The sequence below is a fragment of the Paenibacillus sp. FSL H7-0323 genome (genome assembly GCF_038002725.1).
GTDB classification, from domain to species: domain Bacteria; phylum Bacillota; class Bacilli; order Paenibacillales; family Paenibacillaceae; genus Paenibacillus_AQ; species Paenibacillus_AQ odorifer.
Map to the genome: position 1 here is coordinate 2,883,142 of NZ_JBBODB010000001.1, position 115,343 is coordinate 2,998,484.

Annotated in this window: 101 protein-coding genes, 1 riboswitch and 1 other annotated feature (2 of these 103 only partly in view); of the genes, 22 read left to right on the forward strand and 79 right to left on the reverse strand. The window is 43.4% G+C overall.

The features are described 5' to 3' along the window. On the forward strand, positions 1-276 hold the 3' portion of the coding sequence (locus MHH89_RS13200; RefSeq protein ID WP_076129641.1) for a hypothetical protein. 63 nt of this gene lie to the left of the window's left edge; the window shows 276 of its 339 coding nt (coding positions 64-339); its start codon lies off the left edge, out of view; the stop codon is at positions 274-276. 87 nt (positions 277-363) lie between these two features. Here the strand turns inward: MHH89_RS13200 and MHH89_RS13205 are convergent, their stop codons facing one another. The 3 genes from MHH89_RS13205 to mntR form a co-directional block, all read right to left on the reverse strand. Beyond that, positions 364-1,293 carry a patatin-like phospholipase family protein gene (locus tag MHH89_RS13205; RefSeq protein WP_076129640.1) on the reverse strand — a complete coding sequence of 310 codons (930 nt, stop codon included), beginning with the start codon at positions 1,291-1,293 and terminating at the stop codon, positions 364-366. A gap of 88 nt (positions 1,294-1,381) precedes the next feature. Continuing rightward, entirely contained in the window at positions 1,382-3,070 is a 1,689-nt protein-coding gene (locus MHH89_RS13210) for a family 10 glycosylhydrolase (RefSeq protein ID WP_076220441.1), read from the reverse strand. 262 nt (positions 3,071-3,332) lie between these two features. Then, on the reverse strand, positions 3,333-3,758 hold the full coding sequence (gene mntR, locus MHH89_RS13215) for a transcriptional regulator MntR (protein WP_036682880.1): 426 nt from the start codon (positions 3,756-3,758) through the stop codon (positions 3,333-3,335). 193 nt (positions 3,759-3,951) lie between these two features. Here mntR and splB point away from each other — a divergent pair, with 193 nt between their 5' ends. Then, positions 3,952-5,028, forward strand: a complete 1,077-nt coding sequence (gene splB, locus MHH89_RS13220; protein ID WP_076278404.1) for a spore photoproduct lyase — start codon at positions 3,952-3,954, stop codon at positions 5,026-5,028. Here the strand turns inward: splB and MHH89_RS13225 are convergent. From MHH89_RS13225 to MHH89_RS13260, 8 genes are all read right to left on the reverse strand, one after another. Continuing rightward, positions 5,025-5,738 (reverse strand): cytochrome c biogenesis CcdA family protein, encoded by a 714-nt coding sequence (locus tag MHH89_RS13225; RefSeq protein ID WP_341087267.1) that lies wholly within the window; start codon positions 5,736-5,738, stop codon positions 5,025-5,027. The genes splB and MHH89_RS13225 overlap by 4 nt on opposite strands. 136 nt (positions 5,739-5,874) lie before the next feature. Then, positions 5,875-6,678 (reverse strand): metal ABC transporter permease, encoded by an 804-nt coding sequence (locus MHH89_RS13230; protein ID WP_036682884.1) that lies wholly within the window; start codon positions 6,676-6,678, stop codon positions 5,875-5,877. A 360-nt stretch (positions 6,679-7,038) separates the two neighbouring features. Then, entirely contained in the window at positions 7,039-7,788 is a 750-nt protein-coding gene (locus MHH89_RS13235) for a metal ABC transporter ATP-binding protein (RefSeq protein WP_076281385.1), read from the reverse strand. Between the two features lie 34 nt (positions 7,789-7,822). Beyond that, on the reverse strand, positions 7,823-8,821 hold the full coding sequence (locus MHH89_RS13240; RefSeq protein ID WP_076281384.1) for a metal ABC transporter solute-binding protein, Zn/Mn family: 999 nt from the start codon (positions 8,819-8,821) through the stop codon (positions 7,823-7,825). A gap of 203 nt (positions 8,822-9,024) precedes the next feature. Continuing rightward, entirely contained in the window at positions 9,025-11,037 is a 2,013-nt protein-coding gene (gene metG, locus MHH89_RS13245; protein WP_076310099.1) for a methionine--tRNA ligase, read from the reverse strand. 47 nt (positions 11,038-11,084) lie between these two features. Next, positions 11,085-11,345, reverse strand: a binding site (T-box leader). 40 nt (positions 11,346-11,385) lie between these two features. Then, complete coding sequence (gene yidD / locus MHH89_RS13250) at positions 11,386-11,649, reverse strand: membrane protein insertion efficiency factor YidD (protein ID WP_036682893.1); 264 nt, start codon at positions 11,647-11,649, stop codon at positions 11,386-11,388. A gap of 2 nt (positions 11,650-11,651) precedes the next feature. Continuing rightward, a complete protein-coding gene (locus MHH89_RS13255) occupies positions 11,652-12,113 on the reverse strand; it encodes a Fur family transcriptional regulator (protein WP_036682896.1) in 462 nt (153 codons plus the stop codon). 219 nt (positions 12,114-12,332) lie between these two features. After that, complete coding sequence (locus tag MHH89_RS13260; protein WP_076306153.1) at positions 12,333-14,567, reverse strand: copper amine oxidase N-terminal domain-containing protein; 2,235 nt, start codon at positions 14,565-14,567, stop codon at positions 12,333-12,335. Positions 14,568-14,913: 346 nt separating this feature from the next. Between MHH89_RS13260 and MHH89_RS13265 the strand changes: the two genes are divergently transcribed. Genes MHH89_RS13265 through MHH89_RS13275 form a run of 3 tightly spaced genes read left to right on the forward strand, consistent with a single transcriptional unit; the run spans position 14,914 to position 19,242 of the window. Beyond that, the gene (locus MHH89_RS13265; protein ID WP_076134511.1) at positions 14,914-16,683 is read left to right on the forward strand and encodes a sensor histidine kinase; all 1,770 of its coding nucleotides are present in this window, start codon (positions 14,914-14,916) and stop codon (positions 16,681-16,683) included. Between the two features lie 12 nt (positions 16,684-16,695). Continuing rightward, positions 16,696-17,940: a response regulator gene (locus MHH89_RS13270; RefSeq protein ID WP_076129632.1), complete on the forward strand. Its 1,245-nt coding sequence runs from the start codon at positions 16,696-16,698 to the stop codon at positions 17,938-17,940. A gap of 18 nt (positions 17,941-17,958) precedes the next feature. Next, positions 17,959-19,242 carry an ABC transporter substrate-binding protein gene (locus MHH89_RS13275; RefSeq protein WP_076310102.1) on the forward strand — a complete coding sequence of 428 codons (1,284 nt, stop codon included), beginning with the start codon at positions 17,959-17,961 and terminating at the stop codon, positions 19,240-19,242. A gap of 73 nt (positions 19,243-19,315) precedes the next feature. On the opposite strand, the gene MHH89_RS13280 is transcribed toward MHH89_RS13275, so the two are convergent. The 20 genes from MHH89_RS13280 to MHH89_RS13375 all read right to left on the reverse strand — a co-directional run bounded on the left by MHH89_RS13280 (position 19,316) and on the right by MHH89_RS13375 (position 49,777). Continuing rightward, on the reverse strand, positions 19,316-20,914 hold the full coding sequence (locus MHH89_RS13280) for an ABC transporter substrate-binding protein (RefSeq protein ID WP_076193080.1): 1,599 nt from the start codon (positions 20,912-20,914) through the stop codon (positions 19,316-19,318). A gap of 94 nt (positions 20,915-21,008) precedes the next feature. Continuing rightward, on the reverse strand, positions 21,009-21,971 hold the full coding sequence (locus tag MHH89_RS13285; RefSeq protein WP_235219483.1) for a carbohydrate ABC transporter permease: 963 nt from the start codon (positions 21,969-21,971) through the stop codon (positions 21,009-21,011). A gap of 15 nt (positions 21,972-21,986) precedes the next feature. Further along, the gene (locus tag MHH89_RS13290) at positions 21,987-22,979 is read right to left on the reverse strand and encodes an ABC transporter permease (RefSeq protein WP_305953563.1); all 993 of its coding nucleotides are present in this window, start codon (positions 22,977-22,979) and stop codon (positions 21,987-21,989) included. 232 nt (positions 22,980-23,211) lie between these two features. Continuing rightward, positions 23,212-23,361: a hypothetical protein gene (locus tag MHH89_RS13295; RefSeq protein ID WP_179088326.1), complete on the reverse strand. Its 150-nt coding sequence runs from the start codon at positions 23,359-23,361 to the stop codon at positions 23,212-23,214. A gap of 445 nt (positions 23,362-23,806) precedes the next feature. Then, positions 23,807-24,598, reverse strand: coding sequence for a response regulator transcription factor (locus tag MHH89_RS13300; RefSeq protein ID WP_036682908.1), 792 nt, complete (start codon positions 24,596-24,598; stop codon positions 23,807-23,809). Beyond that, a complete protein-coding gene (locus MHH89_RS13305; RefSeq protein ID WP_076129629.1) occupies positions 24,576-26,429 on the reverse strand; it encodes a cache domain-containing sensor histidine kinase in 1,854 nt (617 codons plus the stop codon). Before MHH89_RS13305 ends, MHH89_RS13300 begins: the two co-directional genes overlap by 23 nt. Before the next feature lie 28 nt (positions 26,430-26,457). Beyond that, positions 26,458-27,288, reverse strand: coding sequence for a carbohydrate ABC transporter permease (locus MHH89_RS13310; RefSeq protein WP_036682912.1), 831 nt, complete (start codon positions 27,286-27,288; stop codon positions 26,458-26,460). Beyond that, entirely contained in the window at positions 27,288-28,172 is an 885-nt protein-coding gene (locus MHH89_RS13315) for a carbohydrate ABC transporter permease (protein WP_036682917.1), read from the reverse strand. Before MHH89_RS13315 ends, MHH89_RS13310 begins: the two co-directional genes overlap by 1 nt. A 128-nt stretch (positions 28,173-28,300) precedes the next feature. Continuing rightward, positions 28,301-29,707 carry an extracellular solute-binding protein gene (locus MHH89_RS13320; protein ID WP_076129628.1) on the reverse strand — a complete coding sequence of 469 codons (1,407 nt, stop codon included), beginning with the start codon at positions 29,705-29,707 and terminating at the stop codon, positions 28,301-28,303. A gap of 439 nt (positions 29,708-30,146) precedes the next feature. Beyond that, positions 30,147-30,884: a pyruvate formate-lyase-activating protein gene (gene pflA / locus MHH89_RS13325; protein WP_036682920.1), complete on the reverse strand. Its 738-nt coding sequence runs from the start codon at positions 30,882-30,884 to the stop codon at positions 30,147-30,149. Between the two features lie 217 nt (positions 30,885-31,101). Continuing rightward, positions 31,102-33,363, reverse strand: coding sequence for a formate C-acetyltransferase (gene pflB / locus MHH89_RS13330; RefSeq protein ID WP_076184179.1), 2,262 nt, complete (start codon positions 33,361-33,363; stop codon positions 31,102-31,104). Positions 33,364-33,617: 254 nt separating this feature from the next. Beyond that, positions 33,618-36,239: a bifunctional acetaldehyde-CoA/alcohol dehydrogenase gene (gene adhE / locus MHH89_RS13335; RefSeq protein ID WP_036682925.1), complete on the reverse strand. Its 2,622-nt coding sequence runs from the start codon at positions 36,237-36,239 to the stop codon at positions 33,618-33,620. Positions 36,240-36,646: 407 nt separating this feature from the next. Next, positions 36,647-38,113, reverse strand: a complete 1,467-nt coding sequence (locus MHH89_RS13340; protein ID WP_076129626.1) for an ABC transporter substrate-binding protein — start codon at positions 38,111-38,113, stop codon at positions 36,647-36,649. Positions 38,114-38,245: 132 nt separating this feature from the next. Continuing rightward, the gene (locus MHH89_RS13345; RefSeq protein ID WP_076278411.1) at positions 38,246-39,118 is read right to left on the reverse strand and encodes a carbohydrate ABC transporter permease; all 873 of its coding nucleotides are present in this window, start codon (positions 39,116-39,118) and stop codon (positions 38,246-38,248) included. 1 nt (position 39,119) lies between these two features. Further along, the gene (locus tag MHH89_RS13350) at positions 39,120-39,947 is read right to left on the reverse strand and encodes a carbohydrate ABC transporter permease (protein ID WP_370510708.1); all 828 of its coding nucleotides are present in this window, start codon (positions 39,945-39,947) and stop codon (positions 39,120-39,122) included. Positions 39,948-40,157: 210 nt separating this feature from the next. Next, positions 40,158-41,486 (reverse strand): response regulator, encoded by a 1,329-nt coding sequence (locus MHH89_RS13355; protein WP_341087275.1) that lies wholly within the window; start codon positions 41,484-41,486, stop codon positions 40,158-40,160. A 19-nt stretch (positions 41,487-41,505) separates the two neighbouring features. Then, positions 41,506-43,299 carry a cache domain-containing sensor histidine kinase gene (locus MHH89_RS13360; protein WP_076193077.1) on the reverse strand — a complete coding sequence of 598 codons (1,794 nt, stop codon included), beginning with the start codon at positions 43,297-43,299 and terminating at the stop codon, positions 41,506-41,508. Between the two features lie 1,221 nt (positions 43,300-44,520). After that, complete coding sequence (gene pgmB, locus MHH89_RS13365; RefSeq protein WP_341087277.1) at positions 44,521-45,159, reverse strand: beta-phosphoglucomutase; 639 nt, start codon at positions 45,157-45,159, stop codon at positions 44,521-44,523. A gap of 32 nt (positions 45,160-45,191) precedes the next feature. Continuing rightward, entirely contained in the window at positions 45,192-47,474 is a 2,283-nt protein-coding gene (locus MHH89_RS13370) for a glycosyl hydrolase family 65 protein (protein ID WP_076280500.1), read from the reverse strand. Further along, on the reverse strand, positions 47,471-49,777 hold the full coding sequence (locus MHH89_RS13375) for a glycoside hydrolase family 65 protein (RefSeq protein WP_076307449.1): 2,307 nt from the start codon (positions 49,775-49,777) through the stop codon (positions 47,471-47,473). The genes MHH89_RS13370 and MHH89_RS13375 overlap by 4 nt, the downstream gene beginning before the upstream one ends. Before the next feature lie 422 nt (positions 49,778-50,199). Here MHH89_RS13375 and MHH89_RS13380 point away from each other — a divergent pair, with 422 nt between their 5' ends. Beyond that, complete coding sequence (locus tag MHH89_RS13380) at positions 50,200-50,925, forward strand: Crp/Fnr family transcriptional regulator (RefSeq protein ID WP_036682945.1); 726 nt, start codon at positions 50,200-50,202, stop codon at positions 50,923-50,925. 179 nt (positions 50,926-51,104) lie between these two features. Here MHH89_RS13380 and MHH89_RS13385 read toward each other — a convergent pair whose 3' ends face one another. The 11 genes from MHH89_RS13385 to MHH89_RS13435 form a co-directional block, all read right to left on the reverse strand. Then, on the reverse strand, positions 51,105-51,896 hold the full coding sequence (locus MHH89_RS13385) for a formate/nitrite transporter family protein (protein ID WP_076130683.1): 792 nt from the start codon (positions 51,894-51,896) through the stop codon (positions 51,105-51,107). A 52-nt stretch (positions 51,897-51,948) separates the two neighbouring features. Beyond that, positions 51,949-52,269, reverse strand: a complete 321-nt coding sequence (nirD, locus tag MHH89_RS13390) for a nitrite reductase small subunit NirD (protein WP_076130684.1) — start codon at positions 52,267-52,269, stop codon at positions 51,949-51,951. A gap of 32 nt (positions 52,270-52,301) precedes the next feature. Then, positions 52,302-54,725, reverse strand: a complete 2,424-nt coding sequence (gene nirB / locus MHH89_RS13395; RefSeq protein ID WP_341087280.1) for a nitrite reductase large subunit NirB — start codon at positions 54,723-54,725, stop codon at positions 52,302-52,304. Positions 54,726-54,957: 232 nt separating this feature from the next. After that, complete coding sequence (locus MHH89_RS13400) at positions 54,958-55,668, reverse strand: hypothetical protein (RefSeq protein WP_076308946.1); 711 nt, start codon at positions 55,666-55,668, stop codon at positions 54,958-54,960. Between the two features lie 150 nt (positions 55,669-55,818). Next, on the reverse strand, positions 55,819-56,514 hold the full coding sequence (ric, locus tag MHH89_RS13405; RefSeq protein WP_341088810.1) for an iron-sulfur cluster repair di-iron protein: 696 nt from the start codon (positions 56,512-56,514) through the stop codon (positions 55,819-55,821). Between the two features lie 382 nt (positions 56,515-56,896). Next, positions 56,897-57,289: a hypothetical protein gene (locus MHH89_RS13410; protein ID WP_081387696.1), complete on the reverse strand. Its 393-nt coding sequence runs from the start codon at positions 57,287-57,289 to the stop codon at positions 56,897-56,899. Positions 57,290-57,316: 27 nt separating this feature from the next. After that, complete coding sequence (locus MHH89_RS13415; protein ID WP_340010854.1) at positions 57,317-59,083, reverse strand: hypothetical protein; 1,767 nt, start codon at positions 59,081-59,083, stop codon at positions 57,317-57,319. Positions 59,084-59,357: 274 nt separating this feature from the next. Beyond that, positions 59,358-60,083, reverse strand: coding sequence for a hypothetical protein (locus MHH89_RS13420; RefSeq protein WP_076130692.1), 726 nt, complete (start codon positions 60,081-60,083; stop codon positions 59,358-59,360). 211 nt (positions 60,084-60,294) lie between these two features. Next, positions 60,295-60,612 carry a winged helix-turn-helix transcriptional regulator gene (locus MHH89_RS13425; protein WP_036682958.1) on the reverse strand — a complete coding sequence of 106 codons (318 nt, stop codon included), beginning with the start codon at positions 60,610-60,612 and terminating at the stop codon, positions 60,295-60,297. Positions 60,613-60,736: 124 nt separating this feature from the next. Further along, positions 60,737-61,060 (reverse strand): hypothetical protein, encoded by a 324-nt coding sequence (locus MHH89_RS13430; protein WP_076184188.1) that lies wholly within the window; start codon positions 61,058-61,060, stop codon positions 60,737-60,739. A 23-nt stretch (positions 61,061-61,083) separates the two neighbouring features. After that, complete coding sequence (locus tag MHH89_RS13435) at positions 61,084-62,016, reverse strand: Gfo/Idh/MocA family protein (RefSeq protein ID WP_370511609.1); 933 nt, start codon at positions 62,014-62,016, stop codon at positions 61,084-61,086. Positions 62,017-62,182: 166 nt separating this feature from the next. On the opposite strand from MHH89_RS13435, the gene MHH89_RS13440 reads away from it, so the two are divergent. Together MHH89_RS13440 and msrA are read left to right on the forward strand one after the other, a co-directional pair. Further along, positions 62,183-62,803 (forward strand): TVP38/TMEM64 family protein, encoded by a 621-nt coding sequence (locus tag MHH89_RS13440; protein WP_341087284.1) that lies wholly within the window; start codon positions 62,183-62,185, stop codon positions 62,801-62,803. 98 nt (positions 62,804-62,901) lie between these two features. Continuing rightward, positions 62,902-63,888 (forward strand): peptide-methionine (S)-S-oxide reductase MsrA, encoded by a 987-nt coding sequence (gene msrA / locus MHH89_RS13445; RefSeq protein ID WP_038572566.1) that lies wholly within the window; start codon positions 62,902-62,904, stop codon positions 63,886-63,888. A gap of 97 nt (positions 63,889-63,985) precedes the next feature. Here the strand turns inward: msrA and MHH89_RS13450 are convergent, their stop codons facing one another. Beyond that, positions 63,986-65,101, reverse strand: coding sequence for a DUF4349 domain-containing protein (locus tag MHH89_RS13450; protein ID WP_341087286.1), 1,116 nt, complete (start codon positions 65,099-65,101; stop codon positions 63,986-63,988). Positions 65,102-65,530: 429 nt separating this feature from the next. On the opposite strand from MHH89_RS13450, the gene MHH89_RS13455 reads away from it, so the two are divergent. Further along, positions 65,531-65,683, forward strand: a complete 153-nt coding sequence (locus tag MHH89_RS13455) for a DUF1540 domain-containing protein (protein WP_076098619.1) — start codon at positions 65,531-65,533, stop codon at positions 65,681-65,683. A gap of 146 nt (positions 65,684-65,829) precedes the next feature. Here the strand turns inward: MHH89_RS13455 and metE are convergent, their stop codons facing one another. From metE to MHH89_RS13495, 8 genes are all read right to left on the reverse strand, one after another. Continuing rightward, positions 65,830-68,133: a 5-methyltetrahydropteroyltriglutamate--homocysteine S-methyltransferase gene (gene metE / locus MHH89_RS13460; RefSeq protein WP_341087287.1), complete on the reverse strand. Its 2,304-nt coding sequence runs from the start codon at positions 68,131-68,133 to the stop codon at positions 65,830-65,832. Positions 68,134-68,288: 155 nt separating this feature from the next. Then, a riboswitch (cobalamin riboswitch) is annotated at positions 68,289-68,494 on the reverse strand. A 99-nt stretch (positions 68,495-68,593) separates the two neighbouring features. Beyond that, positions 68,594-69,454, reverse strand: coding sequence for an undecaprenyl-diphosphate phosphatase (locus MHH89_RS13465; RefSeq protein ID WP_341087290.1), 861 nt, complete (start codon positions 69,452-69,454; stop codon positions 68,594-68,596). Between the two features lie 50 nt (positions 69,455-69,504). Continuing rightward, positions 69,505-70,128 carry a DedA family protein gene (locus MHH89_RS13470; protein WP_076218903.1) on the reverse strand — a complete coding sequence of 208 codons (624 nt, stop codon included), beginning with the start codon at positions 70,126-70,128 and terminating at the stop codon, positions 69,505-69,507. Between the two features lie 17 nt (positions 70,129-70,145). Further along, the gene (locus MHH89_RS13475) at positions 70,146-72,095 is read right to left on the reverse strand and encodes an FtsX-like permease family protein (RefSeq protein WP_341087292.1); all 1,950 of its coding nucleotides are present in this window, start codon (positions 72,093-72,095) and stop codon (positions 70,146-70,148) included. Then, positions 72,070-72,840: an ABC transporter ATP-binding protein gene (locus tag MHH89_RS13480; protein WP_076280509.1), complete on the reverse strand. Its 771-nt coding sequence runs from the start codon at positions 72,838-72,840 to the stop codon at positions 72,070-72,072. Before MHH89_RS13480 ends, MHH89_RS13475 begins: the two co-directional genes overlap by 26 nt. Positions 72,841-72,925: 85 nt before the next feature. Next, positions 72,926-73,933 (reverse strand): sensor histidine kinase, encoded by a 1,008-nt coding sequence (locus MHH89_RS13485; protein WP_076310109.1) that lies wholly within the window; start codon positions 73,931-73,933, stop codon positions 72,926-72,928. After that, the gene (locus tag MHH89_RS13490) at positions 73,930-74,631 is read right to left on the reverse strand and encodes a response regulator transcription factor (RefSeq protein ID WP_076310110.1); all 702 of its coding nucleotides are present in this window, start codon (positions 74,629-74,631) and stop codon (positions 73,930-73,932) included. The genes MHH89_RS13485 and MHH89_RS13490 overlap by 4 nt, the downstream gene beginning before the upstream one ends. Positions 74,632-74,793: 162 nt before the next feature. Next, positions 74,794-75,246: an NlpC/P60 family protein gene (locus MHH89_RS13495; RefSeq protein WP_218640933.1), complete on the reverse strand. Its 453-nt coding sequence runs from the start codon at positions 75,244-75,246 to the stop codon at positions 74,794-74,796. 236 nt (positions 75,247-75,482) lie between these two features. On the opposite strand from MHH89_RS13495, the gene MHH89_RS13500 reads away from it, so the two are divergent. Next, positions 75,483-76,052 (forward strand): hypothetical protein, encoded by a 570-nt coding sequence (locus MHH89_RS13500; protein ID WP_341087296.1) that lies wholly within the window; start codon positions 75,483-75,485, stop codon positions 76,050-76,052. 501 nt (positions 76,053-76,553) lie between these two features. Here the strand turns inward: MHH89_RS13500 and MHH89_RS13505 are convergent. Next, on the reverse strand, positions 76,554-77,348 hold the full coding sequence (locus tag MHH89_RS13505) for a TIGR00266 family protein (protein ID WP_038572584.1): 795 nt from the start codon (positions 77,346-77,348) through the stop codon (positions 76,554-76,556). Positions 77,349-77,648: 300 nt separating this feature from the next. Between MHH89_RS13505 and trhO the strand changes: the two genes are divergently transcribed. Beyond that, a complete protein-coding gene (gene trhO / locus MHH89_RS13510) occupies positions 77,649-78,545 on the forward strand; it encodes an oxygen-dependent tRNA uridine(34) hydroxylase TrhO (protein ID WP_076302702.1) in 897 nt (298 codons plus the stop codon). 255 nt (positions 78,546-78,800) lie between these two features. Here the strand turns inward: trhO and MHH89_RS13515 are convergent, their stop codons facing one another. The 5 genes from MHH89_RS13515 to MHH89_RS13535 all read right to left on the reverse strand — a co-directional run bounded on the left by MHH89_RS13515 (position 78,801) and on the right by MHH89_RS13535 (position 84,224). Then, a complete protein-coding gene (locus tag MHH89_RS13515) occupies positions 78,801-79,472 on the reverse strand; it encodes a YitT family protein (RefSeq protein WP_076130250.1) in 672 nt (223 codons plus the stop codon). A 315-nt stretch (positions 79,473-79,787) separates the two neighbouring features. Further along, the gene (locus MHH89_RS13520; protein ID WP_076134543.1) at positions 79,788-80,288 is read right to left on the reverse strand and encodes a Crp/Fnr family transcriptional regulator; all 501 of its coding nucleotides are present in this window, start codon (positions 80,286-80,288) and stop codon (positions 79,788-79,790) included. A gap of 175 nt (positions 80,289-80,463) precedes the next feature. Then, positions 80,464-82,392: a PTS fructose transporter subunit IIABC gene (locus tag MHH89_RS13525; protein ID WP_076130248.1), complete on the reverse strand. Its 1,929-nt coding sequence runs from the start codon at positions 82,390-82,392 to the stop codon at positions 80,464-80,466. A 38-nt stretch (positions 82,393-82,430) separates the two neighbouring features. Further along, complete coding sequence (gene pfkB / locus MHH89_RS13530; RefSeq protein WP_076279191.1) at positions 82,431-83,342, reverse strand: 1-phosphofructokinase; 912 nt, start codon at positions 83,340-83,342, stop codon at positions 82,431-82,433. Positions 83,343-83,459: 117 nt separating this feature from the next. Next, positions 83,460-84,224, reverse strand: a complete 765-nt coding sequence (locus MHH89_RS13535; protein WP_341087301.1) for a DeoR/GlpR family DNA-binding transcription regulator — start codon at positions 84,222-84,224, stop codon at positions 83,460-83,462. 251 nt (positions 84,225-84,475) lie between these two features. On the opposite strand from MHH89_RS13535, the gene MHH89_RS13540 reads away from it, so the two are divergent. Together MHH89_RS13540 and MHH89_RS13545 are read left to right on the forward strand one after the other, a co-directional pair. After that, positions 84,476-84,748 carry a hypothetical protein gene (locus MHH89_RS13540; protein WP_076130246.1) on the forward strand — a complete coding sequence of 91 codons (273 nt, stop codon included), beginning with the start codon at positions 84,476-84,478 and terminating at the stop codon, positions 84,746-84,748. A gap of 190 nt (positions 84,749-84,938) precedes the next feature. Next, complete coding sequence (locus MHH89_RS13545; RefSeq protein ID WP_076134547.1) at positions 84,939-86,048, forward strand: AI-2E family transporter; 1,110 nt, start codon at positions 84,939-84,941, stop codon at positions 86,046-86,048. A 110-nt stretch (positions 86,049-86,158) separates the two neighbouring features. On the opposite strand, the gene MHH89_RS13550 is transcribed toward MHH89_RS13545, so the two are convergent. From MHH89_RS13550 to rnhA, 3 genes are read right to left on the reverse strand one after another with little or no spacing between them, the layout of a single operon-like run. Continuing rightward, positions 86,159-86,563, reverse strand: coding sequence for a hypothetical protein (locus MHH89_RS13550; protein ID WP_036683006.1), 405 nt, complete (start codon positions 86,561-86,563; stop codon positions 86,159-86,161). A 30-nt stretch (positions 86,564-86,593) separates the two neighbouring features. Beyond that, a complete protein-coding gene (gene ung, locus MHH89_RS13555) occupies positions 86,594-87,262 on the reverse strand; it encodes a uracil-DNA glycosylase (protein ID WP_076130244.1) in 669 nt (222 codons plus the stop codon). A 44-nt stretch (positions 87,263-87,306) separates the two neighbouring features. Further along, on the reverse strand, positions 87,307-87,963 hold the full coding sequence (gene rnhA / locus MHH89_RS13560; RefSeq protein WP_076130243.1) for a ribonuclease H: 657 nt from the start codon (positions 87,961-87,963) through the stop codon (positions 87,307-87,309). A gap of 208 nt (positions 87,964-88,171) precedes the next feature. Between rnhA and MHH89_RS13565 the strand changes: the two genes are divergently transcribed. Further along, a complete protein-coding gene (locus tag MHH89_RS13565; protein WP_076130242.1) occupies positions 88,172-88,765 on the forward strand; it encodes a hypothetical protein in 594 nt (197 codons plus the stop codon). Between the two features lie 65 nt (positions 88,766-88,830). Here the strand turns inward: MHH89_RS13565 and MHH89_RS13570 are convergent, their stop codons facing one another. From MHH89_RS13570 to MHH89_RS13585, 4 genes are all read right to left on the reverse strand, one after another. Further along, positions 88,831-89,403 carry a type 1 glutamine amidotransferase family protein gene (locus tag MHH89_RS13570; protein ID WP_076184206.1) on the reverse strand — a complete coding sequence of 191 codons (573 nt, stop codon included), beginning with the start codon at positions 89,401-89,403 and terminating at the stop codon, positions 88,831-88,833. Then, positions 89,400-90,518, reverse strand: a complete 1,119-nt coding sequence (locus MHH89_RS13575) for a DNA alkylation repair protein (protein WP_076279193.1) — start codon at positions 90,516-90,518, stop codon at positions 89,400-89,402. The genes MHH89_RS13570 and MHH89_RS13575 overlap by 4 nt, the downstream gene beginning before the upstream one ends. A gap of 97 nt (positions 90,519-90,615) precedes the next feature. Next, a complete protein-coding gene (locus MHH89_RS13580; RefSeq protein WP_076281365.1) occupies positions 90,616-91,149 on the reverse strand; it encodes a hypothetical protein in 534 nt (177 codons plus the stop codon). Positions 91,150-91,267: 118 nt separating this feature from the next. Next, positions 91,268-91,582, reverse strand: a complete 315-nt coding sequence (locus tag MHH89_RS13585; RefSeq protein ID WP_076130239.1) for a hypothetical protein — start codon at positions 91,580-91,582, stop codon at positions 91,268-91,270. Positions 91,583-91,787: 205 nt separating this feature from the next. Here MHH89_RS13585 and MHH89_RS13590 point away from each other — a divergent pair, with 205 nt between their 5' ends. After that, positions 91,788-91,997 carry a hypothetical protein gene (locus MHH89_RS13590; protein WP_036683023.1) on the forward strand — a complete coding sequence of 70 codons (210 nt, stop codon included), beginning with the start codon at positions 91,788-91,790 and terminating at the stop codon, positions 91,995-91,997. 77 nt (positions 91,998-92,074) lie between these two features. Here MHH89_RS13590 and MHH89_RS13595 read toward each other — a convergent pair whose 3' ends face one another. The 3 genes from MHH89_RS13595 to MHH89_RS13605 are packed head-to-tail and all read right to left on the reverse strand — an operon-like array spanning position 92,075 to position 95,002. Further along, positions 92,075-93,088, reverse strand: coding sequence for a Gfo/Idh/MocA family protein (locus MHH89_RS13595; RefSeq protein ID WP_076281364.1), 1,014 nt, complete (start codon positions 93,086-93,088; stop codon positions 92,075-92,077). Between the two features lie 31 nt (positions 93,089-93,119). Then, positions 93,120-94,133 (reverse strand): Gfo/Idh/MocA family protein, encoded by a 1,014-nt coding sequence (locus MHH89_RS13600; RefSeq protein ID WP_341087305.1) that lies wholly within the window; start codon positions 94,131-94,133, stop codon positions 93,120-93,122. 20 nt (positions 94,134-94,153) lie between these two features. Beyond that, a complete protein-coding gene (locus MHH89_RS13605; protein WP_341087306.1) occupies positions 94,154-95,002 on the reverse strand; it encodes a sugar phosphate isomerase/epimerase family protein in 849 nt (282 codons plus the stop codon). A 182-nt stretch (positions 95,003-95,184) separates the two neighbouring features. On the opposite strand from MHH89_RS13605, the gene MHH89_RS13610 reads away from it, so the two are divergent. Then, on the forward strand, positions 95,185-96,090 hold the full coding sequence (locus MHH89_RS13610; RefSeq protein WP_341087308.1) for an AraC family transcriptional regulator: 906 nt from the start codon (positions 95,185-95,187) through the stop codon (positions 96,088-96,090). A gap of 468 nt (positions 96,091-96,558) precedes the next feature. Here the strand turns inward: MHH89_RS13610 and gnpA are convergent, their stop codons facing one another. From gnpA to MHH89_RS13630, 4 genes are all read right to left on the reverse strand, one after another. Then, positions 96,559-98,718 (reverse strand): 1,3-beta-galactosyl-N-acetylhexosamine phosphorylase, encoded by a 2,160-nt coding sequence (gene gnpA, locus MHH89_RS13615; RefSeq protein ID WP_341087310.1) that lies wholly within the window; start codon positions 98,716-98,718, stop codon positions 96,559-96,561. A gap of 26 nt (positions 98,719-98,744) precedes the next feature. After that, a complete protein-coding gene (locus tag MHH89_RS13620; RefSeq protein ID WP_076307294.1) occupies positions 98,745-99,599 on the reverse strand; it encodes a carbohydrate ABC transporter permease in 855 nt (284 codons plus the stop codon). Between the two features lie 9 nt (positions 99,600-99,608). Beyond that, positions 99,609-100,550, reverse strand: a complete 942-nt coding sequence (locus tag MHH89_RS13625) for a carbohydrate ABC transporter permease (RefSeq protein ID WP_341087311.1) — start codon at positions 100,548-100,550, stop codon at positions 99,609-99,611. A gap of 90 nt (positions 100,551-100,640) precedes the next feature. Next, positions 100,641-102,116, reverse strand: coding sequence for a carbohydrate ABC transporter substrate-binding protein (locus MHH89_RS13630; RefSeq protein WP_341087315.1), 1,476 nt, complete (start codon positions 102,114-102,116; stop codon positions 100,641-100,643). 347 nt (positions 102,117-102,463) lie between these two features. Between MHH89_RS13630 and MHH89_RS13635 the strand changes: the two genes are divergently transcribed. From MHH89_RS13635 to MHH89_RS13645, 3 genes are read left to right on the forward strand one after another with little or no spacing between them, the layout of a single operon-like run. Next, positions 102,464-104,203: a cache domain-containing sensor histidine kinase gene (locus tag MHH89_RS13635; RefSeq protein WP_076130231.1), complete on the forward strand. Its 1,740-nt coding sequence runs from the start codon at positions 102,464-102,466 to the stop codon at positions 104,201-104,203. Between the two features lie 4 nt (positions 104,204-104,207). Further along, positions 104,208-105,035, forward strand: a complete 828-nt coding sequence (locus MHH89_RS13640; protein WP_341087319.1) for a response regulator — start codon at positions 104,208-104,210, stop codon at positions 105,033-105,035. Between the two features lie 55 nt (positions 105,036-105,090). Next, entirely contained in the window at positions 105,091-105,825 is a 735-nt protein-coding gene (locus MHH89_RS13645; protein ID WP_341087320.1) for a helix-turn-helix transcriptional regulator, read from the forward strand. 17 nt (positions 105,826-105,842) lie between these two features. Here MHH89_RS13645 and MHH89_RS13650 read toward each other — a convergent pair whose 3' ends face one another. From MHH89_RS13650 to MHH89_RS13660, 3 genes are all read right to left on the reverse strand, one after another. Further along, positions 105,843-106,436 (reverse strand): DinB family protein, encoded by a 594-nt coding sequence (locus MHH89_RS13650; protein ID WP_076307303.1) that lies wholly within the window; start codon positions 106,434-106,436, stop codon positions 105,843-105,845. A 67-nt stretch (positions 106,437-106,503) separates the two neighbouring features. Further along, on the reverse strand, positions 106,504-107,451 hold the full coding sequence (locus MHH89_RS13655) for a helix-turn-helix transcriptional regulator (RefSeq protein ID WP_076130229.1): 948 nt from the start codon (positions 107,449-107,451) through the stop codon (positions 106,504-106,506). Further along, a complete protein-coding gene (locus MHH89_RS13660) occupies positions 107,448-108,644 on the reverse strand; it encodes a macrolide family glycosyltransferase (protein ID WP_341087323.1) in 1,197 nt (398 codons plus the stop codon). The genes MHH89_RS13655 and MHH89_RS13660 overlap by 4 nt, the downstream gene beginning before the upstream one ends. Positions 108,645-108,791: 147 nt before the next feature. Here MHH89_RS13660 and MHH89_RS13665 point away from each other — a divergent pair, with 147 nt between their 5' ends. The 3 genes from MHH89_RS13665 (at position 108,792) to MHH89_RS13675 (ending at position 111,993) form a co-directional block, all read left to right on the forward strand. Then, positions 108,792-109,982 carry a coenzyme F420-0:L-glutamate ligase gene (locus tag MHH89_RS13665; protein ID WP_340033398.1) on the forward strand — a complete coding sequence of 397 codons (1,191 nt, stop codon included), beginning with the start codon at positions 108,792-108,794 and terminating at the stop codon, positions 109,980-109,982. A gap of 91 nt (positions 109,983-110,073) precedes the next feature. Beyond that, positions 110,074-110,973 carry a LysR family transcriptional regulator gene (locus tag MHH89_RS13670; protein WP_340976602.1) on the forward strand — a complete coding sequence of 300 codons (900 nt, stop codon included), beginning with the start codon at positions 110,074-110,076 and terminating at the stop codon, positions 110,971-110,973. A gap of 78 nt (positions 110,974-111,051) precedes the next feature. Further along, positions 111,052-111,993 (forward strand): NAD(P)H-binding protein, encoded by a 942-nt coding sequence (locus MHH89_RS13675; protein ID WP_076217959.1) that lies wholly within the window; start codon positions 111,052-111,054, stop codon positions 111,991-111,993. Between the two features lie 445 nt (positions 111,994-112,438). Here MHH89_RS13675 and MHH89_RS13680 read toward each other — a convergent pair whose 3' ends face one another. From MHH89_RS13680 to MHH89_RS13700, 5 genes are all read right to left on the reverse strand, one after another. Further along, positions 112,439-113,578, reverse strand: a complete 1,140-nt coding sequence (locus MHH89_RS13680) for a 5-methyltetrahydropteroyltriglutamate--homocysteine S-methyltransferase (protein ID WP_341087325.1) — start codon at positions 113,576-113,578, stop codon at positions 112,439-112,441. A 172-nt stretch (positions 113,579-113,750) separates the two neighbouring features. Further along, entirely contained in the window at positions 113,751-114,131 is a 381-nt protein-coding gene (locus MHH89_RS13685) for a GNAT family N-acetyltransferase (RefSeq protein WP_341087327.1), read from the reverse strand. 371 nt (positions 114,132-114,502) lie between these two features. After that, positions 114,503-114,694 carry a hypothetical protein gene (locus tag MHH89_RS13690; protein ID WP_076104342.1) on the reverse strand — a complete coding sequence of 64 codons (192 nt, stop codon included), beginning with the start codon at positions 114,692-114,694 and terminating at the stop codon, positions 114,503-114,505. Positions 114,695-114,771: 77 nt separating this feature from the next. Further along, complete coding sequence (locus MHH89_RS13695; protein ID WP_076217962.1) at positions 114,772-115,122, reverse strand: MmcQ/YjbR family DNA-binding protein; 351 nt, start codon at positions 115,120-115,122, stop codon at positions 114,772-114,774. 23 nt (positions 115,123-115,145) lie between these two features. Beyond that, a protein-coding gene (locus MHH89_RS13700; RefSeq protein ID WP_341087329.1) for a hypothetical protein crosses the window boundary here: on the reverse strand, positions 115,146-115,343 show its 3' portion. 426 nt of this gene lie beyond the right edge of the window; the window shows 198 of its 624 coding nt (coding positions 427-624); its start codon lies beyond the right edge, outside the window; its stop codon occupies positions 115,146-115,148.

Below are 115,343 nucleotides of genomic sequence, written 5' to 3' on the forward strand. Positions count from 1 at the left end.
GGAGTCTTGACTGAGCCTTTCTATACGCTGTCGAAGCTGATTCTCCCCTTAGTACTGTTAGCGATTATCTATTATGCTTACAAAATGGGACCAGGGAAATACGCTCGCAGCAGTAATGGATCTAGAATCAAAGTCAAACCTTCGCAGAAAACCATGACCAAGGTTGCTGGGATTCGCAAGACTCAAGCAGTACCAGGCAAACGTAAAAGTTATCCCTTCCAAGTCATCGAAGGAAATAAAGGGAAAAACGATGATCAGCTTCCGAAGTACCATTAACTAAATAAAAACAAACACCAAAAAGCATCTCCACGTTTCAAAATAACGTGCGGGATGCTTTTTTTCTGATATTATAAAGCTTGCTTGTTATCTGGGGCGCCACTCCTTAAAGAAGTCTTCCCCTGCCTTCAGTCCGGCGGCATACAATTCGTCGCTTTGCATCTTCGTAATATTAAATTGGGTCGTGCCGATACCAAGCGTTGGGATGGTTACCGTGCGGACATATTTATCATCTTCAATATATTTCTCATCATGAGCAGACAGCATGGTGCTTACCATAGCTTGCAGCATACTGAACGGCCCCCTAATCCTGTGGGGCTGCGGGTCGGTTTTACCTACTGTTTGATACCCTACCGTAGGGATTCTTTTCCCCGTCACTTTACTATTCTCATTCATCCCGTCAAATAGCCATAAAGGAAAATTGCTTAATAACCCTCCGTCCACAACGTATACAAATTGCTCAATAAAAGACTTCCCTCTCGCGGACTGTCCATTTAACCTGAGCATCACTGGATCAAAAAAATAAGGAATACTGCAGCTCATTCGCACAGCCTTAGCCACCTCAAAATGTTCAGGAGAGATTCCATACTGTTCCAACCCATCTGGTAAGACCAATATCCGGCCATTGGTAATGTCAGAAGCAATTATAGATAGTTTGCCTGGAGGCAGATCACGAAAAGTGATAATTCCCTTTTTTAGCAAAAGCGATCTCATCCACGATTCCAAGGCTTCACCCGAATACAATCCCTTCTTCAATAACACTCGCAGTGCAGGACCTACCCAAGCCGTATTATAGATGGGAGCTCGCTTCATAAACGATGAAAAAGAAGTTCCTTGGATCATCCGACTCATTTCCTCGCCTTCATAACCCGCAGCCAGTAAAGTCGCTACAATTGCGCCTGAGGAGGTTCCAGCGACCTTTTTAAAGGTTCGCCCCGCCCTTTCCGTGGCTTCAACTGCTCCAGCGAGAGAAATCCCTTTTACTCCCCCTCCTTCAAACACAGCGTTAATCTCCATACACAAAAATCCCCCGTTTCCCATAGATTCTATTGCTTATCTATGAGCACGGGGGAGCATTCATGACTCCTTATCTAGAACAGTTATCTTATTTGGACTGAAAATAAAAGGTCAGCAAATTTGATAATCCAAACGGATTGCGGACTACAATGTCATTTGCTCTGAACATAATACTGCCTGCAACCTCTTTATATTTCTCATTATATTTAAGCTGGTTGATGATTTGGTCGCCACTTTGCCATTCTGCTTTCTGGTCACTTGCTCCAACCTTATAAGCAGCTTGCCCAATATAGAGCTTAACATTTGTATTCTCTACCTCTTTAACCCACCAATCTACTAGCTTATCATAACGGGCAGTGCTAAAGGACAGACTCCAATAAATTTGCGGTGCTACATAGTCAATCCAGCCTTGCTTGATCCATGTCCGAACATCGGCGTACATATCGTCATAAGCGGTAACTCCAGCTGTGGTATCCGAACCTGTGCTGTCTTTTTTGATATTACGCCATACACCAAACGGACTAATTCCATAAGAAACCTTCGGTTTCACCTTATGAATCTGTTCTCCCAATTGACGGACGAATTCATTAATATTATCGCGGCGCCAATCCGCCTTAGAGGACAGGTTCTTCGTGTTATAAGTCTTATAAGCAGTATCATCGGCAAAAGATACACCTGAAGGATAGAAATAATCATCCAAATGGACACCATCTACATCATAGCCTTTGACGACCTCCAACACTGTATCGATAATGTGCTGGCGGGCTGCTGGGATCCCTGGATTGATGTATTTTTTACCTCCGGCGTCTACAATCCATTCCGGATTTGACTTAGCCACATGATTACTTGCTAATGCGGATGTAGAAGCATCTGTTGTCGCGCGGAATGGGTTGAACCATGCATGGAACTGCATACCGCGTGAATGTGCAGCGCTGACCATATAGCTCAACGGGTCATAACCCGGATTTTTTCCTTGGGTGCCGGTCAGCACCTTAGACCAAGGAACAAGAACAGAAGGGTACAGGCTGTCTGCTGAGGTTCTAACCTGTACAAAAACAGCATTAAAACCAACAGCTTTTAGCTTGTCCAGCAGATTATCAAATTCTTGTTTTTGTTTCGCTTCGTTACCTGCAGAAGCTACTGAAGGCCAGTCCAGATTAAATACTGTAGAGATCCAGGCTCCCTTCATCTCCTTGTTAGCCGACGCACCAGGGATACTTGGAACTGTTGGTGAGGTCGGTTTTGGAGTCGCTGTAGGGGCTGGGGCCGGCGTTGGCGTAACGACTGGAGTCGCTGTAGGTACTGCTGGTGTTTCCGGATCAGCAGCCTGCGGCGGCTCTGTATTAGAGTACAAAGAAATATGTTTGGTTGCCTGATCCCAGATAACCTGTAACCCCAATTGCTCACTTACAAAACGAAGCGGCACCATAACCCGTCCCTGCTTAATCTGTACTGAGGTGTCAAGGGCTACAGAAGCATTATTAACTAATGCACTTTTCTGGCCACTGGTCAGCTTGATCTCTGTATCTCCTTGCGTGATTGTAACTGTCTTACTGCTTTGATTCCAAACTACTCCAGCACTCAACCCTTTACTAATGACGCTAATTGGCACCATCGTTACATTCGAAGCTGTGATATACGGCGGCACATCGCTTGCCAGCGCCTCGCCATCCAGTTCAATGGTAATCTGCACAGCTGCCGCACGTGCCCCAGGAGACCATAAAGGCAGAAACAATACTAATACTAGCAATCCCAACATCCATTTACGATAATTCATAATTCCTCCCCAAATCTAAATAATATGTATCCTATAAAAAAAGAAAAAACGGATCAATCCTCCAAGTGGATGTACCGATTCCACCCTTCAAAAGAGCGGTATCAGTCTCAGCCAGAAAAAGGACTTATCCGTTTTGACGCTAAAAACTGGGAAAGGTTGCACTAAACAAAATAGAAACGGCTATACCATCTAGTAGTTTATGCTCACCAAAGCCTTGCTGGGCATAACTTTAAGGACGATATCCGTTTCGGGAAAAAACATTTCAAGAATCGCTTGCCAGTTCATTGTGAATAGCATATAAAGTCTGCAGACGTTCTTCATCGCGGCGGAAATATTCCACCAACGTTTCGATACGTGTAATCGAATCCCAACTCAGGTGGTGCTCGATCCCTTCAACATCATTATAGATAAATTCCTGCTGTACTCCGATCAAACCGAGGAATTCTTCCAATAGTTGATGACGATCAACAAGACGTTTCCCTACTTTTTTCCCTTTGTTGGTTAGGACAAGCCCACGATATTTCTCATAGATGAGATATTCGTCCTTATCCAGTTTTTGGATCATCTTGGTCACAGAGGAGGGGTGTACTTCCAGTCCCTCGGCAATATCCGAGACCCGCGCATAACCTTTCTCATCAATGAGCTTATATATGCGCTCCAAATAATCCTCCATGCTGGGTGTTGGCATTAAAATTTACCTCTTTTCTATAATGAACCTGGCGCCGAGCCAAACCTTGCTCTAACAATGATACATGTTTCTAACGCCCCTTGGCAAGTCCTTCAAGAGAACATACTGCGGAGTTACCCATGATTGCCATGCTTCTAATGAGACTCAGTTAGGCATAATAAACTTACTCATCTTTCAGAAGGAGCGTGAATTCATGACTATAGTGACACCTGAGACCCCTCCCGTAAAGAGAACCAGAAAAGCTACAGCCCTTTTTGTCCCCGAGCTTGTTTTCTTCGAGCCGGATGCTTTAAATTACCCGAAAGGTGAACGAATTATGGAATGGGTGAAGGCTAACAATATTCCCTATCGCATGACTACATCGCATAACCGTATAATGAATTTCCCGGGTGACACAGAGGTCGAGCAATATAAAATTGCCAAAAGAACACTTGTAGTCGGCCTGCGCAAAACCTTAAAGTTTGACCAATCCAAACCCTCCGCAGATTATGCAATTCCGATCGCAACTGGCTGCATGGGTCACTGCCATTATTGTTATTTGCAGACTACTTTAGGGGCAAAGCCTTACATTCGTGTATATGTAAACACCGAAGACATCATTGACGCCGCCAAAAAATATATCGAGGAGCGCAGCCCTGAAATCACGACTTTTGAAGCAGCCTGTACCTCAGATCCGTTAGGACTGGAGCATATTACCGGGTCTCTGTCCGAACTCATCACATTCATGGCAGCGGAGCCCCTTGGCCGCCTGCGCTTTGTGACCAAATACCAACATGTTGAACCTTTACTCGATTTGCGGCATAACGGACATACCAGAATTCGTTTTAGCGTGAATGCTGACTATGTGATCAAAAATTTCGAGCCTGCTACCTCGCGGTTTGAAGAGCGAATTGAAGCGGCTGGAAAGGTTGCCCGCGCCGGCTATCCACTGGGCTTCATCATTGCCCCAATTATTTGGTATGACGGCTGGCAGGAAGGCTATGCGGAGCTGCTGGCCAAATTAGCCAAGACCCTTCCTCCGGAAATCGGAAAAGGTCTAACCTTTGAAATGATTCAGCACCGATTCACCAAAACAGCCAAGACTGTAATTGAGAAACGTTACCCGAAATCTAAACTAGAAATGGACATGGAGAAACGCAAAAAGAAATGGGGCCGCTGGGGACAGAACAAATATGTCTATCCGGATGAACAGCAAACCGCCCTGCGAGAATTTATCACAGAGCGGATTTTTGAGCATTTTCCGGAAGCAGGTATTGATTACTTCACCTAAAAAATCAGCCAATCCGGCGTTACTCCTTGTAGCCACACTGTGATCCGGAACATTTGATCCGTGAACAGCAAAACACCCATAAATACCATAAGTATGCCGCCAATCTTCATCAGCAGATTCGAATACTTGAGGATACGCTTCACTCCGCCTAGGAAAAAGGCTAAGAGAAAAAATGGCAGAGCAAATCCGATGCTATACGCGGTAATCAATGTAAACCAAGTGCCCGGGTCGCTTGCCGAAAGAGCAATAATTGCCGTCAAAATCGGCCCGATACAGGGTGACCAACCCGCAGAAAAACCAATCCCGAAAATAAAGGAGCCCACATAACCCGCCGGTTTCCATTTTAAATCAAGCTTACGTTCGCGAAGTAAAAACTGCGGCTGAAAAATCCCAAGCAAAAACAAACCCATTACAATAATTAGAATCGCCGACAATTGCCGGATCAGATCACGCTGGCCATTAAAGAATTGCCCGAATAACCCAGCCCCAAAACCAAGTGTGTAAAAAACTGCAGAAAAACCTAATATAAATGCCAATGTATGAGTCAGGGTGCGTACACGAACCTCTTTAGAGTTGCTGCCTGATTTTAATTGTTGAACGGATAACCCGGTAATGTACGATAAATAAGAGGGGTACAGCGGTAAACAGCATGGCGATATAAACGATGCCACCCCTGCGGCTAAAGCAATTCCTGCATTGATATTAGACAAAATAGCGGCTCTCCTTCCGGCATTCGAGTCACTTCATGGAGCTGCTTATGGCTCCTTTTTTTCGCTTATCGTCCTTACAAGGACACCGAAGGCGTTTATGCTTGCCTAATGCGATACCGATTACTTAATTCGCTGTTTATGCTGGCAATCCCTTTTTACCGATCAAGGTTAATACCAATAATGATATGAGCAAAAGCACAATAGTTGCACCGGGAGCCAAATTCCAGACTCCAGCTACCACTAGTCCACCTACAACGGCTATCTCCGAAATAATAACCGCCAGGATGACCGAGGATTTAAAGCTACGAGATAGCAATAAGCTGATTGCAACCGGAATAGTCAACAAAGCAGATACCAACAGGGAGCCTACGATCTTGATGGCTGTGCTAATCACAAGTGCTGTCAGAATGGTGATCAGCATGTTAAGCAGTTTCACCGGAAGCCCGCTTACACTTGCTGCATCCTCTTCAAAGCTAAGCAAAAAGAACTCTTTAAAGAACATCGAAACTACCACTACAACAGCTATAGTCACTATGCCTACAACGATCAAATCGGTATTATCGAGCGTATAAATGCTGCCGAACAAATAACTCATTACGTCCGCATTATACCCTTTTCCTAAGGTGAAAAAGAGTGAAGCCAACGCCACTCCGCCTGACATTATAATGGCAATCGACAGCTCCGCATAACTCTTATAAGCCTTACGAAGCTTTTCAATCGCGAAGGACGCTACCACTGCAAAGATAAGGCCTGCGCCCAGCGGATAAAATCCTGTTAGAAAACCGAGTGCCACCCCCGCTATAGTAACATGAGCCAGCGTATCACCAATCATGGATAATCGTCTAAGCACAAGAAAAACGCCTATAAGCGGCGCTGTTATACCAATCAGCAGTCCGCCCGCAAGCGCCCGCTGAAAAAAATCGCTAAATAGTATTTCCAACTTAAACTCTCCTTCATACAAAACTCAAACCATTTTAAAGCCTTTTTCAAACCTTTTTCGATCCCTCCCAAACCCTCCCTTCCAAGGGAGGGCCCCAAGGGCTCTGCCCTCTGGACACCCGTTAAGTGCAACTAGCGTAGGAGTTAGTGTTACTGAACATAGATAGGTCGGGGAAAGATCGCTTTCGTCCCTAAAGGGACACGCTTGCAGACTGGGCGGTGCTTAGATAAGAGAAAACAAGAAATAGGAACAAGGTCGAAATACTCCTAGTAAAAACCCTGTCTACTGACTAACTTCCACACGCAAGTTATGTATGCACTGAGAACAGAGGCAAACCTCTGCTCAGAGTTTAATTATGACTTAAGAGAGCGTGTGCTGCAGATTCTCTTCTGTGCAATTCTGGAGATCATGTGAGTGGCGGGAGTAAAAGTTGATTTTACCATTCGTCTGCACGGGCTCATGACCTAAATAATTTTTGATCATGTCGATATCATGTGACACCATCAGGAAGGTCATATGATGATGAGCATGCATATGGGTAATTAATTCAAAGAATCCCGCTTGTGATTCGGCATCAATACCCACCGTAGGTTCGTCCAAAATCAGCAGGTCAGGATGGTTAATCAGCGCCCGAGCCAGAAAAACACGCTGCTGCTGACCGCCTGACAACTGGCCTACTCTTTTCTCCGCGATATCTTGTATCCGCATGACTTCAAGTGCATCCTCACATTGACGATGCTGAGCCTTAGATACTCTGCGGATCAGATTCTTGTTATTATATAGACCTGACAGAACTACTTCACGCACCGTTGCTGGAAACAATGGGTTGAAGGCATTCTTTTGCGGAACATACCCGATACGTTCCCAGTCTTTAAACTTGCGGACAGACGTTCCGAATAATTTAATTTCACCACTGCTCGCTGGAAGCAAGCCGACGATCATTTTCATCAATGTTGTTTTACCAGCACCATTAGAACCAATGATACCAAGGAAATCTCGTTCTCTTACACTATAGTTAAGATTCGATATCACCTTCTGTTCCCCATATGAAAAAGAAAGATCCTGTATATCGATGATATGCTGATGGCAGTCCAAGGATACCGATTGCATGCTTAAGTACCGCCTTTCCCTTATACTTTCCTTATTATTGTAAGGCCATAATCAGATTTTGCAAATTTTTCTCCATCAGAGTGAAGTAATTATCGCCGTTCTTCTCTTGCTCCGCAGTAAGTCCCTCTACCGGATTAAGCACCATAGTGGAAACGCCCGCTTCGGCGGCCAGAGTCTTAGCCAGTTTATCGGAGACAAGCTCTTCAAAAAAGATATACTTAATCCCTTCATCTTTTACCATTTTCGCAAGCTTCACTAAATCCTGTCCGCGCGGCTCAGCGTCTGGCGAAAGTCCCATAATCGCATGTTGATCCAATCCATAATCACGGGCAAGGTAAGAAAAAGCCTGATGTGATACTACGATCTTATGGTTGGGCAGCTTAGCAAGCTCCTCTTTGAATTTACTGTCTAACGCCTGCAAACGTTCCGCAAGCTTATTGTAACGCTCTTCATAACCTTCTTTATGCTCAGGATCCACGGACTGAAGGCTTTCTTTAATATTCTGAGCCATGACAATGGCTGATTTTGGACTTACCCAAGTATGCGGGTCTGTATGCAGGCTGTCTCCTGAGGCATTACTGTTATGATCCGTGTCCTCATTTTGATGAGACTCTTCCTCACTTGCCCCATGATCATGCCCGTCATCTTCATCGGTCATGATATAATCAATACCTTGGCTTACTTCAACCGCCTTAACTTTACTGCTGCTATCAAGGCCTTTTAAAAAGTTAGGAACCCAGCCTTCTAAGCCTGCACCGTTATATAGAAATAGCTGTGCCTTAGAAGTGTTGATAATATCTTGACTGCGCGGTGTCCAATCATGTGGCTCCACACCCACTGGAAGCAGGTTAATAACATTGATATCTTCCCCGCCAATCTCCTTAGCAAACTCGTAAATAGGATAAAAGGTTGTAACTACATTTACTTTCCCTTCAACTATACTTCCACTGCTCTTAGGTCCGCATGCACTTAGTGTAAATACAAGTACCAGTGCAAGGACGAGCAAACTTATACGTGATTTCATTGCCGCCATTATATTGATCTACCCCTCAAATCGTAAATTTTACTATTAGTAGTATAATAGTAATCGTTACGATAAGTCAACAAAGAAACCTCACTCAGAAGAAAGACGGTATCGTCCTTTATAAAAAAGGAATGCTCCCACAACCAACCCGGCTGAAGGAGCATTCCCTTGTTCAAGCAACCTCATTAAAAAATTTCTACAACAGTATTGTCTTATTTCACTACTGCTCCGTTTGGCATACTGTCCGGCACGGTAGCGATCGTTAGCTGGTCATCTTTAGAAGCCGCCAAAATCATCCCTTGGGACAACTCCCCACGCAGCTTCACCGGTTTAAGGTTTACGATACAAATCACTTTACGTCCCACCAGCTCTTCCGGTGTATAGAATTTCGCGATACCAGAAACCACTTGGCGTTGTTCATAACCCAGATCCAGTTGCAGCTTCAGCAGCTTGTCAGCTTTTTTCACTGGCTCTGCAGCAATAACCTGAGCTACCCGCAGCTCTGCTTTAGCGAAATCGTCAATGCCGATTTCCTCTTTATGCTCTTCCACTGGCTCGGAGTCCGCAGCAGCAGGAGCAGCCGCTTCCGCCACTTCAGCCGCAGCTTTACCAGCGCCCATAGCCTCGGCAATATAAGCTACCTCTTGCTCCACATCTAGACGTGGGAAGATTGGATTGCCTTTCACCAGCTTTGTTCCTGCCGGAATCAGGCCAAAGGTCTTACCGCTATCCCAAGTCGTTAACTCACCAGGCTCAATACCCAGCTGTTCCCAGATTTTCGCTGGTGTTTGTGTCAAGAACGGCTGCAGCAGGATTGAAGCGGTACGCAGACCTTCCACCAGATGTCTCATCACAGAAGCCAGCTCGGCGGTTCTATTTTCATCTTTGGCAAGCACCCAAGGTTGTGTCTCATCGATATATTTGTTGGTGCGGCTAATGAATATTCCGATAGCTGTCAGCGCCACGGAAAACTCCATTTTTTCCATAGCTTCTTCTACTTTGGCATAAGTATTCTCAGCCGCAGCTTGAAGCTCACCATCAAATGCTGTTACATTTCCTTCATATGCCGGAATCTCGCCTGCAAAATACTTTTCAACCATAGCCCCTGTACGGTTCAACAGGTTCCCAAGGTCGTTGGCAAGATCATAGTTAACCCGGTCTACAAAGCTTTCCGGTGTGAACGTGCCATCCGAACCAAACGGTACTTCGCGCAGCAGGTAATAACGCAATGCATCCAAGCCATAACGATCAATCAGTGTCACAGGATCAACTACGTTACCTTTAGATTTCGACATTTTTCCATCTTTCATGAGCAACCAGCCATGGGCAAATACCTTTTTCGGAAGGGGTTCCCCAAGCGCCATCAGAATGATCGGCCAGTAAATCGTATGGAAACGAACGATTTCTTTACCAACGATGTGTACATCCGCAGGCCAGAACTTGTCATACAAGGTGCGATCCTCGGAACCATAACCCAGAGCAGTAATATAGTTAGTCAAAGCATCAATCCACACGTACACGACATGCTTCTCGTCGCCCTTAACTTTTACGCCCCAATCAAAGGTTGTACGGGAAACTGCAAGGTCTTCCAGTCCGGGTTTGATGAAATTGTTAATCATTTCGTTCTTACGGGATTCCGGCAAAATAAACTCTGGATTCTCCTCGTAAAATTGCAGCAAACGATCCGCATATTTACTCATCCGGAAGAAATAACTTGCTTCCTTCACCAGCTCAACCGGGTGGCCGCTATCTGGGCTTTTTGCACCAGTAATCACACCGTTGTCATCACGCACTATATCAACTAATTGCGTTTCTGTGTAAAAGGTTTCATCTGGGATACTATACCAGCCTTCATATTCACCTTTATAGATGTCTCCTTGCTGCAGCAACCGATCAAAAATATCCTGTACCACTTTTTTATGACGCTCTTCCGTAGTACGGATGAAGTCATCGTTCGAAATGTCCAGCTTACGCCATAGCTCCTTAATACCAACAACAATGTCGTCTACGAACTGCTGAGGGGTCTTTCCTGCTTCCTCTGCCTTCCGCTCGATCTTTTGTCCATGTTCGTCTGTACCGGTTAGATAACGCACTTCGTAGCCGCGCAGACGTTTGTAACGGGCCATTGCGTCTCCTGCCACGGTTGAATAAGCATGTCCGATATGTAGCTTGTCACTTGGATAATAAATTGGTGTCGTTAGGTAAAACGTTTTTTTCTCACTCATTCAGTAATCATCCTTTCTTATTAAAAAACAAAAAACTCCCGCCCCCATAATGGGGCGAGAGTATAACTCACGCGATACCACCCAAATTTCCTGTCTCTTCACAGAGCGCAGGCTTCGCCAGTTCCCTCGCGGGAACTGTCCATTAACGCTGGATCACGCTGTTATCTTACGTGAACCACAATTGCAGTTCCCGCTCGAACACAGTTCCTCCCGGACCATATTCAATCTAACGCTCCATACCGGATTTCAGCATATTCCGGCTCTCTGTAATGGACGTAACGATTTACTTATCCGTTCTTCGGAATTCATACTATTACTTGTGAATATACCCAATGGTAAGGCCCCATGTCAAGTCGCAGGGGCAGAATCCTTCTCAGCAGATTCATCTTGAAGAGGCGGCACAGGATCAAGTCCTCCAGGATGAAAGGGATGACATCTGGCAATCCGCTTAGCTGCAAGCCATGAGCCTTTCAATGGACCATGGACTTCAATGGCTTCCAGGGCATAGGCAGAGCAGGTTGGATAGAAGCGGCAGGTTGCAGGTTTAATAGGGGAAATGTACCTGCGATACACCCGAATAGGCGCCTGAATCGTTCTGCGTAGGGTCACCATTTCTAAAGTCCCTTTTGTTTATCTGATGCTGCAACTAATTCTTCTTCCCGGTTCTCTTCACATTCTTTGCAATAACCGAACACCTCAAATTTATGCTTGACTACCCGGAATTGATCGGGTGTATCCGTTAAATTCATCGGGCAGAAATTAATCGGGTAGGTCTTTTGGCATTGAAGGCAGATCATATGATGGTGATGATCCTGATGATTGCAGCTTCCCTTGAACTTCACTCCGTCTTCAAAGACAATCTGTTCAAGCACACCAAGCTCTTCCATTACACGAAGATTGCGGTACACCGTATCAAAGCTAAGTCCGCTATACTTACGGCCCATATGCTCATATACATCCTTCGCTGACAAATATCCCTTATTCTCGCCGAATAACTGGGCAAGCGTTTTGCGTTGGTCGGTGATTCGCAGTCCTTGCCCCGACATGACTTCTAATATTTGTTCTGTCGACAGCATACGCTCATCTCCCATAAGATCAGTTCATTTATATTTCACTCTCTTAATAATGCCCCAAAATAAATGCCCCGTCAATGAAGCACCATGAAGCGCCCCTACGCAACCTCTGAATTATTATATTTAAACAAAAGCCCGGCTGCGTATTCCTTTACGGAATATTCAGCCGGGCCTTTATTGTAGATAATTCCCCAATAGAGCTTATAGGGATATTCCTATTTGTTATTTCTTTGCTGGAAGTGGAGTGATGAGGAAATTGACCGGCAAGTTACTGCCTGAAGCTGCTGTGAACAAAATCTCCACAGAACCTCCATACTCACCACTACGATAAACCACACTGTTCATGTCAGCGTTCGAGAGACTTCCCACGCTTGGCATATGCACGATTTGGTTATTAACCATAACCGGCCCCATATAGTTACCGCCACGTGGATTAAACGTAATCAATGAGTTTGGTGCAACATTTTCGAATCTGATCTTGTATAATACCCCGAAATTACCGGCATTGGATGCTTCCGTACCTGCCATTGGGTCTACGCCAGCCAGGTTCTTATCACTGTAATTATCGCCTAGCAGAAGTTTTGCAGGAGTTTTTCCTACCTCATCGGTAACCGTGATAATACGAGTAGAATCTTCGTAAGTTCCCCGATTATGCACTCCGTCTCGATCCAGAACTGGAAGTGTTGGAAGTGTAGTCAGTGGATCTTTATTCGCATCAATCAACATGACATTATAATCGATTGGATAATCACTAAATAAGTCCGCTTGAAGTGAAACAATTTCACTTGGTTTCATAGCAATTTGGTTTAGATCGGTCAGAATTGAGACACTTTCCCCTGGTTGCAGAACAATCGTTTTATAATGCTCATTTGTAAGCATAGATTTCCAATAACGTTCTACAGACATTTTACCAGTACCTTCAGGATATGTGCTTGGGCCTGCAAAGCCCACATATTCGGTTGTAAGCGTCGTTGGGTACAAATTGTTATTCGTAGCAATCACATACACTTTAGCTTTAATATTCAGGTTATTCTTGTGGTGAATCAAGAAGCGGGTTTTACCCAAAGAAGTCTCACGGTAAGTAACACCTTCTGTATACACCGTTTCTGGGCTGTTGCTGCGAATTAGTTTATAAGGCTCGGAAGAAAGATTATAAGCTACTTGCTGCCAAGTAGGAACCATCGATCCATCGATGCTAAACACACTGCCCGGAGATGCAAATAATCTGTTGAAATCTTCTTTACTGTACAAGATTTCATCCGAAATATTAACGGTTTTCTCAAACGTGCTGATCGCGCCATGTGAATCTTTTACTTGGACAGCAATTGTCGCTGGACCCGGAGTAAAGAAAGCCTCGGCCTTGTTCGTCCAAGTTACGGTAATTTCATCACCATCAGGATCGCTACTTAGATCGGTATAAGTAATCATTTCACCCATCTTGTATGAATCCTTGTCTGTGGTGAAATTAGCAACTGGAGGTGTATTAGGTTTAAGCACTGTGATGGTCATGGTGTAAGGATCACTCCACTGTTGATTCGCATCCATTACGGAATAGGTTACTACATAATATCCTGGTTGATCATAGATATCCTGCTTGTTACCTCCCCAGCTTTCATCCACAATAGCTACACCATTTGGTGACGAGCTGGAGGTTACGAAGGTCACTGGTTCACCGGCGTAAATTTCAGTTGGCACTGTGAAGGAAGCTTTAGGCTTGTTGTTTAATGTAAGGATTACTCGTTTTTGCACATTATCAACGGTATATGGAATGCCCAGTGCTCCAGTTATGGATGTCAATGGAACCATGAAAGTCCCCTTGTATTGGTAAGCTGGACCTTTCATCGTCTTCTTCTCACCATTAACTGTATAGACCTTGCTGTCGGTCTTAAAGCGCATAACGTCGCTTCCCTTGGTAACAATGGTTTCTTTCGTTTTATAATCATAAACGTATTTCACGCCTACACGTTCTACCATAGCCCGGATCGAAACGTAGGATACGCCGTTTTTCACTGCCATAGGCTGATTAGCTAAATATTCCTGGCCGTTCTGATACATTTTGTTGCTGTTCATCATAAGAATAAGCTGACTGTTAGCCGCAGCACGAGCACCATCTGTTGTTGTAGGTTCTGTAGTAACTCCAGGTGTTGCAGTCGGAAGCGGTGTTGCAGTAGGTGCAATTGTTGCTGTAGGTTCAACAGTAGCCGTAGGATCAACTGTCTCTGCAGGAATTGGAGTTGGTGTTGGTGTCGGTGACACTACTCCTCCTGGCGTCTCCGTCGGCAACGGCGGCAATGGATCAGTAGATTCTGGCATTACCTCCGGCGCAGCTGAAACAACTGTCCCAACTACAGTAGTATTACTTGGGGTATTATTGACAGCTTCAGCAAAAGCCGGCACTGCCGCGGCGGCCTGAGATACGGCCAAAACAGCAACTAACGTTAACTTTTTCAAATCCATGATATAACTCCTCTGCTCCTATTTGTAAATATAAGTAGGTCTCTGTCTTTTTCATACTCCTCTTATATTCCCCGCAAAATGCTGCCACCCACGGTAGGGCGGCAAAAAGCTTTTGCCACGATCGTCATAACAAACATAGTATTAGACGCATGCCACCATAAAAAGTTTCATTATTAAGTAAAGAAAGATTAACGCTGTATTAAATATTGTTGGACAACCATGCTGTTTCCCCTGAAAAAAATGAGATTTTTTCTATAAATATGTTTATTTTTCGTCTGACTATATTCGCTTTCATTTGCTTTTGTTACAATGTATGGAAGAATATCTTTTACATGCGAGGGATAACATGTCCAAAAAAATCTCCATCCTCGTTCAATTAATCATGGGCTTCTCTCTAATCATCTTCACCATCGTAGGATTCACCATTTTTTTGTCCTACCGCTCTTCCTCTCAAGCTGTTCTAAACCGCTCCAACCAATATATCCTGGAATCCGTCAAGCAACTTCAAGGTAAAATGGACGCAATTCTTCAGGATAACGATAAGCTTTCTTCTACGATCATGTTCAGTCCCTTGATTCAAGAAACCTTGGGAGACTTAGCGTTGTCACGTTCACCTCGTACAGACGCCATGGAAATTACTCGTTACATAGATCAACAGACACGTTCCATAAACTCTGACATCCAGTTCAAGCTGCTCGGTCTGTCCGATGATCAGGTGTATACCAACAGCAGTTCCTTAAAGGTCATCTGGGACAGCGAAAAGGAAATCCGCGATGCTTATTGGTTTCCGGCTATAGCACAGAATAAAGGCCGAATGGTCTGGTTCGGTGTAGATGTATGGCAGAACGGTAATATCCCTGTGGTGATGGGAGCCAGACAAATTAATGATTGGAATGATCTAAACCGGTTAGGAACCCTGTTTCTTGTCCTCCCTGTCGAGGTTATCCATAACGCTGTCAGCCAATTTCACCTCGGCAAAAACGAGAAAATCCAAGTTGTTGATTCATTTAATACCATTGTCTATTCCACAGATCCAAAAGAAATTGGACTCTATATGAACGACGGGCTTCTAAAACAATTCAGCAATCATAAAGCCAGAATCGTTCCACAAAAAATAAACTCACGCAATCTGTTCGTATCCTATGCCTATTCCGACTATAGCGAGTGGAGCGTTTTTGCTTACATTGATTCTAAAGACGCTGTTAAAGATTTAAATACGATTCGCCGGAATATTATTTTAATTGGCCTGCTGGGGATGGGTGCTGCCCTACTATTCACTTTCTTTTTCTCTTGGACCCTATCCAAGCCCCTTCGTAATCTGGCAACCAAGCTGAGCAATGTCGAACGGGGAACTACTTTACCTTTTGTAAAAACAACCATGAACAAAGAAATGGCTATCCTTTATTCAAGCTATAATTCGATGCTCCAAAACCTGGATCATACTATAGCTGACCTATCCAGCAAACAAATTAGTGAAAAGCAAGCTCAGATCGTAGCACTCAAAGCGCAATTCCGCCCGCATTTTCTTTATAACACTTTGAATACAATCTATTGGTCGCTCGCCAACAAGCGCATGCAGGAAGAGTCCCAAATGGTACTCGCTCTAAGTGATCTGCTCCGCTATAGTATTGACCGCGGATCCGAATTCGTTACAGTTGAGGAGGATTTAAAGCAATTAGAACGATTCATTTTTCTCCAGAAGCTGCGCTACGAGGACAAATTGCAGATTGATCTTTTTGTAAATCCTGAGGTTATGAATGGCCAGCTTATGAAATTAACCCTTCAGCCACTTGTCGAAAATGCCATTACTCATGGACTTGAACCCACACTTCGGGAAGTATGGCTAATTCGCATACGCGCCTATAGTGAAGGAACATCTCTGGTGTTAACTGTAGAAGACAACGGGGACGGCATGAGCGAGGAAAGTATGGCAGACGCATTAGTCGGCGGTGAGGTTAATCCGGAGAAGCTGCTTCATACCGGAATTGGACTATCTAATCTAAATCATCGCATAGAGCTAATCTACGGACAGGAATTTGGTCTACAGCTATCAACAAGCGAGCTTGGTGGCTTATTTGTGAAGGTCACTGTTCCATTACAGTATGATCAAAGTTAAGGGGGCACAACGATGAATGTGTTAATCGTGGACGATGAAAGTTTTGTTCGCCGTTCTCTGTCAGAAATGCTGGGAAGTGCGAATCACAACTTTAGCATTATTGGCTCGGCAGAGAACGGTTTAGAGGCTGTGCAATTGTTAAAAGAGCATATGGTTGATCTGGTGATATCCGATATCCGAATGCCCGGCATGGATGGGCTGGAACTCGCAAAGCATATCCATGAATGTTATCCAGACACTGAAACCGTGCTGCTCACAGGTTATCAGGACTTCACCTATGCCAGTCAAGCCATCCGTTATGGTGTAAAGGAATATTTGGTTAAACCAAATTCAGTAGAACATATTCTTGAAGTCGCAACAGGCGTATATGAACGTCTTCAATTGAAGAAACAGCAGAGGCAATTAACGCAGCTAAGAGAAAAAAACCTTCGGGAGAAACGCTTATCTGATCTTCTTTACGGCATTCCTTTACCCTATTTTGAAGAACAACTCATTCCTCCTTTTCATTCCTTTGTAGTCGTAACCGTAAACCATCTTGGAGTGGGCATGCCACAGAACTGGTCGGAACAAGCCATGTATGCAGCGGTCGTTAATATATTAGAAGAATGTTTTGCGCTGTACGCCAATGTTGTTGGCATTCAAGAAGAGCAGGAAGCCATCATGCTATTATTCTATCCTCTTGAGCAGCCTAACGGCGTTGATGAGGTATTGACACAAGAGCTGCTGCATAAGCTGTCGGGCATTCTGAAATCGCCATTCTGTGCAGGGGTCTCCAACCCTCACTATCAATTGGGGGCGCTCGCAACCGCCTATCATGAGAGTCTGGAAGCTTGTCAGCAGGTCAAAAAAGAGAGTACGCCATCCGTTATCTTTTTCAGAGACCTCTCCATGCATTCGGCTTCTCCACAGCTCACTGAACAACTACAAGTAAAGGCAACGCGCAGGGTAATCTCTATGATGATTGAGGTTATGAATTCCCGGCTCCAAGAAAATCTCTCCCTCAAAATGATCGCAGACGAACTGTATATGAATCCAACGTATCTCGGCCGATTGTTTAAAGATGATGTAGGGGAGCCTTTCTCTAGCTTTCTTACCAAACTTCGTATTCAAAAAGCTACTGAATTATTAGAGAATGTTACTCTCAAGGTATATGAGGTTAGCGAATTAGTAGGCTTTAAGGATCCTGCGTATTTCAGTCTCATTTTCAAGAAATACATGGGGATGACTCCTCAGGAATTTCAGAAGCACAACAAATAAAGCAGAGGTGTGTTTCTCTTGAATGTAAATGGTAAGTTGATTACTGTCCTATTAACATTTGGCTTGTTACTTAATACAAGTGGTTGTCAGCTCTCCCCTTCCAAGGAAGATACCGCTTTACAAGACCCGATACAGCTGAACATCTGGCTCACTGCTGGATCAGGTCTTGAGTCGCTCATTGACCAATATCAATCCCAACATCCCGAGCTAGAGATTCATATTCAGACCTCCACCTCCACGCAGCTTCCAGCCAAGCTACAGACCTCGTTCGCAGCTGGATATAGTTCGCCGGATGTGGCTGCCATTGATATTAGCTATTTAGATCGCTTCAAACAATTTCCTGATTATTTTTATAATCTAAAAACCTTTGAAGCTGACAATCTGAAGGACCAATTTCTGAATTGGAAGTGGCAGGAGGTGCTGGGTAATGATTTTATTTTCGGATTACCAACGGAAATTGGACCCTATGCCATGTTATATCGAACGGATATATTCGCATTATCAAGCCTCCCTACTAAACCAGAGGAAGTGGCTAAAGAAATCCAAACTTGGGATCAATTCCTTGAAGCGGGCACCAAAGTACAGGAGAGAACAGGAAAAGCTTTTGTAAATGACTTGGAGAACCTCTATCTCACCCTTCTACGTCAGTCCAAGCTTCAATATTACAGTCCCACAACACAAGAATTGATCCTCGACAATAATCCGGCGGTCAAACGAGCCTGGGACTTCTCAATTCAAGCCCTTAAGCTAAATCTGTCCGCCAGTATTGCAGTGGATACCCAACGCTGGGGTGCAGGCCTGCTCAACGGAGATTTTGCAGTCATGCTCTGTCCGGCTTGGATGATTGGTCATATCAAGAGCAGTGCTCCAACTGCCAGCGGTTTATGGAATGTAACACAAATCCCAGAAAACAGTGCTAATCGCGGAGGCTCCGTTCTGACCTTACCAAAGACAGGTAATCATCCTGATGAATCCTTTGCTCTTATTAAATGGCTAACCGAACCAACGCAGCAATTGGTTTCTTTCAAGGTACAAGGGGCTTTCCCTTCCACCCCCGAAATCTATGATGACCCAGAGATCCACGATCTGCACGATCCCTATTTTCCTAATTCAGAGCTTGGTCTGACCCTTTCGTCAGCAGCAAAAGCAGTAATTCCGACCTACTACGGCCCTCATCACGCTGACGTGGAGACAAGCATGCTCGAATACTTGACCAAAGCTGAAAAAGGCGAGCTAACTCCTGAACTGGCTTGGACCCTTGCTGTTCAAGCCGCAAAGCAAATAGACAGCTCCTTCCGCTAAGTACTATCATAAAAAGGCTCTCCCCGGCTAAATTAACCTGCCGGGGAGAGCCTTTTTTGAATTCATTTTCGCTTTATTTTTGCGCAGCCAGGAAAGCATCCAGCTGTTTTTGTTTCTCTGCAATAATCTTATCGAGCCCTGCCTTTTTCAGCTTATCAGCATACTTAGTCAGTACGGTATCAGGATCAACAGAACCCGTATCCAAGCTGATGTCGTATTCATCCATTACAGCTTTACAAGCAGCCATTTCAGTCTTCATTGAGGAGGCATCGAAGTTGAAACCAAGCGCTACAGAGGCTTTACCTTTAGAGTTAAAGGCTTTGAATTGTTCCCATTTGTCTGGAGCTTCACTTTCCCACACGGGGTTCAGGAATTGACTTCCAAGCATCCAAGCTGCAGCCGTATTATAATCAGCTGTTTTATCTGTAGCTTTGATCGTATCACCACTTACGACTTCATAGTGCACACCTTTTATACCGAAAACAAGCAGATTGTTGATATCTTTATCTGTGTGCAGAATATCTAGCACCATCATGGCCCGAGCCGGATCACCAGAGGAAGCGGAGATCGCAAGCATCGATCCAGCAGCATCACTTGTAGAAATCGTTGGATCATTGAATGCAATTTGTTTCAGCTTGCCAACCAAGCCGGTAGCATTAGCCAGCTCACTATCTTTACCCGGTTTAAGCGATTGCACTGTCATAAAGACATTGCCAGCCTTCATTGCATCCTGAGTCGAATTCGTAGCAACAGCTGCGTCTTTGTTAATGTAACCTTTCTTCATATACTCACGAGTAAGTTTAATGATTTCTTTATAACGATCCATCTCAATCATCGATTGAATCTTAGTATCTGAGGAATCTTTAAGCAGTACACCAGGAATGGCAGCATCACCAAGGGTATCGTATTGTGCCATGTATTGTGAGTTAAAGGTCTCACCTTGTTTGAAATACAATGGAGTCAGGTCAGGTCTTTTCTCCTTCACTACTTTGAGAACTGCATCCAGATCTTGAATGGATTTCACATTCGACATATCGATGCCCAGTTCATCCGCAATATCGGAGCGATAGACAACCCCACCTTGTGCAGCCAGCTCCTTGTTTGTAGGAACAGCATAATTCACACCATTGATCGCTGAACCTTTTAAGAATTGTGGATCCAGATTTTTTAGAATCCCTTGGCCGTATTCATTTAGGAGATTACCATATTTGCCGCTATCGTCATTAATCGGGAGATAAGCGCCTTTAGCTGCATTCGTTACGTAGTTCTTCCATTGAGCTGTAAAGATGATATCGAATTTTTCCTGACTCGCAATTTTCAGATTGACATCATTGTCCCATGGACCCCAATCGATCGGTGCGATATCCAATTTGGCGTTGATTTTAGGTTCCAATAACTTATTGATTTCATCTTCTACAGCTTTTTCATCCTTTTGCACGGCACCGACATAAATTAACTTGACGGTATAAGGCTCCAATTCTTTTGCCGGTTCGGCAGTAGGATCCGCGGCTGGCTCATCCGTAGCAGCAGCATTGGTAGCGGTTGCATTTTCGCTTGGAGCAGGTGAAGCTGCTTCATTATTCCCGTTATTCCCACCGCAGCCTGCTAAACTAAGACTCAGTACCATCGTTAGCAATAGTGTCATTAGTGCGCTTTTTCTAACAGCTTTCATATACACCATAACCTCCCTCAAAATATTTATATATGCTGAATCGGCCGTTCACACCTTAGCATAAAGCGGCCGAATTAAGCCATTACAATCGTCCTTAACCTTTGACAGCACCCACGGTAAGCCCTTTAATAAAATACTTCTGGAAGAAGGAATATACAAACACGATAGGTCCGATACCAATAACAGCCATCGCCATTCTTACCGTTTCTGTTGGAATATTGATTTCTACACCCTGTGCAGCCAAGGCAGCCATCGCCTGAGGACTTGCTGTCAGGAATTGAACATTCAGCATCGTCTTATACATTAGGTATTGTAAATTGACATGACCTTCGGGTGAGATAAAGATCAAACTAAGGTACCAATCATTCCAATAGGCCAGGGTCTGAAACAAACCTACTGTAGCTAACACTGGCATAGACAAAGGCAAAATAATTTGAACGAAGATCCGGAATTCTGGTGCCCCATCGATCTTAGCAGATTCGATTAAAGCTGGCGGTATGGTATTGGCAAAAAAGGTCCGTAAGATGATAACAAAGAAAGCAGAAACCAGCAGCGGCATAATTAGAATCCATAACGTATCCTTCATATGCATCATTCGCGTGTAGACCAGATACCAAGGCACAAGGCCCCCATTAAACAACATTGTAAAAAACATAAAAAATGAGAAGAAATTACGATGTGGAAAATCTCCACGTGAGATAGGGTAAGCGTACATAGCCATAATGATAAGACTCAGAATCGTGCCCACCACAGTCACAAATAACGAAACGGAAGCTGCATCGATAATTTGCCAATAATCTTTTAACAGAAATTCATAAGAAGAAATATCCCACTTGTTAGGAAAAAAGCTGTAGCCGTTCTGAATAACGGAATTCTCGTCCGAAAACGATACAATAACTACGAGGATCAGCGGCACCACACAAATCGCTGTGTATATCCAAAAGAATATATTAATTAGCAAATTAGATATATTAGATATTTCATTGGGTTGTCTTTGCCGTTTTGTGCGCTTCCCTGTACGCCGTGACGACCCTATTGCTGTTTCTGTCTGGCTCAACACTCCCACCTCCCTTTAGAATAAAGCATCATCTTTACTGATTCGCCGCACTGCTAGATTCGCTAAGAAAATCAATAGAAATCCTACAACAGATTGAACGAGACCCGCGGCTGAAGACATTCCTATATCACCGATTGCGAGGAAGGTTTGATATACATATGTGTCGATAACCTGCGTCGTCGAGTATAACGCTCCTGCATTTCTCGTAACCTGAAAGAATAATCCGAAGTCTGCGTTAAAAATCCTACCTATCTGCAGCAGCGTCATTACTATAATAACTGGGCTGATTAGCGGCAGTGTGATTTTTCGAATCTGCTTCCATTTAGAAGCTCCATCAATTAGTGCAGCCTCATAATATTCATTATCTATTCCAATAATAGCGGCCATATAAATAACCGTTGTATACCCAATCTCTTTCCATATCTTCACGATTACTAGAATCCCAGGCCAATATTTGGACTGTGAATACCATTCGATAGGATCTACCCCAAAGAACGGGAGTAATGTCTTGTTCATGAACCCATGCTCTGCACTCAGAAAGCCGTATACTAAGTAACTTACGACGACCCAAGAGAGAAAATAAGGGAGAAACATAGCGCTTTGATGGAATTTCGATAGCCATCTGCTGCGCATTTCGTTAAACATAATTGCGAAAGCCAGCGAAAAAAATAGCGTCAGTATAATAAACGCTGTATTATACAATAACGTATTCCTCGTAATGATCCAGGCCGTCTCCGTCGAGATTAAATATTTGAAGTTCGCTAACCCGACCCAATCACTACCTAGAATCCCTTTTTGGTAATTGATATCCTTAAATGCAATTACCGTCCCTAACATCGGTATGTAATTATTGATGATTAGAATCACTATCGCAGGTAACATCATCAAATAGAACACCCAATATTTCTTCATTACTCTAAGAAAATTCGGCGTTCTTCCCCTGCCTGGTTTCTTTACTTCTGACAAGCTGACGGAAGGATTCGTCACACTCATTTTTGGTTCCCCCATTCTCCATCATCCCATTCTTAAGCCCCAATTACTCTTGCTTGCCTAACGTTTTGTGTATCCTCCTTACACTCTAATTAAAACATATGATAATTTATGGGAGTATAGGGAACATATTATATTTCTATAAAAAAAGAGACGATTATCCTCGAAAATCGAGGAAAACCATCTCTTCAGCCTCTAATAGAGGCAAAAAATTTAATTAATCATAGCTTATGTACCTTAATCGCATTTATCACAGCCAAGGGCTGGTTGATAATCTTTTCTCTTCATCACAGCCAAGGCTGGTTGATAATCTTTTCTCTTCATCACAGCTAAGGCTGGTTGATAATCTTTTCTCTTCATCACAGCCAAGGGCTGGTTGATAATCTTTTCTCTTCATCACAGCTAAGGGCTGGTTGATAATCTTTTTCTCTTCATCACAGCCAAGGGCTGGTTGATAATCTTTTTCTCTTCATCACAGCCAAGGGCTGGTTGATAATCTTTTTCTCTTCATCACAGCCAAGGGCTGGTTGATAATTTCTGCCTTAGATTAACTAGGCAATCAGTCCTTGTGTTCCCAGAGAGGCCCACATCCGCAGGTGTGGGACGGCCCCTATACTACTACGAAGAGGGGTGAGGGAGAAGGAACGGAAAGGAAGTTTGGAACTGTAGGAGCGTAGCGTTCGCCTTTATCCTCGGATTTCAACCGCTAATAGCGGTTTCTAATCAAGAAATCTGAGGATAACAGCGACCGGAAGTCCAAACATTCCTTGGAGCGACGCTAACCTCACCACTCAGCAACAAACATTCCTTGGAGCGACGCTAACCTCACCACTCAGCAGCTAACCTCACTGCACTTCGGTCCGGCATCGGTCGCGATACTCCTTAGGCGACATCCCTGTCTGCTTCTGAAATACCTTGGTAAAATAACGCCGCTCCTGATAGCCAACTCCCGAGCCAATCATCGTAATACTCTTATCGCTGTTAGTTAGCATAAACTTAGCAGCTTCAATTCGTTGTAGGGTCACGTATTCCACGAAAGTCATAGCAAAACGATTCTTAAACAAGAGACAGAAATAACTGCCACTAATCCCGATCTTATTCGCCACTTCCTCAATCCCAATATCAGAATGGAGATGTTCTGTGATGTACTTAGCTGCTTGGTTCATCAGCTGATCCGGTGTTTTTTTGCCAGAATCATCTTCACCTTCAGGGATTTCCTGAAAAATTGGAATGCTATTATACAGTTTATTCTTAAACTGCTTACTACGGATCTTAGCCCCAATCTCCCGTACCTTATTGCCAAGCTCTTCATAATGTATCGGCTTACAAATATACTCTTTAACACCTAGCCGAATCGCTTCCCGTGCATAATCAAACTCCTGATATCCGGTAAGAAGCAGCACCTCGCTATCCAATCCCATCTCCCGCAACTTACCGATAAAAGTTAACCCGTCCATCACTGGCATACGGATGTCACATAACACAAGATCAGGCTGTTTCTCCTCGGCAATACGCAAAGCATCCATTCCGCTTCGCGCCATACCGACAACCTCCATCCCCATCTCCTGCCAAGGCAACACCCTGTTCAGATTATTCAGAATTGGGGCTTCGTCATCAACCAATAATACTTTTAGCATAATGATCTTCCCCCTGCTCGTATTTAGGTATGACACATTGGATAATAGTACCATGACCTGGACTAGAACAGATAAATATTCCGTACCTGTCACCGTATTCAATGCGGATGCGATCTGCTACACTGCGAATACCAAGACCTCTGCGTTCAAGATTCATCCGGTTATCCCGTTCAGCCTTAACTTCTTGCTCCACAGGATCATTCACAATATATTGAAAAATAGCCAACTGAGAAGGTGTAATACCAATACCATTATCTTCAATACGTAAAATCAAATCCCCCTGCTTCTCCCAAACCTTCACAGAAACATGACCTTTGTAATCAATGCCCTCAAATCCATGTTGAATGCTGTTCTCTACAAGCGGTTGTAACGTGAGTTTAAGGATACCGCAACTCATCAATTCATTCGGAATATCGATCTCGTATTCGAACAAATCTTCAAAGCGGAATTTTTGTATATCCAAATAATTGCGTAAATGTTTAACTTCTTCATCCAGCGTAATCTCTTCCCGATCCTGAATGCTGATTCGCAAAATACTAGCCAGCCTGTAGACCATCTCACTAACTTTTTTGCCTTCATTCTGAATAGCGAGAACATTGATTGATTCTAATGTATTGAATAAAAAATGTGGTTTAATCTGTGCCTGCAGAACACGCATCTCAGCTTGATTCTTGCGACGCTGCTCCACATGAATTCTGTTAAACAATCCATTGATTTTATCCATAAGATCATTAAAACCCTTAGCAAGCAGCGTTAGCTCATCATTCCCTTTAACTTCTACCCTAGTGGTCAGATCTCCGTCTTCAACCCGGCGCATAAAACGAACAATGACAGCGATGCCGCCGGTAATCCGGTTCATAAAAAATAAATTGAAGATCACAGCTGCCAATAAGCAAAGGAAAATCACAGCGACGAACCAGCGAGCAAATACTGTAACTTCATGAGACAACGTATCCCAAGAAGTCACAGATACCAGACTCCATGGATAGTCCTTCAAATGATACATGGAAAGAATGCTTTTCTCCCCGTTGTACTCTGTTTTGAAACTCTGAAACCCTTTTTTAAAGGTAATCTCTTTATCCGCGAAAGACTGGAAGTCCTGTCCATCCAGCTTTTGATCTGGGTCAAAAAGAATCATTCCATCATCATTTACAAGCATAAAGGAAACATCCTGATTGCTATCCCCAATTTTTAAATTGCGAAATATGGATTCGAACTCCCAATTCTTGATCTGCACAACTAGGATACCTATGTTCTGAAAGAAGCTCAATTCCTTCACTAGCCGAATTTGTGTAAACACAGGTTCAGTACCCGTAAGCTCGGGATACTCGTGAGGAGCCAGCCATTTCGGCACACCATTTAAGTCCATAACTTCCTGGTACAGATCACTTTTTTTGAATGTATCATAGGGTAGCGTTCGGAAATTTTCCTTGTTAAAAAGCGACACGATTTCAGAGTTACCTCTACCGTTAAAATTGTACAAAAATGCATAACTGATCGATGGATGATTAAACAACAGACTACGGAAATTGCGCTGGCTCGCATTCAGATTCAGTTGCTCAGCATCAGTCAAATCCTGGTTGTTAGGATCATCTGCACTAAGAGCCATATGAAACACCGAGGTAGCAATTCCGTTGTCTGTAACGTTATCCATATCTTTTAATACATTAGAAATACTGTAACTAATCGCTTTAAGTGAGTATTCCGACTGCTGGCTGTACTTTTTCTCAATAGAATTATAAGTCACAAAAAACATAAGCATGCCTAGAATAAATAAAGGAATGATAATCAGGCCCAAAAATGCCGTAAATAATTTATAGCGCAAATTCATCGGCTAGTGCTCCTGACTGAGAATAAAGTTATCCTTTTACGCCGCCCGCTGTTACACCTTCAATAATCTTCTCCTGAAGAATTGCATAAATGATAATTACCGGCAGTACGCTGAAGACGATACCGGCTGACATTTGTGCATAGTTCATCTGGTATTGATCCCGGAATTGGACCATACCTACTGGAAGCGTTCGCAGCTCGTCATTCGACAGGAAGTAGTTAGCTAGCAAGAACTCGTTCCAATTTCCCAGGAAATTAACAATGAATACAGTAACCATAGCCGGAACCGTTAGAGGTACAATAATTCTAGCAAAGATACCCGGTGCCTTCAAGCCATCCATGACCGCAGCTTCTTCTATTTCTCTAGGTAAATTTCGCATAAATGCTGCTAAAATAATGATGGTAAATGGAATCGCATTGGCGATATAAGGAATGATCAACGCCCAGTGGGTGTTCAGTATTCCTAACTTACGTACAATCGTATAAATCGGCAGCATTAAAGCATTATTCGGGATGAGCATTCCTACTAAAACCAGTGAGAACAAAATAGTATTCCATTTCCCCTGACGCATCCGCGTAACCGCAAAAGCAAACATAGACGCAAGCAGAATGGACACTACAGAGGCAAGGATCGAAATGTACAAACTGTTGAAAAAGTAAGTACTAATCTTTGCATTTACCCAAGCCTCCACGTAGTTATTGAAGACGAATTCCTTGGGGATGCCAAAAGGATTAAGCGCAATCTCATTATTATCCTTTTTCACAGATGAGAATAATACGAATAGGAAAGGAAACAGGATCACTAACAAATAGAATAAAAGGGCAATATGTGGCAGACTCTTTTTCAGGGCGCGTGGCATCAGTATTCAATCCTTTCTGTACGACGTGCAATCAGCAGCTGATAAAGGACTGTAACCACCAGTGTAAATGCAAAGATCAGGACAGCGATGGCATTTCCGTATCCATACTTAAAGTTCGTGATCGCATATTTAATCATGTAAGTTGCCATTACATCGGTTGAACCTGCAGGTCCCCCCTTAGTCATAACGATGACGATATCCGCAGCTTTCATTGCTCCAGCAATGGATAGCATAATTACAACCGAGATGATCGGTACGATTAGTGGGAGCGTGATACGAGTAGCGCGTTGAAATCCAGTTGCGCCGTCAATGGCTGCAGCTTCATCCAATTCACCAGGAATAGCTAGAATCGCCGCTAGTACCATAACGATATAAAATCCAGTCCACTGCCAAGCATTCGTCAACAAAATAGAAAGCATTGCAAATCTTTCATCTGACAGCCAGTAAATAGGATTAATTCCTACTAGACTAAGGAGCTTATTAAAAAGTCCAATGTTGGGCTCATAGATAAACCCCCAGAGAATACCGATAACCGCTGTAGACATAATGGAAGGCATAAAGACTGCTGTCTTATATAAGCCCTTTAACTTCTTCACATTAGAAATCAATAACGAGAAGAATACGATCAACGGTACCTGTATACATACGGAGAAAAGAATAAACCAACCGTTGTTTTTAACGGATATCCAGAATCGTTCATCTCCTAGTGCTTTCTCATAATTACTTAATCCGGCTGATTTAACCGTCTCCGATACACCGTTCCAACTAGTAAAGCTGTAATAAATAGAACTAAAAATGGGGTAAATGAAAAACATCGTGAACAATATCAATGCTGGAAGAACGAAAAGGAAAAATACCACTGGATTTCTTAATGCTTTATTCATGACTACCTCCGGTTGCTTTGACATCTGGCGAATAGTGAATGCTTCAGATCAAGTGCAAACACATATTTTCTTTGATTTTAAAAATGTACCCTGGATTTAGCACCAGGGTACATTCAGTTTGCAGCTATTTATTCAACTGCTGCGTTTGCTTCTTCTTGTACCTTTTGCAAAGCTTCGCCCATTTTCTCAGGAGTCGTCTGATCGCCAATCAGTTTTTGAATTTGAATGTTACTGATTTCTGTAGTTACATCAGCTTGAACAAGAGAGTCAAATGCTGGGAACGAAGATTGTGAGTTGTTAAGTACACCTACGATTTCGCTCATCAGATCATCAGTAATATTCTCATTCAATACGTTTTGGTCAATCTTCATTGCTGGCAATACACCATCTTCAACAAGTCCGCGCAATTGCATTTCTTCATTAAATAAGTTTTTAATAAAAGATTTCACAGCAGCCAATTGACGTGGATCTTTCTCAGCAGATGCAGAGAAACCATAACCATTGTTCACATCGCGCATCAATGCAGTTTGGTCACCCGCTCCGCCTTCAACTGCTGGGATGTTGAAGAATCCAACTTTACCGATCAAACCTTCGCCAGATTGGCCCGTTTTAAATACGGAGGATTTCCAAGTACCATCATACAGCAGGATCGCTTCACCACTAGTGAATTGTGTTGTGTATTCAGCATATTCAAAGCCAAGTTCGCCTTTTTTGAAGTAGCCTTTATCAACCCATTCTTTGTATTTCGCAAATCCTTTTACTACATTTGGATCAGACCATTTAGCTTCGCCTGTTGCAAATTTAGCAGTTACATCCGGACCCGCATAACGTGACCACAGGTGGTTAGCTAACATAAGTGGTACCCAACCAGCTTTGGATGCACCAGCCAAAGGTACTTTTCCATCAGCCTTGATATCAGCCAATTGTTGTTCCAATTCAGCAAATGTTGTTGGAGCCTTCCAGCCCTTGCTTGTATAGTATTCTTTGTTATAGAAGAAACCTTCACCAGAACCACCGATTGGCAATCCATAGATTTTTCCTTCATAAGTGAAAGGATCAAGATTTGAGAATTTATCCTTAATTCCAAGTTCCTCAAGGATTGGAGTCAGGTCAAGTAATTTACCTTCTTTAGCATAGATCTTGGAGTCAGGGCTACCGAACAGATCGAAGATTTCCGGTGGATTACCCGCAGCCATTTCACCACGCAATTTTTCTTTACGGTTTACATCTGAATCTACCCCATCGAGTTTAAAGGTCAGACCCGGTACATCCTCTTGTACTTTGTTAACTACTTCTTCGAGAATAGCCAGACGTTTCTGCTTGTCTGCACCGATTTGAGTGTGACGAATCGTCATTTCAAATGGCTCGTTATTTACCGGTTCTTCTGTTGCTGGAGCATTTGTAGCGGCTGAGTTAGTCGCGGTAGCGTTTCCATCTCCTTTGTTAGAAGACGCATTGTTGTTGCCTCCGCAACCAGTCAGTAAAGCTGATGATACGAAAATCAGGGACAATAGCAAAGTCATACTTTTTTTCATTTCTTGTGACCCTCCCTATATATTGATGTGCTTTACACTTCTTATTATAGAAAACAGACTTCATTATCGTAAGGTTAAGATTCATCCACTATAGGGATAAAAATCTCTAATGTAAGCGGAATCAACTACACGATAAGTTATATTTTATAACATTAAAATGTTAAATCGCTTTATTCATTTGTTTTTCTCATCACAAAAGTTTGTTTTTCTTTAAAAACATTTAATTAAAATATCAAATTAGTCATATTACCTGACATATTCATTTATTATCTACCCCATAAACCACGTGTAACTATAGCATGTCTTTATTAGGAATAATATAAAATTCCCCCTCAGAGGAGATTTAACCCCTCCCTTTTTACTTCCTCATAACAAAAAACCGCACCTTCAGTGATGATCAACCACTGAGGGTACGGTCTCTCTAAAAAATAGATATCTATTATACCAATGCCGTTTGCTTACGACCTTCTTCGACCAAGCGATATGCCCGTTGCACTTCTTCTTCTGTTGGAGAAGGTACTCCATCCAGTTCATAAGCTTTGCCGAGCATTTCCCATTTATAGATACCCATCTGATGATAAGGTAAGATTTCGAATTTCTCGACGCCATTTAAGGTTCCAATATAACGACCTAAGTTAATGAGATCCTCTTCACGATCATGAATACCAGGAACATATACATGTCGGATCCACATCTTACGATTATGGTCTGAGAGCCAGCGTGCAAGCTTCAAAGTTCGATCATTGGATTTACCGGTTAATTTGATATGCGCTTCTTCATCAATATGCTTCAGATCAAGCATAACCAAATCTGTTACATCCAATAAGTCATTAATCTTGTCACCTTCGTTGTAACCATTACTGTCTAATGTGGTGTGCAAATTCCAACGCTTCTTCACTTCCGTGAATAACTGCTTTACAAATTGCGCCTGCAAGGTTGGTTCTCCACCGGATACAGTTAACCCGCCACCGGATGAACGATAATAGTTTATATATGGCTCGATTTCCGAAAGCACTTCTTCTAGAGTCATTTCTTTACCTTCATCTAAAGCCCAGGTATCAGGGTTATGGCAATACTGACATTTCAGCAAGCAGCCTTGCATAAATAAGACAAATCGAATACCAGGTCCATCAACGGTTCCAAAGGTTTCCAAAGAATGTATGCGACCTTTAATCATAGGATGTCATCCTTTCGCCACGCCAGACTAACAGTCCCTTTTTCAACGATGAAGATCCCTGTCCTTGAGACTGTCATATCCCTATATCGCGGCAATAAAATTTAAAATTTTAACAATTCTCAAACAAGATATTACCGCCCTTGAGACAAGGGCGGTATCTTCCTTGCAATTATTTCAATAGTAGTACTAATTCAAAGATCTTCATGACAGGAACAAATTACATCGAACCGTGGAATGTACGGTTGATTACATCCATTTGTTGTTCACGAGTCAGCTTGATGAAGTTAACTGCATAACCGGATACACGGATAGTCAATTGTGGATAGTTCTCTGGGTGCTCCATAGCGTCCATCAGCTGTTCACGGTTAAATACGTTAACATTCAAATGCTGAGCGTTGTTATGGAAGTATCCATCCATCATGTGTACCAGGTTAGACTTACGGGAATCCTCGTCTTTACCAAGTGCCTTAGGTACGATGGAGAACGTATTAGAGATACCATCTTGTGCATCGGAGTAAGGCAGTTTAGCTACAGAGTTCAGGGAAGCCAAGGCACCTTTCTTGTCACGTCCGTGCATTGGGTTAGCACCTGGTGCGAAAGGTTCACCTTTCTTACGTCCGTCAGGTGTAGTACCTGTCTTCTTACCGTACACTACATTCGAAGTAATGGTCAGTACCGATTGAGTCGGCACAGAATCACGATATGTTTTGTTTTTACGGATCATAGTCATGAAGGTTTCAACCAATTCTACTGCGATGCTGTCAACAGCATCGTCATTGTTACCGTAGCAAGGGAATTCGCCTTCGGTTTCGAAATCGATCGCAATACCTTGTTCGTTACGAATAGGTTTTACTTTGGCGTATTTAATTGCGCTTAGTGAGTCTGCTGCAACGGACAGCCCAGCAATACCACAAGCCATCGTACGCAGAATGTCACGGTCATGCAGCGCCATTTCGATACGTTCGTAAGAATATTTGTCATGCATATAGTGAATGATGTTCAAAGTGTTAACATAAGTCTTAGCCAACCACTCCATCATCGGTTTGAAACGTTTCATTACTTCGTCATAATCCAGATATTCAGAAGTGATCGCTGGGAATTCCGGTCCAACTTGTGCTCCGGATTTTTCATCCACACCACCATTGATAGCATACAGTAATGCTTTTGCCAGGTTGGCACGAGCACCGAAGAACTGCATTTGTTTACCGATACGCATTGGAGATACGCAGCAAGCAATCGCATAATCTTCACCCCAGTATGGACGCATTACATCGTCATTTTCATACTGAATTGCACTAGTTTCGATGGAAACCTTAGCACAATATTTTTTGAAGGCTTCAGGCAATTTTTCGGACCACAGTACAGTTAAGTTTGGTTCCGGAGCTGGACCCAAGTTGTACAGGGTGTTCAAGAAACGGAAGCTGTTCTTAGTAACACGAGTTGTTCCGTCTTCAGCCATACCACCGATGGATTCAGTTACCCATGTTGGGTCGCCGGAGAACAGATCATTATAGTCAGGTGTACGCAAGAATTTCACGATACGCAGTTTCATTACGAAATGATCGACGATTTCTTGTACTTGTTCTTCAGTCAAAGTACCTTCAGCAATATCGCGTTCTGCATAGATGTCCAGGAAAGAGGACACACGGCCCAGGGACATCGCCGCACCATTTTGCTCTTTAACTGCTGCCAGATAACCGAAGTATACCCATTGAGTAGCTTCTTTGAAGTTGGTCGCCGGTCTGGAAATATCCATACCATGAGCAGCTGCCATTTCTTTCAATTCGCCAAGTGCACGAATTTGTTCGGACAGCTCTTCACGCAAACGAATGATATCTTCAGTCATGGAATCTACTTCAAGCTCAGTTTGTTGTTGTTTTTTGTCTTTAATGAGGAAATCAATACCGTACAGAGCAATGCGGCGGTAGTCGCCGATGATGCGTCCGCGGCCGTAAGCATCAGGAAGACCTGTAATTACGCCGGATTTACGCACAGCTCTCATGTCTGGTGTATATGCATCAAATACGCCTTGGTTATGCGTTTTGCGAATGTTCGTAAACATGTCAACGATGTTTTGTGGAAGCTCGAAGCCATAAGCCTTCGTAGCATCAACCATCATCTTGATCCCGCCGAATGGCTGGATGGAACGTTTGAAAGGAGCATCAGTCTGTACGCCTACAATTTGTTCCTTGTCCTTGTCAATGTAGCCTGGAGCATGTGAAGTGATTGTGGAGACAGTATCTAGGGAAACATCCCATACGCCGCCTCTTTCTCTTTCTTCCTTGCTCAATTGGGAAATAATCTTCCACAGTTCAGTTGTGTTACTAGTAGGTCCTACGAGGAATTCTTCGTTTCCTTCATAAGGCTTAATGTTGCTTGCGATAAAGTTGTTAACGTCAACTTTTCTGGACCATTTACCTTTTGCAAAACTTCTCCAACCGGATTTCACTTCTTGTACATCTTTTTCAATCACCGACATGCTAAATCCCTCCATCTATATTTATATTATATTTGTAGAGATCGCGGGCTTGAAGGTTGATCCCGTGTCTCGTGATCCCAAGAAAAATATGGTTGTTCGAAAATTCACAATCATTGTTCCATATATGGGACCGTTGTTTATATAAACATTTTAGTTTATTTTCTATAAATAGACTGTGACAAATATCACCTTTCCGGTGATATTTGTCACTTATATCTAATCCACAACCATCCTATTATCTACTTAACCAAATATTAATTATCAAATCTTCCGTAGAAAGCATTACGATATACATCTGCGAGTTCAGATACCAGCGGCAGCTTAGGATTGGCAGTTGTACATTGATCTTCAAATGCACGGTCAGCCAAGTAATCTACATGGGATTCAAAATCCTTAGGATCAAAGCCCAATTGTTGGAAGGATTCTTCGATACCCAGTTTTTTGTTCATGTCGCGAATAGCATTGATCAGGCTAGTTACACCTTCTTCAGTTGTGCGAGCTGGCAATCCCAGAATACGGGCGATTTCTGCATAACGCTCGTCAGCTACGAAGTGTGAATATTTAGGGAACGAAGCGAACTTCGTAGGTTTCTTGGCATTGTAACGAATAACGTGTGGCATAAGGATCGCATTAGTACGACCGTGAGCAGTGTGATATTGACCGCCCCATTTATGCGCCAAGCTGTGGTTAATACCCAGGAAAGCATTAGCAAAGGCCATACCAGCAAGTGTTGATGCGTTATGCATTTTTTCACGGGCAACTCTGTCGCCTTCAAGAGCCGATTTTTCAAGGTATTGGAATACCAATTGGATTGCTTTAATTGCCAGACCATCCGTGTAGTCACTCGCCATAACAGATACATAAGCTTCGATGGCATGTGTCAATACGTCCATACCTGTATCAGCTACAGCAGTTTTTGGCAAGCTATATACGAACTCTGGATCAATGATAGCTACGTCTGGAGTTAGCTCGTAGTCAGCCAAAGGATATTTAGTGTGTTGTTCAGTTGTTTTATCGGTAATAACTGCGAAAGATGTTACTTCCGAACCTGTACCCGAAGTAGTTGGAATCGCTACAAACTTAGCTTTGTTTCCAAGTTTAGGGAATTTGTAAACCCGTTTACGGATATCCATGAATTTTTGTTTCAGACCATTAAAGTCTGCGTCTGGATGTTCATAGAATAACCACATTCCTTTTGCAGCATCCATTGGGGAACCACCGCCAAGTGCGATGATGCAGTCCGGTTGGAATCTGTTCATCATTGCAGTACCTTTTTCAACTGTAGTTGTTGATGGATCTGGTTCAACTTCCGAGAACACTTCGATTGCTACAGGAGTTTGGCGTTGACGCAGGTAATGTTCAACTCTCTCAACATATCCAAGCTTAACCATCATTGGGTCAGTGATAATTGCGACACGTGTGATATCAGGCATTTTGGTCAGGTACTGAGTAGCGCCTTTTTCGAAATAGATCTTGTCAGGTACTTTAAACCATTGCATATTCACGGTACGACGATTCACCCTTTTCACGTTGATCAAATTGATTGCTGTAACGTTTTGCGACACGGAGTTACGACCATAAGATCCGCAGCCCAGCGTCAACGAAGGGATGTTAGTGTTATAGATATCGCCGATCGCACCATGAGTGGAAGGCGAGTTAACGAGAATACGTCCTGTTTGCAGACGGTTAGAGAACTTCATGATTACTTCTTCATTGTTGGAGTGGATAGCCGAACTATGGCCCATACCACCAAATTCAACAACTTGTGCTGCGCGTTCAATACCTTGATCTGCGTTTTTAACTTTGTAGCAAGCAAGCACAGGACTCAATTTTTCAGCGGACAATGGATATTTAGTGCCTACACCTTCAAGTTCTGCTACCAGAATCTTAGTGCCGGCAGGAACTTGAATGCCGCACATTTCAGCAATTTTCACTGCGGATTGTCCAACGATTGCTGGATTAACCGCACATTTATCAACGTTCATAGCGCCGCTAGTAAGTTTGGCAGCTTCTTCTTTGTTAACAAAGTAGCAGCCATTAGCGATCATTTTCTTTTTCACTTGATCGAAGATTGGTTCTTCGATAATAACAGCTTGCTCGGAAGCGCAGATCATACCATTATCAAATGTTTTGGAAAGAATGATGTCCGTTACGGCTTGATCGATATCCGCGCTCTTTTCGATGAATGCAGGTACGTTACCAGGACCTACGCCAAGAGCTGGTTTACCACAGCTATAAGCTGCTTTTACCATTGCAGAACCGCCTGTTGCGAGAATAAGTGCAACGTCAGGGTTGTTCATCAAAGCGTTTGTTTTGTCCATCGTTGGCATTTCAATCCATTGGATACAATTCTCAGGTGCGCCAGCTTTTACAGCCGCATCATGAAGAATTCTAGCAGCTGCTGCACTACACTCTTGCGCAGATGGGTGGAAACCGAATATAATAGGGTTCCGTGTCTTAATCGAAATCAACGCTTTAAACATCGTGGTGGATGTAGGGTTGGTTACCGGTGTGATACCCATTACAATTCCGACGGGCTCAGCAATTTTTTGGAAGCTTTCATAAGCATTGTCTTCAATAACGCCTACTGTTTTATCGTATTTAATTCCGTGCCAGATATATTCTGTCGAGAAGATGTTTTTAGTAATTTTGTCTTCGTAAACCCCGCGGCCAGTTTCTTCTACAGCCAATTTAGCGAGGTACATATGTTTGTCGAGTCCAGCCAACGCCATTGCATGAACGATTGTGTCAACTTGCTCTTGATCCAGCGCCATGAATGCCTCATGTGCTTTTTTCGCTTTATCCACCAAAGTCTGAATATACTCTTCAGCGGTAGTTTGTTTAACTTGGGCGGCGACTTCGTTCTTAACTGCCATCTCCCTCGTCCTCCTGTCAATTTTTAGGTTGTTTTTCTCTACACATTTATCTTATCACATCATTTCCACCTTGTATAGTGAAATCTTTCACAAAGTATAAAGTTTTTTTGATTTGTTTTCAAAGCGCTTTCATTCGATCATATTATAGGTTTTTTACCATTATTTATGCTTTATTATTCCTTAAATCTAAAGTTTATGTTTAAAAAGACAAGAACCGATACCCATTTCCTACCTTTCCGCTCGCAAAAATATTTTAAAAATACAAATCTAATTTTGTTGACACTCTATTTTTCTCATGACCCTCTAAAAAAAAGTCGGAAGCCATCCGTCGTGTTGATTTATAAAAATATCAATAATATAAACATAAAAAACCGACTCCTAATGGAGCCGGTTCTGTCCTTCCTTGCCTATTCTACTTTAATTGTATCGAAGAATTTCTCCTGCACTGTTTTTGCAGCAGCTTCAAGCTGTGTCTTGGAATCTGTTCCTTTTTTGGAGAACAGTTCTTGAATTACATTGGACATGGTTGCGTAGTAGTCCTGTGTATTGTATTGCGCTTCCGGTTTACCGTCCAGCAAGCCTAAAATATCAGGGCTGTATTGATATACATTAGTATATTTATCATACACAGCTTTTGTTTTCTTGCCGAAGTCAGAATCTGCAGAATAGTAATCTAAGAGCGGCGGAATAAAGTATTTGCCATCCGTTGTACGTTGTTGCAGAACCGCATCCAGTGCTTCTAGACCTTTATCGGAGAAGTAATCAAATGTAATATAACGGAATGCCATTTCTTGCTCGTCTGGTGTTGCATTTGGATTGATTACAAGGTAGTCACCACCAAGTACCCCAGTGTGTTTTCCGCCTTTTTCCATCGCAGGCATTGGATACGTAAGTACATCTTCTGGTTTCAGACCGCCTTGATTCAACGCTTGCTCAATAACACCGTCAGATCCAGCCATTACCATTGCTGTACGACTTTGTTGGAATGCGCCTACAGCATCACCCCAGCCCAGTGCCCAGTCCTGAGGAATCGCGTTTGCTTCCCATCTAAGTTTCTTGTAGAAATCCAGCGCTTTAATCCCAGCCTCAGAATTAAAAGTAGCTACAACCTTACCGCCTTCAATCTTCTGAATTTCACCGCCAGCTTCGAACAGGAAGTTGGTCCAGTTCCAGCCTGCTTCATTCCCTTTACCCATTGGAGCAATACCGGAAATCCCTTTTTTGGTATCAGCTACACCTTTCGCGGTATTCAGCATATCATCCCAAGTCCAATCCATAGATGGAACAGCAACGCCTTTTTCATCCAACATTTTTTTGTTGATCATTGTGGTTGTTACATAACCCTTTTGAGTTACGCCGAATACTTTTCCGTCAATGATAAATTGATTTTGGAGAACCGGGTTAATTTGATCCTTAAATTCGTATTTATTCCACAGATCCGTAATGTCAGCTACCCAGCCTTTTTCAACTAGGAATTTTGCTTCTGTAGCGTAAGTGTTAAAGAAGGTTGGAGCTTCATTCGCTGCCATTTTGATGCCGATTTCACTTACATTGTACTGCCAATCGTCTTTGACGATTTCAACATTCGGATACTCCTCTTGGAAACGTTTGATCTTGTCATCTTCCTGTGCTCTAACTTCGGTTAGGTCAGGGGTTGGATAGTGAATTTTGATGGTCACTTTTCTTTGTGTGATATCATCAGTTGGCGCTGCTGTAGCACTGCCAGCATTATCTGTTGCAGCATTCGTTGGCGCAGTAGTCGCTTCCCCTTCCTTGTTTCCTGTTGTGTTTCCGTTATTGTTGTTACCGCCGCATGCGGTTAACAATGATCCGGCCACAAGGAGGCTTAGTAGCACGCTAGAGTACTTACGCATTGAAACTCCCCTTTTCAATTCATAGTTATCTTACATATCGATCATAAAAGAGAAATCGTTTACAAACGAGGTGCATTTATATTCCTTTCATGTGCATGTTTACGATCCGTGACTAAATTCGTCGATCCGCGCTTATCCCTTAACTGCTGATAATGCGACGCCACGCATAATGAACTTTTGGAAGATCAGGAAGACAAGGATCGGCGGCAACGATACGATAAATAGGATAGCGAATTTAATATTCGTATTAAGTGCCTTTACATTAATAACGTATTTATAGATTGCTGTCGCGAGCGTATATTTCTCTTCACTGTGCATAACCAGAGATGGCCAGAACCAGTCATTCCATGCAGTAGAAAAGATAAAGATCGCCAGCGTAGCAAATATCGGAACCGACAATGGCACTGCAATGGAGAAAAAGCTTCTCGGCTCAGAGGAGCCGTCAATCCGCGCGGCTTCAAAAATTTCAGGATGTATCCCATCAAAAAAGTTCTTTAAGAGTAGAAAATAGAATGTATTCGCACCAGCCGGCAGCCAAAAGGCAGCGTACTGATTCAGTAATCCAAGCTCTTTTAGATTGACAAAGTTGGGAATCATGTAGCTGGTCGCCGGAATAAACAATGTCATCAGGAAAAAGAAATAAATTGCCTTTCTGTAAGGAACATTCATACGAGAAATGCTGAAAGCAGACATTCCCAATACGACTAGTGTCACGACCATATTCCCCACAAAAATATAAATAGTGTTCTTAAGGAACATCAGCAGATCAATGTAGCTCATCGCTTCTTTAAGGTTGCTGAAGTGCCATTCCTGCGGGAAAAAATGCGGTGGGAATGAGTTCACCTCTTGATTCGATTTCAGTCCGTTAAATAACGTCATACAAATCGGATACAGCATGCTAAACACCATAATCAAAATAACCACGCACATCAAGCCATAAAAGATCTTATTGCTTGTTTTTTTCAAATCATGTTCTGAGAGAATCCCTCTATCTGCGCTCTTCATCTTAGTTGTCCTCCTTGTTAAGCTTGAACTGTAAAATGCCCAAACCACCTAGGACTATGAACATTAGCATGCCAAGCGCAGTCGCTGTTCCATAATCGAGTCGCGTAAAAGCATATTTTACGATCAGCAGCGCATAGGTAAGCGTAGTATTATTCGGCCCACCATCAAGCAGCGCCATTTGTGACTGATACCCTTGTGAAGTCCCGATAATCTGTAATATAAACATCAAAATGATCAAATTACGTAGCGAAGGCAATGTGATGTACTTTATACGTGCCCACACACCCGCCCCATCAATCTCAGCTGCTTCATACCAATCCCGCGGAATGCTGAGTACAGCAGCCAAGTATATTAACATCCCTGATCCAAACTGCTGCCACGTCTCCATAAAAACAAGGGAAATCATCGACCACCTTGTATCTGTCAGGAAGGCAACCTGGTCCACACCAAGCGAGCTTAATACCGCATTGATTGGGCCCACCGGATCATAAAGCCATCTCCAGAGTCCATATAGCACCACACCAGGCATTACAAAAGGTAGGTAAGCCGCTACCCGTACAAAGCCCCCAAACCTTCTCAGCTCCGAGATCATAATAGCAAAAGCAATCGGAACCCAGAACCCGATAATAAGACATAGAAGCATGTAATACCCTGTATTTTTTAACGCGGTCAAAACATCCGGATCACTAAGGGCTCTAGCATAGTTCTCAAAGCCAACAAAGCTATTCCCTTTTACAAAATCAACATGGTAGAAGCTGTACAACAAGCCTTTAAAAATTGGCACCCACAAGAACATTACAAAAATAATCACAGCAGGTACGAGGAACATATATCCCCAAAAGTTTTTCTTCCAGCGGTTTTGCTTGTAAGGTGTACCCTTCAGCGCCGGCGGATTTTCGGATACAACTGCGGTTTGATTCATCAGGCTCCCTCATTCCATTTTTCTTTCAGCATTTTTCGCAAAATGCTTCCTACCTTAAATTGTAGAAAATGAGGGTTGTACTGAACATGTCTAAATCTACCGAAGTAGTATGTGTTTTTACTTCTTCAATTCACTGGGGCTAATCCCATAATATTTTTTGAAAATTTTACTAAAATGCTCCGGTGATTCATAACCTACACGCTCGGCGATTTCGTATCTGCGAAGATCTGTGTTCAAAATCATCTCCCGGCTTTCTTCCATCCGCAGCTTAATTACATATTCCCACAGGTTGTAACCTGTATTTTTCTTAAACAGATAGCTCAAATAATTGGGGCTGACATGGTTTTTCTTAGCCACTTCATGGATGGTTAATCCTTTTTGCGCATAGTTCTCGTCAATATACTCTCTCGCTTTCTCTACAATCAGATTGCTGCGTGTATGAAGCTCTTCTACTGAAGGATCGGTTGTGTAGCTGTTCCAATTAAAATCCCCATAGTAAAACACATAATGATCATTGTGTTCATTATTCCAGAGAATGGCTTTGGAGGCTTGACGGTTCAATACAGCCATAAAAGAAAGACCCTTGAGAATCTGGCTGATGCCGATAACTGCATTTAAGTGCAGATATTTTTGAATATTAAAATGAAGACTACGGCCAAGGATATCTAGCCTATTAATTTGGCTGGCAGACGAATCTTCATAGCTTTTTTCATCCCACTGAATAATGATCGTAATCTCTTCATCCTCTGCGTAAAAGGCTGTCGAGTTCCACTCCTGATCCATCAGCTCTTTGGCGATATTCAGCGCGGCATAACAAAGAAGCCGTCTGTCCCGCAGGGTGTAGTGCTTCTCCTGATTCATTCCAGCCAGAGGTACCTTAATTTTTAAGACGGAAAAATACGGCCCTTGCAGCTTCAGGTTATCCAGCTTTTGCAAGCGTTCTGCATCACACAGTGCACCTTCAGGCTCAATGAGCAGCTCATTCAATAACTTGCTGTATTCCGGAAGCGGCTCTTCCAGCCGAAAGCTTTCGTTAATTCCTGACATGAAAATATCCAATTCTGGTGATGGTTTCCCCATCTTAAGCAGCACATTTCGCACCGAATCCAGAAATTGCTCACTGTTCAAAGGTTTGATCAAATAATCCTTCGCTCCAAGCCTAACGGCCATTTGCGCATATTGAAACGTCTCGTGTGCAGAAATCACGATGGTCTGTACCCAGGGTTTGGCCAATTTTGCATGCTGCATTAGATCAATCCCGCTCATTGCGCCCATCTGAATATCAGTAACGAGCAGGTCTATTTCCTCCATCCGAATGCAGTCCAGCGCTTCAAAACCACTGTTTGCTGTATAAATATGGTCTATGTTTAACCCCGAAGAAGCTAATAAATTGCTCAGCCCTTTACAAATCAAGGGTTCGTCATCCACAACTAATATATTGAACATATCTGTATGCTCCCCTTCCTTAGTCCTGATTCTCTGATTTCGGAAGCTTAACCGTCACCAATGTACCGCCCTCTTTACGAGGGGTATAGCTGATGCCATAATCAGAGCCGAAGTGTAAATGAATACGCTGGTTAATGTTGCGAATCCCGTAACCGCTGGCCGGATTTGGACTGTCGTCATTCAGCACAGCTTCGATGGCCTGATAATCAACAGTCTTATAGCCATTATCTTCAATAGTGATCTCGACGGTATCGTCCACACAAACTGCGCTAATGATGATTTCCCCATCCTCGCCCATATTTTTGACACCATGAATAATAGCATTCTCAATTAACGGCTGCAGGGTAATTTTAGGAATTAGATTTCTTTTCGTATCTGGATGAATCTCCATTACTACACGAAATATATAATCATACCGGTGCTGCTGCAGCTTGATGTAGGCCGTTGCATGCTCCAGCTCTTCTTCAAGGCTAATCAGCTCCCTTCCCCGACTGAGGCTAATCTTCATAAGCTTGGATAATTCCTTGATCATCTCGGCGGATTCAACGTTACCTTCCAGCGAGCTTTTCCAGTAAATACTCTCCAAAGTGTTGTAGAGCAAATGCGGATTGATCTGCTGATAGAGCAGTTGAAGCTGTGATTCCTTCTGTTTTAGCTCCATCTGGTATTTATAAGTAATTAGTCCATTTAGCCTGCGGGCCATGTCATAGGTAGATCCAATCAGCACACTGACCTCATCGTTACTCCCTCTTTTTGGCGTCTCAGGGACACGATTGCCTGGCTCAAACTTCCGGACGAAAAAAGCTAACTTTTGCAAAGGCGTCATTAATGAACGCCAGAAATAAGTAATCATGATTAATCCAAAAACAGCATAGGCCACAGTTATGTATTGAATCACACTTTTCATTTCGTTTTGTTGCTGCAGCAGCGCTTTTACGGCGATTTTGTAGACTAGCTTCTGTCCTAAGGCATGGTTATTATTGACCACATAAATAAAATCCGAGGTAATAACATCCACGGTTCCTTCCAAATCCTCAGCAACGACCGTCTCCGGCAGCGTAATGATCTCACCAGTATTATTCGTAGTAGAAGCGAGTACACGATTATCCAGATCTGTTAAGTAAATATCACCATCAGGCAACGATATGGATTTAAGGGATTCTCCGATTTTTGCGTCCATTTTGGTAATGACTAAAACCCCAATGGTCTCAGCTTTTCTGGAGATGTTATTGACAGCTCTCATATAGGTAAGAGTCTTCAAGTTTTCCGCTTGTGCACTTAGCTTCCCTGTAAATTTTAGAGATCCGCGGCCCTTTTTCTGGACAACCTCCTCGAACCAATAGGGCTCTTCCGCTTTGGAAAAGAAATATACCCCCGCCTTCTTAACCTGTGGGAAATTGGGTGCAAAAAAATAATAATCCTCGGGATCGTATATATAAAGGGAATAATAGATGCCGTCCCCACGCTCCGCTCCCTGCGAGTAACTGACCAACAGCTTCTCTATCGTCTCATAACGTTTAACCCGCTCCAGAATGGTATCCGAACCCGTCATATTAATCTGTTGAATCAGAGGATTTTGAATTACAGTGGTAGTAATTTTATTTACGGTATCGATATCTCGGTTAATGATGGTGAAGTTTTGCTTGTTCAGCTCTACATAAGCATTCGTCACATGGCGCTTCAGAATTTGCTCAGCCTTCATATTCCCGTAAATGTTCAAAAACAGAATCGGCGAGATCATAATCAGAAACAGCAGGATAAGCTGTTGTTTGACGTTTAGCTTCAAAATCGGCCTAATCAGCCTAGACAACATCGAGATACACCTCCGGGTTCAATAACTATATCAAAGTGATAAACGCTTACATATGTTTATTTTAAAGTTTTTTATGTTCATTTGTATGTAGTTTTTTATGTTGGGCGGATAAAAAGAGCATGATGATATGTTCGCCACTACGTAGAGCGTTTGGGCTTACGATCGCTGTTATCCTCAGATTTCCTGATTTTATACCGCTGAGTGGTAGAAATCCGAGGATAAAGGCGACCACTGGCGTTTCTCCAGCTCCAAACCTCCACTTCGCAACTCCATCAACGGAACTCTAAAAACCGCAAACAGAAAAAGTGGGAGGCGACGTAAAGGACACTGCGTGGGGCTAGGAGGAATGAACTCTAAATGGAAGAAGTGCGATGTATGTTCTTGAACACTTGAATACTCAAGTACTTCAATACATGAATGTGCTTTGTTGTTGGGCGTCTGGATTACTTGATGTGCGATGGTGGTGCTTATTGTGCGTTGGATTGCTTGATGTGCGATGGTGGCGTTGTAGGGCGTTGGGTTGCTTGATGTGCGACTTACTACTTATTCGGCATTTTACATTCCCACACACCCTCTTCACGATGAGCTATCGGACTCAGATGCAGCTATTTGAACAAATTCCTGCTTTTACGGGGAGGTTCGGACCCCAGAGGCGTTATTCGTTCCAAACGTGTGCGATACGAGGGCTTTTCGAGCCAATAGCGACTATGGGGTCCGATAGGATCGCAAATGAGCCGGATTATTACTTATAGAGACTATGAGGTCCGATACACTGTCCGAGCTTTTGACTAACTTTCTGAATTACTTAATGTACGGCTAATAGCGACTATGGGGTCCGATCACCGTCTGAGCTTAAGACTAACCTTCTGAATTACTTAATGTGCAGCTCAGCTACTTATTCGGCACTTTGCATTCCCATACACTCTCAGCACGATGAGCGATCGGACTCAGATGCAGCTATTTGAACAAATTCCTGCTTTTACGGGGAGTTACGGACCCCAGAGGCATTATTCGTTCCAAACATGCGCGAAACGAGGACTTTTCGAGCCAATAGCGACTATGGGGTCCGATAGGCTCGCAAATGAGCCGTATTATGGCTAATAGCGACTATGAGGTCCGATAGACAGTCTGAGCTAGCTAAATACAGAGACTTTGCACAAAAAAAGACCGCCCCCAAAGTCATCCGCTACTTTGGAGTCGGTCCCATGTTCATTTAGAGCCTTAGTCTGTCAGCAGCTCATACAATCCTTTTACGACCAGATCAGCTTCCTTCAGCACCTCAGGTTTGCCGATACCTACAACCTCCATCCCAGCAGCTTTACCTGCTTGAACGCCTGCCTCAGCATCTTCAAACACAACACATTCATCCGGCTGCAAGCCTATCTCCTGAGCCGCGATCAGGAACACCTCTGGGTCCGGTTTGGCTAGTGACACTTTGTTGCCGTCAACAACTGCATCAAATAAGTCTGTAATGTTCAGCTTATTCAAAATAAACTCAGCGTTCTTACTGGCTGAACCTAACGCAATCCCAATCCCACGTGATCTCAATCCTGTCAGGTATTCTTTCACTCCAGGCAGCAGCTCCGATTCCTCGAGTCGAGAAATGTATTCTACGTACAGGCGGTTTTTCTTCTCCGCCATTGCCAGCTTCTCTGCTTCCTTAAATTCCAGGCCACCCACTTCCAGCAGGATATCAAGTGATCTCATCCGGCTCACACCTTTAAGCCGTTCGTTATCCTCCTCCGTGAATTTAAAGCCAAGCTCATCTGCAAGACTCGCCCACGCCAAATAATGATATTTGGCTGTATCTACGATCACGCCATCCAGATCAAAGATGGCGCCTTTCATATTTTCCAACATTGATTTGCTTCCTCTCCGTTGTGTATTAATATTTATAATCCCGTTTCGTCAAAGGCCAGTCGAAGGATCTCACCTGCAGAGCAGGACTTGCCTTCTCCGCCTTGCACCGAGAATACCAAGTCTCCACTGTAATCAGCAGCTGTGATCACAGTGACTTCATCCTTACTGATCCGCAGTTGGATGGTGTCGCCGCGCAGGGTAACCGGAAGCTGAACGGACTGCCAATGTTGCGGCAGAGATGGATTGATGTGCACAACCCCTCCATCGTAGTCCAACCCAGCGAAGCCAAGAACCGCCGCCATCCAAGCACCACCATTCGCAGCCGGATGAGTCCCTCCGATGTAGAGATCCCCTACATATTGCTTAGATTCGCCGGTGAGATCGACGGTAGCCGTACGCATAAAATACGGATAGCCCCAATCCGGTGAACCAATATCAGCAGCTACCAAAGCGTAGATACAAGGGCTTAAGCTTGATCCGTGTTCCGTACGCGGTTCGTAAAATTCCCAGTTCGCTTGTTTCACTTCTTTGCTAAAGGAGTGCTTGAACAAATTCAGCATCAACACAACGTCTGCTTGTTTAAGTATGGTTGTGGTGGTAGCTAAGCCATTGCCGCCGCCAAAATACTCATTTTTATTAAGCACACGTGATTTCAGTTCTGTTAGTTCTACATCCTCCAAGGTGAGGTACCGGTCGAATTGTTCAATAACAAGACTTGCAGGATCAGGCTGTGGAACATAAAAGCTATCCAGCATCGTTTTGAACTCCTCTAGGAATGGCCCTGAGCTAAACTGAGCGGACAATTGACTGTAATCCTCAGGATACTTCTCTTGCAGCAAAGCTGCCGTACGCAAGGCAATCTCAAGCGTCTCTTTAACCAGTGCATTCGTAAAAGCATTATTGTTCACACGCTCATGATATTCATCCGGACCTGTAACATCCAGAATCTCAAACCGCTGTTTAACCGAATTATAGTAAGCGTAAGAGTAGAAAAAGCGAGCGCATTCCCAAATGACCTCTGCTCCTCCACTAGTAAGCAGACTTTCATCGCCTGTGAATTGAACATATTTCCAGATCCCATGCACAACGTCACCACTGATATGAACCTGCTTATCGCGGAAATAGGTGCGCATCGGCCGGCCTGTAAATACATCATTCACATTAAACAAAGTACAGGCATCGTCTCCCGTATCCTGACTTTCCCAAGCATAAAATGCGCCCAAAAATCCATATTCCGCTGCCTTACGGCGAGCACCATCCAATGTATGAATCCGGTACATCATCAAGTTCCGCGCTACCTTAGGATCACTGTGCAGGAAAAACGGCAACATAAACATTTCCGTATCCCAAAATACAGCTCCCTTATATACCTGACCCGATAATCCCCGGGCTGGAATAGACACCTTCTCCGAAACTGTAGGCGCAATGATTAACAGCTGATAGATACTATATCTCAAGGCAAATTGGGCAGCTTCATCACCTTCGATGATTACATCACTGTGTGACCATCTCTCATCCCATATCAGACGGTGAGACTTAAATAACGCCTCATAACCCAGCGCCTCAGCAGCATGGACAGATTTAACAGCTTCCGTCTCCGGCTGATCAGCATCAAGTCCAGTATAGACTGCTACATACTTAAACCATTCATACGTCTCACCCGCACGGGCATCAAAAGAAATCCGGCGAACAGCAGCACCATCTTCCAGTAGCTCCTCACCAAAACTGAATACCGCCCTCTCCGCCACAACCACCGGAATCTTCAATTCTCCGCTAACCGATGAAGAGATCAGCACCTCGTCCTTCAATTGCACCGTTTGTCCGTAGAGATGAGGTCCATTGATATCCCACACATCTACGTCAATTCCCGTCTCAATGGCTACTCGACAGTCTTGTGTGCTGCGAATAGAGTATTTACTAACGAGCAAGTGAAGATTATCCTGGCTTACGAAACGATCTGCGGTAAACGTCAACGTCCCTCCGTCAGATACAGCAAATTCAGTGCTCCGATGATGAATGGCATTTCGGATATTTAACTCCTGAGTATGAGCGACCGGTTCACGGTCAAGCACACTTAAGAGCTGATCATTACAGAAAATTTTGGTCAACAATCCATTAGGGGCATTAACGGGTTCTCTCCATTTGTCTCCTGCTCTGTCATATAGACCTGCGAGGGTGACAGCTGCTAGCTCGGTTTTACTGAATTCCTCCAGTGTGCCGCGATATCCCATGTAGCCGTTGCCTAACATATATTTGTTACCGTTCGTCGTCACAAGCTGTTTATCAAAACAACTATCCTTTACGATCCAGTTCATCCTGCCAGCATCCCTTCACCTAGTGGAAGCGTCTTTCCGGAAGCATCCACTGTAATCGACTGTCCGTACACTATAATTTCGGTACTTCCACCATTAACCGCAGTGATTGTTACGGAATTTTTGTCGACCACAATTCTCAGAAGCACTCCTTCATACAACACTTGGAAGCTATATTCATCCCAGCGTTCTGGCAGGGTTGGCTGAAAGGACAGACGCGCTCCATCCGATCGCATTCCGCCAAAGCCGTAAACAATATTCATCCAAGCAGCAGCAATTGAGGTAGTATGCAGCCCTTCACGGGTATTGCGGTTATAGTTGTCTAAATCCAGTCGAGTAGCAAATTCAAAAAACGAATATGCTTCCTCGGGTTTGCCGATTTCACTTGCCAAAATGGAGTGGATCGAAGGTGACAGCGAAGACTCATGAATACATCTAGGCTCGTAGTATTCGTAGTTCGCCAGCTTCGCTTCTTTAGAGAATTGTCCGCTGTACAAGAACATAAACATAAGTACATCCGGCTGCTTAATCATGTCATAGCGATACAAACGATCATATGACCAGTTCGAATATAATGGGAATTCTGTTACCGGAATCGAATGAATATCAATATGTGGCATATCGAAGAACCCATCATGCTCTTCATAAACTCCTGTCACTTCGTCAACCGGAATCCGCATATGCTGCGCCTTATTTTCCCAATCGGTGAGTTCCTCGTCATGAAGTTCTGTTTTCTCTACCACAGCTGCAAAAGCAGCAGGAGCCTGTTCTTTCATCTCCCGAAGAGTCTCTAGGGTGTATTCAAAAGATTGTTGAGCCATCAGATTAATGTAACAGTTGTTATTGACCATCAATTGGAACTCATCAGGACCCATTACGCCAAAATAACCATATTCCCCGCTGCGTTGCCCCCATTGACCACGTGTAGCATAGAATCTGCTGATCTGAATCAGCATCTCAGCCCCTTTACTATGCAGGAAGCTTTTATCACCGGTATTTTTGACATAATGCCAAATGCCATAAGAAACAGCAGTCCCTACATGAAGCTGAAGATTAGAGTGCTGCCAGAGATCACAGCTTTCTGTTCCATCTATAGTAGCAATAGGATAGCAAGCTCCCTCACAATCCACCTCTTTAGCGCGCTGCATAGCCTGTGGCAATGTTTTATATCTGAATTCCAATAAGCTCCGGGCAGCCTTTGGATTATTGAACATATAGAACGGTAAGCAATAGGATTCTGTATCCCAAAAAGCCAACCCACGATATACTTCCCCCGTCAGCCCTTTGGCACCAATATTAAAACCGGGATGATCGCCATGATAGGTCTGATAAAGCTGGAAGATACAGAAACGAATACCCTGTTGATTCTCAGGATCGCCCTCAATTCGGATATCACTTGTCTCCCAGATGCCCTTCCAATAAGCTGTCTGATCAGCGATTATTTGAGTATCCGTCAATTGGCTTGCGGTTTCAGCAAGAGACAGACCTTTGCTCCACAGCTCTTCAGCTGTATGGGCAGAATCACTATCCGAATAGTTCATAACCAGTTTGGTAAAATAGGAGACTTCTCCTTTCGTAAGGTCCAGGGTGAAATTTTGACCAACAAACTTATCACTCTCGACAGCAGTAAGCTGCAACGGCTGCGAGGATTGTAAGGTAAAGCTTGAGAACAGCTTGTTCCCAGTATTCACGGTACTCGCCATAATAGCAGAGGACGCTCCACTTACTCCGCTGCGGAGACTGTTCCACATACATTCGCCGCGTTCTTCATGAATAATGCCGAAATCAAGACCTGCACAAATGTCCACGCTCCCCGAGAAATTAAGGGGTTCAAATTCCACCCGCTGCAACCCCAAATGAGACATAGTCATGCTGACCAGACGTGTAAAGACTACTTTTAGCGACTTGCCATCGTTTAGATGCCAGACTAGCTCTCTCCGATACGTACCCTTACGAAGATCCAACCTACGCACATAATCCGTTACGTTACTTTTTGCTAAATCAAGCTGTTCACCATCTACAGATAGACGTGTATACAGCCAGTCCACCGCATTCACCATATATCTCAGCGAGCGAATAATCCCTTTGTAGTGATTGCCAATATCCAATTGTTCATTTAATCCATTAAAATAACTTCCTTGCAGGGTGTCACCTGAATACCCTTCCTCTGCATATCCCCTTACACCCATATATTCATTACCCAATGAAAAAATAGATTCCGAAGTCCGATTTCTTTCTGGATCAAAGCCCTCTTCAATAATTGCCCACGGATCAACCTTAAGATATTTGTCTGCTACTTTTGCCATATATGATTTCTCCTTCTCCTGATTTTTGCTCCAATTTCAGGATATCGCTGCATAGCAGTACAGCCAATGTCCGACCGTAATGAAGATGTGTGCATTTATACGGAGTTGAGATAAAACTAATTTCTTGAACATGAATTTCAACTGTGTTATATGTTACAATCTAACGGGGACGCAAAAAAACAGCGATTAACCCAGTATTTGAGAATAATGGATAGCCGCTGTTCATATATCATAAACGTGAGATCACTTACTCTTTTTTAGTTAAAAAGAATATTACATCGAACACTTTAGAAGTGAAATTTATCACAATGTTGAAAATTCGACACTTTTAAACGATTTTTTATAACCAATTCGAGGGATTTTCAAGGTATAATTAATTTAAAATTTACTGAAAAACTGAGGGAATAAAGGGGATGTCGATTATGCTAAAAGAACATTACAATGTTATCGAAGCCCACGGAAATACAAACTGTTTCTCCGAACAGAATTTCAACAGACTTCTAGTTACAATGAAAGAGCGCATAGTTCCAGAGGGTTCACATCTATTCTGGGAAGGCGACTACTCGGATAAATTGTTTTATATCAAACGTGGACGTGTGAAATTAACTAAATCTACTGATGAAGGTAAAGAACTCATTCTTTATATGTATCAAGCTGGTGATATGGTAGGTCAAGCAGATCCATTCTTCAGCACTAAGCATAGCTTTACAGCCGAAGTGATTGAAGAAAGTGAAGTTGGCGTCATCGAACAAAAAGATCTAGAAATTCTCATCTGCCAACATTGTGACTTTGCTATCGACTTTATGAAATGGATGGGTATTCATCACCGTCTCACCCAAACTAAATTCCGTGATCTAATGATGTACGGCAAACCAGGTGCACTCTGCTCCACGCTCATTCGTCTTGGCAACACCTACGGTGAGAAGAGCAGCGATGGTGAGAATATCCTTATCAACAAAAAAATTACGCATACAGATTTGTCCAACATGATCGGTGCCACTCGTGAAAGTGTTAACCGGATGCTGAGCGACCTGCGTAAAAAAGATGCTGTTGAGTATGAGAACGGTATGATTGTCATCAAGGACCTTGGCATGCTGCAAGAAATTTGCCACTGCGAATTGTGTCCGAACGAAATCTGCCGGATCTAATTCCGTTATAATATACCCTCTATTCACCTCAATGAAACATACATGACCCAATTATTCTGCATAATATAAAATAGAGTGGTCCAAGGCGCCTAATGCAGGTGTCTTTTTTTTATATTCAACAAAAAAAGAGCTAAACCCAAGATCGGTTCAGCTCTAATATAGTTAATTAAAAATGGATCTTAACGGTTGTTGCGAGCACCACGCACTGGTGAGATCACCCAATAGGCCATACCGACGAATACGCCTCCACCAATGATATTCCCCAAAGTTACAGGGATCATATTATGCAGCCATCCAGCTATCGTAATGGTTTCCGGATGATTTGGAAGCAACACAGCAACACTAAGCAGAGTCATATTAGCCACACTATGCTCATATCCGCTTGCGATAAAGGCAAACAGACACCACCAGATTAAGATTAGCTTAGCAGATTCACTTTTAGCGCGTGAGGACATCCATAGCGCTAAACAGACCAGCCAGTTACATAGGATCCCACGAAAAAACAGCTCAGAGAACGGGAGACTCATTTTTTTAGCAGCGGCTGTAAAAATCAAATGCTCCGGCGGCGCAGCACTGAACAACCCAGTCCCACGAATTAAAAGTGCTAAAATCACTGCACCTACCACATTCCCGATGAATACAAGAATCCAGTTCTTAACGGTATCCCAGATACTGGTTCTGCCTGCCAGTGTACTTACAGTAAAAAACATATTATTCCCGGTAAACAGCTCTGAGCCTGCAAATACTACAAGCGTCAGGGCGATGCCGAAGGATGTGCCCATAATAAGCGGTTGGAAAGGAGATTTGGCAGCCGCTAGCGGTGCTCCTAGGGAGAAAATAAGGATAATCCCAATGCCTACATAAGCACCTGCCAATAGGGCTGCTAGAAAATATCTTGGCAAGCTTTCATTCATTTTGTCCCGCTTACTGACTGCCGTCTCTACGATGCTCTCCACACTTTGCGTAAACATAATACTCCACCCCACCGTTTTCTATTAAATCTATTACTACAATCTTCGGTGTCTACACGCTCACTGTAACTTTCTCTCCGTCCAGTGTGACTGGATAAGTCACCACACTACCTTGGTCTGGTGCCTGCACCTCACCCGTGCGCAGATCGATTTTCCAATCGTACAGTGGATCGTACAGATAGTGACCTGACACGATCCCTTCAGCAAGCGGGCCCCCCTTAGGATGAGGACTGCGATTCTCTACTGCATAGATGGCTCCGTCAGAGGCACGGAACACAGCCAGTTCAACATTTCCAGCAATCACTACGCGGCCAATTTGCAGCAGGAAATCCTGTACTGATCCTATTGCATACGTTTGTGTGGTCTTATTCATTGGTCTCTCCCCTTCTGTGTGCGTTATATCCGCTAGACTCTTGTTTCTTCAAAAAGCGCAGTACGAGTGCTGCTGTCATTGAGCATTTTTTTCCAAGGATCCGTAACCTGAGTCAGAGCAAAGTCAATCCGTGCGGCCAGCTCTTTGCGGTTATCTTCATTATTCAAAATGACCATTTGAATCTGCTCAAGTCCCATACGCTCAACCCACTCGGAGGTTCTCTCCAAATAATTGCCGGTCTCACGGTAATATTGCATCACAGCGGAGCACACTTCGATCAACTCTTCATCGGTCTTTATTTTGCAGAAGGAGTCAGCGATCCGTGGCTTGATCCCACCGTTACCACCGATAAACACTTCCCAACCGCCATCATTACCGACGATGCCAATATCCTTCGTACAGGATTCCGCACAGTTACGCGGGCAGCCGTTGACAGCTATTTTAAACTTGGCAGGAAAATCAAGACGTTCATACTTACGTTCTATGAGCGCGCCCATTCCCAGCGAATCCTGTGTGCCGAAACGGCAGAACTGTGAACCCACACAAGTCTTAACGGTACGTAGCGACTTGGCATAACCATAACCTGATGGCATATCGAGCTCTTCCCATACTTTCGGCAGATCCTCTTTTTTCACCCCGATTAGATCCAGGCGTTGCCCACCCGTCACCTTCACAACTTTTACATCATATTTAAGGGAGACATCGGCGATTTTCTTCAAATCCTCCGGTGTCGTTACCCCGCCATACATGCGTGGAATAACGGTATAGGTTCCGTCTTTCTGAATATTGGCTCCCATACGTTCATTAACAAAGCGTGATTCCTTCTCGTCTTGATGTGTATCCGGATTTATCATCCCCAGATAATAGTTAATCGCCGGACGGCATTTAGAGCAGCCTTCCTCTTGTTTCCAACCCAGTACATGCATAACCTCTTTAGTAGTACTAAGACCTTTAGCTGTAATCTCAGCAACAATCTCATCCCGGCTAAGCGTTGTGCAGTTACAAATTCCTTGCTTGGCAGACTGCTCAAAACTATCACCCAGGACAAATTGTAAAATTTGTTCTACAACCGGTTTACAACCTCCGCAAGAGCGCGTCGCTCCTGTACATGCTTTTATTTCGTCCACAGTAGTAAAACCATTTTCTATGACCGCATCCACAATCGCTTTTTTCGTAACCCCGTTACAGCCACAAACGATTTCTTCGTCCGCCATCGCTTCTACGGATGTGCTCTTTTTGGCTCCATTTCCGCAGCAGCCCGTACCCATAACCTCTGTATAAATTTCATCGGTCATTACAGCGCCTTGTTTTACTAACTTTTGCAGGTTAGCCGACTCTGTCACATCCCCGAACAGGACTGCACCAACAATGACATTGTCTTTGAGCAGAATTTTCTTATAGGTTCGCTTCCATTCATCTTTGCTTGAGATTACAGCATGTTCAGGAGAATCCATAAACTCACCTGCAGAAAATACATCCACTCCGGAAATTTTTAATTTGGTGGAGACAACAGAACCTTCATATGGGTTTGTATCGCTTCCGCAGAGATGTTTAGCTAGAACCATCCCCTGCTCGAATAGCGGAGCTACTAATCCGTAACAAACTCCGCGATGTTCGGCACATTCGCCAATGGAATATACATTTTGCATAGAGGTCTGCAGATAATCGTCCACTACAATCCCACGATTAACAGCAATTCCGCTTTCTTTTGCCACAGTTATATTCGGTTTGATGCCTACAGCCATAACTACAAAATCAGCCGCAAGTGAAGTGCCATCACTAAATTGTAATCCACTTACTCTCTGTTCCCCGGTCAATTCTACTGTTTGTTTGCCCATGGCAAATTTCACGCCTTGACGCTCTAGCTCAGCCTGCAACATAGAGGAGGCATTACGATCCAGCTGGCGCTCCATTAGATCTTCCATCAGATGCACTACAGTAACGTCCATGCCAAGGTTCACAAGACCCTTTGCCGCTTCCAAGCCAAGTAAACCCCCGCCGATTACCGCCGCTTTGTTGTATTGTTTAGCCGCAGCCAGCATTGCATCACAATCTGCAATATCCCGGAAACCCACAACGCCTTCCTTATCACAACCAGGTACAGGTAAAATAAATGAATTCGAACCCGTTGCAATAATCACTTTATCGTAAGAAACAGCCATACCGTTATCCGCAATTACTTGCTTAGAATGCTCGTCAATTCGTGTAACTGTTGTTGCTGTATGCAAGGTAATGTTGTTATCTTCATACCAATTCCAGTCGTTTAGGATGATATCGTTGATGGTTTTGCTACCTTCGAGAACATAGGACAACATGATCCGATTATAATTGGGATGAGGTTCGCTTCCAAAGACCGTAATGTCATAAGCTCCACCTAGCTTCAATATCTGCTCTAGCGTACCTATGCCTGCCATACCGTTGCCTATTAATACTAATTTTTCTCTCTTCGCTGCCATGGTTAGGTGCCTCCTCAGTCTTATCCGTTCTTGTTGAACTTTGCTTCAACTTCTCTTCTACATAATGGAATTATACATTTCAAAATTTAAGAGAGATTGTGATTACAGTCACATTAAATGTGAATGTTTTCACATAAAAATAAGACAAGTTTATTAGGTTATAGCTTCCAATTAAAAAAGCCAGATCACGGGTTCTGAGCAACCGTTGATCTGGCATTTATGTACTTTTTTTTTAACGTATAGCCAATAAAATCTCCAATTCATCCTGCACTCTAAGCTTCATGTCCATTCCATTTTCAAGCAGCTGCTTCCCATTCACCTTCATCTTCCAAACTTCATTGCTAAGGGGAGTATAATCACCAATGGATAACACCTTTTTGTTGTCTTCGGTCAACTGCACCACACTGCTGTTCTTCAACAAACCTCTCACTGTTAAATCTTCAGTAAATCCCATAACATATGAATGATTCAAATTCACTTGCTCACTTCCACCATTCACGGTCAACAACACAATTTGAAGGGGTTCCTCTTGTTCCTTAGACATCGCCGTAATTACTAATTTTGATTCATGCCCGACTGTTCGACCCCAATCCTCAGGTCCAATGGTCTCCCCATCCATTTGCAGCTCCCAATTCATTCCTGGACCGAGTGAAATATTATTTACCGTTAGAATGCTTGTGTTATCCTCAGAAAAGGTGGCCCTCCCACTACCTTTCAGTAGGTCAAAGATCGTTATCCCTTTTCTGTAGCTCTCGCTAAGCTGCTTGTCCAAAGGGTTGGTAAGCAAGTCATTTCCCGCAACGATAAGCGAAAGCGTAGGTCCGTCTGATCCTGCTAAGCCATTATTCCCTTCATTATTAATGTCAGCAAGAGTGGAACACCCACCTATTATGAATACGATGACTAATCCTAGTAACAACCTCCACATATATTTCGTGGGCATAGTGACACCGCCTTGTCCCGCCTAATGACCACACAGCGTCTCAGGCTTGTAGTAAGTTATGCATACTGTCTATTTAAGAATAACGTAAATAAGCTTTGTTCTCAAATATAAAAAAAGTCCCCTAAGGGACTCTATGAAAACTCATTTTTTCTACTGGAATCTAGGGAACAATATATTATTCTCCAGATGAACATGTTCAAAAGTCATGCTCTCCAGCTCCTCTAGCCGGGCATAAGTCAAACGATAGGTTGTACAAGCATGAGCCGGTGGGGTGAAATCAGCTGTTATTTTGCGTATTTGTCTCAATATATCGCCTGCTGTGTCATGTTCACTCTCGAGTTCAATTAATGCCTCGCGAAGTATGGTCAGCCCTTCTTCACTTGGATTGGCATCATACGCTAATAATTTTGGAAACTCGTCTTCCTCTTCTTTAGCTGTATGCTGAAGCAGATCTTCCTTGAGTGCATTAAACAAACTATATAACTCTTCTAAATGAGGGGAATCTCCGCCATGAACCCGGTATACCTTAGTTACATTTTGGCTAATCAGGGGCAGCTCTTCCCGCAGGTAATGGTGATGTTTACTCACGATATGCTCGATTAACTCTGCAGAAGGTGCTATATTCCATGCGAGTTCTTCTTGAGGTACCGGATATTCCTCGAACAGCTTGTTGAGATCACTAATGATCATCTCTTGATCTAGTCCACGCTCTACCGCTGCTTCAGCAAGAGGTTTGGCGCCTCCACAGCAGAAATCAATCCGTTTGGACTTGAAATAATCCGCAGCTTTTGGGAATTGCAGCACTATATCTTTTACCAGGGCATCTGGAGTAAATCCAGGTTGCACCGATTGCTTATGCTGTAAATCCGAAATTCTATCATTAGGTTGTTTAGTTTCCATAATAGTTCCTCCTCAGGATATGTGATCAGGTTCTGAAAAAATCTTTTCCACCTGTTCACCTTAACCCTGAAAGGAGTTTTGACTTGTGATTGTACTCACGAAAATTGTATCTCTTTGTTGAACGAAAAAGGTCAATTATGGTGATCTCTGACCACAATCAACCTGTTTACATAACGCTTTAGCGTACTTTAGGTTAAAATTACCAAGCATTATTGTATGTACAAACGAAATGACGAAATTTTATACAGGTATTATATGTGTTATTGGCTGAATAATAGATTACTTAGGCACTGGGTAGCCCCACCAAAAGAAGAAGCTTGAGCAATACTTAAAAAGTTTCTTCTGTTACAGCCTTAAAAGGAGCGTGTCCAGTTTCTGCATTTCTTAATAAAGTCGGCTTTCTAAACCTTAAACTGCACCGCAACTTATAAATAGCCGTGTCTTCATTCATTTCAATGAAGATTACATCTATCCATATTGGTACTAATGGTTCTAGTCCACAAAGTATATTTATAGTTTTATCCAGCGTTAATTGCTTATTCCCAATGTTTTCTTCACTTAAAATGTTTAGCCTCATCATATCATCTGCACCGTTTAGCGGCTTGTCTTTTTCTTTCACAGGCTCTATAACAAATTTACAATCGGTAAAAATCAATCCTTTCTTTCTTGATATTTCCTCAATAGTTTTTAATAAATTCCCTTTAAAAATATCTTTATTCATCTGTTTTATCTCTTCCACGTTCATCACCTACTTTATCTGAATACTAGAAATCTTAACAAGTTCATTTGTATTAACGTAACCTGAAGGAGTTGTTTCTATGGTGTATATTTCAAGCCATGCATTTTTAGTTTTCACCCCTATTTGCTCAAGAACTTGTGAGAATAATTTTGCTTGCTCAATTGAAGGAGTATAGTGACCGGATAAGTTAGATATGCTTCGGACCTGTCCCTGATTATTAAGTTTTAGCTTTCCTGCCGCTTGAACAGACTCCCCATTTGCCAAAAAGGAATGCCCTCTCCCAATATGAAGTTTGCCATTCATGTCTACAACAAAATCAACCTCGGAAAGACCACTGTTATTTTTCAAGTATCCATTTTCGATATTGAAAGAAAACTCTTTTCCAGTTTGAATATCATTTGGAAACCTATTATTGATTTGTTGAACAGGTTTAACATTTCCAGTCCCCTCAACCGCCTTCACGTGTATGTCACTTGGTTGAACCTTAACTTCCGGTAGTTCTATCACGGGTGTTTTAACAGTTTGCTTAGGAATTTTCACCGAACCTTTAGGCAGCTTTAAGTTCTTATTCAGCCCCCCACGGCTAACGCTAATTCCTTGGAAATTATAGAGTATACCACTAATAATAATGGAATACGCCTGTAATTTCGATATCTTTTCTCCTGTGAAATAATTATAACCTTCTGTTGCCGCTATCGTCTGTTCCAGTATGATATCCACACCTGGTTCTTCTCGCTCTAGCTGGATATCTCCATTTCTAATAGCTTCCTGATAGGCGATGCTCGCTTGGGCTGCTTTTTGATCTGTCACACCGTTTTTACTGAGGACCCACGTATTCCCCATTAACTTTTTATCATATTCACTAAAATCAAAGGCTGATTTGCCCTTTAGTTGATTCTCTGCTTGTTCGATTTCCAGCCGCTTCCCTGCCAATTGACTCTTGGCCTGCTCCCCAACACCTTCCTTTTGCAACGCCATTCGCAGTAGTAAGAGGTATTCTTCATTTTGGAGTAGGGGCACATTAGACGTCGTGATCGATGGATCATAATCACACGCCTGTACCGCTGGCCTCTTAAAATTAGCGCTTAAATTCTTACCCAACTGGTACTGGACTTCGCCTATACCCAAGGATTCCAGCTTCTTACGTGCGTCATCCGCCAGCTTATGCATTGCATCCATTTGCGTCCGATTTCCAAACGCCTGATACACCTCATAGGCGGTCTGTGCCTTTGCGATTTGATTCCGTGCCTGGTAGATATCCTTCAGCTTGCTTTGTGCGGCAATGGAATCAATCGTTCCCAGTCCCGAATTCTTAACAGTTGTTTGAAGCTTCTTCACCATAGGATCGCTATCCAGCTCATCCTTTCCCATTAGAGCAGCAATCGAGGTGATCAGATTCGTGACCGCCTTCTGAGCTGCTGGTGGGATCGAAAACTGCCCAATTGCGCTGTCTCCTCCTAGCCTTCCGAACATACTTCCTAAAGCGCCAAACTGCTGAAAGAGTTGATTCATCTGGCGTTTATTCTGATCCTGAACACCTTGAACACCCTTTACAGCTGAACGAATAATATCTTCAAGCTTCTCAGCCTCTACCGTCAATTCGTTGATAAGCACTTGGGCTTTTATCTGGTTTGATCCCAGCGGGATACCATCCCAATTATTTATTTGACCTTTCAGTTGCAAGTACAACCGATTGGTGTCCTGGCTAACCTGTCTAATTTTTGTCTGCAGTCGTTCAACTTCGTCTTCTTTGAATACCATTTTGTTAGATGCCATTCATGACCTCCAGTTCTTACACTTAGACCATCCAATGTGCTACACTCTTCGACTCATCATTCCAGATCTTTATGTACTATTTTATCTTTAAATACTTAAGTAAAAGGAGCGCATATCTAACCTATATATCGGCTTAACTTCCCATTATTTTACTTTAAATCCTTTCTTTTAATTTTTTAATTCTAATTACTGCCCTGAAAATAGCAGATAACAAAAACAGGTCAATCATGGAGATAAATCTCCACAATCGACCTGACACTAAAATCTGTATCTTCTATTGAACATAAGCCTGCATATACGTTCGCTTACCCTTTGCGTCCTTCAAATAAGGTCCTAAGCCAGCAAAGCGGGAGTGATCCATATAAACACCAGTCATCCATCTGCCTTCTGTTAGGCCTCCGTTCCATTTGAGGACAAGGTCAGGGGCGGATATCCATTCCTGATAAATCTGTATATTCTGATCTTTGTACTCTTTACAAGGCTTAGACTGCTCCAGAAGACGTAGATCATTAAGGTAAGTTGGCACGAAATAAGAGGATATCGTATGCAAATCATCTTCATCAAAAAAGGGCTCATCCCCTAAAAAGGGTTTGAATAATACGGTATTCTCGTACATGGACCAAATTAGGGCTTGTAGCACCATGCTTTGGCGAATGCCATTATGGAACTTATATTGTCGTTGATTACTCGCCACATTCACTTCTTGAAGAGGTTCCGTCGACTCCAGGCAATGCCGTTCACAGCCGATACATTTCCAGCCAGAAGGACTTTGAATCCATTTTTGAAAAATAGTCCCGCTATCATTGTTGCCTTTGTAGAGTGAAGAGATAATGCTGTAAGGCACGCCAATCCACGCATCCCATAAGGAATCTGGAAGATGGCTATGCAGCATGAACAACGTCTTGTCATAGATGAGCTGTACTTTGATCGAAGCGTTCTCCAGCTCAGCAACATCCTTTTTTCCATACGTTATTTCCCGGGAAAACAGGGTGGTCTTCATCTCCCTCGCCTCCTAATAGTTTTGCTATGCCTGTACTCCAGCTGAGTAGATTTGAGCAAAAACCAATATTGCAAGCGTTTCCACGCAAGGAACATACAACGTTTTTTCTATTATATTACAGATTTTTTCGATCTGTGCAAGGTTTTTATTTAAAAATTGAAAAGCCCTCCTCCGTTCTTCAGGAAAAAGGGCCACAACACGACTTTGATTTCTACTCTACCCAGCTCTCAGCCCAAGACTGAATCTGCTGCATAACAGGCTCCAGCGCACGGCCTTTGTCTGTTAGTTCATATTCAATACGCACAGGTGTTTCCGGGTATACATGTCTAACCAGAATACCCTCACCTTCCAAATCCTTCATCCGCTCGGACAGCATCTTATCGCTCATTGAAGGAATGAGGCCGGAAATATCTTTAAACCGCTTCGGTCCACTCATCAATGTCTGAATAATAAGTCCATTCCAACGTTTGCCTAAGAAAGAGAAGGCTGTCTCAAATCTGGGACACATCGAAATTTGATGTTCTTCCATTGTTCTCACCTCTCACTAGCGAAACTTACTATTAGTTAGTATATATAATATTAACACATTTCATCCCTGATGAACATCGTTTACTAAAAAAAGTTCATCTGACATTATCATTATATCCTCGTTGTCAATCCCCTGTATGTGCTTTAGATTCCCTTTTAGAGATCGCTTCTGTCACGATTTGCGCCAAGTCATCATTTCCGAATAAGGAGAGTACGCCCAGAACTGTGTCATCAGAAATATCCCCTGCTTCCTCCGCAGAAACCGTTAGGGCAAGCGCTTTTCGCAAGGCTTCATTCCCTTCTTGCTGTGGATACGCCTGTAAATACAAACTGTGCGGGTCGAGTCCTTGATTCACGCACCACTGGGCGAATACAAGGATCATCATCTCTTCCTCACGCTTATAGCTTTCGATGATTTGTTCCTCCACTAATTTACGGTTGTCTTCCATATTTTACTCCTTTCTTAGAGACCTCATTCAGCAAGCTGAGCTGCCAATCTATGACTAGGCAGAACTGCTGAAGCAGCAATACTGCATAACTCTGGTGTATTTATATTGTTCAGGAAATGATCTACCACTCCACCAAAACCTCTTCTATCCAGCACCGTATCCCAGCTTCCAAAGCTCTGGGTCCGTGGCAAAGCATTTTTTTCATATAGGATGGCTTGGTCCAGATCTGCCACTTCCACCGAACGTCCATTACCGTGCAGCTCCAGCTTCTCCAAATCAACACCCGCCTCACGAACCATACTATACATCCCCACTGAGCCTTGCTTCCAACCCAGCATTCCAGATGCCTGCACAAGTCGTCCCTCTCCATTGGATTGAAGATTACTGCGAAGCAGCTCATACTGATCTCCACATAACCATAACAGCAGATCAAGCATATGAATCAAGTCGTCATGCACAGTCTCACGGCTGCTGCCTAACTGCAGCTTCGTGCGATGTTTAATCGCGTGGCAATGGCTAATGCCTCCGGCTTCCTCGAGCCAACTCTTGGCAGTGACATACATTGGGGCAAAACGCCGATTAAAGCCCACGCCTAGCAGCAGCCCTTTATTTTCTGCCAGCTCTGCCATCCTTCTGGATTCTTCCAGATCATAGGACAGCGGCTTATCTACATACACCGAAATCCCATGTTCGAGACATTTTGTTACTATATCATAATGGGTCGTCGTTGGGCTATGCACAAATACTGCATCCAGATCCCAAGACAACAGCTCGTCCAAATTTGTCGTACCTTTAGGAAAACGGTAGGCTTTAACAGCTTGCTCTACTGTTGTGGATGAGTGACTGAGAACCCCCACTACCTCAACTTGTCCATGCTGAGAGAGCAGTGGCAAATATACTTTGCGGGCGATATTGCCAATCCCGATGATGGCGACTCTTTTGCGTGCAGAAACGATCAATGATCTAACTCCCCTCTTTATAATTCAAGAATTTATCTCTCTCTTTGTTCTCTATAAATGCTATTATACCTGCTTGGCGTTCGCCGACAATGATCTTCACTTCAATATTTACTTTTTATCCCGTATGATGAGATGAATGATTGGAAGAAAGGGTATATTAGCTATGAGAAAATGGTTCTCGATTATTATTTATGTTTCGGGCACAATCCTTGCGTTTATCTACAGATATGACATCCTTAGCTGGATGAAAGAGGATCATAATCTTTTCAGCTCTATAGGGATCGCAACTTTACTGGCTCTCTTTCCAGTTGTACCGTACAAAGCGGTCATCGGATTTTTTGGTTATGCATACGGAAGTTTGGCAGGTGCTTTAATTTGCTGGGTAGCTACAACCCTTGCTGCCGCATTCCTTTTTGGCGTAGTGAAATTCTTATTTCAAGATCAAGCGAGAGCTTATCTGACTTCTATTCCCCTACTCGAAAAATTCACAAAAGGCATAGAACGGCGGCCCTTTGCTTCTATTGTCTTAGCACGTCTCTTGCCGATTATCCCGCAGACAGCAGTTAACATCTATGCCGGAGCAGCAGGACTGCCCTTCTGGGGTTATCTTGCTGCCTCAGCTATTGGAAAAATCCCAGGCATCGCCTTGTATGCCTTCCTTGGGGATCAACTGTTCCAGAACCCAGGTAATGCGATTATAGCCATTATTGTTTATGCCATTGTGCTTATTATAGCCGGACTAAGCTTTCGTTACAGTTCACAGGAAGTAAAAAACACTAGGTAACAGAGAGCTTATTTGGCGGAAGCTGGCAGGCTGTGGTTATTTGCTTTATAATTAGATTGTGATCTATTTAATTGCATTACATGAATGGAGGGATATTAATGAGTGAACATCAGACTAACCATATAAATTCCAAGGCGGAAAAAGCAACCTTTGCAGGTGGATGCTTCTGGTGCATGGTCTCGCCGTTCGAGGAATTGCCAGGCATTATTAGTGTCGTCTCCGGCTATACTGGCGGGCATACAGTGAATCCTACCTATGAAGAGGTATGCTCCGAAACTACAGGACATGTTGAAGCCGTACAAATTACGTTCAATCCAGAAATTTTCCCTTATAGCAAGCTGCTTGAGTTATTCTGGCAGCAAATTGACCCAACCGACGCGGGTGGACAATTCCATGATCGCGGCACCTCTTACGGAACGGCTATCTTCACCCATTCTGAAGAGCAGAAGCAACAAGCAGAGGCTTCCAAGGCAGCTTTGCAAGAAAGCGGCCGATTCGCTAGCCCGATTGTTACCCCGATCCTCCCGGCAGCAACCTTCTATCCTGCCGAAGAATATCATCAGGGCTACCATCGTAAGAACCCGGGCCACTACAAACGTTACCGTAAGGGTTCCGGACGAGAGGATTTTATCGAAACCCACTGGACACATAAAGAAGACAAACTAAGCTTGAAAGAACGTCTGACGCCACTTCAATATGAAGTCACTCAGAATAGCGCTACAGAGTCACCTTTCCGAAATGATTTTTGGGATCACCACGGAGAAGGCATTTATGTAGATATCGTATCTGGTGAAGCATTATTCAGTTCGCAGGATAAATACGATTCCGGTTGTGGCTGGCCCAGCTTTACACGTCCGATTCGCGATTACGCCGTGAAGGAAAAGACGGACCTCAGCCATTTGATGGTTCGCACAGAAGTGCGCAGCAAAGTAGCAGATTCCCATCTAGGTCATGTCTTCGACGATGGTCCAGGGGAAAACGGCCTGCGCTACTGCATTAATTCAGCGGCACTGCGCTTTATACCAAAAGAGGATCTGGAGAAAGAGGGCTATGGCGAGTATCGTGTACTCTTCCAGCCTGCCTAATCTTCGATAAAAGCGAAATACTGTACTGTCTTACAGAAAAGAAAAGCCTCCAATTCACGGTATACCATGAATTGGAGGCTTTTTAATTCATAGAAGCTTATTCTTTATTCTCGTCCTCGTTAGCTTTCTTATCCTTTATTGAGGTTGTCACCTTTGGCTCTGCTGGTCCAGGGAGTACCGCCTTGTTCAGTTCCCGATTTTCCTGCCGTATCCGCTGGGTCTGCTGCTCCCGTCGTGCACGGATATTTTTGCGGGCAAACCAAACGATGACTAAAATAATGCCCGCACCGATTAGAATCGGCAATGCACCTGCAAGAATTACAAAAATCCACTGAAACATAACAGATAGTGCGTTCAGGCTTCCTTTTAAAGCATCCGATGCCCGTTCTAGCAATGGACCTTGCTCTGCCTTTTCCTTCACGGCTAAGCTCTCATCCGTCTGGTACACTCTAAGCTCTACCGTTGAAAAGGATACGTTCTGATCTATATATCGCATTCTGCCTTTGATCTGCTCAATCGTTTCTTGAATCGAACCAAGCTCGTTTGCAAAGGCGACCAGATCACTTGATTTCGTTGCTTTTTTCATAAACTCTGTGTATTGAGCTTCCATTAACTGCTTTGCCTTTAGACGCGACTCCAGATCAACATACTCCTCCGAGACATCCTGACCTTGAATACTGCGCTGTAGCGATTCGTGTTTTACTTTTTCCAAATTATTCAGAAAAGGAGAGAACCCGGAGGCAGGCACCTTAAGGATAAACGTCCCTCCTTGCTCATATTGCGACATGTTTTCGTTAAACTCTATAATATATCCTTTAGCCATCGTTACCATGTTGCGGATTTCAGTCTGAGCTTTACCGTAATCTTCTACTTCCATAGTCAGATTGGCATGATAGATTAGCTTCTTGTTCAATCCTTCCACGACATCACTGCCCGTGAATCCCGCGTTCCCTTGATCCGTGTTCTCTGATGTCAAACCTTTTTCAACTGGGGCTTCGTTGCCTCCCGCTGCTGTCTCAGCTTCTGCTGAGGTGCTCTTATCCGCTAATGTAGCTTTCGAAGATTGCTCAGTGGTTGCTGCAGCAGAATTACTCGTATTTCCGCCGTCACCAGCTAATTTGTCTGCCGCCGAATTGTTATCACCCGAGCCACAACCTGCCAATACCACCGCAAAAATTAATAAACATAAGTAATGCAGACCCCATTTGCGCATTCTCATTCCTCCAAAAGTGTAGTGGTTATCCCTAGCATTGTAACGTTACGGAATGTCATGTTCTGTACAGATCTCTTCCGTCTCTCATTTCTATAACGCCCCAAAACTTGGAAGGTTGCACTGGAATATGGAATTTCGGTAAATTTCTTTTGGTTTTTCTTGTTGAATACACAAAAAGCCGCATTTCTGCGGCTCTTATTGGACATATTTTTGATGTGGGAAGGTGACCCGAAAGTTAAAGAACTCATTTGCTTACAAACTCATTATTTGGTACAATTACCACGTCTAACCTAGTAAAAAAAGCCAAATACCCTCTATTCATAATGAATGAGGGCGTGACACGGCTTTGTTGAGACAAGCTCCACCTTGCTGAACAGAGCCGTTCATTGAATGATACTATCAATTACTAATAAGGGGAGGTGAACCCTCATGGCAAAAGACGTAGTTTGTGAAGTTAACTCCTGCACCCACTGGGCAGAAGAGAACAAATGCAGCGCTGAATCGATCTTCGTAGCTTTCCACAGCTCCCAAGAACCAAAACGCGCAGAAGAAACAGATTGCAAAACTTTCGAAAGTAAATAAGTAAATGCCTGAAGGGACCCTCCACGGTTCCTTCTTTTTCTTTTTCATTCTAACAAGATTGAGAATTATTATCAAGTAGCTGATTATAAAAAAATAAGTGAACTAAAAAGCCAGGGTAAATTACCCTGGCTCTAATTTATTTATGTCTATTTTGATGCAATAACCCCTGACTTTTCCCTCGCAATAGCAGCAGCGCTTACCATGTTACGTAGTGCATCCTCTGTCTCCTGCCAGCCACGTGTTTTCAGACCGCAATCCGGATTAATCCAGAACTGTTCAGGGGCCAGCACCCGCAGCGCACGATCGATATTCGCCGTCATTTCTTCTACAGCCGGAACCCGCGGGCTATGGATGTCATACACTCCAAGACCGATTCCTTTATCATAGGCCTGCTCCTCAAAGCTGATAATCAGCTCCCCATGGCTACGTGAAGTCTCAATGGAGATTACATCAGCATCCATAGCCGATATGGAATCGATCATGTCATTGAATTCGCTATAGCACATATGCGTATGAATTTGTGTCGTAGCCTTCACATGGTTCGTAGCAACGCGGAACGACTTCACTGCCCAGTTCAGGTAATGCTCACGGTCTTCTGCCTTAAGCGGAAGTCCTTCACGTATAGCCGGCTCATCCACTTGAATCATTTCGATGCCTGCATCTTCTAGCGCTTTTACTTCATGGCGAAGGGCAAGAGCAATTTGATTGGCTACCTCTTCCCGGCTGAGATCATCACGTACAAATGACCAATTGAGGATAGTTACAGGACCCGTCAACATTCCTTTAACCGGAAGCTTCGTCAACGATTGTGCATAGACACTTTCTTTAACAGTCATAGGCTGTATAAATGCAACATCCGCGTAGATCACCGGTGGCTTAACGCAACGGGAACCGTAGGATTGAACCCAGCCATTACTAGTAAACAAGTATCCGTCCAGCTTTTCTCCGAAAAACTCCACCATATCTGTACGCTCGAACTCACCGTGGACCAGAACATCCAGACCTAGCTTTTCTTGGAAGGTAATTGCATCCGCGATCTGCTCACGAACAAATCCATCATAACGCTCCTGATTCCAGACCCCTTTACGCCATTTCAATCTCGCCTGACGCACTTCTACTGTCTGCGGGAAGCTACCAATTGTAGTGGTTGGCAGAAGTGGAAGCTGCCATTTCTCTTGCTGCACCTTTAAGCGTTCAGCAAAAGGCAAACTGCGTTGGTCAGGCAAAGCTGCAAGTGCAAGCACTTGCTCCGCCACATCCTTACGGCCACGCTCAGGTAGTGCGCGGAATGCTGCAATAGCTTCACGACTAGCGGCCAGCGCTGCTTTAGAAGCTTCTACTTTATCTGCGAGGGCTGCTCCGAGCAGACTAAGCTCTGCAAGCTTCTCATCGGCAAAAGCTAACGCATTCTTAACAGTCGCCTTCAGCTTCACCTCACCTTGAACGGTGACTGGGACATGCAGCAGACTGCAAGAAGGCTGAAGAATAAGACGATCAAGCGGCACATGAACGCTGAGCTTTTCTACCAGTTGCAGCTTAGCGTCTAAATCGGAACGCCAGATGTTCCGTCCATCAATAATTCCGGCACCCAGCCATTTGTCCTTCGGCCAGCCAAGACGTTCGATAGAAGCCAGATTCGCTCCACCATCGTGCACAAAGTCAAGACCCAAGCCTTGAACAGGCAACTCTAGCAGTGCTTCCAACGGTTCAGCAGCTTCGAAATACGTCTGTAAAATAATATTCAAGCCCGGCACGGAGCCGGCAATTTCTGTGTATATCGAGTTAAGCAGTGTTAATTCTTCTTTACTTATGCCTGTAACAATCGCTGGCTCATCGATTTGTACCCAGCTTACCCCTTCTTGCTTTAGTTCCTGTAGCAGTTGAACATAGACTGGAACAAAACGTGCAGCAATCTTGGCGATATCTGCCGCTGCGTAACCTTTGGACAGCTTAAGGAAGGTATACAGACCTAAAAGTACCGGTTTACCTTCAATCCCTGCCTGCGATTTAGCAAAACGATAAGCCGCTAGAGGTTTATTTTCAGTCAGGCGTGGTGTTTGTGTGCCGATCTCTGGAACGATATAGTGATAGTTCGTATTGAACCATTTGGTCATCTCACAGGCAGTAGCCTCAGCATTACCACGGGCCATTGCAAAATAAAGATCAAGCCCGATGTCGCCGCCATCATACGTGTACCGTGGAGGTACAATTCCAAACATAACAGCCGTATCCAACACATGGTCATAAAAAGTAAAATCATTCACCGGAATAAGCTCAATTCCTGCCTCTTGCTGGGTCTTCAAATGCTGCAGCTGAATTGCTGCCATTTCGGAGCGGAATTGCTCCTCATTTATTTTCCCCTGCCAGTAGGCTTCCAGTGTCTTTTTCCATTCGCGGTTCTTTCCGATTCTCGGATATCCAAGATTGCTTACTTTTACTTTATTCGTCATCTCGATACACTCCCTCTTCCATCTCTTATTTCAAACTCCAAAGCTACTTGCTTTCCTATAAAAAAGAGCGCCCTTCCCTAAAAAAGTCAAAGGGAAAGACGCCCATGATATACCCATGGTTAACGTCTAACACCTCCCTATCTTCCGTAGGTGAAGCAGTGCTGTTGAAACAGGCAGGTCTCCTGGCTAGCGGCGTCAACATCTTGAGCAGTCTTCCCAGCAGTAGTAAATTGCCAGTGACCTCTGTTGCTCGAGATTCTTCCGTTACAGTGGCGGGACCGCATCGGCTTCGAACCGAATTTCCCTATTAAGCCTACCGAATTACTATTTTCCGGTCAGCACCTGTCTCCGATATCATTCATCATTTGAGTGTCTTAATCTGATGTCATCATACGTGAAAGCCCCAGCAATCTGCAATAGATTACTGGGGCTTCTGTTATATCGATTCCTTATAACGGACTTAGAAAAATACGAAATATACTACAGCAGCAAGAATTATACGGTATATAGCAAACGGTAAGAGCTTGATACGATTGATCAGTTTTAAGAAGAAACGCATCGATAACAGCGCAAATAGGAAGGCACTAATAAAGCCTGCAATAAAAAACGGCAACGCGTCCATGGTGAAATATTGCCAGTTTTTCATCAGTGACAACAGACTGGCACCTGCCATGATGGGTACTGCCATAATAAACGTAAAATCAGCAGCGGCACGATGGCTCATCCCGAGGAGTACGCCACCAGAAATCGTCGAGCCCGAGCGTGAAAATCCAGGCCATAACGAAAAACACTGTACAAGACCTACACCAAGTGCCTGTTTGTATGTAATCTGATCTACACTCTCAGTTCTGATCTTCTTCGGCCCAAACAGATCGGCAATAATCATTAATATAGCCCCAATCACTAGACCAATTAACACTGTTGAGGTAGAGAATAAATGCTCATTAATATAATCATTAAACAGAACACCTAACACACCTGCAGGCACTAACCCTACCAGAACCTGAGTCAGCTTGAGATGCCCGCCCTGCTCCAACTGCGGTAGCTCCTCTGTTACAGGATCCAACTGCTTACGGCTGAAACGCTTTAAGCCTAACAAATCAATGAACCGATTTCTAAAGATCACAACAACCGCTAATATTGAACCCAGTTGAATAACTACTTTGAAGGTATTTGCCGTATATTGTCCAAATAACTCCTGTGATTTCAGCCACATATCATCAACAATAATCATATGACCCGTGGAGGATACTGGAGCAAATTCGGTTAAACCTTCAACAAGCCCCAAAATAATGGCTTTAATAATCGTTAATAGCTCCATGTGTTTCCCTCCTTTTTAATAGTCATTTCTATTATCAGTCCACTACCCGCTTAGCCCTCAGTGTTCATTCTCCGGCTGCGTTTGCGGAAGTACAGAAACCCAAGAATAACTAATCCGCCAGCAATTAGTACATAGACTACATTGGAGTACACGTCCATGTACATAGCAATGTCTTCCCAGGATTCTCCTAAAGCCGCGCCAATAAGCACAAGCAGCAAATTCCATCCCAATGTGCCAATCGTTGTGAAGATCATAAATACTCCAAATTTCATGCCCGACATTCCCGCCGGAATCGAAATCAGACTGCGGACCAGCGGAACCATCCGACAAAACAATACAGTCCAGTAGCCATATTTATCAAACCAGGCGTCAGCCTTGTGGATATCTTTTTTACTGACCCTAATTAGGCTACCCCAGCGTTCAACCAGTTTCTCTAACCGGCTCACATCCAATAATCGGCCAATATAATAGAGAATTACTGCACCCAGTAGTGAACCAGCCGTGGCAGCAATGATTACACCAGGGATCGTCAAGCTCGTCGTAGTCGTCATAAATCCTCCAAAGGGCAGGATCACTTCTGAAGGAATTGGTGGAAATATATTTTCAAAGGCCAGCATCAGAAAAATACCGAAGTAACCAAACTGCTCCATAAAATCTGTAATCCATGCTTGCATCTTGTTACCCCCATTTCTCATATCAAGTTCTTCTTCAGGTTGCGTAAATAGCGGCTGCGAATAAAAAAGAAGTATAGTCCTTGAACAGCCAAATATCCGAGTAACACCGCGCCTGTCTCCGTTGCGATAGATAAGTAGAACAACCGTTGAAGCGCAATAAAGGCAAACACACTGTGTAAAATAGCTATTCCGACCGGCACAAAAAACAACAAAAACAGCTGAATCGTAACTATTCGATTGAGTTCTTTATCCGTAAGTCCCATCTTGGACAAAGTGGAATATTGATTGCGATCATGATCAAGATCGGTATATAACCGGAAGTAAAGAAAGCTGCCTGCCGCGATAAAAAAGACAGTACCCACCAGCAAGGAAGCAAAAAGCATTGTGTTATACAATGTTTTCTGAAGCTCAAACAGCGTGCCGCTGATCACAATCGCATACGGAGAATCACTTTCATAGGACTGTTTGCCTTTATGGGCAAGATCAGCAGCGATACCTACCGTCTGTGGAAAATCCTCTACATAAAAACCTGTATAAAGATCCGTCTGCACGGGATCAATAGCGCTGTAGAGCTCATCACTGATCACGACACCACTAAAATCCCCGCCATCTCTACCATCCAGCTCCGGCAATAAATATTCGGCGATGGGAACTTGCTCGGTATAACCTATTTCTTTAATGGCAAGTCCTTGCTGCAAGGAATAGACCGCTTTTACTCTGCCTTCTGTTAAACTGCGATCACGCTGTGAACCAATCATCACCAGACCTTCGTTACCCACCAGAGCACGCTCATCTGTTGGGAACCCTGCACGTTGCAGGGCGAGATTATAATCACTGAAAGCAATCAAGGGAAGGCGTAAAGTGCGATCGGGTCCAGTCTGAGCTTCAACCTCAGCATATTTAATCGGGATACTAAGCGCCTCATAAGGGAGTTCGTGCGTCTTGAGCTCTTCCTTAATTTCGTTCAGATGCTGATCAAAGGGTACATCCGCCTGATTTCCTTTGGCTACATAACCCACTGCTGCGGGATAATCCAATTTCAGCTCTCTGGAAAGTGTATGTATCGATGCAAATACCCCTACGGAAGTGAAGGAGACTGCGGATACAATCGTCACCATAAAAAACATTCGGCCATTCTCTTTCCAGCGGTAGGACAAACCGGATAAAGTGATGATATTCGTACGATGCCAATACAAGTGCCGAATGTCCTTAAGCAGCTTAACCAAACAAATACTTAGCTGGGTATAAAAGAGATACGTCCCGATAACCGTAATCGCAACGACCGGAAACATGACTTTCTCTACGGAAGCAGCTTTTGCAGTAGCCGCCATATAATAACCACTGATCAGCAGTACAGCAGAAATAATAGATAATACAAAGGATACTTTGGGTTCTTCTTCTGCCTTACGCTCTCCCTGAAACAGACGCATCAGTGACTCATTGCCGATAAAAACAAAGGTGCAAAGCGATATCAGAAAAAACAATAACACGAAGCTGCAAATCGTAAGCACAAGTGCCTGCCATGGGAGATGAAAGGTTAACAGGGGAATTCCCAAAAAAGTAGATCCGATCATCAAAAATAATTTGCCCAGAAGTAACCCGAGAAGGGTACCTGTCAGGATGGCAGAGGTGCCGATCATCATATTTTCCAGAAAAACCATGGTGTTCAGCTGTCTCTTCGTCATTCCATGCATCAATAAAATTCCGAACTCCATCTTGCGCGACTGCAGGAAAGATCCAACGGATACGAGCACGAACAAAGAACAAAAGACATAAATAATTGCCTCTGCCACCATCATCGTATGAGCCGCCGTACTATAAATTAAGCTCTTTGAAATATCCGGATGGTAAATAAACAAAGCGCACACGAAAAAGATCATCACCGAAAAAGCACTGACGACAAAGTAAGCTGCATATTTGCGTTTATTACGTGTTACATTCCTATAAGCGAATTGCCGAAAGGTCATGGCTGGTTCCCCCAAGCAGAGACAGCATATCAATAATACTTTGGAAGAAAGCGCCTCTATTACTGCCCTTGTACATTTCACTATAGAAACGTCCGTCTTTAATAAAGATGACCCGGTTGCAAAAGCTTGCAGCCACTGCGTCATGTGTGACCATCAGCACCGTAGCTCCTTCTTCCTTATTCACCTCTGTCAACATATTCATGACTTCCCCTGAGGCTTTGGAGTCCAGATTGCCTGTGGGCTCATCCGCCAAAATTAACGATGGACGATGAATCATCGCCCGGGCGATAGCCGCCCGCTGCATTTGTCCGCCTGAGACCTCGTACGTGCGCTTCTTCAGCAAATATTCGATGCCAAGCAAGGTAGTGACCTCTTTCAGCCTGCTCTCCATCTCTGGGACACGAGCACCTGCAAGCGTCAAAGGTAATACGATGTTTTCCTCTACAGTGAGCGTATCCAGTAGATTAAAATGCTGAAAGACGAAGCCTAGCTCATGACGGCGAAAAAGCGCCTTTTCTTTTCTGCTAAGCAGATTAGGATCTCGGCCGTTGATCAGAATCTGACCGGAGGTCGGTTGGTCGATGGTGGCAATCGTGTTGAGCAGCGTTGTTTTCCCGCTCCCGGATGGACCCATTATGCCAACAAACTCCCCCTTTTCTACAGAAAAGCGGATATGATTCAGCGCCTGAGTGGACACTTTACCCTCATATATTTTTGATAAATTATGAACATCTAGAATGGGCAAGTGTTACCTCTCCTTCTTTCGACTGGATTGCCTTCATTATACAAAGTGTACACATAGGCTGCTATTTCTGAAACTTACAATGCCCTTACACATTTGTAAGGTTTGTTATATGCTGCTCCCTAAATACAATCCGCACGGTGGTCCCGCTTCCTTCTTCGGAACGGATACTCACCTCATGTCCAAGCTTGCCGCAGATCTGCTTCACGAGATATAAACCCATCCCCGTAGATTCCTGGAAGGTTCGTCCATTCACCCCGGTAAAATAAGCATCGAACACGCGCGGCAGATCTCCTGCTGGTATGCCTACTCCTTCATCCCGGATCTCAAGCACAGTCTGCTTATCTTCCGTGACCATCCCTTGGAAATAAACATGTTTGCCCTCTTCTGTCGTATAACGTACAGCGTTCGTAATCAGCTGCGTAAGGACAAAAGTGAGCCATTTTTCATCCGTGGTTACGGTAATCTGCTCATCTATTTGTATAGCTGGAAATACTCTTTTTCGAATAAAAAGACGCTTCTGCTCAGAGGTCACACCACGTACGATGGTCTCCAAATTCAGCCGTTCCACATAAAAATCGTGCTCGAAAGTATCCAGACGGGCCGTATAAAGCACGGTATCCAGTCCTTTTTTCAGACGATCCAGTTCATCACCAATTGCCGTAAAAGGAGGGCCATCCTTATCCTGAATGATCAGATGAATGACAGACAACGGCGTCTTCATGCCATGTACCCATTGATTAATAAAGTGAATATGCTCTTCTAATTTGTGGCGGTAGCTGTGCAAATCATTTTTGTAGAGGCGGAATTGCGACCCCAGTAAACCTCGCAAGCTTACGGCTAGCGGAGAATCCTGTGTAGGGCCACCTGCCTCATCGAGAGAGGAGGGCGTAGTCTCCAAACGTTCATAGAACGTGCGATTGGTGACGTAACGGTAAGCGAGGTAGCCAATCAGTAGACAAGTGCTGAGCAGCGCGGCATATAAACTTACATTCAGACTGCTGCCTCCATCCAGCCGATACACTAATGTGATCAGGACTAGCTGGGCTAGATAGACCACGATCAGGGGGAACTGTTCCCGTAATAACAACTTCATTCCTCATCCCCCCAATTCGGAATCAAACGATAGCCTTGACCGCGCACGGTTTGTAGTCCATCTGTGATAGCGAGAGCGGCAAGTTTTTTGCGTACACGTGTAACATATACATTTAAGGTATTTTCATCCACGAAGGCTTGATCATCCCAGATTTTTTCGAGCAGCCTGTCCCGGGTAACGATGGCACCTGATTTTTGCATTAGCTCATCTAGTATCTTGGCTTCCGTGTGGCTTAAGTCCACTTTAGCTTCGCCTCGGGTAAGGATTAGCCGCTCTACATCCAGCGTCATTCCGGCAACGTTTAGTGTGCGTTCATTATTCCCACCGGCATAGGTGCCGTAGGCGCGCCGCAGCTGACTTTTGATTTTGGCCATCGCGATTTCGTAATCAAAAGGCTTAGTGATATAATCGTCGGCTCCATTTTCCAGCGCCATTACTTGGTCCATTTTGCCATCGCGGGCAGATATAAAAAGAATAGGGCAGGTTGAAATTCCGCGAATCTGGCGGCACCAGTAATAACCATCGTATTTTGGCAAATTAACATCAAGGAGTGCCAGATGTGGCGTGAACGCCTCAAACTGAGTGCGGACCCGCTCAAAATCACTCACCGCCTGCGTTTCATATCCGAACTTATGTAAATAATCCTGCAGCAAAGCCACAAGTCCACGGTCATCTTCTATAATAAATATTTTGAACATATCATGCCTCCGGTCCAGCCTTAACAATATAAGGGGGTCTGCCAAATAATATATACACCGTGCATAGGGTTAGTCAAATCGGAAGGAAGAAAAAAGAACCCATGAAGCACCTGTTTACGGCACCTTCTAGGTTCTTGGATAAGTTAGGTTTAAGGATATCAACTAGTCCCATTGTTTCTTCTGAATCCCGGCAAGAACTCTCTCTACAGGTGCCCAGCCGATAAGTTCTGGTTGGCTCCAGCCCGGAGCAGCTTGCAGATGGCAAATTTCCATGTAGTGATCTATCCTAACTATATCCCAGGCATGAATGGCCTCGCCATTCCCAAGGGCCAAAGCTACATGCCCCCAATCCTTGAGCTCACCGTCCACCAACCCTGAGCAAGCATAAAAAACAAACGCGCCAGCTGGCGGAGCCCCGGTATTCTTGTGCGCATCGTACAGCCCTGCGGATTCGCGTGCATCGCTGCCTCCCCACATTTCGATTCCATTGCTTCTTTCATAGGCATCTTCAACAAAAGCAAGACAACGCAGCGGATACTCCTGCAACCCCAGCCGCTCCTTAGCCCAACTAATAGCACTCTCAATTTCCTTGCCAAATTCCACGTCCCTTACCAATATACATTCCTCCAAAGTACGATATAGTGTTGAACACATCATACCTGAACCTGCTACTCATGAGCTGGTATTATATAGTTATCAATTAAACTATCCCAATTGTACCTGAGTGGTCATCTACTTCGGCCAACCATTACTTAAAAAACATAAAAAACCGTAAATGAGCATAGCTCATTACGGCTCTAACAAACTATAAATTGGTTTAAAGATACAGGAGTGGTGGTGATAGTGTAGTAGTGGTGGTGGTAGCAGTAGTAGCGATAGCGGTAGTGGAGGACAATGTAAAGTTGATATTGCAGACGCCGAACGGTGATATCCCATCGAACATAAGTAACTTATTGCTTGTTGGAGTAGCTCATCTGCGGGATATATACCGTACATCTGACCGCAACTGCTCCACCAGCTTCATTCTACGGGATTTATACCGTACATTTGGCTATATATGCTCCATCGGCTCCATTCTACGGGATTTATACCGTACATCTGACCGTATACGCTCCATCGGCTCCATTCTACGGGATTTATACCGTACATCTGACCGTATACGCTCTATCGGCTCCATTCTGCGGGATTTATACCGTACATTTGGCTATATATGCTCCATCGGCTCCATTCTACGGGATTTATACCGTACATCTGACCGTATACGCTCTATCGGCTCCATTCTACGGGATTTATACCGTACATCTGACCGTATACGCTCCATCGGCTCCATTCTACGGGATTTATACCGTACATTTGGCTATATGTGCTCCATCGGCTCTATCTGCGGGATTTTATACCGTACATTTGACAGTGTCGAGTAAATCAAAGGCACTTTCGCTCTTCTTTCGCGCCACACTAGCTCATTCGAGCAAATCAAAGGCACTTTTGCCCTTCTTTCGCGCCACACTAGCTCATTCGAGTAAATCAAAGGCACTTTTGCCCTTCTTTCGCGCCAAACTAGCTCATTCGAGCAAATCAAAGGCACTTCTGCCCTTCTTTCGCACCACCCTAGCCAATCCGTGCAAATCAAAGGCAATTTCGCCCTACTTTCGCAACAAACTAGCTCATTCGAGTAAATTAAAGGCACTTTTGCCCTTCTTTCGCGCGATACTAAACCTTTACAGCAAAACAAGGGCATTTCTGCCCTTGTTTCACCACACCCTATAGCGCCACCGCTGAAACGACGCGTCCTCTTGTAATGTTGTATACCTCGTATGCTCCACATTTCGCACGCTCTCTGCCTCATCTACTCAGCACTTCGCACGCTCACTCAACATTCCATTGTCCTCTACTTCCACGCTGTGCAATGCGCTCACGCAGACTTATCTACCATCGAGCAAATTGCCTAGCCCGCCAAGCACGCTTCCTTCTTCTTTCCGACCGCTGTTGCCGGCAGCGGATAGGATGCGATCGGCCATTCGGCTGAATGGCAGCGACTGTACCCACACCTTGCCGGGTCCGCGCAACGTTGCGAAGAACAGGCCTTCGCCGCCGAACAGCGCGGTTTTGACCCCTTTTACAAACTCAATATTATAATCCACCGAAGACGTCATAGCGACTAGACAGCCAGTGTCCAGCTTAAGCGTCTCTCCCGGTTGAAGTGTGCGTTCCATAACATAACCGCCAGAGTGTACAAATGAAAGTCCGTCACCCTCCAGCTTTTGCATAATAAAACCTTCACCACCAAAAAAGCCGGTACCCAGCTTACGCTGAAATTCAATACCGATTGAAACGCCCTTTGCCGCGCAAAGGAATGAATCCTTTTGACAGATGATTTTTCCACCGTATTGCTGCAGGTCGAGCGGGATGATTTTGCCTGGGTACGGAGCAGCAAAGGTGACACTTTTACGTCCATAAGAACCACTGTGTGTAAAGACAGTCATAAACAAGCTTTCACCTGTCAACAGACGTTTGCCCGCGCCCATCAGCTTCCCCATCAAGCCACTTCCACGCGAGCCTCCGCTGCCGTCGCCAAATATCGTCTCCATTGTTATTTCCTGATCCATCATCATGAAGCTCCCGGCTTCGGCAATTACACTCTCTCCTGGGTCAAGCTGCACCTCTACACACTGTATTTCCTCACCCATAATGGCATAATCAATCTCATGAGCACTCATCCCGCAGTTCCTCCTTATAATTAAAGTCAACATGTGACTTATGAATGAAAATATATACGTGCGTGGCGATTCACGGTTTCGCTAATCCTAACTATCCATGAAAACCGCCTATATTCAGCAAAAAAATCAACCAGAGGTTCTGGCTGACCTTAATCCGGTATCCCTGAAAAATGTTATTTATTCCAGCTTTCTTCAGGTTACTGTACCACATCTCTTGTCAATACTTGATAATATGTTACAATACTTTTTATACTTAAATGTTTATTTAGTACTCCAATTCTAATGATAAAGGTGAAATGAATGAATCCACAATCGGAATATGCAATTCTGCTATACTATAAATTTGTAAAAGTGCCGGATGCAGAACAATTCGCCCAGGAGCATTTGGCTTACTGCAAAGAGCTTGATGTAAAGGGACGAATTCTCATCTCAGATGAAGGCATTAACGGAACACTATCAGGTACGGTTGCCCAAACCGAGCAATATATGAAGGATTTGCGCGCAAACCCTCTGTTTAGCGATATCGTCTTCAAGATCGATGAGGCTGAGGGTCATGCCTTCAAAAAGATCTTCGTTCGTTATAAAAAAGAACTCGTGACGTTCCGGGTCGAGGATGAACTGGACCCTAACGTGATTACCGGAAAGCATCTGGCGCCTAAAGATTTCTATGAAATGATGCAGCGCGACGATGTGGTGATTCTGGATGGTCGTACCGGTTACGAATTCGATCTTGGTCATTTCCGCGGCTCCATCCGCCCCGAAGTAGACAGCTTCAAAGAATTCCCGGACTGGATTCGCGAGAATATGAGCGACCTTAAGGATAAACCAATCCTGACCTACTGTACAGGCGGGATCCGCTGCGAGAAATTAAGCGGGTTTATGATGAAGGAAGGTTTTGGACAGGTGTACCAGCTGGATGGCGGCATTGTGACTTACGGTAAAGACCCTGAGGTACAGGGCCAACTGTTTGATGGAAAATGTTATGTCTTCGATGAGCGGATTTCCGTACAGATTAATCATACCGACGAGGATATCGTTGTCGGACGATGCCATCACTGCGGTCAGCCAGCTGACCAATTTATCAATTGTGCTAACGATGCTTGTCATCTTCAGCATATTTGCTGTGAGGACTGTGAAACACAGCACAGTGGTCATTGCTCGGACGAATGCGAAGCTATCACGAATGCTGTGGGCTAAATAAAAGGACAAGCTGGCCGCAAATGTTTCTGCACGATTCAATTACGAGCACTAGTGAGTCTTAAGTTAACTAAAAGGTGGCGTACAGGATTTTCTCTGTACGCCACCTTTTGTTATGAGCGAAACGTCCGAGCAACGCCCCTAAAGACTACACCCTTTAAATTACGTCATATCCAGCAAAAAAAAGTCAACCAGAAACTCTGGCTGACCTTAAATGTAGTATATCCCCGAATAAGCTGTTTATACCAGCCTTCTTCACATTACCGTACCATCATGCGGTTTACGCAGTGTAGATTGAATCTTTGGCGCCTTCACTAGCTTTGGTTTGCCTAAAGAGGTTGTAAAGGTGATCACATAGCCGGCTACGACTACTGCCATCACTGTATACATCGTTTCTTTAACAGGCATATAAAAGAGTGATAGTGCCAGAACGATTACATCCATCATGATGAATACCGTACCTACTTTGATTCCCTTCCATTCACTAACCAGCAGCGACAAAATATCGTCTCCACCGCTAGCCCCGCCACTCCGCAGGATAATTCCCGCTCCTAAACCTGTCAGTACGCCGGACAATAGAGCTGCTAATGCCAAATTGTCCTGCAAGTTGATGACCAAACCGGAATAACGTTCCATGAGACCATAGAAGATTGTAAAAGCTCCTACAGAAACAAAAGTGTTGCACACGAACGCTTTCCCTTTGAACATCCATGCTATCAAGAGTACTGGAACGTCTAGAAGCAGAGTTGAAATCGAAGGTGAAATTCCTAATACGTATTTGCCAAGCAGCGATAATCCTACGAATCCGCCCTCTGACAAATGATTCTGAAAATTGATGTGATAATAAGTAAATGCAAGCAAAAATGTTCCAAACAAAATGACTGTCAATCGGAGCAGTACATTCACTCCGTAATTGTGGTTCCTCATACAGGTCTCCCCTTATCGTATATGGCGGCTAGACGTCCCACCAACCTCTACGACGGGTAAAACCGGAGGTATTGCTCCTTCGCATATATATACTCCTTCCCCTCGCAGAGGCGGTTCGTCAAGTAACAACGGTTTACGCACCTTCTACAGGGAAGCTAAGTATAAGACAGATCATAACGTTTCCAAATCGTCCTTTGGGGAATCGTCCTTCGGGGACACATGGTATCCTGATCCTTTCTCTAATTTGATAAGTTCTGTTTACATTATACCACGGAGCCACCCTACTCTAAACAGTTTGCCAGAAAAAAGCAGGAATCACTCTGTACTCCGCAGCAAACGGTTGATTGTTTCACGTCTTACACCGATCAATTGTCCTATTTCTTCCTGGGTCAATAACTCTGTTAGCGCTGCGCCATGAGAGTAGTCATTAAACCAGCGGGTTAGCAATTCCATACGTTCTGCAGGTGTACCTACAGTCAGATGATCCAGCCGTGTCTGCATAAACCGTACCTTCTCCTGAAGCAGTCTGGCGATTTCCATCGCTTGACCAGAATCATCCCGCAGTTGTTGATACCATTCTGCTGATGGAACTGCCTCCACCTCGCTCTTCATCATCGCAACTGCCGTTCCATGCGCCTCCTTTGGCGAAATGAGTGAATGATGGGGAACCATCTCACCGGGATACAGGATGTTGAATAACACCATGTTCCCATTCTCATGAAGTCTTGTGACCTTGAACAGCCCGCTTTTTACCTTAAATAAAAAATCACAGCTGTCTCCTTGGCGGAACAAGACTTCCCCCTTATGTAATATCATCTCGCTCGCTCCTTTTCCTTCTGATTATATATATTTTCAATTATATAAAATTAAACCTCATTTATGGAGATAAATCTACCTATGGGCGAGGAGGTGGGTGATTAATGTCCATGCAAAAACTGCTGGGTGCCAGAATGAAAATTCTGGCACCCAGCAGTTCAATTTATTTATAAAGTTACTTTGCTTCAAGCGGTTTCTTCCATAATCCGAGCATCAATCCGGAGATGACCGAACCGATCAGAACAGCTAAGAGGAACAACAGCGCGTGGCTTGAAAGGGCAGCTACAAAGATCCCGCCATGCGGAGCCGGCACGTTGATATTCCAAAGCTGTGTAAGACCTCCAGCAACGGCCGAACCAAGAATACAAGAGGTTAGGACACGAAGCGGATCGGCTGCGGCGAATGGAATGGCCCCTTCCGTAATGAACGACAAGCCCAGCACATAGTTCGTTAAGCCTGATTTACGTTCTTCTTCCGTGAATTTATTCTTAAAGAAAGTAGAAGCCAGTGCTATTGCAAGTGGAGGCACCATCCCCCCCGCCATTACAGCAGCCATCATGAAGCCGTTGGTATTGCCACTGGTAGTGAATACACCGATGGCAAAAGTATAAGCAGCTTTATTGAAAGGTCCACCCATATCTATGGCCATCATGCCACCGAGAACCAGACCCAGAATAACAGCATTAACAGTTCCAAGATCATTAAGCCAATCAATCAGTCCTACATTGATCCAGCTAAAGACCGGATCGAACAGGTAATACATCAATCCACCGGTAATTAGAAGCCCGAATACCGGATATAACAGGATCGGCTTCAGTCCGTCAAGTGTTTTAGGCAGTCCTGCAAATACTTTACGTAATCCGATAATTACATACCCCGCCAAGAAACCAGCAGCCAGCCCGCCGAGGAACCCAGCGTTGGAATTCAAGGCCATGTAACCCCCAACCATACCTGGCATCAGAGCCGGACGATCACCAATGCTAAGCGCTATAAATCCAGCAAGGACTGGAATTAGGAAATGGAAGGCACCATCTCCACCACCAATTGTCTGCAGTAACTGGAACAGCGGATGATCTGCTCCACCTACTTGTTCAATCAGGAAGGAGATTGCTAGCAGAATACCGCCACCGACTACAAACGGGAGCATGTGGGAGATCCCATTCATTAAGTCCTTATATATTTTACTGCCGATACTGCCAGATTTCTCTTTAGACCCTTCGTCATTGCCACCGCGACCTTCATTGTGATAAATCGGCGCTTCCCCATTCATAGCTTTACGAATAAGCTCTTCCGGCTTACGGATGCCATCACTTACAGGTCTTTGCAGTACAGGCTTACCGTCAAAACGGGCCATTTCCACCTTTTTATCAGCTGCAACAATTACACCGCTTGCACGCCGAATCTCATCAGGGGTAAGTACGTTTTTGGCCCCTTCTGAACCATTCGTCTCTACACGGATATTAACTCCCATTTCCAGAGCTTTTTTCTTAAGGGCATCTTCAGCCATAAAAGTGTGTGCAATGCCTGTAGGGCAAGCAGTTACAGCTACGACAAAAGTTTGGGAATCCGGGTTGCCCACGATTACACGTTCAGGCTCTGACTTCGCGGCAGTTTCAGCAGCTTCGTTCTCTTTCTCCTTAGCTTCACCTTCCGCCTGCTTGGCATCAAACAAAGCTGATACCTCGTCAGGAGTCTGAGTATTCATAAGCTGTTCAATGAACTCGCTATCGATCAGTAGTCTGGACAATGAGGCCAGTGTACGAAGATGCATATTGCCTGCTCCTTCTGGAGCGGCAATCATAAAGAAGATACGTGCTGGCTCATCATCAAGGGATTCAAACTCCACTCCCTTTGCGCTCTTAGCAAATACAACCGTCGCTTCATTTACCGCTTTAGTCTTAGCGTGCGGCATTGCAATGCCGCCGCCAATCCCAGTGCTGGACTGCTCTTCGCGCTTCAGAATCATCTCTTTAAAAAGGATCGGATCATTAATTCGGCCACTTGCAGCAAGACTCGCAATCAATTCATCAATTGCAGCTTCCTTAGTTGTAGCTTTTAGATCCATGATCATCGTTTCTTTTATCATTAAATCCGTTATTCTCATCATGCTCAACTCCCTTAAGTACTTTGAATGCTGTCGGCTTACACTTCTGAGATTTGGATCAGCGGTCTCAGCTGTTCAATGAATTCTCTGTCCGCTAAGTCATCAGAGAATGCGGTTGCACTGCCCGAGGCAACGCCTGCACGGAACGCCTCCAACAAGTCTCCTGTCAAAGACAGTGTCCCTACAAAACCAGCGATCATGGAATCTCCTGCACCTACAGAATTTTTCACTTTACCTGATGGTGCGTTGGCGTGGTATACCCCTTGCTCCGTAATGAACAAAGCCCCTTCACCCGCCATGGAAACCAGTACATTTTTCGCTCCTGCATCCAGCAGCTTGCGTCCATAAGTAATAATCTCTTCCCTCGTATCTATGGTTACGCCGAACAGCTCTGCGAGCTCATGATGGTTCGGTTTAACCAGCAATGGCTGATACGCCAGTGCTTTTTGAAGTGCAGCACCAGTAGTGTCAATGACGAATTCCGCTCCGCTCTGTTTGCACACAGCTATAAGCTTGTCATAGAAATCTGCACCCAGTGATGGGGGAACGCTTCCCGACAAAATCACTACATCCTCCGCGTTCAGAGCAGCCAGCTTTTGCAATAGTGCGTCGGCTTCAGGATCATGAATGACGGGTCCAACACCGTTAATCTCCGTTTCCTCTCCATGCTTGAGCTTGATATTAATCCGCGTATCATCAGAAACAAACACGAAATCGCTTGAAATTGACTCTTCGTGTAACCAATCCTCAATATATCGGCCGGTGAAGCCTCCAAGGAATCCCATAGCCTTATTCTGAACCCCAAGCTGATTAAGCACTCGGGATACGTTAATTCCCTTCCCTCCCGGAAGCTTCAAATCACGTTTCATCCGGTTCAAGTCACCCAGTCTCAAATCCTCCACTTCCACGATATAATCAATGGAAGGATTAAGCGTTACAGTATAGATCATGATTATCCCTCAATTATGTTGGTTTTCTAAGCCATAGATTACCGATCACAAGTACGGCATCTGTAATTTCTCCAAACGATCACACGGTAATTCATAATTGCTTATCCTATATAAAATTTATACCAGCGTGAAATCCACACCCAATTGCGTGATCTCACGGATGAATTTGTCAGACGCTCCTGAATCTATAATGCAATGATCCATTTCCGTCACATCTGCAACCTTGCTAAAGGATATCTGCCCCAGCTTACTGTGATCTGCCAGTAGAATAACTTGCTTGGCGACTGCGATCATTTTGCGTTTTGTAGCTGCCTCTAACATGTTCGGAGTTGTGATGCCTTCCCGCAAATCCAGTCCATTAATGGCAAGAAAAGTTTTATCTACTCTCACCATATCTAAGGAACGTTCTGTCATCGGTCCAACAAAAGCCATCGTATCCGGGCGAAGCATACCGCCTGTAATTGAGACTTCGATATTGCGGCAATCCCGCAGCTCATTCAGCGCCATAATCGAGTTCGTAATGACTTTGATATTCGAAAAGTTCTTCAGCTCTCTGGCAATCTGCAGTGTTGTTGTTCCTGCATCAAGCAGTATTGCGTCCCCCTCCTGAATCATCTCCACGGCCTTACGGGCAATCCGTTGCTTCTCATCCAATAAATGGTCTTCCTTATCAGGATAAGCCGCTTCAAAATTGACGCTCTGCAGGGAAACCGCTCCGCCATGAGTACGCTTTAATAGCTTGGCTTCTTCCAGCTCCTTCAGATCACGGCGCACAGTAGACTCAGATACGCCCATTTCCTGACTTAGCTCCTGTACAGAAGCTCTGGAGTTCTTTTCCACAAAAAGCACGATTTTTTGTTTTCTCTCTTCCTCAAACATCATCGTGGCTCGCTCCTTTATGTGACAGCGCGACCTGTGCAATTCCTTGCGCTCATCTATGAATTTTATTGACCGTTAATCGATTATATATGACCGTTATTGATCGTTTGTGCTCGTTTATGATTTTAACAGCGTTTTCATCCTGTGTAAAGTGCTAAAAAGAGACAGTGCAAAATTACATCCGAATTGCCTATCTCATATGCGGCATTTATAACATATTAATAATACATACCGGGAAAAGCGGGTGATCAGAAATGGCCAATGGAAGAAACAGCGGGAGAAATAAAGGCAACAGCAATGCTAATAAGAATGGGACCACCAATAACAATAATCCAGTGGAATCCGCAGAACTTAGCGCTGAGGATTATGAGATCATCGCAGCTGGACTTGTAGCCTTAGGTGAGATTTTTTCCTTTTTATCTCTTGTTAAAGCAAGACAAGTTACCAAAGAAACCGGAGGCGAAGATGTAGTTCCTGAAATCTTCACTTTATCCACTAGAAAATCTCATAGACGAAAGTCAAGATAATCTGTGAAAAAGCAGAGAAATAGTTATATCCCCTTGTTAAATTGCGAACTTTTTACTTGGCGTAACCTTTGTAACTAGAACCTCTATATGGGTATGCCAAGAACTACCTAAAAGGAATTGCCCGCTTTTGAATCAATACTTGTAAATTAGGGTTATTAAACTACATAGACATAAATTTGAATTTTGGGGGATGTTTTTATTGCCACAACAGAAGTATTTTCGGACAAGCCTTGCTATTATCGCCTTTTTACTGATTTTGTACTTAGGCTCCAAAGTAATGTTTCTCTTCGCCCCACTGGGTGCCATTTTCAAATTATTACTTGTTCCCATGATGTTATCAGGGTTCATGTACTACCTGCTGCGTCCGTTAGTAAGAATCCTTGAGAAAAGAAAATTAAACCGGGCGTTCTCCATCCTGCTCATTTATTTTCTGATTGCCGGCTTGTTCGTTCTCTTCTGGATTCTAGTCTGGCCGACACTTCAAGAACAAATTCAGAACTTTATTGATAACACTCCTTACCTCGTGCAAGGTTTGCAGGATCAGTTCAATGCATTGAGGGAGAATCCGACACTTTCGCGTTTTTTCAAAGGGGATTCCGACGTCGCAGCCCGTTTATCAGAATTTCTTAGCGATACTATTACCTGGGTTACCAATTCCATGTCCAATTTGATTGGCGTTGTTTCCAGCATTGTAGTGTTAATCGCAACTTTGCCCATCATTCTGTACTACATGCTAAAAGATGACTATAAGCTATCGCCTAAACTTCAAGGCTTAATTCCGAGAAAATATCGTAAGGAAGGGCAAGAGATGTTTGGAGATATCGACAGCGCCTTAAGCAGCTTCATCGTCACACGCGTGGTGCTAAATGTCGTACTCGGCATTATGTTATATATAGGGTTCCTTATCATCGGACTGCCTTACTCCCTGTTGCTCGCCGTAATTTCAGTGCCCCTTAACTTCATTCCATATGTGGGATCATTCTTAGCAGCGATTCCGGTAATTATAGTGGGTTTCATTGAATCACCGACGATGGCCATATGGTCCCTGGTTGTAATCTTCATTGCCCAGCAGATCCAGGATAATGTACTCTCACCGATTATTTACGGAAAATCATTGGATGTTCATCCACTGACTACGGTCATCCTTGTCCTTATAGGTGGAGACTTCTACGGTATTATCGGAGTTCTTATTGCGCTCCCTGTTTATATGATTATAAAAATTGTTTTCCTGCGCGTGTATGAGATTATTATTGCAGACCGGATAGATGAAGCTGAGCCTATCAAAAAAGAGGAGCTATAACGGTTGCGAATTACTTCGCGAACGGGCGGAGCTTAACTATAAAATAAAAAAGGGTACGTCTCCAATCACTCGGAGTCGTACCCTTTTTTATTCTTTACAGGTGCCTGAAATCACCCTCGTAAAGAACGAACTACAAAGATGTGATTGCCCTTCATCAGGTTTTGGCCGTTCTGAAGAGTAACTGAACCTTTCGTATGTGAGGTAATAATCGTATTAAAGGCAATAAGCTGATCTTCTTTCCAGACGCTAACCGCCGATTTAAAATACACTGCATTGTCAAATTGCTGCCGATCCCTCATCACATAACCCACGGAATGGAGAACTGGAGGCAGCGCTCTTTCTTTTGGAGCCAGAGCCTTAATAACAACAATATCCCGAAACGGCACAGCAATTTCCTGATGGCCAATCACCGCCACCGATGCGGAAAGGTCCCATTTGCGCAGGATTCCCTTCATAATGGTATAAGGTTTCTCTCCGCAGTACATTATAACGGGTTTACCTACCCAATGCTTCATAGCTACCTCCCCTTCGCATCACTCCATAAATTATAAGTCCGGAATGAACCAATCTATTCCTGCCATTCCCTGCGACTCTAAAAATTGATTGGTCTTTGAGAACGGACGACTGCCAAAAAATCCACGATGCGATGAAAGTGGGCTTGGATGAGGCGATTGCAGCACCTTATGCCGGCTTTGGTCGATGAAGGCGCCTTTTTTCTGCGCATGACTTCCCCATAATATAAACACCATGGGCGTAGATCTTTCATTTAGCTTTTGCATAATAGTGTCTGTGAATGTCTCCCAGCCCAGACCTTTATGCGAACCAGCCTCACCCTCACGTACCGTCAGCACGGTGTTCAGCAACAACACTCCCTGCTCTGCTAAGTGCAGTAAAGAGCCGTGGTTCGGAACAGGCACACCGACGTCCTCTTTCAGCTCTGCATAAATATTGCGCAGTGACGGAGGGATACGTACCCCCGGATTGACAGAGAAGCTTAGTCCGTGCGCTTGTCCGGGACCATGATAAGGATCTTGACCTAAAATAACTACACGGGTCTCCTTATAAGGCGTTAATTTCAATGCTGTGAACAATAATTCTTTTGGCGGATAAACGGTATGTTCCTTATATTCTTGTGTTAGTGCGTCCATTAATTTTAGAAAATAGGGCTTTTGCATTTCATCCTGCAATACCTCATCCCAATCGTTGCCAAACATCCCCAAACTCCTCCTTTAACCGAAACCATAGCGATATAGCTTTTTTATTTCCGACCATAATCCGCTTTGATCTCGCCCCACTCTTTGGTCTGCCACTTGAGCACCTTATTGTCATATGTATTGGTTTGCAACCAACGCTCTGCCCGATCAATAAGCACCCAAATTTCCTCTGTTGAAGAATCGCGCGGCAAGGTTGTTGCCACCTTCTTCTGCTTCACCCATTTCATTGCATTTACAGAATCACTGTAGACCGTTTTATCGCTTCCCTCTCTCTTCAACAACGCCAAGGCATGAACAATCGCTAAAAATTCGCCTAAATTATTAGTGCCCTTTTTGATCGGACCACAGGAGAAAATGATATCTCCCGTTTGTGTATCTACACCCTTATATTCAACAGGCCCCGGATTACCACGAGTCCCCACATCTACTGAAATACTGTTGTAATCAATCTCCTCAGAGGTCTCTACTGTAGCACTGCGTTTAAAAGAACTAGTCCCCTTAGACTTTGCTGCTCCAGCTGCCCCTGTTCCCCAATTCCCCTTCCAGCCCGCTTTATATGCCGCATCAGCTGCTGCTTTAGATTCATAGGATTTATATTTTGCACCGGTATAATGATCTGTCTGTGCCTGGCATTCTGCCCAAGTGCTATAGACTCCCGGTTGTTTACCTTCCCAGACTACATAATATTTCTGTTTGGCCATGGATAATGCTCCTTTTCTACTGCCTGTACTTATTGTAATCCATATTGCTCGTGAATTCATCGGATAAATCACATTTTTCAGGTCATACTATACGCCAGAGATGTCCAGGCCTATATTACCATTTGTAGATTGATTGGTAAATTACTAACTAATCACTCTATAGTAAGCTCGAAGGATATCAGTACAATTACTTAGGGAGGTTATACAGATGAGAAAGATAGCAAGTGTTGCTGCGGTATTTGCTTTTGTGTTAATGGTCGGATGTGGAAATGCAACAAACAATGCCAATAATGCTACTGCAACAAGCACTCCTGAGAACACGAATAATGCGGGAACCACTAATAATACAGGCACGGCTAATAATCAAAATAACACCACAGATGCTGTAACCTCAGCTTCCGTAGTAGATAATGAAGAAGCCTTCAAACGCGCCATCAGTCCAGAAGGAACCTGGATTGCTGCTACACTTAAAGACTTAACCTTCACCGAAGATCTCGTGGTGGATGGAGAATTCATGAATAAAGAGGAACCCGCCAGAAAAATTGCTCTATACACACAAGATGCGGATCACAACATCACCAACTCCTTTAAACTGACTGCTCCAAAATTGACCATCAAGAGTAAAAACGCCCGCATCCAAGGCGGCACTTTTATTGGAGATGTATACGTAGAAGCGGATGGATTTACCCTGGTGAACGCAACCGTTGAAGGCAATGTCTACTTCGCAAACGATCAATATAAATCCACCTTTAATTCATCCGATCAAGGAAAAGTAACTGGTGTTACAGAAGTGAAAAAATAAACTTCAACCTCAAAAAGGTGATCTCAAGTCGTTAAGACTTGAGATCACCTTTTTTATATACACCCTTATTCTTGATAAAAACCATCTTTGAAAAAGTTGTACCATCCCTCGACGGTTTCGATTGGGAAACCCTCTAACTTCTTCATAACTTCCCTTGCAAATTCTAAAGAAGCTGTGCCATTAGCTGTAATAATATATTCACTCGAAACTGCCTGTTTTTCTATATAATTTGCTTCTCCTTTATAATTAGGAGCATTTTGTTTTAAATAATCCAATGAATTTCCGGTATGCGGTATGTTGTCTAAATAGCCATGTTCAGCCAAAAAAGTTGTAGCGTCACATATAGCGGCTATAGGCACACTCTCCTGCAGACATTTTTCAATCACTGGAGTAATAGCTGAATTATCTTTCCAGCCTGTGCCCCCGATTAAAATCAACATTTCATACTGAGCAGGTAAACTGTCTAAAGTATAGTCAGGTACAACAGTAAATCCACCCATAGATTTGACATTGTCGCTAGTTAGAGCAACTGTTCTTACTTTATATTCACTTTCCTGCTTATTTAGTTCGGCACTAATATATCCGCTTTCCCAATCAGCGTAGCCATTGGATAGAAACATCAAAACTTCTTTTTTCATATATTAGCACTCCCTTTAAGTTCTAACGCCACTTCCGCCACTTCTCGCCCATTTACCAGCAGCACAATCCGGTGCTCTCCTGGATAATGACGCCGAGTTGTTAAATCAGCCCAACGATGTGTCCGTTTACCTGATAGAATTGTACCTCCAGGTACGGTCTTATCCGATAACAAAAAAGATTTACGGGAGGTTCGACCTGCCGCTTTCACGAAATAGATTCCGTATTCAATCCGAATCCGTGCCGGAGCTCCCTCACGAACTTGAAGCTTATACTGTAATTCAGAGCTTTCGCCAATGGTCAGGATTGAAGGTTCCAATAGAATGAAGGCACTCGTTATAAGTGGAGCAGCTTCGTCTGTCTGCTCTGCGTATCCGAATAAAGCCATAATCTCTGGCTCAGCTTTACGAATCAAAGAACGGCAGCCGTGCCGCACAATCCAGTCTGTATCGGGATGTGTTCCCTTCCAGCGCCGAGCGGTATCGAGCACCACTTCCGGATGATCCTTCGCAATATCATTCAAATGATTAGCGACACTTTTACGCACATACAGGGATGTATCCGCCTTAAGCTGCTCAAGTACAGGTAATACCGGAGCTGGGTCAAGCTTGAACATGGGAAGCGCCTGTCCCCAAGGCAGACGAGGCCGACAGCCCTCACTAGCCAGCCTACGTACATGCTCATCAGGGTGCTTCGCCCATACCAGCATTTGAGCCATCATCCGCTCTGGTTCCCGTAAGAGAAACGGCCTAACTGCAAATTCAGCCGATGATTTCGCTGTGAATCTTTCCAGCGCCTGCATAGACAATTCCCAATGATCGTCTCCCTGACCATATACCTCAACAAAATCCGGAAAAATCAAATAAGGAAATCCCACGCAATCGTCAGCAATGGCGAATAGGATAGCCAGCGCTTCCTCATAAGGAAGCTTTAAGTGGCTGCCCAACGTCTCGGTGATCCGCCGCATTCTTGCCTTCAGCTCAAGCGTTTCCCACGGTTCAGTCATGGCTGAGCTTACAAATGCCTCAGTCTCGAAGACATTATGTACGCCACGAATCTTTTCGCCGAACTCACGCAGAAATTGTTCATTGTACATTGCTTTTAAAGGTTCAGCCATTCGATAATCCCTCATTTTCTTCTTTAGATCAGCAGACTTGATTCTGTCATGAAATCGTAGCACACCCAATTTGACAACAGTATGTCAACTTTGGCAGCTAAGAATTAATAAGTACCTTTACCTCTTCAATCCCTTGTTGGGCTCGACTGTTTAACGCGCGCTTATCTTTAAGGTTATGTTCTTTAAGTTCGTGTCCAGGATCAATGACCAGCGGCTGTGAGATTACATCCTCGAGAATTTGCACAGCAACCTTACAGCCTTGAAATAACAGTTCTTTTGTGATCACTTGGTTATGAGAACGAATGATTTCAAGCATTTTTTCCGCATAAATCAGTCTAACCAAACTATCAGCGCTCATAATATTCCGCGAAGCAAAAGAAGCCACTTTTTCCACAATCCAGCTATCCTGATAATTCCGCGAGATGGATTCCAGTATCGTAATCGCATCCCAGTCCCGTATCGACAACTGCTTGACGTGCTCCGTAGCCCATTCCTGCAGCCATTCCAGCTCCACTTCTCTTGGAATTTCAAAACTCTTGTACTCCTTAAGTACTCCTGCTTTATGCATATTTAAAAAATGACCCAAAAACTGAATGTACAGCTCCTTGGCTCTTTGTGTCGGTTCTGTCATCTGGCAATCATCCTTTCATTATCCAAATCATATCCATTCCCCGGTTTCTTTTCAAATTAAAAATAAAAAAGGACAGGTAGCGAAATCATCGCAATACCTGCCCTTTAATAACTTTGGGTTATGGTAAATAGTTTGCTTCAACCGGAGGGGTTTTCTCCACTATTTTCAGTTCTAGTCCTCCGAATCTCTTCGCCAGCTTGTTATATACCAGCGCTACCAGCATACCCACCAATCCATAAATGAGTATCAAAATAACCGGCATAATCAAATAAGGGATACCCATAACAACGATAAACGTCTCTTTAATGATAAGCCCGACCACCACCATCCCTAAACCTACTATAAACAATAGCAGTGTAGGAATGATCATAAAATAGATAGTTGTTTTAAAAAAACTCTTTTTGTTAATTTCCAGCACTTCATAGTCTTTCATTATGTAATCCCCTTAATTTATTTAGAGTGGTAAAATTACCCTCTTCGTTTCATTAAAGACGATCTTAAATACAATTTCAACCAAATTTCTCATATTTTCGACTTTTACCAAAGAATTCTTCCTAAAACTCAACGATAAATCATGGTAAAATAACTCCTATGGTTTAATATATCATCATGTACAAGATGTCACCGGAGGGAATAACATGCCACAAACATTAGTGAAAAATATTGATTTTTTTATAGCTGCCTTATCCCAAACCTATATTTCTGCGCTACAGCTTGATCCTGATGGAATGTATTCAGAGGTTGCTTCAGGAATTGTTGAATTGTTCTCTGACGAACAAGTACGGCTGAGAAGATATGACGGATCAGTATCCCATTATGCAAGAGACAACACCAAATTTCAGCGATGACAAAAGGACGTGAACTGGAAAAAGGTCATTGTGAATGATCCTCTTCCAGCTCACGTCCTTATTCACTCTACACACAACTAATCTAGCACAATCCATTCGCCTTCAGCATCCGCTGACTTCATTTCTGCTTCCACGATTCTTAAAGACTCCGCTGTACTCTCTGGCGTACAAATAATGATAGGCTTATCCTGGATAATAACATCCAGAAAATATACAAGCTCTCTATAGTAGCCAACATCCGGTGAAAGTTCCGCTAAATAGCCTGCCCCGTCATTCGGATTGAGCTTGACCTCGCTGCCATCAAACACTATATTTCCACGTTCAAAATTAACCCGGTACCCCATGTAAAAACCAAAATCACCTTCCAGCGTCCAATCCACCTGAGCATTAATTACTTTTGCATCCTTATAAAAATAGTGAGTCGATGCGATATCATATCCGCTTCCCGGAAGGACATTACGTCCTAAGGATGATACTTTATCCGGTCTGCCGAACAGATAGTTAATCATATCCGTATCGTGAATATGCATATCCATAATGCCTCCACCGCTTAGTGTCTCATCAAGAAACCAATCCTTAGGAGCACCAGATCCCCTGTAAAAATACCCTTCCGTGACCTGACCGAACTGCCCGCTCTCTATCACTTCTTTTAAATATTCATACCCCGGCCAAAAACGGAGACAATGTCCGATCATCAGTTTTTTCCCACAGCGGGCTGCCGTTTCCACCATTTCCAGCGCTTGTACGGAAGTTCTGGCCATCGGTTTCTCACAAAAAACATGATATCCACGCTCCAGCAACGAACAAGTCATTTCCGCATGCAGATAAGTAGGAACCGCAATGTCGATCATATCCAGTTCCTCACTGGCTATCATTTTCTCCAGATCATCGTATAGATTGTAAGCTGACAAATCATAGACTTCCTGGGCAGTGCTCATATTCCCGGCTGCTTTTCCATCCTTTAATTCCTCAATTCGCAAATCACAGATGGCTTTAAGGGCAATGGGCTGCCCCTCTTTCGTTAAGCGCACATAATTATCAAAATGCATCCGGCCCATAAATCCAAAGCCGATCAAGCCTATTTTCAACATCGTGAAGTCTCCTTTACTAAAAGTATGTTACTTAACGTATCCGTATCCAGGCCCCTTCCTGATCAGCCGATTGGATTTCAGCCTCAATGATTTCTATGGACTGGGCAGCACTTTCGGGCATACATAGGGTCACTGGCTCATCGTTCTGGATGATTTTCAAGAAATATACCAACTCTCTGTAATATCCGGTATGCGAAGAAAGCTTCGCAATGAACCCCGGTTGACGATTAGGATTTACCTTAACTTCCGCGCCATCAAAGACTACATTTCCCCGTTCAAAATTAATCCGATAGCCCATGTAAAAACCAAAGTCGCCTTCCAGTGTCCAGTCCGCTTGGGCATTGACCACTTTTCCATCCTGATAAAAATAATGAGTGGAGACGATATCATAGCCACTTCCCGGTAAAACCTTCCGCCCAAGCGTTGATACTTTATCTGGTTTCCCAAACAAGTGATGGATGATGTCCGTATCGTGTACATGCATATCCAGCATACAGCCGCCACTTAGCTCATCATTGACCAACCACCCTTTAGGAGCACCGGAACCCCGGTAAAAATAAGCCTCTGTCACTTCACCGAACTCACCGCTAGCTATAACCCCCTTCAAATATTCATATCCCGGCCAGAAGCGAAGACAATGACCAATCAGCAATTTTTTTCCGCTGCTTTGCGCCGCCGCTACCATCTTCCAAGCTTCTGCGGAATGTCTCGCCATCGGCTTTTCACAGAACACATGATACCCTCGTTCCAGCAGCGAACAAGTCATTTCAGCATGCAAGTACGTAGGTACTGCAAGGCTAATAGCATCTAGTTCTTCTTTTTCGAGCATATGCTCCAAATTCTCATAAAGGTTGTAAGGGGATAAATCATATACCTCGTGGGCTGTGTTCATATTCCCCGCGGATTTAGTATGTTTAAGGACTTTAATCTGCGGGTCACAAATGGCAACCAGAGAAATCGGATGGCCGTCTTCCTGCAATTGAACATACTGATCAAAGTTCATTCGGCCCATAAATCCAAAACCCACCAGCCCCACTCTGAGCACAGCCTTCACCTCTCTTAAACTTAGTAACTAGTGCGTCCTAAAATAGCATCAATCGCTGCAGAAGTATTAAAAATGATTTGCTCCGAATAATGCGTATATGGCGGTATCATTTCTCCAGTAACATAATTGCTGTAGCCGATCTCTTGCAGTGCTTCCATAACAGCAGGATAATCCACATCCCCAGCAAGTAGATCAACAAATCCATGAAGTCCTCCGGCTGCCCGGCGGTAATCTTTGAAATGCACCTTCTTGATTCTATGGCCTAGAATCCGTATCCACTGCTCTGGATAACCAGAATGAACGATATTCCCTACATCCAGATAGGAACCTACGTAATTGGAGCCTACAGCATCTATAAAAGAACGTAATTCGAGCGGAGACAGCAGGAATTTATTCCACACATTTTCAATCCCAATAGAAACACCCGCCATTTTTGCATCTTGAGCTAGATCACTGATCGCCTTCAAGGCTCGATCATAAGCTTTTTCATAATCGACTATTTCACAGCCCTCAATAAAATCCACACCAACCGCACCAGGAATGACAAGAATCGTATCTACGCCAAGTGTTGCTGCCAGCTCCAATTGTTTTTTACATACATCGATAGCCTTCGTCCGGTTCGCCGCGGATTCACTTGTCATGGCATATGACCAATATAGTCCTGTCGCCAGTCCTGCAATTTCTAACCCCATCTCCTGAATGGAATTTTTGATCTTAATAGCTTCTTTCTCAGTGGTTTGCAGGCCAAGTTCACCCGATTCATTTAAAGATAACTCAATTCCGTCGAAACCTGCCGCTTTAGCCAGACGTGCACATTCTTCGATCTCAGTACCTTCGCGAAACGACCAAATGTTTATTCCCTTTTTCATCTGAATCCTCCTCAAATTTGTTATTTTCCGTTTTTTAATATTTTTCCCTAAGTGCGCTTATATCCTTGATTTATTTATATTATAATAGATTGTAAGTTGAATTTATTTAGGTGAACAAGAGATTTGTTGCACGATTCCGGTCTATTTAAAAATTCATTTTATACTGTATGGGAGGTTTATTCGTGGCTGAAAAAGAAACCCGTTATCCCCTAAGAAAACAGGTCCCTTCCCGGGAGTGGTCGCCTGGCATTCACTACGCACAATTCCAAACCCTCTCACCTTGCCTCTTTCCAAGAAGAAGATTGTATGATTTCGAGCTGCTTTACGTTCGCCAGGGGAAATTATCAACAAAGATGGATACGGAGGAATATATCCTGAATTCAGGACAACTGATATTTCTTTCTTCCGGGGTATATCATCAGAATGCGATTGTCTCAGATTCGGAAACCAAACTCATTGGGATCCATTTTGATTTTTTTGGGGAATCGATTATCACAAGCGATGAAGACATGCTGGTCAATGAGGAGGAGGTTATGGACGAGAAGTTTGCCTTGGAAGCTGTGACCGCTCCTTTCATGCCATTGTCACAGGAGCCCATTTATACCCCGCCACCCGAATGTATCCATGCGATGGAACAGCTCGTGTATGAATTTACGATGCGGCCTGCCGGTTATGAATGGGTCTGTCGGGGGTTACTGCTCGGCATTCTAACCTCGCTGCTCCGAACACAAAGCTCCCGGAATACAGCCAAATCTTCCGTTCATACCGGGCGGATCAGAGCTTTAATCGATGAGATGGATTCAAAGCTAGCAGACCGCTGGAGCAATAAATCCATGGCTGGTGCCATGAATATGCATGAAGACCATTTCTCCAAGTTATTTCGTGAGGTGGCTGGCATGCCTCCTGGTGAATATCTCCGTTCCATCCGGCATCGAGAAGCACGCAAGCTGCTGCGCGAAACGGATTGGCCGATTGAACAGGTCGGGGATAAGGTTGGTTATCCTGATATCCATTATTTCAGCAGGGTATTTACCGCAAATGAGGGGATTTCTCCGCGGGCTTATCGCAAAATGTCCCGGATACTCTAGATACGGAAAACTCAAGATATCTCAGTCCAAGTAAGAAAAACTCCCAAAAACATTGAGGGTGATGGGTCATCTGCTTTGTGTGATACCTGTGGGGGCCGATAAACAATATACATTGTACGGTGAGATGTGCAATATGCGGGGCGGCGAACGTTCGTGTTTTCTGCGTTAATGCAGTATGCGGGGACGGCTCTAAAACTAATTAGGGAAAAACTCCCTGAAAACAGCCAATATTCGCTCTAAATGAACGAAATCAGGGAATTCCTCCCTAATAATAAGAGGAATAACTATAATTGCTAACGAATCAGCTAAACTTTGGGGAGGTTTTCCCTGATTATTAGTCTGATGACCAGTTATCCCGGAATTTCAGGGAGAAATTCCCCAATCACTCTATCGAAGCAGTACAATTCAGGAAAGTTGGAGATAACAGCAGCCGGAAGTCTAATTATTCGCCGTAGTTACGGCTGACTCTTAATGTGTGATCTTAAATTGAAACCACACACTTTCCATCCCACCCAACTCTATTTCTTGGATCACGGCGTTATCCATCAGGATCGTCGTCTTTTGGATCTCGGAAGTGTTATTTACGGCACAATATCGATCCGTCTCAGGATACGCGTGACATTCAACATTCGGATTCACTGAGAACCATGAATACAATTGCTCCTCTTGATGTGCGGCCCAAAAGATCGCTCGGCTGAGTAGTCTGGTATTCTGAATACTATAGGGAAGCCCCGCGATATAAACGCCCCGCCCCTGACCAAATGAGTTCACGGCAAGATTGCAGCTGCCTTGGTGCACGTCCAATATTTCTGCTCCGGCCTCCGCTTGATAAATCATGGTCATCCCTTCACCATAATTAATCTCACCTTCCAGATCTTCCGTTATGAAATGACCCTGCACAGGCGTTACCTTGGGCTTATTGATGCTTGCTGTAAATCCAATTTCCTTCTGAACACCTAGAATATCCGCTAGTTGAAAAAGAACCCCTTGATGTTCATAAGCTGATGGATCACCAATCCCAATAAAACCGCCCCCTTGCTCCACCCACTCACGAAGTGTTGCCACAACTTGCGGATCGCTCCATTGATCTCCACCGCTCCAAGAGGTGTGTACATCACCCGCGTTAATAATCACACCGATACTAGGATCAATCCCACTTAACCTGATGTCATCAAAGCTTATAAACTCAATGTCGAACGGCAAGCCCGCCAATGACTCTAATGCCCCTATGTAGGAGTAACATCTTTGATTCCATAATGAATGAGCCACTTGATGTGTCTGCCAGCTTCGAAGGGAGCCCCAAGTATTCAGAACCGCCACTTTAAAAGGAGCTTTAAAAGGCTGTGTCCCTTCTGCATTGGCATGAATCCCTTTGAACTGCGTCGCAATCTCTGTCACATGATCTATAAAATCCGGAAATTGATGCGCTAGACTTAAATATCCGCCATACCCCATCCTGCCAACTGGTTTGCGCATGAGCGCACGCCGGCATTTGATCCAGATTGGCATGGACTCTCCGACAGGGTCTCCCCCTTCAAAAAAGACATCAGGAAAGAAATAAGGATAGAAACGTGCCTCGGTATCCTTAATAGGTATATCCGCAATCATACGGGTTGTAACGCCATCTCCTGCTGCCCCTACCACTGCGTCGAGCCCGATCTCCGGAAAATATTTTCCATAAGGCTCTGTACCAGCCCAGTGATCCCCAAAAAACATAATCGCTTTCTTCCCGAAATCATGCACCATTTCTACACATTGTTTAGCATAACCTGCGATGAATTTCTGATTGAAGTCCATCCAGTCCATATATCTTTGGGTCGGGTTCTTAAATGGTGTGTTATATCGCCCCTCATCCACAAAATCTTCTGCAGTCAATCGGTACCCATAAGCTTGTTCGAATTGCTCTAACGCAAGTGGACTTACACAACTCAGATAGCCAAACCAATTCACCTGTTTCTCCTTACCTTCCTTGTTAAAAATCAAATCAAAATTATAAAAGAAGGTCGTAAAACGTACGATATCAGTCTTGGGATGTTTCTTCAGCCAATCCTCCAGCACCTTCAAAACATGCTCTTGAGCCTCGGGATAACGAATATCCAACGGTAAACGATGCTCCTCATCCCAATCATTCGTGATGTGGTTGTACATGGAGACCGGCTCCCATTTCTGGTAGGCCAAGAAACTGACCGTATACTTGTGAAATTGTACCGCCTGTTCAAGTGTGACAATTCCCTCTGCGTAACTCCAACATTCAGAAGGTAATACTTCTCCTGTAGTCCGGTTTACAACCTGCCAATATTTTTTTATATCCACATCTGTGTTAGGAATAAATTGCTCGGCAAAATAATCAGCCATAATATCGATGGTCTTCACCTTTGAAGTTACTATTACTGGAGCAGACATCAGATAAATCTGCTGTCTATATTGCGGATGCTGCTTCGCCCACTCATTGTCCTCACGGACAAGACAAAGCGTTGAATAAATTTGCAGACCCATATCGAGAATGTCCTGCGATAGATTCGTGCCATCACTGTCACGTACGGCATCTACACCCCATTTTTCGACGAGATCGGCTATGACCTCTTCCATCCCTGTTTCACCAGGCAGTGTAAATCTTCCTTTGTCCACGTAACTTCCCTCCATGTCTTTGTTGTTCAGCCCTTAATTCCGCCTGCGCTTATTCCTTGGAGCAATTGCTTTTGTCCTATCACATATAAAAGAATCGTTGGAATCAGCACTAGGATCAGCGCGGCAAAAAGTGCACTCCAATCAGTAGCATAACGTTGAACCTCAAAAAGATTGGCTAAACCTACTGGCAATGTTTTTTTGCTATCACTTTGAATTAAGACCAATGCCAGCGGATACTCATTCCAAAAGCCCATCGCTGCCAGCATACAGACCGTCACAATGCCCGGTTTAGCAAGCGGCGCAACAATTCTGACGAGCACTCCCGTGTTGCCACAACCGTCAATCTTAGCGGCCTCTTCATAATCTCTAGGGACGGACTTCAGAAATCCACTTAATACAAAGATGGCAAAGGGAAACTGCAGAACAGCATAGATTAAACTGAGCATCCCGCGATTGTCTAACATCCCGAACGAATTCACCTGCAGAAATAAAGGAACCATAATGTAGGAGGCTTGCAGAAAAATACAGGCCATATAAAGGTTAAGGATTAGTTTAGAGCCCCAAAACTTAAATCTCGTTAAGACATAAGCCATAGGAACCACAAAAATAACTAAAATCGCCGTGGATAACACCACAAGAAAGATAGAGTTCAGGAAATAACTCCCCATCTTGGATTTCTGAAAAGCACGTACATAGTTATCGAAGTGTAGGGCTTGTGGAAAGGAGAAGGGGTCGGTCAGAAATTCCGTATTGCTTTTAAATGAGGCTAAGAGATTCCATACAAACGGATATAACAAAACAATGGTGGCTACAATCAGAAACAGCCGCGTAATCCAGTTGGCAATGTTCATTTTTAGAAGACTCTGTTGATTGCTCGTCATCCTTCTCCCCTACCCTTCTGCTCGATTTGTAAGTAGTCTGGACAGAAAAGAAAGCACAAAGGCGAACACCAGCGTAAATATAGCTACAGCCATGGCATAACCAAAGTTCGCATTCTGGAAGGCCTGCGTGTACATGTAGTGGAGTAAAACAGTAGTTCCACCTGCCGGACCACCACCAGTCATTACAGTTACAACTATAAAACTTAAATTGATCGTACCTGCCAGAGACAACACAAACGTAATGCCAATAATATCTTTTAGCAGAGGGATCGTAATACTGGTAAGCTTCCGGAAATATCCCGCACCATCAATAATCGCCGATTCAAACACATCCGCAGAAATCCCATCAATCGCAGCGATGTACATGACCATATAATAACCAACCGCTTGCCAGATCAGTGTAACGGCTACACACCACAATGCTGTTCGGCTATCTCCAAGCCAGGGTCTGCTCAGTTGATCTAATCCGATGCTCCCCAGAATATTATTCAAAATGCCCATGTTGGGATGAAACACAAAGGACCAGATAATTCCGACTACCGTCAATGAGATGATACTAGGAAAGAAAAATACGGTTCGGTAAAATCCTCTTTCCTTCAGCTTCGTCTGCGTTAATAGAAAAGCAAGCACCAGCCCAAAAATCAACGTAATCACTGGCACGACCAGCATCAGTTTAAATGTATTGCTCAGAGCTTTGAGGAACATCTCATCCTGAAACATATATTTATAGTTATCCAAAAAGATAAACTTGTTCTCATCACTCATCCCGGTAGCATCCGTAAAAGACATAAAAAATGCCCGAAAGGTTGGAATAATCATAAATACGAGGGTTAACAGGAGCGTTGGAATCGTGCATACCGCTATGAATAGCTTAGGATTTCTGGTTTTCGCTGTCCTAATCTTTGATTTCCTCTGTCTAGGAGCTACTTCTGCCAGCTGCATTTCAGACATCTTTCTCACTCCCCTTCATACAAAATGCATCCCGTTCATAGATAACCTTATCCATTCCTAACAGGATGCATTTGCATGAGATACTATAGATTATTTACTAGCCGCTTTCTCTTTACGAATCTGTGCAAAAGCTTTTTCCACATTATCCATCCATTGATCTGTGGTCATTTGGCCTGTCATCACTGGTGTGACCGTATTCTTGAACATTTCAGTGACTACACTAACCTTGGAACCCTTCGGTAACGATTGCCAGCCCTGTAAAATAGAAATGGAACCATTATAAGCCTCAAACATGTCATAGACACCTTTAGTCAAAAATGGCTTAGACAGCTCCTTCGCATCGTTAAGCGCATACGCCCCATTCGCTTTTTCCGCAAATAGTTTTACAGATTCATCGGTATACAGGAACTTTAAGAATTCCTTAGCGAGCTCAGGATTTTTGGCCTTAGCAGGGATGGAGAATTGCTCGTAGCTGGAAAGCACATACTTCTGTTCGCCTTTATTGAACACAGGTACTGTTGTCATCCCAAATTCAAATCCATTTTCTCTAGGTGAATCCTTCATTTCATTTTCCATCCAGTTCCCGTTTACGATAAACAAAGCTTTACCCATCATCATATCGGTCTGCGACTGTGTATGGTTCAAGGCAACCGTGCCGTCCATCAGATAACCGTCTTTAGAGATTTTATAGAAAATATCCAGTACTTTTTTGATCGTGTCGTTCTTAAATGAACCTTCCTCATAAGCAAAGACTTTATCCAGCGTTTCTTTTCCCCCCGCACTCGCAATGGCCGGGTAGAGAATTTCCTCCAAATAATCCGGATAGATGCCTTGGTAAGTGAATAAAGCCCGCTTCGTTTTGGTTCCATCTGCATTAACTAGGTAGTTCTCCTCTTTGTTCAGCTCATCCCCTAAAGCAAAGAACTCCTCCCAAGTCTCAGGAACACTCCAGCCTTTTTCTGTGAACAGTGTTTTATTGTAAATCAAGCCCATCGGTCCAGCATTAAAAGGTGCGAGGTACGTCTTTCCATCTTGATAGGGCTGAAATCTTGTACTGTCCAGCATCCCCGGTAGAATCATATCCTTAAGCGTCTCCTCTTTATCAAGCGCTTTGCTTTCAAATACATCGCTGATATCTAGCAGTCCTTTTTCTTTAATCAGTGAAAGCACGATGCCACTTTGCTCTGTATCTGTAACGGATAGGAAGTCGGGAGGATTACCCGCAACAATCTGCGGCCGGATTACTTCACCAACTTTAGGATTAATCGTCATGTTCACTTTCACACCTGGATAAGCACTTTCGAATTTGCTGACAATTTCATTCCAATAATCCGCACCATATCCCCCTTGGAATACAGCAATGCTAAGTTCCTTGTTATCAAAATCTTTAGCAGGTTCTTCTTTAGTCTTCTCGGTGTTCGTTGTACTTGTAGCTTGCGCGGTGCTCGTAGCTTTCGTTGAATCAGATTCATTCGAGGCAGCAGGTTTATTATTGCTGTTCCCACAGCCGAGCAACCCCACACCTAGCAGCATTACTGCTAATAATGTACTCATAGTCTTTTTCATAAACGCCCTCCTTAAGATATTCTTGTAAACGCTTTTTTAATAATCTAAGTATAGAAGGATTTACGCTATATTTACATTTACAATACAAACCTACCTATGTATTATCTTATCCATCTTCCAATGCGAGCTCGTACAAGCTTATTCATCAGGGTCACATAACCTGTAAACTTAGCCGTTAACGGAATGGATAATATTATCCATTCCATAGATTATTCTCACTTTTCGCCGCTGCATATATATTCCATAGTTCTTTTTATGTTAACTTGTAAGTAAAAGATAGTGAATGGGAGGTCATCCACCTGAGTCGACGCAAAGGGAAGCTGCATTTTCCTAATCCTCCGCAAATCATGCGCAAGGTTAAAATTCAAAATCGCTTAACCGTCATTTTCTTAATCGTATCCGTGATCCCAATCATCTTTATAGGTTTCTACTCCTACACCATTTACTCCAAATCTATTAACAATAAATTAAGTAAATCCACATTTCAGGCTTTAACGCTGCTTAATCGAACGATGTTAAGTGAACTTAACAACTATCAATATCTTGCAGGCTCTGTTTCTACCAATAGTATTATTCAGGAGCGTTTATCGGCAGCACCAAATGAACCCGCTCCTAGCAATGCTGCCATTAATCATGCCATGGACAATTTATATAGAACCATCTACCCCGGATATGTCCAGAACGTTCGGGTCATCGACGCCAAGAACCAACCTATTTATGAATTAGGCTACGATGGCATCCCCAATCCTAAGTATGAAGAAATTATGAAACAAGTAGAGCTCAATGCCCCTTATGACAGTCTTAACTACGCAAAAAGCTATCGCGCTTACAATACCATTGTCCTGGGCCGGAAAATTTTTGATCAAGATGACATTGGCGTTCCCTTAGGTCATGTGTTTGTTTTTATTGGTGGGGAGTTATTTTCAAAAGTCATTCTTTCCAGTGTGGATTTAGGTACAGGTTCCAGTCTCCTTATTATGAATAGGGAGGGAAAAGTAATGTCCTCGAATCAAAAGGATACTCCGCTAGGAGAACCCTATTATAAAGATGAGCTTTTTAAGCAAATCAAGACACAAGAGGCAAAGAAAAACCATTCCTTCCAAGGCATGGTCAATGGCAAAATGCAGCAAATCTCCTATATTAACAATAATCAATTAGGCTGGTACATGATTTCTACCGTGCCCTTCTCTTATATCAATTCAGAGACAAGTAAAATCACCACTGGACTACTTATTGTTGTCAGCATCATTGTAGTCGTGTGTATTCTAATTATTATCGTATTGTATAAAAGCATCCTGAAACCAATCAAACAAATCATCGTCTTCTGCAATCAAATTTTTTATGGTGATCTATCGAGCCGGATCGAAGATCACAGCAACGATGAAATGGGCGTGTTGGCCAATAGAATTAACAGCATGGTCAGTAGAATGGAACAGCTGATGAAGGATCAAAAGAAAGATCTGAAAAGAAGACGTTCGCTCGAATTGCAAATGCTGCAATCGCAGATTAATCCTCACTTTCTTTTTAATACACTTAACTCCTTACGATGGCTGGCGATGATTAACCAGGTTCCCGTCCTTAGCGACGGCATCTCCTCACTAGCTGAATTGCTGCGTAGTACCATTATCGATCAAGATGAGCAAATCACCATCAAGCAGGAGCTGAACAATCTGGATCATTATTTTGCCATTCAAAAAATACGTTATGCCGACAGGTTTGACATTGAATATGACTTGGATGAGTCTTTATTACAGAGCATGATCCCCAAGCTCATCCTGCAGCCGATCGCAGAGAACGCGATTCTTCATGGAGTTACAGATATAGGAGGAAAAGTTCTAATCCAAATTAAGGTATACGCAAAAAATGAATACACCCTTATTATTGAGATCATCGATAACGGAAAAGGGTTTGACACCACCAAATCTGAAAAAGCTGACAATCTGTCGGGTATCGGAATTTCAAATGTGGCCGATCGCATTAAACTTCAATACGGTGAGAGTTACGGGCTGTTCATCACAAGCTCAATGGGTCATGGAACCTGCTGCCGCCTAATTATCCCTAAACAAACATACGAACTTAAGGGGTGATACTATGTATCCTATGTATAATGTAATGCTAGTGGATGACGAACCTATTGTTAAAGTCGCGCTCAGAACCATGATTCCATGGGAAGAGCTTGGATACATGATCTGTGCTACTGCCTCTGACGGAGTGGAAGCCTTAACACTTGTAGACAAGTTTAATCCCCATATCATCATTACAGATCTCAAAATGCCTAATATGGATGGTCTGCAGCTGATAAAAGAACTGAATAACAGAGGGTTTGCAGGAAAAATTCTGGTGGCGAGCAACCACGGGGAGTATGAGTTAGTTCGTGAAGCCTTAGTGCTTGGGGCTATAGATTATATGCTGAAGATTAGTATGAAAACGGAGGATTTGATCCATTTGCTGGAGAAATCTACGAAGCTAATTCAAGAGCAGCTTCAATCTAGGCAGCAGCAGGAGACCCAAACACAGTTATTGCAGCACAATTTAAAAAGCGTGAAAAATGCGCTGCTAAAAGATTATTTCACCGATCCTTATTACGATGTGCAGCAGCTTGATCAGCATGATGCTATAAGTTTCGCTTTCAGCGAAAGCAGCTGTTATTTATTCTACATTACTTTTGAGCAGAATAACGCCACCCAAAACGAAAGACAAAATCACATCTCCGTATCCTTTATTGAAAACATTATCTTGGATATCTTGGAGACCGTAGATCAGTTAGAAATTATTCAGCTAGAATCTAATGGGCTGCTGCTTCTAATCTCCTGTGATACCTTAGACGATCATCAAATTATCCGCACAGACTTTATCCAGAGGGTCATTCGGTTAATCAAAATGTATATTTCTATCACCCCTACTATTGTTTTTTTTTGATCCTGTACGGGGATATGCTGAAGCAAAACGAACCCTAGAGCGATGTAAAGAATCCTTGCAAATCCAATTTTACAACGAAATAACGATTATAGATCCAAAGGATGTCCATTTAAAGGATACGCTGGACTTCGAGGATGTACATGATTTCTCGACGCAATTAATTCAGAACTGGAAGCTTTCAGGGGTTGAAGCCGTTAATCAAGTAACTCAGCAAATTCTCGTCACCTGTAAATCCAAGCAAATTAATCCTGCTGAAACCAAAAAGTTCATCGTAAATTGTCTGCATTATCTTCCCTTATGCGATGCTCATCTCATTGTCGAGGATCCGAAGCTTTTGAAGACCTATATAGAAAATATCGCCAGCAGTAAACGTACCACTGACGTTCTATCTATAATGGAGCTTGTGTTCCAACTATTCTCCCATCAAAAGCAACAGATCGTAACTACACACAATAGAGATGTTAAACAAGCGATTGACTATATCAACACACATTATCAGAAGAAGCTCACCTTATCTCTGATTGCCAAGCATGTCAACTTAAGTGAGAACTATCTGTCCAGAATCTTCAAAGAAGAAGTGGGGCAAAGCATCATTCACTACATTAATACTGTGAAAATGGAAAAAGCTGCAGAATTAATACTTAAAGGGAATCCATACATTAAAGAAATTTCCACGCAAATCGGTATACACGATCAATTTTATTTCACCCGGTTATTCAAAAAACACTTTGGTGTTAATCCTAGTGAGTATAAGAATCACGTTCAGGCCACGCTTGGTTCAGAAAATTAAGACCATTCAAACTCTTTTTATGATCCTTTCACAACCTGAATGTTATTGATGAACCCTTCTTTAGGTGCAAATATGGAATTAAACAACAACTCTTTGTTTAACCGCTCCAGCTGCAGAAGATGATGACGATAGTGCATTTCAATAAGTAGGAACCATTCCTCCGCGCATAGTCCACCAAATCGCGGGTGAGATACGGTATTTTGTTTGGACGCTTTTTCAAGAGAGGGTTCGATCTCTCTCATTCTTTGAATGACTGTACGTAACCCTTGAATTAATTGTTCTTTGCTCTCCGGCTGCTCCGGCGTATATTGGGCGGAAGGCGGAACCTGAATACGAATGGGCGGAAAGCTTCCTTGCGCAAATATAGCCGCACCATCCTCAGTTTTCCCCACATGAGCTACTAAGGGATCTTGGTCTAGCAAAAGGCATTGATCAATATTACGAAGCTGCATATATAGCGCCGAGTTAATGAGATGCTGAAACATCTGTCCGATGGACCAGGCGTTTTCACTCGGCTTTTGCTTCAACTGCTCCAGATTGAATCGCTCTAATTCTTGAATATAGTATGTCGCAGTTTCTTCAAATCGTTGTAAGACTTCTTTTGTTGTAATCATCATATATCAGCTCCTGTAGTCATTGATGGTCCAAGTATACAAAAACGCTACTGACAGCGTTATGTCAGTAGCGTTTTAACATTATTTCTATTTCATTTCTAACCTGATCACGGAAAGATTCGGGCTCCAGCACAACCATACCGCCTCCCCAGCCAAGCACCCATTGCAGCAATTCCCCTGGCTCGCGAACGCGAAAAGTAACAAGTACCCCCTCCGCATGCTCCTCAATAGTTTCCATATAGAAATTATTTGATTCCCTTACCTTATCGGCTATGTCAGCTTGGACTAAGATAAGCACATGAACGTTGCGATCATCAGGAGGTTGGTATACCTCCAGATGAAAATCTGCTGGCAGTATAAATTCATCTTCCAGATTAATAAGCTCCCTCATTCGGGATAACCGGAAATGACGGATGTCTTGACGCAATTCACACCAGGCGATGAGTACCCATGACCCGTGATGAAGCACAAGTCCATAAGGAGCAACCGTACGAATACTTTGACGGTTCCCATCGGCTTCGGCGATTCTTTTGGAATAACGAAATCTTATTTTCCTTCCCTCCAATATCGCTCCACGAATGGCTTCCAAACATGCCTTCTCTTGTATGGGTGCTATATCTTCTGCGGATGCAAATAAACGAAAACTTTTGCGAATCTGTGATGCTTCACTGCGGATAGCTTCCGGCAGGATGGCTTCTATCTTTGCTTTAGAACTTCTAGCCTTATTACCATAGTGTGCATCAAACCGCTGCTCGATAAAATCAGTTCCTATAAGCAATGTCACTGCTTCGTCCAGCGTGAAACTAACGGGTGGCAGGAAATACCCCTCGATTAAGGAGTAACCCTGCCCTGGCGCTCCTATTATGGAAACGCCCGCTTCACTCAGTGCCTGAATATCCCGATAGATCGTTCTTACGCTCGTTTCAAACGTAGCAGCCAAATCCTCCGCCCGCAACATTTTGTTACGCTGCAGTTCAAGCACTATAGCTAACAACCGGTCCATTTTGTTCATACGACTCCCCCTCCCCGAACAATCTCATCAACAGCTCGTCGATACTCACCCGAGTTCCGAAACGATTCACTGATATTGGAGACAGCTTTTTTATAAGATAAATCGCTTAATATATGATCTACGGCTTCTCGTAGTTGAGTTGCAGTTAAACTTTGCATTTGTAACTTAATGCCTGCTCCGACATGGACGACTTGATCCGCAATTATTGGCTGATCCGCACTTTGTGGAATTACAATTAGCGGAACCCCGTAATAAAGCCCTTCATTGATACTGTTCATTCCACCATGTGTAATAAATAACTTTGTGTATTGCAGGATATCCGTTTGTGGAACATAATTTTTCACGAAAAAGTTTTGCGGAATTTCCCCTAAATCCGTGATTTGGACTTTATCTCCAATTGACATCACAATAGTGTGCTCCGTGTTCCCCAATGCTTCAATACAAAGTTTATAGAATTCAATGGCTTGGTTAAAAACTGTGCCGAGTGAAATGTAAATTGGACTTTTCCCCTTAATTGCCATGAGGTCGAAGTTTTCTGGAGCTAATCGTGAAGAGATGGAGGGTCCTACAAAGATATAAGACGGGTCGAAAGCTTCTCCCTCAGGTTGAAACTCCCTAGTTGTATAAACGATAGTAAGTGGGGCAGGATTACAAAACACTTCATAAGGGGATTCGATGTCCACATCATATTTGCCCTTCACCATTTGCGTCAAGCTTTGGAATTTATCCTTTATAGGATTAGTTACTTCTGCAGGAACTGTAGTATAAAATTGTTCTAACATTTCATCGAATGCTGCTTTTGTCTGCGCAAAAGAAGTACAGGAGCTAATGGCCGGAAGCCTAAGAATTTGAGCTAACAAACGTCCACAACCAAACATAGAATCATGGATGATGTAATCAAAATGCTCCCCTTTGATCTGTTCAAGAACGCTTGGAATAACTATATCTGTCGTAAGTAAAAGACCGTTGATTCTTTCGAGTACATAATTTCTTCCACCTGAGATAAAAGCTTGTATAAATTTCTGATCGTCAAATGTTCGTACTGTAGCCCCCGTCATCTCCATACGTTCTCTATAAGCTTCTATACAAAAGTACACTACCTCTTCGCCACGAGAAATAAGCTCTTCCACAACGCCAATCGTGGGATTAATATGTCCCTCTGATCCACCATTAATAAATAACACACGCGCCAATTGTAATCCTCCTTAACTATAAATCATTTTTATATTAGATATTATAAACATTAATTTTACTTATATCGCTCTAAAAGGGTATAGTAATATTGGCTTTAAAACCATTTTAATAATATAGAGTATACCCTTATTAGAGGAGAGATCATATTGGAAAGAGTAGTTGGAACAGTTGTACGTGGACTTCGCGGACCTATCATTAACAATGGGGATAACATTGAAGAAATCGTAGTTCAGACGGTATTGAAAGCAGCAACAGTCGAGGGTTTTTCGATCGAAGATCGTGACATTGTGACCGTAACTGAATCCATTGTTGCTCGGGCACAAGGAAACTATGCAACGATTGACAATATTGCTGCTGATATAAAGGGGAAATTCGGCGAAGAAACTGTAGGGGTCATTTTTCCAATCCTTAGCCGTAACCGGTTTGCTAACTGCTTACGCGGTATTGCCAAAGGGGCACAAAAAGTAGTCCTAATGTTAAGCTATCCAGCTGATGAAGTAGGCAACCACCTTGTAGACATCGACGAACTAGATGCTAAAGGTATCAATCCATGGACAGATGTATTAACAGAAGCTCAGTTCCGTGAGTTTTTCGGCTATATTAAGCACCCATTCACAGGGGTTGACTATATTGAATATTATAAAGGTTTAATTGAAGCTGAAGGTGTGGCTTGTGAAGTCATCTTCTCTAACAACCCAAAAACCATTTTAAACTATACAAAAAATGTATTAACTTGCGATATTCACACTCGCTTCAGAACCAAACGCATTCTCACAAACAACGGTGCTGAAAAAGTATTTGGTTTGGATGATATTCTTACACAATCAATCGATGGCAGCGGCTTTAACGAAGCTTATGGTCTGCTAGGATCAAACAAAGCTACAGAAGAAAGTGTAAAGCTATTTCCAAACAACTGCCAGCCTATCGTGGATGGTATCCAAGCAAAAATCAAAGAAATTACAGGTAAAACTGTAGAAGTTATGGTTTATGGCGATGGAGCATTCAAAGATCCAGTCGGAAAAATCTGGGAGCTCGCAGATCCAGTTGTCTCCCCTGCTTACACTGCCGGACTTGATGGAACACCAAATGAAGTAAAATTGAAATACTTGGCCGATAACAACTTCTCTCATCTTCGTGGTGAAGAGTTAAAACAAGCCATTTCTAAATACATCCAGAATAAAAATGATGATCTAGTTGGTGCGATGGAAGCCCAAGGGACTACACCTCGTAGATTAACTGACCTGATTGGATCATTATCTGATTTGACTTCTGGTAGTGGCGATAAAGGAACACCAATGATTTATATCCAAGGTTATTTCGATAACTATACAAAATAAGAGTAGTACAACAAAGGGAGTCTCTAACCGAGGCTCTCTTTTTTACTTTCTGGGTTATAATAAAAGCAAACAGCGGCAGGCGGAGGATACTATGAACATAAGAAGGATTAAATATTTTATCGATCTCGTGGAATGCAGAAATTTTACGGAAACAGCTAAAAAGAACTATGTTTCGCAGACCACCATTAGTCAACAAATCGCCGCGCTTGAAGAGGAATTCAACATTCAATTGATTGACAGAAAGCAGATCCCTATTGAGCCAACCAAAGCCGGATGGCTTTTCTATGGCGAAGCCCTCATCCTCTGGAAGCAATATAATCATATGAAGCTGAGCATGGAAAACTTTCAAAAGTATAATACGCAATCCCTGAGTATCGAATATGCGGCGATGACGGATATCCAAAGTTTGTTGAAATTGATTCCCTCGTTTCAGGATCATCATCCGAATATTAAGCTGGAACTGAATAAAGTATTGCTAAAAGATATTGCAGAATACTTGCTAAAAGGGATTTACGACATGGCTATTGCCTTTGATTCCGAGTTTCAGGGAAAAGAGGACATTGTAACCTATCCCTTATATAAGGGACGTTATTGTGCAGCTGTGAGTCATCACCATCCTCTCTTTCATCATAAATCGATCGCCAAAGAGGAGTTATATGAACATCCGCTAGTCATGCTGAATCCAACAGCTATTGGAAACTCTTATCATCTAATGATCCAGCATGCAATTGAAGACGGCTATCAGCCGAACATTCTTCGAACCGCAGACGATGTGGAGACAGAATTGTTTTATATCATCACAGAGAATTTGATTGGCTTTTTCCCGGATAACTATCAGCTCGCTTATCTTCAAGATGAAGTCCGGCTAATTCCTTTAGATGATTCACACCATACCTTTGCAATCGAAGCAGGTTATCTCAAAAATAATACAAACCCGGCCTTGCCCTCCTTCCTGCAACAAATCCAAATTGGATTTAGCAATCGACCATAAGTTTTATGTGTTAGACTATGTTCTTTTTTTCACATACCATAAGGGTATAAATCATATCCACAAGGAGTGACAACGATCATGGGTAAATTATTGTTGACTGGTGTCGATGGAAATCTAGGGAAGCAAGCTGCGGAATACTTGTTGGAGCTGGTAGATAAAGACCAAATCATTTTTTGCGCTTACGATCCGGCATGTTTGAAAGAATATGCGGAACAAGGGATTGAAACACATGTGACCAACTTTAATAACAAGGAAGGCCTTGCCGAAGCTTTTGCTCATGCCGATAAACTCGCTCTAATCTCCATGCCTTTTGTTGGAGAGAAACGTCAAAATGCACAAAAAAATGTGGTCGATGCTGCCAAAGAAGCTGGAGTCAAACAGATCATTTATACTTCTTTGGTCAACGCAGCCGATGAAAGCAATCCAAGCGTAGAAAAAATTGACCATGTGTATACCGAACGTTATATTCAAAGCGTTGGGCTAGATTATATCTTCCTTCGGAATTCCCAATATGCGGAAGCCATGATAACCAATTACTTTACGTATGTGAAGGGTGACGGGGTATTAACAAACAATCAAGGTGACGGTAAAATGGCTTATATCTCGCGGAAGGATTGCGCAAAAGCCGTTGCGTATGCCCTAGCCTCCAATAACTATCAGGAAGCGATTCTAAATATCAACGGGCTTGAATTGATGACAATTACCGACTTCATTAAGATTGGTAATGAAGTAACGGGCAATCATATCACCTACAAAGAAAACACGGACGAAGAAAATTATGCCGTATTCGAAGCAATGGGCGTGCCTAGAACCACCGATGGTGCATTTAAAGAAGGCTCCGAAGCCCCCTTTTCTTCAGAAGGTATGGTTACTTTCGGACAAGCTATTCGTGAAGGAAAAATGGATGTTTATACGGACGACTTCAAACAACTTACTGGTCAAGACCCTTTGACCGTGAAATATATGTTTGAACATGCCGATGAATTCCAGGTTGGCGAAAGACACTCTAAAGACAATTAAAAGCTGCCACTCTTACTTCTTAGGCTAAATCACCCCCGTTTATTAAACGGGGGTGATTTCTTTTATACTGAGCGTGGCACAAAAACTCCGTAAAGCTCAATCATATGCTCGCCCTGGAGATAATTAGGCAAAACCTCCCTAATATTCTGAGGATTCTGGTCATCAGACTAATAATCAGGGAATTCTTCCCTGAAATTTAAGTGATTTGGCTGTAAATCTTGATATTGCTCTGTTTTTAGGGAGTTAATCCTTAATTTCATTCATTTAGAGCAATTATCGACTTTTATTAGGGAGGTTTTCCCTAATCCTCCGTCACGGTATAGATAGAACTAGCCAAGTATATCGGTAAAATCGCTGTAGAACAAAATACACCTTTAACTGTACGGATAAACATCCGAATGGCTAAAGGTGCATTATCTTTATCTCTATCTATTTTTAATTAAAGTTAGTTCCAGATCTCTTCAGCAATTTCTTTAATATAAGCAAGCTTACGCCATTGCTGCTCTTCAGTCAGGTGGTTGCCTTCTTCCGTGGAAGCAAAGCCACATTGCGGGCTAAGGCAAATCCGGTTTAGATCAACGTATTGCTTCGCTTCCTCAATACGCTTCAGAATATCCTCCTTCCTTTCAAGCTCACCAAATTTGGATGAGAACAGACCTAACACAACCTGCTGATTGTCTTTCAAAAAGCGCAATGGCTTGAAATCGCCTGCACGTTCGGTATCAAACTCCAGATAATAACCCGAGTAGTTATTGATATTAAGAAGCGTTTGCGCGATAGGCTCGTAGCCTCCACCTACTCCAGCATAAGTCGAAACATAATTGCCCCGGCATACATGGGTCGTTACAACAAGATCTTCCGGCAGACCGGTTACAACTTCCTCATTCAATTTTGCAAGTTCGCTTGCATATTCAGCTACGTTCACGCCAATCTGATTCATAAACGCTATAAACTGTTCGTCGCAAAGCGCTCCCCACGTACAATCGTCGATTTGAATACTGCGGCAGCCCGCTGCATAGAAGGCAAGAATCGATGCTTTGTATGCTTTGGCAATATCCGAGATAAGCTCTTCGCGATTCGGGTATAATTCATTTGTGCTTTCTTTGTTTTCCGCCCGATCTAGCTCGAACAGGAATTGTGCAGCCGCAGGAATCGATTGACGGGCAACAACGTCCTCACCAGCAGCACCTTTTAAAAATTCATAATGCGAAACAAAAGGATGGCTGCTGTAGCTTATTTTCCCGGTCAGTCGGGCTGTTTCTGGTCTGGACTCTGCACCGTTAAATTGGTAACCTTGATCAATAATTGTCCGTTCTACACCGTCAAGTCCCCAGAAGAAGTCGAGGTGCCACCAAGAGCGGCGGAATTCACCATCAGTCACCGCTTGAAGCCCCACCTCTTTTTGTTTCTGCACGAGCTTAACGATCTCGTCGTTCTCTACTTCCTTCAACTGCTCGGCAGTAATTTCACCGTTCTTGAATTTTAATCTAGCCTCTTTCAACGCTTGGGGGCGCAGGAAGCTGCCCACGATATCATATCGAAATGGAGTAACGGTTCGTTTTTGGGGTTTGGTCTGAATGCTCATATATTAATCTCCTCGTAAACAAATTATTAGAATTAATATAGCATAACCGACTGACTATACCGATCTACCAATGCGCTATGGCAGGTTATAAGTATTAACTATAGCTAGATTCAGCGTGATAATTAGAAGGGCATGCCAAAAAAGAAAGAGGCGCATGAGTAGCGCCTCTTCTTTAACAAATCATATCGACGGATATTACATAGTAATTAAACTCCGCAGTAACCTCGAACCCAACCGACTGATAGAGGGATAATGCATTTCTATTTTGAGTGACCACGCTAAGACGAATCTGAGTATTCTTCTGATCTCGCAAGATTTTAACTACCTCTGAAAGAATTTCACGACCGTATCCTCTGCCTTGACACGAAGGAAGCACACAAAAATCATGTATAACCGCAGTATTTGTATCTAAATCATTGACTCTGATCATCCCAACCGGAATCATGTTGTCCACAGCAATGTAAGTAATCCGTGCCGGTTCTCTGGTACGAGTTAAATAATTCCTAGTCCAGGACTCTGAATCACCAAAGGCTTGTGATGAACATTTAACCATGAACTCTAAATCCTGATCTTCTTCCAATCGCACAACTAAACCGGAGTGGCTTGATCCAGCGATTTGTGCCCGATTAAAAACCATGAGGAATTCAGACGGTGCTCTCCTTAAGGCTTTCTATACCCACCCTCAAACTTGACCTGTCGGACGTCTTGCAAAGTTGTTCTAATATCCGGATTTGGTCAATGTAATGCTTTGAAAAGTCTTTCATTATACTAATGTTATATTCTTGCATCTAGTACCCTCATTCAGAAGGAAATACGCAGTTTATGGACGAGTAGGCGTTATCCTTCTAAATTCTGTCCACCTAATGATAGTTACCAATGGAACCGCCTCCTAAAAGTCAATATCTTCACTCTAAACCAGGGTAATCATAAAACAAACCTTATAACTAAAAAAATGACGGCAATTATAGCCACAACGATCAACAGATTAGTTACCTCGCTCCAAAATCCAGGAACGCCTTCAGTATGATATTTTTGCGCATTTACATCATGGTTTGCTTTATGGCCTGCAGGGTCCGACAAATTGGGATTAGGTCCTGAATTAAAAAAGTCAGACATAAAAACAACTCCTTTCCATGATTATAAACCATATTATACCAGTCCATTACCATTTAAACGACAAATTAATGCCATATTCAGTAGATCGTTTGTCGGAGGCTCTTGGGAAGATTTTGGACAACCCTATCGTAAGAATGATCAATCATTAAATAGATATCCGACTCTGGTAAGGAGCCATCCAAAACAATCGTATTCCAGTGTTTTTTGTTCATGTGGTATCCTGGCCGAACGCTCTCATGCTGCTCTCGCAAGTTCCCTGCAATCACCGGATCACATTTTAGATTTATGTAAGCAGAATTCCCCTTATTCTCAAAAATAAGCGCGAACATTTTACCGGCAATCTTAATCACCAATGGATCGAATCCGAAAGGATAGTCCTTTGTTGCTCCGTTCTTTTTTAAACAGTATTCAATAATATTATGGGTCAAAATCAGTCCCTCGCCTTCTCAGCCTAACCAATTTGGGAATAAAAATAAGATAAGTGTTCCTTTGATAAGGCTTTATCGATTAGTTCTTTATCATAGCCATTTTTTTGTAATGCAGCGATAATCGCTTGTGTCCTATCTGATCTTTTTCGTCTTAAATTAGATTCCAACTGTATTTCTAACGGAACCGTAGGAATAGTATACGGTCCGATCTCCACGTTTTT

What these genes read in the sequence shown, in the direction of transcription:
- MHH89_RS13205 (WP_076129640.1), bottom strand. Translation starts at nt 1,293, where the DNA reads ATGGAGATTAACGCTGTGTTTGAAGGAGGGGGAGTAAAAGGGATTTCT.
- MHH89_RS13210 (WP_076220441.1), bottom strand. Translation starts at nt 3,070, where the DNA reads ATGAATTATCGTAAATGGATGTTGGGATTGCTAGTATTAGTATTGTTT.
- mntR (WP_036682880.1), bottom strand. Translation starts at nt 3,758, where the DNA reads ATGCCAACACCCAGCATGGAGGATTATTTGGAGCGCATATATAAGCTC.
- splB (WP_076278404.1), top strand. Translation starts at nt 3,952, where the DNA reads ATGACTATAGTGACACCTGAGACCCCTCCCGTAAAGAGAACCAGAAAA.
- MHH89_RS13235 (WP_076281385.1), bottom strand. Translation starts at nt 7,788, where the DNA reads ATGCAATCGGTATCCTTGGACTGCCATCAGCATATCATCGATATACAG.
- MHH89_RS13240 (WP_076281384.1), bottom strand. Translation starts at nt 8,821, where the DNA reads ATGGCGGCAATGAAATCACGTATAAGTTTGCTCGTCCTTGCACTGGTA.
- metG (WP_076310099.1), bottom strand. Translation starts at nt 11,037, where the DNA reads ATGAGTGAGAAAAAAACGTTTTACCTAACGACACCAATTTATTATCCA.
- yidD (WP_036682893.1), bottom strand. Translation starts at nt 11,649, where the DNA reads ATGGTGACCCTACGCAGAACGATTCAGGCGCCTATTCGGGTGTATCGC.
- MHH89_RS13255 (WP_036682896.1), bottom strand. Translation starts at nt 12,113, where the DNA reads ATGCTGTCGACAGAACAAATATTAGAAGTCATGTCGGGGCAAGGACTG.
- MHH89_RS13260 (WP_076306153.1), bottom strand. Translation starts at nt 14,567, where the DNA reads ATGGATTTGAAAAAGTTAACGTTAGTTGCTGTTTTGGCCGTATCTCAG.
- MHH89_RS13265 (WP_076134511.1), top strand. Translation starts at nt 14,914, where the DNA reads ATGTCCAAAAAAATCTCCATCCTCGTTCAATTAATCATGGGCTTCTCT.
- MHH89_RS13270 (WP_076129632.1), top strand. Translation starts at nt 16,696, where the DNA reads ATGAATGTGTTAATCGTGGACGATGAAAGTTTTGTTCGCCGTTCTCTG.
- MHH89_RS13280 (WP_076193080.1), bottom strand. Translation starts at nt 20,914, where the DNA reads ATGAAAGCTGTTAGAAAAAGCGCACTAATGACACTATTGCTAACGATG.
- MHH89_RS13290 (WP_305953563.1), bottom strand. Translation starts at nt 22,979, where the DNA reads ATGGGGGAACCAAAAATGAGTGTGACGAATCCTTCCGTCAGCTTGTCA.
- MHH89_RS13300 (WP_036682908.1), bottom strand. Translation starts at nt 24,598, where the DNA reads ATGCTAAAAGTATTATTGGTTGATGACGAAGCCCCAATTCTGAATAAT.
- MHH89_RS13305 (WP_076129629.1), bottom strand. Translation starts at nt 26,429, where the DNA reads ATGAATTTGCGCTATAAATTATTTACGGCATTTTTGGGCCTGATTATC.
- MHH89_RS13310 (WP_036682912.1), bottom strand. Translation starts at nt 27,288, where the DNA reads ATGCCACGCGCCCTGAAAAAGAGTCTGCCACATATTGCCCTTTTATTC.
- MHH89_RS13315 (WP_036682917.1), bottom strand. Translation starts at nt 28,172, where the DNA reads ATGAATAAAGCATTAAGAAATCCAGTGGTATTTTTCCTTTTCGTTCTT.
- MHH89_RS13320 (WP_076129628.1), bottom strand. Translation starts at nt 29,707, where the DNA reads ATGAAAAAAAGTATGACTTTGCTATTGTCCCTGATTTTCGTATCATCA.
- pflA (WP_036682920.1), bottom strand. Translation starts at nt 30,884, where the DNA reads ATGATTAAAGGTCGCATACATTCTTTGGAAACCTTTGGAACCGTTGAT.
- pflB (WP_076184179.1), bottom strand. Translation starts at nt 33,363, where the DNA reads ATGTCGGTGATTGAAAAAGATGTACAAGAAGTGAAATCCGGTTGGAGA.
- adhE (WP_036682925.1), bottom strand. Translation starts at nt 36,239, where the DNA reads ATGGCAGTTAAGAACGAAGTCGCCGCCCAAGTTAAACAAACTACCGCT.
- MHH89_RS13340 (WP_076129626.1), bottom strand. Translation starts at nt 38,113, where the DNA reads ATGCGTAAGTACTCTAGCGTGCTACTAAGCCTCCTTGTGGCCGGATCA.
- MHH89_RS13345 (WP_076278411.1), bottom strand. Translation starts at nt 39,118, where the DNA reads ATGAAGAGCGCAGATAGAGGGATTCTCTCAGAACATGATTTGAAAAAA.
- MHH89_RS13350 (WP_370510708.1), bottom strand. Translation starts at nt 39,947, where the DNA reads ATGTTCCTCGTACCTGCTGTGATTATTTTTGTAATGTTCTTGTGGGTG.
- MHH89_RS13355 (WP_341087275.1), bottom strand. Translation starts at nt 41,486, where the DNA reads ATGTTCAATATATTAGTTGTGGATGACGAACCCTTGATTTGTAAAGGG.
- MHH89_RS13360 (WP_076193077.1), bottom strand. Translation starts at nt 43,299, where the DNA reads ATGTTGTCTAGGCTGATTAGGCCGATTTTGAAGCTAAACGTCAAACAA.
- pgmB (WP_341087277.1), bottom strand. Translation starts at nt 45,159, where the DNA reads ATGTTGGAAAATATGAAAGGCGCCATCTTTGATCTGGATGGCGTGATC.
- MHH89_RS13370 (WP_076280500.1), bottom strand. Translation starts at nt 47,474, where the DNA reads ATGAACTGGATCGTAAAGGATAGTTGTTTTGATAAACAGCTTGTGACG.
- MHH89_RS13375 (WP_076307449.1), bottom strand. Translation starts at nt 49,777, where the DNA reads ATGGCAAAAGTAGCAGACAAATATCTTAAGGTTGATCCGTGGGCAATT.
- MHH89_RS13380 (WP_036682945.1), top strand. Translation starts at nt 50,200, where the DNA reads ATGCTAAAAGAACATTACAATGTTATCGAAGCCCACGGAAATACAAAC.
- MHH89_RS13385 (WP_076130683.1), bottom strand. Translation starts at nt 51,896, where the DNA reads ATGTTTACGCAAAGTGTGGAGAGCATCGTAGAGACGGCAGTCAGTAAG.
- nirD (WP_076130684.1), bottom strand. Translation starts at nt 52,269, where the DNA reads ATGAATAAGACCACACAAACGTATGCAATAGGATCAGTACAGGATTTC.
- nirB (WP_341087280.1), bottom strand. Translation starts at nt 54,725, where the DNA reads ATGGCAGCGAAGAGAGAAAAATTAGTATTAATAGGCAACGGTATGGCA.
- MHH89_RS13400 (WP_076308946.1), bottom strand. Translation starts at nt 55,668, where the DNA reads ATGCCCACGAAATATATGTGGAGGTTGTTACTAGGATTAGTCATCGTA.
- MHH89_RS13410 (WP_081387696.1), bottom strand. Translation starts at nt 57,289, where the DNA reads ATGAATAAAGATATTTTTAAAGGGAATTTATTAAAAACTATTGAGGAA.
- MHH89_RS13415 (WP_340010854.1), bottom strand. Translation starts at nt 59,083, where the DNA reads ATGGCATCTAACAAAATGGTATTCAAAGAAGACGAAGTTGAACGACTG.
- MHH89_RS13420 (WP_076130692.1), bottom strand. Translation starts at nt 60,083, where the DNA reads ATGAAGACCACCCTGTTTTCCCGGGAAATAACGTATGGAAAAAAGGAT.
- MHH89_RS13425 (WP_036682958.1), bottom strand. Translation starts at nt 60,612, where the DNA reads ATGGAAGAACATCAAATTTCGATGTGTCCCAGATTTGAGACAGCCTTC.
- MHH89_RS13430 (WP_076184188.1), bottom strand. Translation starts at nt 61,060, where the DNA reads ATGGAAGACAACCGTAAATTAGTGGAGGAACAAATCATCGAAAGCTAT.
- MHH89_RS13440 (WP_341087284.1), top strand. Translation starts at nt 62,183, where the DNA reads ATGAGAAAATGGTTCTCGATTATTATTTATGTTTCGGGCACAATCCTT.
- msrA (WP_038572566.1), top strand. Translation starts at nt 62,902, where the DNA reads ATGAGTGAACATCAGACTAACCATATAAATTCCAAGGCGGAAAAAGCA.
- MHH89_RS13450 (WP_341087286.1), bottom strand. Translation starts at nt 65,101, where the DNA reads ATGCGCAAATGGGGTCTGCATTACTTATGTTTATTAATTTTTGCGGTG.
- MHH89_RS13455 (WP_076098619.1), top strand. Translation starts at nt 65,531, where the DNA reads ATGGCAAAAGACGTAGTTTGTGAAGTTAACTCCTGCACCCACTGGGCA.
- metE (WP_341087287.1), bottom strand. Translation starts at nt 68,133, where the DNA reads ATGACGAATAAAGTAAAAGTAAGCAATCTTGGATATCCGAGAATCGGA.
- MHH89_RS13465 (WP_341087290.1), bottom strand. Translation starts at nt 69,454, where the DNA reads ATGGAGCTATTAACGATTATTAAAGCCATTATTTTGGGGCTTGTTGAA.
- MHH89_RS13470 (WP_076218903.1), bottom strand. Translation starts at nt 70,128, where the DNA reads ATGCAAGCATGGATTACAGATTTTATGGAGCAGTTTGGTTACTTCGGT.
- MHH89_RS13475 (WP_341087292.1), bottom strand. Translation starts at nt 72,095, where the DNA reads ATGACCTTTCGGCAATTCGCTTATAGGAATGTAACACGTAATAAACGC.
- MHH89_RS13485 (WP_076310109.1), bottom strand. Translation starts at nt 73,933, where the DNA reads ATGAAGTTGTTATTACGGGAACAGTTCCCCCTGATCGTGGTCTATCTA.
- MHH89_RS13490 (WP_076310110.1), bottom strand. Translation starts at nt 74,631, where the DNA reads ATGTTCAAAATATTTATTATAGAAGATGACCGTGGACTTGTGGCTTTG.
- MHH89_RS13505 (WP_038572584.1), bottom strand. Translation starts at nt 77,348, where the DNA reads ATGAGTGCTCATGAGATTGATTATGCCATTATGGGTGAGGAAATACAG.
- trhO (WP_076302702.1), top strand. Translation starts at nt 77,649, where the DNA reads ATGAATCCACAATCGGAATATGCAATTCTGCTATACTATAAATTTGTA.
- MHH89_RS13515 (WP_076130250.1), bottom strand. Translation starts at nt 79,472, where the DNA reads ATGAGGAACCACAATTACGGAGTGAATGTACTGCTCCGATTGACAGTC.
- MHH89_RS13520 (WP_076134543.1), bottom strand. Translation starts at nt 80,288, where the DNA reads ATGATATTACATAAGGGGGAAGTCTTGTTCCGCCAAGGAGACAGCTGT.
- MHH89_RS13525 (WP_076130248.1), bottom strand. Translation starts at nt 82,392, where the DNA reads ATGAGAATAACGGATTTAATGATAAAAGAAACGATGATCATGGATCTA.
- pfkB (WP_076279191.1), bottom strand. Translation starts at nt 83,342, where the DNA reads ATGATCTATACTGTAACGCTTAATCCTTCCATTGATTATATCGTGGAA.
- MHH89_RS13535 (WP_341087301.1), bottom strand. Translation starts at nt 84,224, where the DNA reads ATGATGTTTGAGGAAGAGAGAAAACAAAAAATCGTGCTTTTTGTGGAA.
- MHH89_RS13540 (WP_076130246.1), top strand. Translation starts at nt 84,476, where the DNA reads ATGGCCAATGGAAGAAACAGCGGGAGAAATAAAGGCAACAGCAATGCT.
- MHH89_RS13545 (WP_076134547.1), top strand. Translation starts at nt 84,939, where the DNA reads ATGTTTTTATTGCCACAACAGAAGTATTTTCGGACAAGCCTTGCTATT.
- MHH89_RS13550 (WP_036683006.1), bottom strand. Translation starts at nt 86,563, where the DNA reads ATGAAGCATTGGGTAGGTAAACCCGTTATAATGTACTGCGGAGAGAAA.
- ung (WP_076130244.1), bottom strand. Translation starts at nt 87,262, where the DNA reads ATGTTTGGCAACGATTGGGATGAGGTATTGCAGGATGAAATGCAAAAG.
- rnhA (WP_076130243.1), bottom strand. Translation starts at nt 87,963, where the DNA reads ATGGCCAAACAGAAATATTATGTAGTCTGGGAAGGTAAACAACCGGGA.
- MHH89_RS13565 (WP_076130242.1), top strand. Translation starts at nt 88,172, where the DNA reads ATGAGAAAGATAGCAAGTGTTGCTGCGGTATTTGCTTTTGTGTTAATG.
- MHH89_RS13570 (WP_076184206.1), bottom strand. Translation starts at nt 89,403, where the DNA reads ATGAAAAAAGAAGTTTTGATGTTTCTATCCAATGGCTACGCTGATTGG.
- MHH89_RS13575 (WP_076279193.1), bottom strand. Translation starts at nt 90,518, where the DNA reads ATGGCTGAACCTTTAAAAGCAATGTACAATGAACAATTTCTGCGTGAG.
- MHH89_RS13580 (WP_076281365.1), bottom strand. Translation starts at nt 91,149, where the DNA reads ATGACAGAACCGACACAAAGAGCCAAGGAGCTGTACATTCAGTTTTTG.
- MHH89_RS13585 (WP_076130239.1), bottom strand. Translation starts at nt 91,582, where the DNA reads ATGAAAGACTATGAAGTGCTGGAAATTAACAAAAAGAGTTTTTTTAAA.
- MHH89_RS13590 (WP_036683023.1), top strand. Translation starts at nt 91,788, where the DNA reads ATGCCACAAACATTAGTGAAAAATATTGATTTTTTTATAGCTGCCTTA.
- MHH89_RS13595 (WP_076281364.1), bottom strand. Translation starts at nt 93,088, where the DNA reads ATGTTGAAAATAGGCTTGATCGGCTTTGGATTTATGGGCCGGATGCAT.
- MHH89_RS13605 (WP_341087306.1), bottom strand. Translation starts at nt 95,002, where the DNA reads ATGAAAAAGGGAATAAACATTTGGTCGTTTCGCGAAGGTACTGAGATC.
- MHH89_RS13620 (WP_076307294.1), bottom strand. Translation starts at nt 99,599, where the DNA reads ATGACGAGCAATCAACAGAGTCTTCTAAAAATGAACATTGCCAACTGG.
- MHH89_RS13625 (WP_341087311.1), bottom strand. Translation starts at nt 100,550, where the DNA reads ATGTCTGAAATGCAGCTGGCAGAAGTAGCTCCTAGACAGAGGAAATCA.
- MHH89_RS13630 (WP_341087315.1), bottom strand. Translation starts at nt 102,116, where the DNA reads ATGAAAAAGACTATGAGTACATTATTAGCAGTAATGCTGCTAGGTGTG.
- MHH89_RS13635 (WP_076130231.1), top strand. Translation starts at nt 102,464, where the DNA reads ATGCGCAAGGTTAAAATTCAAAATCGCTTAACCGTCATTTTCTTAATC.
- MHH89_RS13640 (WP_341087319.1), top strand. Translation starts at nt 104,208, where the DNA reads ATGTATCCTATGTATAATGTAATGCTAGTGGATGACGAACCTATTGTT.
- MHH89_RS13655 (WP_076130229.1), bottom strand. Translation starts at nt 107,451, where the DNA reads ATGAACAAAATGGACCGGTTGTTAGCTATAGTGCTTGAACTGCAGCGT.
- MHH89_RS13670 (WP_340976602.1), top strand. Translation starts at nt 110,074, where the DNA reads ATGAACATAAGAAGGATTAAATATTTTATCGATCTCGTGGAATGCAGA.
- MHH89_RS13675 (WP_076217959.1), top strand. Translation starts at nt 111,052, where the DNA reads ATGGGTAAATTATTGTTGACTGGTGTCGATGGAAATCTAGGGAAGCAA.
- MHH89_RS13680 (WP_341087325.1), bottom strand. Translation starts at nt 113,578, where the DNA reads ATGAGCATTCAGACCAAACCCCAAAAACGAACCGTTACTCCATTTCGA.
- MHH89_RS13685 (WP_341087327.1), bottom strand. Translation starts at nt 114,131, where the DNA reads ATGGTTAAATGTTCATCACAAGCCTTTGGTGATTCAGAGTCCTGGACT.
- MHH89_RS13690 (WP_076104342.1), bottom strand. Translation starts at nt 114,694, where the DNA reads ATGTCTGACTTTTTTAATTCAGGACCTAATCCCAATTTGTCGGACCCT.